At 63.9% G+C, this 103,506-nt stretch carries 97 protein-coding genes and 1 other RNA gene (1 of these 98 cut by a window edge); 54 read left to right on the top strand and 44 right to left on the bottom strand.

The annotated features are described in order from the left end of the window. Nucleotides 1-228: 228 nt before the first annotated feature. From AWB78_RS17115 to AWB78_RS17050, 14 genes are all read right to left on the bottom strand, one after another. Nucleotides 229-909 (bottom strand): urease accessory protein UreF, encoded by a 681-nt coding sequence (locus tag AWB78_RS17115; protein WP_062606249.1) that lies wholly within the window; start codon nucleotides 907-909, stop codon nucleotides 229-231. Beyond that, complete coding sequence (gene ureE, locus AWB78_RS17110) at nucleotides 896-1,483, bottom strand: urease accessory protein UreE (RefSeq protein WP_062606246.1); 588 nt, start codon at nucleotides 1,481-1,483, stop codon at nucleotides 896-898. Before ureE ends, AWB78_RS17115 begins: the two co-directional genes overlap by 14 nt. A gap of 6 nt (nucleotides 1,484-1,489) precedes the next feature. Then, nucleotides 1,490-3,196, bottom strand: coding sequence for an urease subunit alpha (ureC, locus tag AWB78_RS17105; protein WP_062606244.1), 1,707 nt, complete (start codon nucleotides 3,194-3,196; stop codon nucleotides 1,490-1,492). A gap of 21 nt (nucleotides 3,197-3,217) precedes the next feature. Continuing rightward, nucleotides 3,218-3,523 (bottom strand): urease subunit beta, encoded by a 306-nt coding sequence (locus AWB78_RS17100; protein WP_062606242.1) that lies wholly within the window; start codon nucleotides 3,521-3,523, stop codon nucleotides 3,218-3,220. A gap of 4 nt (nucleotides 3,524-3,527) precedes the next feature. After that, complete coding sequence (locus AWB78_RS17095; protein WP_008342482.1) at nucleotides 3,528-3,830, bottom strand: urease subunit gamma; 303 nt, start codon at nucleotides 3,828-3,830, stop codon at nucleotides 3,528-3,530. Nucleotides 3,831-3,969: 139 nt separating this feature from the next. Next, nucleotides 3,970-4,830, bottom strand: a complete 861-nt coding sequence (locus AWB78_RS17090; RefSeq protein WP_062606240.1) for an urease accessory protein UreD — start codon at nucleotides 4,828-4,830, stop codon at nucleotides 3,970-3,972. Nucleotides 4,831-4,869: 39 nt separating this feature from the next. After that, nucleotides 4,870-5,562 carry an urea ABC transporter ATP-binding subunit UrtE gene (urtE, locus tag AWB78_RS17085; RefSeq protein WP_062606238.1) on the bottom strand — a complete coding sequence of 231 codons (693 nt, stop codon included), beginning with the start codon at nucleotides 5,560-5,562 and terminating at the stop codon, nucleotides 4,870-4,872. 878 nt (nucleotides 5,563-6,440) lie between these two features. Then, nucleotides 6,441-7,310 carry an urea ABC transporter ATP-binding protein UrtD gene (gene urtD / locus AWB78_RS17080; RefSeq protein ID WP_062606236.1) on the bottom strand — a complete coding sequence of 290 codons (870 nt, stop codon included), beginning with the start codon at nucleotides 7,308-7,310 and terminating at the stop codon, nucleotides 6,441-6,443. Then, nucleotides 7,307-8,500, bottom strand: a complete 1,194-nt coding sequence (urtC, locus tag AWB78_RS17075) for an urea ABC transporter permease subunit UrtC (RefSeq protein ID WP_062606234.1) — start codon at nucleotides 8,498-8,500, stop codon at nucleotides 7,307-7,309. Before urtC ends, urtD begins: the two co-directional genes overlap by 4 nt. Before the next feature lies 1 nt (nucleotide 8,501). Next, the gene (gene urtB / locus AWB78_RS17070; protein WP_074173467.1) at nucleotides 8,502-10,106 is read right to left on the bottom strand and encodes an urea ABC transporter permease subunit UrtB; all 1,605 of its coding nucleotides are present in this window, start codon (nucleotides 10,104-10,106) and stop codon (nucleotides 8,502-8,504) included. Between the two features lie 90 nt (nucleotides 10,107-10,196). Then, the gene (gene urtA / locus AWB78_RS17065; RefSeq protein WP_062606230.1) at nucleotides 10,197-11,504 is read right to left on the bottom strand and encodes an urea ABC transporter substrate-binding protein; all 1,308 of its coding nucleotides are present in this window, start codon (nucleotides 11,502-11,504) and stop codon (nucleotides 10,197-10,199) included. Between the two features lie 1,010 nt (nucleotides 11,505-12,514). Then, a complete protein-coding gene (locus AWB78_RS17060; protein WP_062606228.1) occupies nucleotides 12,515-13,831 on the bottom strand; it encodes an MFS transporter in 1,317 nt (438 codons plus the stop codon). 177 nt (nucleotides 13,832-14,008) lie between these two features. Then, entirely contained in the window at nucleotides 14,009-14,785 is a 777-nt protein-coding gene (locus tag AWB78_RS17055; RefSeq protein WP_062606226.1) for an SDR family oxidoreductase, read from the bottom strand. A 21-nt stretch (nucleotides 14,786-14,806) separates the two neighbouring features. Continuing rightward, on the bottom strand, nucleotides 14,807-16,246 hold the full coding sequence (locus tag AWB78_RS17050; protein ID WP_062606224.1) for an aldehyde dehydrogenase family protein: 1,440 nt from the start codon (nucleotides 16,244-16,246) through the stop codon (nucleotides 14,807-14,809). Between the two features lie 217 nt (nucleotides 16,247-16,463). Here AWB78_RS17050 and ppa point away from each other — a divergent pair, with 217 nt between their 5' ends. Then, entirely contained in the window at nucleotides 16,464-16,991 is a 528-nt protein-coding gene (gene ppa / locus AWB78_RS17045; protein WP_062606273.1) for an inorganic diphosphatase, read from the top strand. 52 nt (nucleotides 16,992-17,043) lie between these two features. On the opposite strand, the gene AWB78_RS17040 is transcribed toward ppa, so the two are convergent. After that, nucleotides 17,044-17,337, bottom strand: coding sequence for a GIY-YIG nuclease family protein (locus tag AWB78_RS17040; protein ID WP_062606222.1), 294 nt, complete (start codon nucleotides 17,335-17,337; stop codon nucleotides 17,044-17,046). A gap of 186 nt (nucleotides 17,338-17,523) precedes the next feature. On the opposite strand from AWB78_RS17040, the gene AWB78_RS17035 reads away from it, so the two are divergent. From AWB78_RS17035 to AWB78_RS17015, 5 genes are all read left to right on the top strand, one after another. Continuing rightward, a complete protein-coding gene (locus AWB78_RS17035) occupies nucleotides 17,524-18,666 on the top strand; it encodes a GNAT family N-acetyltransferase (protein WP_062606220.1) in 1,143 nt (380 codons plus the stop codon). Between the two features lie 68 nt (nucleotides 18,667-18,734). After that, nucleotides 18,735-20,789, top strand: coding sequence for an NAD(+) synthase (locus tag AWB78_RS17030; RefSeq protein ID WP_062606271.1), 2,055 nt, complete (start codon nucleotides 18,735-18,737; stop codon nucleotides 20,787-20,789). Nucleotides 20,790-20,927: 138 nt separating this feature from the next. Beyond that, nucleotides 20,928-21,266, top strand: coding sequence for a P-II family nitrogen regulator (gene glnK / locus AWB78_RS17025; RefSeq protein WP_008342452.1), 339 nt, complete (start codon nucleotides 20,928-20,930; stop codon nucleotides 21,264-21,266). Between the two features lie 196 nt (nucleotides 21,267-21,462). Beyond that, the gene (locus AWB78_RS17020) at nucleotides 21,463-23,220 is read left to right on the top strand and encodes a cation:proton antiporter (protein WP_062606218.1); all 1,758 of its coding nucleotides are present in this window, start codon (nucleotides 21,463-21,465) and stop codon (nucleotides 23,218-23,220) included. 163 nt (nucleotides 23,221-23,383) lie between these two features. Continuing rightward, nucleotides 23,384-24,808: a gamma-glutamyl-gamma-aminobutyrate hydrolase family protein gene (locus tag AWB78_RS17015; protein ID WP_062606216.1), complete on the top strand. Its 1,425-nt coding sequence runs from the start codon at nucleotides 23,384-23,386 to the stop codon at nucleotides 24,806-24,808. An 87-nt stretch (nucleotides 24,809-24,895) separates the two neighbouring features. Here AWB78_RS17015 and AWB78_RS17010 read toward each other — a convergent pair whose 3' ends face one another. The 3 genes from AWB78_RS17010 to AWB78_RS17000 all read right to left on the bottom strand — a co-directional run bounded on the left by AWB78_RS17010 (nucleotide 24,896) and on the right by AWB78_RS17000 (nucleotide 27,538). Beyond that, the gene (locus AWB78_RS17010) at nucleotides 24,896-25,606 is read right to left on the bottom strand and encodes a DUF2968 domain-containing protein (protein WP_062606213.1); all 711 of its coding nucleotides are present in this window, start codon (nucleotides 25,604-25,606) and stop codon (nucleotides 24,896-24,898) included. Between the two features lie 84 nt (nucleotides 25,607-25,690). Next, the gene (locus AWB78_RS17005; protein WP_062606211.1) at nucleotides 25,691-26,782 is read right to left on the bottom strand and encodes a hypothetical protein; all 1,092 of its coding nucleotides are present in this window, start codon (nucleotides 26,780-26,782) and stop codon (nucleotides 25,691-25,693) included. Nucleotides 26,783-26,989: 207 nt separating this feature from the next. Further along, complete coding sequence (locus AWB78_RS17000; RefSeq protein WP_062606208.1) at nucleotides 26,990-27,538, bottom strand: GNAT family N-acetyltransferase; 549 nt, start codon at nucleotides 27,536-27,538, stop codon at nucleotides 26,990-26,992. Nucleotides 27,539-27,732: 194 nt separating this feature from the next. Between AWB78_RS17000 and AWB78_RS16995 the strand changes: the two genes are divergently transcribed. Continuing rightward, nucleotides 27,733-29,028, top strand: coding sequence for an MFS transporter (locus AWB78_RS16995; RefSeq protein WP_062606204.1), 1,296 nt, complete (start codon nucleotides 27,733-27,735; stop codon nucleotides 29,026-29,028). A 54-nt stretch (nucleotides 29,029-29,082) separates the two neighbouring features. Here AWB78_RS16995 and AWB78_RS16990 read toward each other — a convergent pair whose 3' ends face one another. Continuing rightward, complete coding sequence (locus AWB78_RS16990) at nucleotides 29,083-30,942, bottom strand: tetratricopeptide repeat protein (protein ID WP_062606202.1); 1,860 nt, start codon at nucleotides 30,940-30,942, stop codon at nucleotides 29,083-29,085. Nucleotides 30,943-31,082: 140 nt separating this feature from the next. On the opposite strand from AWB78_RS16990, the gene AWB78_RS16985 reads away from it, so the two are divergent. From AWB78_RS16985 to AWB78_RS16975, 3 genes are all read left to right on the top strand, one after another. Further along, on the top strand, nucleotides 31,083-31,427 hold the full coding sequence (locus AWB78_RS16985) for an ArsR/SmtB family transcription factor (protein ID WP_062606200.1): 345 nt from the start codon (nucleotides 31,083-31,085) through the stop codon (nucleotides 31,425-31,427). A gap of 25 nt (nucleotides 31,428-31,452) precedes the next feature. Continuing rightward, the gene (locus AWB78_RS16980; RefSeq protein ID WP_096031799.1) at nucleotides 31,453-32,445 is read left to right on the top strand and encodes a cation diffusion facilitator family transporter; all 993 of its coding nucleotides are present in this window, start codon (nucleotides 31,453-31,455) and stop codon (nucleotides 32,443-32,445) included. 72 nt (nucleotides 32,446-32,517) lie between these two features. Beyond that, complete coding sequence (locus tag AWB78_RS16975; RefSeq protein ID WP_062606198.1) at nucleotides 32,518-34,254, top strand: FAD-dependent monooxygenase; 1,737 nt, start codon at nucleotides 32,518-32,520, stop codon at nucleotides 34,252-34,254. A 54-nt stretch (nucleotides 34,255-34,308) separates the two neighbouring features. Here AWB78_RS16975 and AWB78_RS16970 read toward each other — a convergent pair whose 3' ends face one another. The 4 genes from AWB78_RS16970 to AWB78_RS16955 are packed head-to-tail and all read right to left on the bottom strand — an operon-like array spanning nucleotide 34,309 to nucleotide 39,546. Continuing rightward, complete coding sequence (locus tag AWB78_RS16970) at nucleotides 34,309-34,554, bottom strand: formate dehydrogenase subunit delta (protein WP_062606197.1); 246 nt, start codon at nucleotides 34,552-34,554, stop codon at nucleotides 34,309-34,311. A 3-nt stretch (nucleotides 34,555-34,557) separates the two neighbouring features. After that, a complete protein-coding gene (gene fdhF, locus AWB78_RS16965) occupies nucleotides 34,558-37,488 on the bottom strand; it encodes a formate dehydrogenase subunit alpha (protein ID WP_062606195.1) in 2,931 nt (976 codons plus the stop codon). A gap of 16 nt (nucleotides 37,489-37,504) precedes the next feature. Next, nucleotides 37,505-39,061, bottom strand: a complete 1,557-nt coding sequence (locus tag AWB78_RS16960) for a formate dehydrogenase beta subunit (RefSeq protein ID WP_062606193.1) — start codon at nucleotides 39,059-39,061, stop codon at nucleotides 37,505-37,507. Continuing rightward, nucleotides 39,058-39,546 (bottom strand): NAD(P)H-dependent oxidoreductase subunit E, encoded by a 489-nt coding sequence (locus tag AWB78_RS16955; RefSeq protein WP_062606191.1) that lies wholly within the window; start codon nucleotides 39,544-39,546, stop codon nucleotides 39,058-39,060. The genes AWB78_RS16960 and AWB78_RS16955 overlap by 4 nt, the downstream gene beginning before the upstream one ends. Nucleotides 39,547-39,674: 128 nt before the next feature. On the opposite strand from AWB78_RS16955, the gene AWB78_RS16950 reads away from it, so the two are divergent. Both AWB78_RS16950 and AWB78_RS16945 read left to right on the top strand, forming a co-directional pair. After that, nucleotides 39,675-40,745, top strand: coding sequence for a substrate-binding domain-containing protein (locus tag AWB78_RS16950; protein ID WP_062606188.1), 1,071 nt, complete (start codon nucleotides 39,675-39,677; stop codon nucleotides 40,743-40,745). A gap of 144 nt (nucleotides 40,746-40,889) precedes the next feature. After that, the gene (locus tag AWB78_RS16945; protein ID WP_062606186.1) at nucleotides 40,890-41,159 is read left to right on the top strand and encodes a hypothetical protein; all 270 of its coding nucleotides are present in this window, start codon (nucleotides 40,890-40,892) and stop codon (nucleotides 41,157-41,159) included. A gap of 554 nt (nucleotides 41,160-41,713) precedes the next feature. Here the strand turns inward: AWB78_RS16945 and ssrA are convergent. The 4 genes from ssrA to ompA all read right to left on the bottom strand — a co-directional run bounded on the left by ssrA (nucleotide 41,714) and on the right by ompA (nucleotide 44,471). Next, nucleotides 41,714-42,072: a transfer-messenger RNA gene (ssrA, locus tag AWB78_RS16940) on the bottom strand. Between the two features lie 80 nt (nucleotides 42,073-42,152). Next, nucleotides 42,153-42,917, bottom strand: a complete 765-nt coding sequence (gph, locus tag AWB78_RS16935; protein ID WP_062606184.1) for a phosphoglycolate phosphatase — start codon at nucleotides 42,915-42,917, stop codon at nucleotides 42,153-42,155. Between the two features lie 4 nt (nucleotides 42,918-42,921). Then, complete coding sequence (ubiG, locus tag AWB78_RS16930) at nucleotides 42,922-43,620, bottom strand: bifunctional 2-polyprenyl-6-hydroxyphenol methylase/3-demethylubiquinol 3-O-methyltransferase UbiG (protein ID WP_062606182.1); 699 nt, start codon at nucleotides 43,618-43,620, stop codon at nucleotides 42,922-42,924. A gap of 191 nt (nucleotides 43,621-43,811) precedes the next feature. Further along, nucleotides 43,812-44,471, bottom strand: a complete 660-nt coding sequence (ompA, locus tag AWB78_RS16925; RefSeq protein ID WP_062606180.1) for an outer membrane protein OmpA — start codon at nucleotides 44,469-44,471, stop codon at nucleotides 43,812-43,814. 716 nt (nucleotides 44,472-45,187) lie between these two features. On the opposite strand from ompA, the gene gyrA reads away from it, so the two are divergent. Continuing rightward, entirely contained in the window at nucleotides 45,188-47,836 is a 2,649-nt protein-coding gene (gyrA, locus tag AWB78_RS16920) for a DNA gyrase subunit A (RefSeq protein WP_074173465.1), read from the top strand. Between the two features lie 174 nt (nucleotides 47,837-48,010). Then, a complete protein-coding gene (locus tag AWB78_RS16915; RefSeq protein WP_062606267.1) occupies nucleotides 48,011-48,622 on the top strand; it encodes a DUF2059 domain-containing protein in 612 nt (203 codons plus the stop codon). On the opposite strand, the gene AWB78_RS47635 is transcribed toward AWB78_RS16915, so the two are convergent. Continuing rightward, the gene (locus AWB78_RS47635) at nucleotides 48,606-48,833 is read right to left on the bottom strand and encodes a hypothetical protein (RefSeq protein WP_198399288.1); all 228 of its coding nucleotides are present in this window, start codon (nucleotides 48,831-48,833) and stop codon (nucleotides 48,606-48,608) included. The two genes, AWB78_RS16915 and AWB78_RS47635, sit on opposite strands and share 17 nt — an antisense overlap. On the opposite strand from AWB78_RS47635, the gene serC reads away from it, so the two are divergent. The 14 genes from serC (at nucleotide 48,820) to cysM (ending at nucleotide 63,160) form a co-directional block, all read left to right on the top strand. Beyond that, nucleotides 48,820-49,902: a 3-phosphoserine/phosphohydroxythreonine transaminase gene (gene serC, locus AWB78_RS45785; RefSeq protein WP_062606265.1), complete on the top strand. Its 1,083-nt coding sequence runs from the start codon at nucleotides 48,820-48,822 to the stop codon at nucleotides 49,900-49,902. The genes AWB78_RS47635 and serC overlap by 14 nt on opposite strands. A gap of 24 nt (nucleotides 49,903-49,926) precedes the next feature. After that, nucleotides 49,927-51,009: a prephenate dehydratase gene (gene pheA / locus AWB78_RS45780; protein WP_062606176.1), complete on the top strand. Its 1,083-nt coding sequence runs from the start codon at nucleotides 49,927-49,929 to the stop codon at nucleotides 51,007-51,009. A 77-nt stretch (nucleotides 51,010-51,086) separates the two neighbouring features. Beyond that, entirely contained in the window at nucleotides 51,087-52,013 is a 927-nt protein-coding gene (locus AWB78_RS48330) for a prephenate dehydrogenase (RefSeq protein ID WP_062606174.1), read from the top strand. Nucleotides 52,014-52,022: 9 nt separating this feature from the next. Next, nucleotides 52,023-53,327: a 3-phosphoshikimate 1-carboxyvinyltransferase gene (aroA, locus tag AWB78_RS48325; protein ID WP_062606172.1), complete on the top strand. Its 1,305-nt coding sequence runs from the start codon at nucleotides 52,023-52,025 to the stop codon at nucleotides 53,325-53,327. 75 nt (nucleotides 53,328-53,402) lie between these two features. Beyond that, complete coding sequence (gene cmk, locus AWB78_RS16890; RefSeq protein ID WP_062606170.1) at nucleotides 53,403-54,083, top strand: (d)CMP kinase; 681 nt, start codon at nucleotides 53,403-53,405, stop codon at nucleotides 54,081-54,083. A gap of 138 nt (nucleotides 54,084-54,221) precedes the next feature. Further along, on the top strand, nucleotides 54,222-55,952 hold the full coding sequence (gene rpsA, locus AWB78_RS16885; RefSeq protein ID WP_198399287.1) for a 30S ribosomal protein S1: 1,731 nt from the start codon (nucleotides 54,222-54,224) through the stop codon (nucleotides 55,950-55,952). Between the two features lie 23 nt (nucleotides 55,953-55,975). Then, a complete protein-coding gene (locus AWB78_RS16880) occupies nucleotides 55,976-56,305 on the top strand; it encodes an integration host factor subunit beta (RefSeq protein WP_061179516.1) in 330 nt (109 codons plus the stop codon). 281 nt (nucleotides 56,306-56,586) lie between these two features. Next, nucleotides 56,587-56,880 carry a LapA family protein gene (locus AWB78_RS16875; protein ID WP_062606167.1) on the top strand — a complete coding sequence of 98 codons (294 nt, stop codon included), beginning with the start codon at nucleotides 56,587-56,589 and terminating at the stop codon, nucleotides 56,878-56,880. 42 nt (nucleotides 56,881-56,922) lie between these two features. Continuing rightward, nucleotides 56,923-58,098: a lipopolysaccharide assembly protein LapB gene (gene lapB / locus AWB78_RS16870; RefSeq protein WP_062606165.1), complete on the top strand. Its 1,176-nt coding sequence runs from the start codon at nucleotides 56,923-56,925 to the stop codon at nucleotides 58,096-58,098. An 84-nt stretch (nucleotides 58,099-58,182) separates the two neighbouring features. Continuing rightward, nucleotides 58,183-59,586, top strand: coding sequence for a UDP-glucose dehydrogenase family protein (locus AWB78_RS16865; protein ID WP_062606163.1), 1,404 nt, complete (start codon nucleotides 58,183-58,185; stop codon nucleotides 59,584-59,586). Next, nucleotides 59,552-60,526 (top strand): D-glycero-beta-D-manno-heptose-7-phosphate kinase, encoded by a 975-nt coding sequence (gene rfaE1 / locus AWB78_RS16860; RefSeq protein WP_062606162.1) that lies wholly within the window; start codon nucleotides 59,552-59,554, stop codon nucleotides 60,524-60,526. Before AWB78_RS16865 ends, rfaE1 begins: the two co-directional genes overlap by 35 nt. 19 nt (nucleotides 60,527-60,545) lie before the next feature. Beyond that, nucleotides 60,546-61,538 (top strand): ADP-glyceromanno-heptose 6-epimerase, encoded by a 993-nt coding sequence (gene rfaD, locus AWB78_RS16855; RefSeq protein WP_062606160.1) that lies wholly within the window; start codon nucleotides 60,546-60,548, stop codon nucleotides 61,536-61,538. A 75-nt stretch (nucleotides 61,539-61,613) separates the two neighbouring features. After that, nucleotides 61,614-62,003, top strand: coding sequence for a ComEA family DNA-binding protein (locus AWB78_RS16850; RefSeq protein WP_062606159.1), 390 nt, complete (start codon nucleotides 61,614-61,616; stop codon nucleotides 62,001-62,003). Between the two features lie 254 nt (nucleotides 62,004-62,257). Then, complete coding sequence (gene cysM, locus AWB78_RS16845) at nucleotides 62,258-63,160, top strand: cysteine synthase CysM (protein WP_062606157.1); 903 nt, start codon at nucleotides 62,258-62,260, stop codon at nucleotides 63,158-63,160. A gap of 73 nt (nucleotides 63,161-63,233) precedes the next feature. Here the strand turns inward: cysM and mltB are convergent, their stop codons facing one another. Then, nucleotides 63,234-64,406 (bottom strand): lytic murein transglycosylase B, encoded by a 1,173-nt coding sequence (gene mltB / locus AWB78_RS16840; RefSeq protein WP_062606156.1) that lies wholly within the window; start codon nucleotides 64,404-64,406, stop codon nucleotides 63,234-63,236. A gap of 315 nt (nucleotides 64,407-64,721) precedes the next feature. On the opposite strand from mltB, the gene AWB78_RS16835 reads away from it, so the two are divergent. Next, on the top strand, nucleotides 64,722-65,645 hold the full coding sequence (locus AWB78_RS16835; protein ID WP_062606155.1) for a histone deacetylase family protein: 924 nt from the start codon (nucleotides 64,722-64,724) through the stop codon (nucleotides 65,643-65,645). Here AWB78_RS16835 and AWB78_RS16830 read toward each other — a convergent pair. Next, nucleotides 65,642-66,526: an alpha/beta hydrolase gene (locus AWB78_RS16830; RefSeq protein WP_062606154.1), complete on the bottom strand. Its 885-nt coding sequence runs from the start codon at nucleotides 66,524-66,526 to the stop codon at nucleotides 65,642-65,644. The two genes, AWB78_RS16835 and AWB78_RS16830, sit on opposite strands and share 4 nt — an antisense overlap. 165 nt (nucleotides 66,527-66,691) lie before the next feature. Here AWB78_RS16830 and AWB78_RS16825 point away from each other — a divergent pair, with 165 nt between their 5' ends. The 6 genes from AWB78_RS16825 (at nucleotide 66,692) to AWB78_RS16800 (ending at nucleotide 72,951) form a co-directional block, all read left to right on the top strand. Next, on the top strand, nucleotides 66,692-67,726 hold the full coding sequence (locus tag AWB78_RS16825) for a methionine ABC transporter ATP-binding protein (RefSeq protein WP_062606153.1): 1,035 nt from the start codon (nucleotides 66,692-66,694) through the stop codon (nucleotides 67,724-67,726). Next, the gene (locus AWB78_RS16820; RefSeq protein ID WP_062606152.1) at nucleotides 67,716-68,369 is read left to right on the top strand and encodes a methionine ABC transporter permease; all 654 of its coding nucleotides are present in this window, start codon (nucleotides 67,716-67,718) and stop codon (nucleotides 68,367-68,369) included. The genes AWB78_RS16825 and AWB78_RS16820 overlap by 11 nt, the downstream gene beginning before the upstream one ends. Nucleotides 68,370-68,382: 13 nt before the next feature. Next, nucleotides 68,383-69,177 (top strand): MetQ/NlpA family ABC transporter substrate-binding protein, encoded by a 795-nt coding sequence (locus AWB78_RS16815; protein ID WP_062606150.1) that lies wholly within the window; start codon nucleotides 68,383-68,385, stop codon nucleotides 69,175-69,177. 176 nt (nucleotides 69,178-69,353) lie between these two features. Continuing rightward, entirely contained in the window at nucleotides 69,354-70,103 is a 750-nt protein-coding gene (locus AWB78_RS16810; RefSeq protein ID WP_062606148.1) for an electron transfer flavoprotein subunit beta/FixA family protein, read from the top strand. 15 nt (nucleotides 70,104-70,118) lie between these two features. Continuing rightward, nucleotides 70,119-71,054 carry an electron transfer flavoprotein subunit alpha/FixB family protein gene (locus AWB78_RS16805; RefSeq protein ID WP_062606146.1) on the top strand — a complete coding sequence of 312 codons (936 nt, stop codon included), beginning with the start codon at nucleotides 70,119-70,121 and terminating at the stop codon, nucleotides 71,052-71,054. A gap of 106 nt (nucleotides 71,055-71,160) precedes the next feature. Continuing rightward, nucleotides 71,161-72,951, top strand: a complete 1,791-nt coding sequence (locus tag AWB78_RS16800; protein WP_062606144.1) for an acyl-CoA dehydrogenase — start codon at nucleotides 71,161-71,163, stop codon at nucleotides 72,949-72,951. Between the two features lie 51 nt (nucleotides 72,952-73,002). On the opposite strand, the gene AWB78_RS16795 is transcribed toward AWB78_RS16800, so the two are convergent. Further along, nucleotides 73,003-74,295: a D-amino acid dehydrogenase gene (locus AWB78_RS16795; protein ID WP_062606142.1), complete on the bottom strand. Its 1,293-nt coding sequence runs from the start codon at nucleotides 74,293-74,295 to the stop codon at nucleotides 73,003-73,005. A gap of 132 nt (nucleotides 74,296-74,427) precedes the next feature. Between AWB78_RS16795 and AWB78_RS16790 the strand changes: the two genes are divergently transcribed. After that, nucleotides 74,428-74,916 carry an Lrp/AsnC ligand binding domain-containing protein gene (locus AWB78_RS16790; protein ID WP_062606140.1) on the top strand — a complete coding sequence of 163 codons (489 nt, stop codon included), beginning with the start codon at nucleotides 74,428-74,430 and terminating at the stop codon, nucleotides 74,914-74,916. A gap of 68 nt (nucleotides 74,917-74,984) precedes the next feature. After that, complete coding sequence (locus AWB78_RS16785) at nucleotides 74,985-76,112, top strand: PA0069 family radical SAM protein (protein ID WP_062606138.1); 1,128 nt, start codon at nucleotides 74,985-74,987, stop codon at nucleotides 76,110-76,112. Nucleotides 76,113-76,116: 4 nt separating this feature from the next. Here AWB78_RS16785 and AWB78_RS16780 read toward each other — a convergent pair whose 3' ends face one another. Next, nucleotides 76,117-76,620 carry a TM2 domain-containing protein gene (locus AWB78_RS16780; protein WP_062606136.1) on the bottom strand — a complete coding sequence of 168 codons (504 nt, stop codon included), beginning with the start codon at nucleotides 76,618-76,620 and terminating at the stop codon, nucleotides 76,117-76,119. A gap of 256 nt (nucleotides 76,621-76,876) precedes the next feature. Between AWB78_RS16780 and rpsP the strand changes: the two genes are divergently transcribed. From rpsP to AWB78_RS16750, 6 genes are all read left to right on the top strand, one after another. Then, complete coding sequence (gene rpsP, locus AWB78_RS16775) at nucleotides 76,877-77,131, top strand: 30S ribosomal protein S16 (RefSeq protein ID WP_008342343.1); 255 nt, start codon at nucleotides 76,877-76,879, stop codon at nucleotides 77,129-77,131. Nucleotides 77,132-77,184: 53 nt separating this feature from the next. Further along, entirely contained in the window at nucleotides 77,185-77,907 is a 723-nt protein-coding gene (rimM, locus tag AWB78_RS16770) for a ribosome maturation factor RimM (protein WP_062606134.1), read from the top strand. A 25-nt stretch (nucleotides 77,908-77,932) separates the two neighbouring features. After that, nucleotides 77,933-78,703: a tRNA (guanosine(37)-N1)-methyltransferase TrmD gene (gene trmD / locus AWB78_RS16765; RefSeq protein WP_062606132.1), complete on the top strand. Its 771-nt coding sequence runs from the start codon at nucleotides 77,933-77,935 to the stop codon at nucleotides 78,701-78,703. 130 nt (nucleotides 78,704-78,833) lie between these two features. Further along, nucleotides 78,834-79,220 (top strand): 50S ribosomal protein L19, encoded by a 387-nt coding sequence (gene rplS, locus AWB78_RS16760; RefSeq protein WP_062606130.1) that lies wholly within the window; start codon nucleotides 78,834-78,836, stop codon nucleotides 79,218-79,220. Nucleotides 79,221-79,377: 157 nt separating this feature from the next. Further along, nucleotides 79,378-80,031: a CoA pyrophosphatase gene (locus tag AWB78_RS16755; RefSeq protein ID WP_062606128.1), complete on the top strand. Its 654-nt coding sequence runs from the start codon at nucleotides 79,378-79,380 to the stop codon at nucleotides 80,029-80,031. 126 nt (nucleotides 80,032-80,157) lie between these two features. Next, nucleotides 80,158-81,096: a CobD/CbiB family protein gene (locus AWB78_RS16750; protein WP_062606127.1), complete on the top strand. Its 939-nt coding sequence runs from the start codon at nucleotides 80,158-80,160 to the stop codon at nucleotides 81,094-81,096. Here AWB78_RS16750 and AWB78_RS16745 read toward each other — a convergent pair whose 3' ends face one another. Genes AWB78_RS16745 through AWB78_RS16735 form a run of 3 tightly spaced genes read right to left on the bottom strand, consistent with a single transcriptional unit; the run spans nucleotide 81,097 to nucleotide 83,608 of the window. Continuing rightward, nucleotides 81,097-81,420: a putative signal transducing protein gene (locus tag AWB78_RS16745; RefSeq protein ID WP_062606125.1), complete on the bottom strand. Its 324-nt coding sequence runs from the start codon at nucleotides 81,418-81,420 to the stop codon at nucleotides 81,097-81,099. Then, nucleotides 81,417-82,343: a ribosome small subunit-dependent GTPase A gene (rsgA, locus tag AWB78_RS16740; protein WP_062606123.1), complete on the bottom strand. Its 927-nt coding sequence runs from the start codon at nucleotides 82,341-82,343 to the stop codon at nucleotides 81,417-81,419. The genes AWB78_RS16745 and rsgA overlap by 4 nt, the downstream gene beginning before the upstream one ends. Beyond that, nucleotides 82,340-83,608: a M48 family metallopeptidase gene (locus tag AWB78_RS16735; RefSeq protein ID WP_062606121.1), complete on the bottom strand. Its 1,269-nt coding sequence runs from the start codon at nucleotides 83,606-83,608 to the stop codon at nucleotides 82,340-82,342. The genes rsgA and AWB78_RS16735 overlap by 4 nt, the downstream gene beginning before the upstream one ends. Before the next feature lie 131 nt (nucleotides 83,609-83,739). On the opposite strand from AWB78_RS16735, the gene orn reads away from it, so the two are divergent. Then, entirely contained in the window at nucleotides 83,740-84,348 is a 609-nt protein-coding gene (gene orn / locus AWB78_RS16730) for an oligoribonuclease (protein ID WP_062606119.1), read from the top strand. Here the strand turns inward: orn and mog are convergent. Together mog and yjgA are read right to left on the bottom strand one after the other, a co-directional pair. Continuing rightward, entirely contained in the window at nucleotides 84,345-84,968 is a 624-nt protein-coding gene (gene mog / locus AWB78_RS16725) for a molybdopterin adenylyltransferase (RefSeq protein WP_062606117.1), read from the bottom strand. The genes orn and mog overlap by 4 nt on opposite strands. Then, the gene (gene yjgA, locus AWB78_RS16720) at nucleotides 84,949-85,566 is read right to left on the bottom strand and encodes a ribosome biogenesis factor YjgA (protein WP_062606115.1); all 618 of its coding nucleotides are present in this window, start codon (nucleotides 85,564-85,566) and stop codon (nucleotides 84,949-84,951) included. Before yjgA ends, mog begins: the two co-directional genes overlap by 20 nt. 201 nt (nucleotides 85,567-85,767) lie before the next feature. Between yjgA and pmbA the strand changes: the two genes are divergently transcribed. Then, complete coding sequence (pmbA, locus tag AWB78_RS16715) at nucleotides 85,768-87,138, top strand: metalloprotease PmbA (protein ID WP_062606113.1); 1,371 nt, start codon at nucleotides 85,768-85,770, stop codon at nucleotides 87,136-87,138. Nucleotides 87,139-87,185: 47 nt separating this feature from the next. Here pmbA and AWB78_RS16710 read toward each other — a convergent pair whose 3' ends face one another. Next, nucleotides 87,186-87,683 carry a dihydrofolate reductase gene (locus tag AWB78_RS16710; protein WP_062606111.1) on the bottom strand — a complete coding sequence of 166 codons (498 nt, stop codon included), beginning with the start codon at nucleotides 87,681-87,683 and terminating at the stop codon, nucleotides 87,186-87,188. Nucleotides 87,684-88,640: 957 nt separating this feature from the next. Between AWB78_RS16710 and AWB78_RS16705 the strand changes: the two genes are divergently transcribed. After that, entirely contained in the window at nucleotides 88,641-90,020 is a 1,380-nt protein-coding gene (locus tag AWB78_RS16705) for a sigma-54 dependent transcriptional regulator (RefSeq protein WP_062606109.1), read from the top strand. A 149-nt stretch (nucleotides 90,021-90,169) separates the two neighbouring features. Next, on the top strand, nucleotides 90,170-91,141 hold the full coding sequence (locus tag AWB78_RS16700; RefSeq protein WP_062606108.1) for a thymidylate synthase: 972 nt from the start codon (nucleotides 90,170-90,172) through the stop codon (nucleotides 91,139-91,141). Nucleotides 91,142-91,203: 62 nt separating this feature from the next. Here AWB78_RS16700 and AWB78_RS16695 read toward each other — a convergent pair whose 3' ends face one another. Together AWB78_RS16695 and AWB78_RS16690 are read right to left on the bottom strand one after the other, a co-directional pair. After that, nucleotides 91,204-93,441: a DUF6600 domain-containing protein gene (locus AWB78_RS16695; protein ID WP_062606106.1), complete on the bottom strand. Its 2,238-nt coding sequence runs from the start codon at nucleotides 93,439-93,441 to the stop codon at nucleotides 91,204-91,206. 135 nt (nucleotides 93,442-93,576) lie between these two features. Then, nucleotides 93,577-94,326, bottom strand: a complete 750-nt coding sequence (locus AWB78_RS16690; protein WP_062606263.1) for an ArsR/SmtB family transcription factor — start codon at nucleotides 94,324-94,326, stop codon at nucleotides 93,577-93,579. Between the two features lie 146 nt (nucleotides 94,327-94,472). Here AWB78_RS16690 and AWB78_RS47630 point away from each other — a divergent pair, with 146 nt between their 5' ends. From AWB78_RS47630 to AWB78_RS16675, 4 genes are all read left to right on the top strand, one after another. Then, complete coding sequence (locus AWB78_RS47630; protein ID WP_198399286.1) at nucleotides 94,473-94,616, top strand: hypothetical protein; 144 nt, start codon at nucleotides 94,473-94,475, stop codon at nucleotides 94,614-94,616. 54 nt (nucleotides 94,617-94,670) lie between these two features. Further along, on the top strand, nucleotides 94,671-95,192 hold the full coding sequence (locus AWB78_RS16685; protein ID WP_062606104.1) for an acyl-CoA thioesterase: 522 nt from the start codon (nucleotides 94,671-94,673) through the stop codon (nucleotides 95,190-95,192). Between the two features lie 71 nt (nucleotides 95,193-95,263). Continuing rightward, nucleotides 95,264-95,518 carry a type II toxin-antitoxin system Phd/YefM family antitoxin gene (locus tag AWB78_RS16680; RefSeq protein WP_062606101.1) on the top strand — a complete coding sequence of 85 codons (255 nt, stop codon included), beginning with the start codon at nucleotides 95,264-95,266 and terminating at the stop codon, nucleotides 95,516-95,518. Beyond that, nucleotides 95,515-95,943: a type II toxin-antitoxin system VapC family toxin gene (locus AWB78_RS16675; RefSeq protein WP_198399285.1), complete on the top strand. Its 429-nt coding sequence runs from the start codon at nucleotides 95,515-95,517 to the stop codon at nucleotides 95,941-95,943. The genes AWB78_RS16680 and AWB78_RS16675 overlap by 4 nt, the downstream gene beginning before the upstream one ends. Before the next feature lie 44 nt (nucleotides 95,944-95,987). Here the strand turns inward: AWB78_RS16675 and fumC are convergent, their stop codons facing one another. The 4 genes from fumC to AWB78_RS16655 form a co-directional block, all read right to left on the bottom strand. Further along, the gene (fumC, locus tag AWB78_RS16670) at nucleotides 95,988-97,394 is read right to left on the bottom strand and encodes a class II fumarate hydratase (RefSeq protein ID WP_074173463.1); all 1,407 of its coding nucleotides are present in this window, start codon (nucleotides 97,392-97,394) and stop codon (nucleotides 95,988-95,990) included. A gap of 27 nt (nucleotides 97,395-97,421) precedes the next feature. Continuing rightward, the gene (locus tag AWB78_RS16665; RefSeq protein WP_082883330.1) at nucleotides 97,422-98,996 is read right to left on the bottom strand and encodes a phospholipase D family protein; all 1,575 of its coding nucleotides are present in this window, start codon (nucleotides 98,994-98,996) and stop codon (nucleotides 97,422-97,424) included. Between the two features lie 452 nt (nucleotides 98,997-99,448). Then, on the bottom strand, nucleotides 99,449-100,897 hold the full coding sequence (locus AWB78_RS16660; RefSeq protein WP_062606095.1) for an MATE family efflux transporter: 1,449 nt from the start codon (nucleotides 100,895-100,897) through the stop codon (nucleotides 99,449-99,451). A 229-nt stretch (nucleotides 100,898-101,126) separates the two neighbouring features. After that, a complete protein-coding gene (locus tag AWB78_RS16655; protein WP_062606093.1) occupies nucleotides 101,127-101,348 on the bottom strand; it encodes an RNA-binding S4 domain-containing protein in 222 nt (73 codons plus the stop codon). A 320-nt stretch (nucleotides 101,349-101,668) separates the two neighbouring features. On the opposite strand from AWB78_RS16655, the gene AWB78_RS16650 reads away from it, so the two are divergent. The 3 genes from AWB78_RS16650 to AWB78_RS16640 form a co-directional block, all read left to right on the top strand. Further along, on the top strand, nucleotides 101,669-102,151 hold the full coding sequence (locus AWB78_RS16650; protein WP_062606091.1) for a hypothetical protein: 483 nt from the start codon (nucleotides 101,669-101,671) through the stop codon (nucleotides 102,149-102,151). Nucleotides 102,152-102,213: 62 nt separating this feature from the next. Further along, complete coding sequence (locus tag AWB78_RS16645) at nucleotides 102,214-102,474, top strand: hypothetical protein (RefSeq protein WP_062606090.1); 261 nt, start codon at nucleotides 102,214-102,216, stop codon at nucleotides 102,472-102,474. A 118-nt stretch (nucleotides 102,475-102,592) separates the two neighbouring features. Further along, nucleotides 102,593-103,506: the beginning of an ATP-dependent helicase gene (locus AWB78_RS16640; protein ID WP_232477731.1), read on the top strand. Its footprint extends 1,249 nt past the window's final position; 914 of the gene's 2,163 nt are visible here — the first part of the coding sequence; the start codon lies at nucleotides 102,593-102,595; its stop codon lies beyond the right edge, outside the window.

Genomic DNA, 103,506 nt, shown 5'->3' with positions numbered 1-103,506 from the left:
GTGCGCTTCTTAACCGTGTTGCCTTCGCGATAAGACTCGCGCAGTAGCACGGCCGGAGGGGAGTTACGGTTGGGGACATGTTCAATATACATGAACACTCATTCAAGCACATATGGCCAAAAAATCAACACAAAAATACTAATTTACATGGGTACATGATAGCCTAAAAAAATAGCCGAAACCCAGCGCTGACGCGGATCTCGGCTACTTGAGAAGCCAAAGCTCGGGCTAGGAGCGGAAAAGTCGTGAGTATTGCGATTCGTGCCGCGCCGACAAAATACCGAGCTGCGGCGCGAAGGTGTTGATCCGTTCGGGCGATGTGTCGAGCGCGCGGCGCACGGCGTCGTCGATCGGCTGACGCAGCGCGACGATGATGCGCTGCCCCGCGAGCTGCCCGAGCGGCACGGCCTTCAACGCGGCGGCCGCCTGATTTTCGACCCAGCTGAATGCATAGGCCGCGAGCGCGGCGTCGGGCGCCGCATCGTGCGCGAACGCGGCGAAGGCGAAGGCGGTCGGCTGCGCGATCGGTTTGATCGCGGCGAGCGTCGCGCGACGCGCTTCATCGCCCCATTCGAGCGAGGCGCACAACTGCGCAAGCGACCAGCCCATCTGCTCGGTTTCGCGTCTGAGTTCCGCCGATTCGCGGCTCGCGATGTATTCATCGTTCGCCTGACGCAGCGCGACGTCATCGTGGACACGCCAGCGGTCGATCTGATGCGCCAGAAAGGGCAGTTCGCCACGCGCGAGCACATGGGTGAGGCCGCTCGCGATCCACGCGCGCGCGCTGTCGCCGTCGTGGATCAGGCCATGTTCGATCGCCGCTTCGAGCCCTTGCGAATAGCTGAACGCGCCGATCGGCAGCGCCGGCGATGCAAGATGCAGAAGCGCCGTCAGTTCAGCGATGCGCATGACCGTGGTGATGATGATCGTGACCGCAGGACGAATGATCGTGGTCGTGCGAATGATCGTGCCCGTGATGCTCGTCGAAAACCTTCTGCGCGAGCGCATAGTCCTCGCTGAAGGTTTCGTCGTGGCCATGCTTGTGACCGCCGCCATACGCGCCGGTCTCAGGCTGGAACGGCTGCGACTCATGCGCGACCAGCACGCCGAGACGCTTCAACATGTCTTCGAGCACGGGATCGGCTTCGAGCTTCAGATAATCGGCGCCGACTTCGACGGGCGTATGCCGATTGCCGAGATGATACGCAGCACGCGTGAGCAGGCGCACGCTGGGCGCGCGCACGACGAGCACCGCTTCCGCCGCCGCGACGACGCGCACGAAGCCGCCGTCATCCGCGACGAGCATGTCGCCGTCGGCGAGCACCGTGCCGCGCGGCATCACGAGCGCGACTTCCTCGCCGTTATCCAGCGTGGCGGCGAGACGGCTCTTGCAGCGCGCATCGAAGGGAAGGGTCAGCGTGGGCGCGCGCTTGACGAGCACGGGTGCGAGCTTCGCGGTCAGACGTTTGTCGATGGTACGCATGAAAAGTCAGAACAGAAAATAGCGCTGCGCCATCGGCAGAACGGTGGCGGGATCGCATGTGAGCAATTGGCCATCGGCGATCACCTGATAGGTCTGCGGATCGACGCTGATGGACGGCTGCCATGCATTGTGAATCATGTCGGCCTTCGTCACATTGCGGCAGTTCTTCACCGCGACGATCTGCTTCGTCAAACCATAACGATCCGCGATACGCGCTTCCATCGCCATTTGCGACACGAACGTGAGCGATGTCTTGCCGAGCGCGCCGCCGCGCGTCGCGAACATCTCGCGATAATGCACCGGCTGCGGCGTGGGAATGGACGCGTTCGGATCGCCCATCTGCGCGACCGCGATCATGCCGCCCTTGACGATCATCGCGGGCTTCACGCCGAAGAACGCCGGCTCCCAGAACACGAGATCGGCCCACTTGCCCGGCTCGATCGAACCGACTTCATGCGCGATGCCATGCGTGATCGCCGGATTGATCGTGTACTTGGCGACATAACGCTTCGCGCGGAAGTTATCGTTGCGCGCGTTGTCCTCGGGCAGCGCGCCGCGTTGCACTTTCATCTTGTGCGCCGTCTGCCACGTGCGGATGATGACTTCGCCGACGCGGCCCATCGCCTGCGAATCGGATGACAGCATCGACAATGCGCCGAGATCGTGCAGGATATCTTCGGCTGCGATCGTCTCGCGGCGAATGCGCGACTCCGCGAACGCGATGTCTTCCGCGATCGACGGATCGAGGTGATGGCACACCATCAGCATGTCGAGATGCTCGTCGAGCGTGTTGACGGTGTAAGGGCGCGTCGGATTCGTGGACGAGGGCAGCACGTTCGATTCGCCCGCCACCTTGATGATGTCCGGCGCATGACCGCCGCCCGCGCCTTCCGTGTGATACGTGTGGATCGTGCGGCCCTTGAACGCGGCGATCGTCGTCTCGACGAAGCCCGCTTCGTTCAACGTGTCCGTGTGGATGGCGACTTGCGTGTCGGTGTCGTCGGCGACACTCAGGCAATTGTCGATGGCCGCGGGCGTCGTGCCCCAGTCCTCATGCAGCTTCAAACCGATCGCGCCTGCCTTCACCTGTTCGATCAGCGGCTCCGGCAGGCTCGCGTTGCCCTTGCCGAGAAAGCCGAGATTGACCGGCCAGCCATCGGCGGCCTGCAGCATGCGCTCCATGTGCCACGGGCCTGGCGTGCAGGTGGTCGCGTTGGTGCCCGTCGCGGGGCCGGTGCCGCCGCCGAGCATCGTCGTGACGCCGCTCGCGAGGGCTTCGTCGATCTGCTGCGGGCTGATGAAGTGGATGTGCGTATCCACGCCGCCCGCCGTCACGATCATGCCTTCGCCCGCGATCACTTCCGTCGCCGCGCCGATCGCGATGTTCACGTTCGGTTGAATGTCGGGATTGCCGGCCTTGCCGATCGCGTGGATGCGTCCGCCCTTGATGCCGATATCGGCTTTCACGATGCCCCAGTGATCGAGGATCAGCGCGTTGGTGACGACGGTATCGGCCACATCGGCGGCGGGGCGTTGCGACTGGCCCATGCCGTCGCGGATCACCTTGCCGCCGCCGAACTTCACTTCTTCGCCATAGGTGGTGAAGTCGCGCTCGACTTCGATGATGAGATCGGTGTCGGCAAGGCGCACGCGGTCGCCGGTGGTCGGGCCGAACATTTCCGCATAAGCGCGGCGGCCGATGCGTAGCGTCATATTCTTCCTTTGGCTTTTGGATTAAAGCGGACCCATGACGAGCGCGTTGAAACCATAGACGCGACGATCGCCCGCGAGCGCGACGAGCTCGACCGTGCGTTCCTGTCCCGGCTCGAAGCGCACGGCGGTGCCCGCCGCGATGTTCAGGCGAAAGCCGCGCGCCTTCTCGCGCTCGAACTTGAGCGCCGTGTTGACTTCGTAGAAGTGGAAGTGCGAGCCGACCTGCACGGGCCTGTCGCCATGATTCGCGACGATGACGGTCACGGTCTCGCGGCCGGCGTTGAGCTCGTGCTCGCCGTCGTCGATGAAGTATTCGCCTGGGATCATGTTCTCAAGGGATCGGATGATGAACCGTGACGAGCTTCGTGCCGTCGGGGAAGGTCGCTTCGATCTGGATGTCGGGGATCATCTCGGGCACGCCTTCCATCACGTCGTCTCTCGTGAGCAGCGTGGTGCCGTAATGCATGACTTCGGCGACGGTCTTGCCGTCGCGCGCCGCTTCCATCAATGCAGCCGATATGAACGCGACGGCTTCCGGATGATTGAGCTTCAAGCCGCGCGCGCGGCGGCGTTCTGCGAGCAAGGCCGCGGTGAAGATGAGGAGCTTGTCCTTTTCGCGAGGCGTGAGTTTCATGGGTTTATTGTTTGCGTCGGTCGATGGTCTTTAGCGAAAGTTGTGCCATCGATGCTTTGCCCTTGATCCGTGCATATCGTGCTTTCGCGTGATGCATGCGCACCATCGCGGGGCCGTTCGCCGCATCATCGTGGTGCGGTCAGGTTGTCCAGAGCCGCAACGGCCGTGCATCGACGCCATGCACGAGAGGACGAAGATGCGTCCAGCAATCGGTGAGTGCGCGTTGCAGCGGTTCCATCGAGCGGCTGATCGCGCGCACGATCAGCACGCCCGGCGTGACACACGATGCAGCCGCGCGCAGTTCATCGCTGAAGGGCAGTTGCGCGGTGAGTGCTTCGGCGAGCGCATCGTCGCACGCGGGGCCGATCGCCCAGAGCGTGCCGTAGGCGGGAAAGCCCGCGAGTCCCTGCGCGCCATCGCGCAATGGATCGCTTGCATCGAGCAGCGTGCGTTCGAACCAGAGCGTTGTGCCATCGCGATGCGCGATACGCGAAAGCGCCTTGATATGTCCTTGCGTCCATTTATCGCCGGCTGCGGCGCGGCCGAGCAGCATCGCGTCCCAGCCGAGCGCGGTCGCGCCTTCATCGAGCGTGAGGTTGAATTCGAGTTCGATATTCGACGATTCGAACACGATGTTGTTCTGCGGGAGCCAGTCGAGCTTCGCATTCACCGCGAGGTCGATGTCGATGCGCTGCGTTGCCAGCTTGCCGTTGGCCTTGTACCACTTCGTCGCCCCCGGCGTCGTGATGACGGCATGCGTGCCTTCGCCGAGCTTCACGTCGATGGACAAACGGTCTCCGCCCGCGACGCCGCCCGGCGGATGCACGATTACGGAATGACAGATATCGCCTTCGGGATAGAGCGGACGTTGCAGGCGCAACGGCCCTTCGTGTTTGCGATGAACGCAAACGGTGCGGTCATGCTGGCGCGCATAGCCGAGTTCGAGCGAACCGCGCCAGATGTTCGGATCGACGAGTGCCGCGTGCGATTCATGAAGCATGGGAAGGATGCGAAATGCGCGATGGAGAGTGAGGCTTCATCATACGGCGATCAGCTCGCGCACTCCATGTTCGTCCATCTCGGAGCCCGCGCCGCCCGCGACGATCTCGCCGCGGCTCATCACCCAGTAGCGGTCCGCGAGCTCGCGGGCGAAGTCGTAATACTGTTCGACGAGCAGCACGGTCATGCCCATTTCATCGACGAGCTGCCGCAGCGTGCGGCCGATATCGCGGATGATCGATGGCTGAATGCCTTCGGTCGGTTCGTCGAGAATGAGCAGTTGCGGCTCGCTCATCAGCGCGCGGCCTATCGCGAGTTGCTGTTGCTGACCGCCTGAGAGATCGCCGCCGCGGCGATGCTTCATATCGCGGAGCACGGGGAAGAGATCGTAGATGCGATCGGGGATTTTCGAGGGCGCCTTGCGGCTTGCTGCGCCTACGAGCAGGTTTTCTTCGACGGTCAGGCGGCCGAAGATATCGCGGCCTTGTGGGACGTAGGCGAGGCCGCTCGCTACCCGCGCATGGGTCGGCATCGAGGAGATCTTGTTGCCGCGCCAGGTGATGGTGCCACTCTTCGTCGGGACTACGCCCATCAGGCAGCGCAAGAGCGTCGTCTTGCCTACGCCGTTGCGGCCCAGCAGCACCGTGAGCTTGCCCTCGGGGACGGTCATCTTCACATCGCGGAGGATGTGGCTGCCGCCGTAGTATTGATTCAGGTTATCGAGTTCTAGCATTTCTTTTTTGCGCTCGGGTTGGGCTTCTGTGGACTTCCTGTTTTCGCGTCGGTCTATTGGCACCTGCCCCTGTGCGGGGCGGCAGTCGCTTTCTTTGCTGCTCCTCACTTTGTGTTGGGCTTCTATGGAACTTGTGTTCGCGTCGGTTTATTAGCGTTGCCCCTATGCGGGGCGGCAGTCACTTTCTTTGCTGCTGCAAAGAAAGTAACCAAAGAAACAGCTATCCCCATCCAAAGTACTTCACACCGGCCCCGGCACAGAAGATCGTTCGTGGTCCGGCAGTAGCGAGTGCCCTCATAGGTCTAATCGGGCTTGGATCGCGCACGGTCTGTCACCTCGCACCACTCAACTGACTGGTAAGGCGCCAAATAGCTCCGGCCCGCTGCGCGGCCGATCGGTTCATCGGGGATGCGTGTGCTTCTTTGCTAATCCTTCCATCTCACCGCATTTGCCTTCCGTTGGTTTCCCTTGCATACCCTTCGGCAGCGCGTAGCGCTGTGCCGGAGCTATTTGGTGCTGAACCAGCGCGCAATAACTTCTAGCTTGTCAGACCGTGCGCGGTCCACGCCCGGTTAGGCCTATGAGGGCACTCGCTACTGCCGGACCACGTGCAATCTTCTGTGCCGCGGCCGGCTTGAAGTGCTTAGGCTGGGGATAGCTGTTTCTTTGGTTACTTTCTTTGCAGCAGCAAAGAAAGTGACTGCCGCCCCGCACAGGGGCAGTGCCAATAGACCGACACGAAAACAGGATTCCACGTCAGCGGAAGCAAAAAAACAGTAGACCGACACGAAAACAGGATTCCACGTCAGCGGAAGCAAAAAAAAACAGTAGACCGACACGAAAACAGGATTCCACGAAAGCCCAAGCGAACGAAACCTTCACCGCCCCAGATAAGACTCAATAACCGCGTCGTCCCGCTTGACGCCATCAAGCGTCCCTTCGGCGAGCACGCTGCCTTCAGCCATCACCGTAACCTTGCCGCTATCGCCAGCCAACGCGGCAACAAACTCCATATCATGCTCCACGACCATCATCGAACACGAGCCACGCAGCTTATTCAAAAGTTCAGCAAGCTCCATGGTCTCGTGATCGGTCATCCCGGCGGCGGGTTCGTCGAGCAAAAGCAGCGCGGGCTGCTGCATCAACAACATGCCGATTTCGAGCCGCTGCTTCTGTCCATGCGACAGCTCTCCGGCAAGCCGCGTCGCCTGGTGCTGCAGGCGAATCAACTCCAATATCTCCTCGATGCGAAGCTGCGCCTGACGATCCAGCCGCGCACGCAACGAGGCAAACCAGCGCTTGTCCGTCTTCATCGCGAGTTCGAGGTTCTCCCACACGGGATGATTCTCGAACACGGTCGGCTTCTGAAACTTTCGGCCGATGCCCGTGCGCGCGATCACCGGCTCCGACATGCGCGCGAGATCCAGCGTCTGACCGAGAAACACCTTGCCGCCATCGGGGCGCGTCTTGCCCGTGATGACATCCATCATCGTCGTCTTGCCCGCGCCGTTCGGGCCGATCACGCAACGCAGTTCGCCCACGTCGATCGACAGCGTCAGCTTGTTCAACGCACGAAAGCCATCGAAGCTCACGGTCACGTCCTCGAGATAGAGAATCGTGCCGTGCGACATGTCGATCTCGCCGGGCGCGAGCACATGTCCCAGGCCGGCGACGCCGTTGAGATTGGTGTGCTCCTCGGCAGACGGAATCGGCGGCAGATCGACGATCAATGCATGATGTGCGGTCATTCTGCGCAATCTCCTGCGGTCTTCTTGCGACGCGCGAGTTCGATGAGGCCCATGATGCCGTTCGGCAGAAGCAAGGGCACGAGCGTGAAGATGAGGCCGAGGAAGAACAGCCAGTATTCCGCGAAATACGCCGTGAAAAAGCTCTTCGCGCCGTTCACCGCGAACGCGCCGACGATCGGCCCGATCAAGGTGCCGCGTCCGCCGACGGCCACCCAGATCGCCATCTCGATCGAGTTCGCGGGCGACATCTCGCTCGGATTGATGATGCCGACCTGCGGCACATACAACGCGCCCGCGATGCCGCACAACACCGCCGACACGGTCCAGATGAAGAGCTTGTATGCGAGCGGGCTGTAGCCGAGGAACATGAGACGCGCTTCGCCATCGCGCACGCCGGTGACGACGCGCCCGAGCTTCGACGTGACGATCCAGCGCGCCGCGAGAAACGCGAGCACGAGCACCGCGAACGTGATGAGGAACAATGCCGTGCGCGTGCCGGGATGCGTGATCGGAAAGCCCGCGATGCGCTTGAAATCGGTGAAGCCGTTATTGCCGCCGAAGCCCGTTTCGTTGCGATAGAAGAGCAGCATCGCGGCGAAGGTCATCGCCTGCGTGATGATCGACAGATACACGCCCTTCACGCGCGAGCGGAACGTGAAGAAGCCGAACACCCACGCGAGCACGCCGGGCACGAGCACGACGAGCAGCAACGCAACCCAGAGATGCTCGGTGCCTTCCCAGTACCACGGCAGCTTGTGCCAGTCGAGAAACACCATGAAGTCGGGCAGATCGCTCTTGTACACGCCTTCGCGGCCGATCGAGCGCATCAGGTACATGCCCATCGCGTAGCCGCCGAGCGCGAAGAAAAGCGCGTGGCCGAGGCTCAGGATGCCGCAGTAGCCCCATACGAGATCGAGTGCGAGGGCGCCGATCGCGTAGCACATGAGCTTGCCGACGAGCGTCATCGCGTAAGCCGACAAGTGAAACGTGCTCGTTTCCGGCAGCACGAGCGCGCTGACCGGCACGAAGACGCCCATCGCGATGATGAGCGCGATCAACGCGATCCAGCCATTGCGGGGCAGAAGTGCGGCGCGCGGCGGCAAGCCGAGTGCGAAGCCCGCGCGCGCGGCGTTCGAGTCGGGCTGCGGCGCGACGTCGAGATTGGCGGCGATATTGGTCGAGGCGGTCATCTCAAGCCTCCGCGCTGCGGCCCTTCAGGGCGAACATGCCCTGCGGACGCTTCTGGATGAACAACACGATGAGCACGAGCACCGCGATCTTCGCGAGCACCGCGCCCCAGAACGGCTCGACCGCCTTGCTGACGAGCCCGAGCCCGAAGCCGCCGATCACGGTGCCGGCAAGCTGACCGACGCCGCCCAGCACCACCGCCATGAACGAATCGATGATGTAGCTCTGCCCGAGATCCGGACCGACGTTGCCGATCTGCGAAAGCGCGCAGCCGCCGAGTCCCGCGATGCCCGCGCCGAACGCGAACGCATACGAATCGACACGCGCGGTCTTCACGCCGACGCACGCGGCCATGCGGCGGTTCTGCGTCACCGCGCGCACGAAGAGGCCGAGGCGCGTCTTCGTGAGCACGCCCCACGCGATCGCCACAACCGCGAGCGAGAACGCGAGGATCGTCAGTCGGTTGTACGGCAGGATCAGGTTCTGCATCACGGCGACGCCGCCGCTCATCCACGAGGGATTGGTCACCTGCACGTTTTGCGCGCCGAAGAGCGTGCGCGTCGCCTGAATGAGGATCAGGCTGATGCCGAAGGTCGTCAGCAGCGTTTCGAGCGGACGTCCATAGAGATGCTTCAGTACGAGCCTTTCCAATACGATGCCGACCAGCGCCGCCGCGATGAACGACGCGGGCACGGCGAACAGCGGATACCAGTTGAACGCGGCGGGCGCGTAATGCTGCACGAGGTTCTGCACGACGTAGGTCGCATATGCGCCGATCATCAGGAACTCCCCGTGCGCCATGTTGATGACGCCGATCAGGCCATACGTGATCGCAAGTCCCAGCGCCGCGAGCAGCAGCACGCTGCCGAGCGAGAGTCCCGCGAAGATCGTGCCGAAGATTTCGCTGCGGCGTTGAATCGAATCGAGCGCGTGGATGCCATCTTGCGCCGCGTCGCGCACACGTTCGTCCGGCTCGTTGAAGGTGCCGTCGGACTTCTTCGCGACGATCGGGCGCAACAGCTCGTACATGTCGAGGTCATGCCGCGCGGCGACGAGTTGCGCGGCTTCGATGCGTTTGTTCACATCGGGATCGTGCAGCGCGGTCATCGCCCAGAGCGTGTCGAGGCGCTTCTTCAAATCGGGGTCTTTCTCGATGGCGCGTGCGCGATCGATCATCGGCTTCATCGAAGCGTCGGGGTTTTTCAACAACGCTGCGATGGCTTCGCGGCGCTTCGCAATATCGGTCGAGGCGAGCTGCAAGCCCGACAGCGCGCCCGCCACTTTCGTGCGCAGGATGTTGCTCAGCGTGACCTGCTGCGCATCGGGCGCTTCGACGGGTTTGCCGGTCACCGGATCATTGGTGCCTTCGCCGGTTTGAAGGTAGACGCGGCCATTGTCAGTCGCGACGAGCGAGCCATCGGACAATGCGTTGAGCACGGCAACGGACGGCGCATCGGCATTCGAGATGAGCTTGTCGATGGCGGCGGATTTGGCTTCGAAGTCGTCGCCGGCGAGCGGGGCGAGATCGTCGTTCGTGAGTGCGCGAGCGCTGAACGGCGCGATCGCGATGAAGAGCGCGAGCAGGACGCGCAAGAAGGAACCGGTCATGATGGCCTTTCTGATGAGACATGAACGGCCGCACGCATCACGCATGATGTGAATGAGCGCGCGGCCTCACCGCTTCAAACCATCAAAGCATCACGCGACGCGCACGCGCTGACGACGCAGGAACGACGGAATCGAGGTCACGATATCCGGCTTGCCCTGATTGCCCGCGATATACGGGCTCCACGGCTGCGCGCGGATCGCGGTCTTGGTCTTCCACACGACGTTGAACTGGCCGTCGCCGCGAATCTCGCCGATCATCACCGGCTTGTGCAGATGGTGGTTGCCGTCCATCGTCAGCGTGAAGCCGGAAGGCGCGGCGAAGGTCTGGCCGACCATCGCGGTGCGGACCTTGTCGACATCGGCGCTCTTTGCTTTTTCGACGGCCTGCTTCCACATGTGGATGCCGACGAAGGTGGCTTCCATCGGATCGTTCGTCACGCGCTTGTCGCCGCCGGGGAGGTTCTGCGCCTTTGCGTATTCGAAGAACTGCTTTTCGAACTTCGAGTTGTTCGTGTTCTTCACCGACATGAAGTAGTTCCATGCGGCGAGGTGGCCGACGAGCGGCTTCGTATCGATGCCGCGCAGCTCTTCCTCACCGACCGAGAACGCGACGACGGGCACGTCGGTCGCTTTCAGGCCCTGGTTGCCGAGCTCCTTGTAGAACGGTACGTTCGAATCGCCGTTGATCGTAGAGATGACGGTCGTCTTTCCCCCTTGGGCAAAGGTCTTGATGTTCGCGACGATGGTTTGATAGTCGCTATGTCCGAATGGTGTGTAGACCTCTTGAATGTCCGCATCCTTGACCCCCTTGGAATGGAGGAACGCGCGCAGGATCTTGTTGGTCGTGCGCGGGTACACGTAGTCGGTGCCGAGCAGGAAGAAGCGCTTTGCGTTGCCGCCTTCCGCGCCCATCAGATATTCGACGGCGGGGATCGCCTGTTGATTCGGCGCAGCGCCGGTATAGAACACGTTGCGCGACATCTCTTCGCCTTCGTATTGCACGGGGTAGAAGAGCAGGCCGTTGAGTTCCTCGAAAACTGGCAGCACGGACTTGCGCGACACCGAGGTCCAGCAGCCGAATACGACGGCGCACTTGTCTTGCGTGAGAAGCTGGCGCGCCTTCTCGGCGAATAGCGGCCAGTTCGAGGCCGGATCGACGACGACGGGTTGAATCTGCCGGCCCATCACGCCGCCGCTCTTGTTGATATCGGCGATGGTCATGAGCGCCGTGTCTTTCAGCGAGGTCTCGGAGATCGCCATCGTGCCGGACAGCGAATGCAGGATGCCGACCTTGATCGGACCCGTATCGGCGGCTTGGGCTTTCGTGATCGGAAGCTGACCCGCGAGGGCGAGTGCGCCCGACATGGAGCCGAACTTCAGCAGACTGCGTCGTTTCATGATGAGTGTTCCCCTTGCCGATGTGTTTGTTTGAGCAATGACGATTGCTCGGTTCGTTCTGCAAGGGTTATGCCAATCTTTATGAAATGCCCTTTTTGCAAGGGTTTGCGGGAGGTTTTTGCTAATTGCGAGGTTGGGGTTGGGCGGGGTTTTGGTGCATGTTCTTGCGCGAGTGCATCGTCGCGGTGCGGGTTTGCTTTGTTTTATGTTTTTGTTTTTTGCTTCACTTTGCTTTGCTTGTGCTTCTATGGACTTCCTGTTTTCGTGTCGGTCTATTTGCACTGCCCCTGTGCGGGGCGGCAGTCACTTTCTTTGCTGCTGCAAAGAAAGTAACCAAAGAAACAGCTATCCCCAGCCTAAGCACTTCATGCCGGCCGCGGCACAGAACTTCGCAAGTGGTCCGGCAGTAGCGAGTGCCCTCAAAGGTCTAACGCGGCTTGGACCGCGCACGGTCTGACAAGCTAGTTGTTTTGGCGCGCCGGTTCAGCACAAAATAGCTCCGGCACAGCGCTACGCGCTGCCGAAGGGTACGTAAGGGAAACCAACCTGCGGCGAATGCAGTGAGATAGAAGCGTTAGCAAGGAAGTGTGTGCCGACCCGATGGACCGGTCGGCCGCGAAGCGGGCTGGAGCTATTTGGCGCCTTACCAGTCAGTTGAGTGGTGCGAGGTGACAGACCGTGCGCGATCCAAGCCCGATTAGACCTATGAGGGCACTCGCTACTGCCGGACCACGAGAGTGCTTCTGTGCCGGGGCCGGCTTGAAGTACTTTGGATGGGGATAGCTGTTTCTTTGGTTACTTTCTTTGCAGCAGCAAAGAAAGTGACTGCCGCCCCGCACAGGGGCAACGCTAATAAACCGACGCGAACACAAGTTCCATAGAAGCCCAACGCAAAGTGAGGAGCAGCAAAGAAAGCGACTGCCGCCCCGCACAGGGGCAGGTACCAACAGACCGACGCGAAATCAGGATTTCACGAAAGCCCAAGCACACCGCCCCCAACAACAAACCCCTCAACGATTAACCATCCTCGCCGGCACGCTCAACGCAAGCAAAGCCCCCAGCACGAGAAACCCGGTGAGCATATACATGCCGCTGGCATTGGACCCGGTGGCTTGCTTGAGCCACCCCACAAGGTAGGGACTCAAAAACCCGGCAAGATTGCCGAGCGAATTGATCATCGCGATACCGGCAGCCGCGCCGGTCCCTGCGAGGAATGCCGTCGGCAGACTCCAGAACAACGGCAGCGTCGTGAGAATACCCATCGTCGCGAGCGTGAGGCCGAGCATCGCCAATGTCGTATTGCCCGCCAGGATGACCGACATCACCAGCCCGATCGCCCCGATGAACGCCGGAATCGCGATATGCCAGCGACGCTCGCCCGAGCGATCCGCGCTACGCGCCGCGTACAACATGCCGATCACCGCCGCGCCATAAGGAATCGCGGAAAGCAGGCCGACATGGAGCGCATCCGAAATGCCCATCGACTTGATGATGGTCGGCAGCCAGAAGCTCACGCCATAAAGCCCCATCACGAACGAAAAATAGATGATGCTCATCAGCCACACCTTCGGGCTGGAGAGAATCTTCCCGAGCGGCAGATCTTCCTTCTCGACATTATCGGCGGCGATATTGCGCTCGAGAAGCTCGCGTTCTTCCTGCGTGAGCCACGCAGCCTTCGAGATGCGGTCGTCGAGCTTGAGAAACACGACGATGCCGACGATGATCGACGGAATGCCTTCGAGCAGCAGCAGCCATTGCCAGCCGTGCCAGCCGTTCTTCATGTGGAACGCATCCATGATCCAGCCGCTGATCGGCCCGCCGATCAGACCCGAGAGCGCGATGGCCGTCATGAACAGCGTCGTCATGCGACCGCGCCGGCGCGCCGGAAACCAGTACGTCAGATAAAGAATGATGCCGGGGAAGAAGCCCGCTTCCGCCGCGCCGAGCAGAAAGCGCATCACGTAGAACATGGTCGGCGTGCTGATGAACATCGTGAGAGCGGAAATGATGCCCCACGTGATCATGATCCGCGCGATCCACACGCGCGCACCGACGCGATGCAGGATCATGTTCGACGGAATCTCGAAGATGAAGTAGCCGAAAAAGAAAATGCCCGCGCCGAAGCCATACACGGCGTCCGACAGTTGCAGGTCGGCGGCCATCTGCAGTTTCGCGAAGCCCACGTTCACGCGGTCGAGATACGCAACCACGTAACAGATGAGCAGAAGCGGCGCGAGCCGCCAGACGACCTTTCGATACGTCGCCTCCTCGAACGCGGAAGGCGCCCCCGCGCCGGGGCGGGGCATGGGTTTGGCGGTGCTGGCCATGTTGCTTAGTCTCCAATAATTATTGTTGCGCGAAGCCGAGCGGATGGGCCCGCTCACCATTACGAGCGCGTAAGGATTCTAGCCCGTCGGCATCGACGCCAAACGCTTGTTTTCGCTAGGGAAAGCCCCGATGTTTAAGCGCACGCCGCATTCGTCGCGCGGCGCGCGCGGCATCGGTCAGACGCAGCGTCCGCCATCCACTTCGAGCGCGACGCCGGTGATGAACTCGGCATCGTCGGAGGCGAGATAGAGCGCGGCATTGGCGATGTCCTGTGGCGTCGAAAGGCGGCCGAGCGGAATCGTCGCGAGAAACTTGCGGCGGTTCTCGGGCGTGTCTTCCATGCCCATGAACTCGGTGAGCAGGGCGGTCTCGCCCATCACCGGATTGATGCAGTTCACGCGGATGCGGTCCGCGCCCAGTTCGACCGCAAGCGCCTTGCTCGCGATGATCACCGCCGCCTTGCTGCCGTTGTACCAGACGAGGCCCGGCCTCGGCCGCACGCCCGCCGTCGACGCGATATTGATGAACGCGCCGCCGCCCTGCTCGCGAAAGTACGGCACGAACTGCTCGACGCTCCAGTAGAGGCTCTTCACGTTCACCGCATAGACGCGGTCGAACTCCGCCTCGGTCACGTCGAGCACGGGCTTGTTACGGTGCGTCGTGCCCGCGTTGTTGACGACGACCTGCACGCTGCCGAAATCCTGGATCGCGGCATCGAAGAGGGTTTGCCAGTCGTCGCGTTTCGTGACGTCGCCCGCCACGGCAATCGCGCGTCCGTGCTTCACTTCCGGCGACGACGCGAGCGCGATCTCGCTCGCGACGCGCTCGGCCGCCGGGCCGTTCAGATCGTTGACGACGACGTTCGCGCCTTCGCGCGCAAACGTCTTCGCGATGCCTTCGCCGAAGCCCGAGCCGCCGCCCGTCACGATCACCGTCTTGCCTTGCAGTCGCATGCCTGTCTCCCGTTATTTGCTTTATCCGTGCTTGATGGCGATGGTCTTCAGCGTCGTGAAGCCGTACAGCGCCTCGAAGCCTTTCTCGCGTCCGTGTCCCGAATGCTTCACGCCGCCGAACGGCAATTCGATGCCGCCGCCCGCGCCGTAGTTGTTGATGAACACCTGCCCCGAGCGCACACGGCGCGCGAGTCGCATCTGGCGCGCGCCGTCGCGCGTCCAGATGCCCGCGACGAGGCCGTAATCCGTGCCGTTGGCGAGCCTGAGCGCGTCGGCTTCGTCGTCGAAGGGCATCGCGGCGAGCACCGGGCCGAACACTTCCTCGCGCGCGAGACGGTGCGTCGGCGGCACATCCCGCAAGAGCGTGGGCGCCTGATAGAAGCCCGATTCCGGCGCATCGCCGACGACTTCGCCGTGCGCGGCCATCGCGATGCCGTCGTGCTGCGCATCGGAGAGAAAGTCCCACACGCGCTGCTGCTGCTTCGCGCTGATGAGCGGGCCGCAGTCGAGATCGCGCTTGCTCGGGCCGACCTTCAGCGCCGCGAACGCCTGCGAGAGCCGTTCCAGCAAAGGTTCATACGCCGATCGCTCGATCAGCACGCGGCTGCCCGCCGAACACGTCTGCCCGGCGTTCTGCACGATCGCGGCGACGAGCACGGGCAGGGCGGCGTCGAAATCGGCATCGGCGAACACGATCTGCGGGGACTTGCCGCCCAGCTCCAGCGTGACGGGCACGTGGTTGTCGGCGGCCATCTTGGTGACGGCCGCGCCCGTCGCGGGCGAGCCGGTGAACGAAATGTGATCGATGCCCGGATGCCGCGCGAGCGCCGCGCCCGCTTCGTGGCCGTAGCCGGTGACGACATTGAGCGCGCCGTCGGGCAGACCCGCCTCCGCCGCCAGTTCCGCGATACGCAACAGCGACAGGCACGCATCCTCCGCCGGCTTCACGACGCACGCATTGCCGGCCGCGAGCGCCGCGCCGACGCTGCGCCCGAAAATCTGCAGCGGATAGTTCCACGGCACGATGTGGCCCGTGACGCCGTGCGGCTCGCGAAGGGTGAGCACGGTGTAGCCGTGCTGATAGGGGAGGGTTTCGCCGTGCAGCTTGTCGGCGGCGCCCGCGTAGAACTCGAAATAGCGCGCGATGCCGGTGGCGTCGGCGCGCGCCTGCTTGAGCGGCTTGCCGGTGTCGCGTGCCTCGACCTGCGCGACGTCCTCGTGGCACGCGGCGATCAGCATCGACAGGCGCGCGAGGATGCGTCCGCGATCGACGGCGTTCATCGCGCCCCAGTCGCCATCGAACGCGGTGCGCGCGGCGGACACCGCGCGGTCGATGTCGGCGGGCGTGCCGCGCGCGATCTGCGCGAAGATCTGCCCGTCCGACGGATCGACGACCGGAATCGTCTCGCCGCCCGATGCCGCGACCCAGCGGTTGTCGATGAAATGCTTCGCGTCTTCCATGCATGTCTCCTGAAACGAGTGTTCTGCTGCCGGAAACCGATGCCGGATTCGATTATCGCGCCAACGCCCGGCGCGCGCCGCGCGCGGCAAGGACGCGGGGCCCGATTGGCTATAATGACGCAATCACGCGCCTTCATGCGCGCGCGCCGCGGCGGTTCCAAGGCACCGTCCGTCCGTGCGATTCCATCTCCTACCTCAACTTCTCCAGAGAGTGCTCATGAGCTTCAACAACGTACCTCCCGGCAAGGATCTCCCGCAGGATTTCAACGTCATCATCGAAATTCCCGCGCAGAGCGATCCGGTCAAATACGAAGCGGACAAGGACATGGGCCTGCTCGTCGTCGACCGTTTCATCGGCACCGGCATGCGCTATCCGGCCAACTACGGCTTCATTCCGCAGACGCTCTCCGGCGACGGCGACCCGGTCGACGTGCTCGTCATCACGCCGTTCCCGCTGCTCGCAGGCTCGGTCGTGCGCGCGCGTGCGCTCGGCATGCTGCAAATGACGGATGAATCGGGCGTCGACGCGAAGCTCGTCGCCGTGCCGCACGACAAGATCTGCCCGATGACGGCGAACATCAAGTCGATCGACGACGTGCCCGAATACCTGAAGGATCAGATCAAGCACTTCTTCGAGAACTACAAGGCGCTCGAAAAGGGCAAGTGGGTGAAGGTCGAGGGCTGGACGGGCATCGACGCCGCGCACAAGGAAATCACGGAAGGCGTCGCGAACTTCAAGAAGTAAGCGGCTTTTCCGACTAGACGCCGCCGCGCTGTTAAAGCGCGGCGGCGTTTTTTTATTCTTCTTCGCTGGTCTCGGCCTGAGGCAGCAACGATTCGAGCGATCGCTCTCCCGCGATCAACGCGCGCTTCTGCTGCGCGGTCAGACGCTTCACGCGATATTCGGCGCGCAACGCCTCCGATCTCCCCGCCAGTTCGAACGACGCCAGCACACGCAGCGGTTTTCTTGCACGCGTATAGCGCGCGCCTTTGCCGCTCGCATGCGCGGTGAAGCGCGCTTCGACGTCCGTCGCGATGCCCGTGTAGAGGCTGCCGTCGGCGCATTCGATCAGATAGAGGAACCACGGCATCGCGTTATTTTTTGGCGCTCGTGAAGGATTTGCCGCGCATTATCGCCGAAAGCACCGCGTTGGGGCGTCCTGGGCGCGCTTTTGCCGCTTCGGCGTGCCGATGCGACTTGCGCGAGAATAGCCGCTTTCGGGCGCGCTTTGCGTTTATCGGGCGCGCTCGTCGATCAATCACTGCGAGGTAGCCTGTTGAATCGCGAGATCGAAATTCATGTGGTCGACGCGCTGGACGCCATTCCGGCCGACGACTGGAACCGGCTCGCCGGCGACAATCCGTTCGTGCGTCATGCGTTTCTCTCGGCATTGCAGGAAACGGGGTGCGCCGTGAAGCGCACCGGCTGGCGCGCGCATCATCTGATACTGAAGCGCGGCGGCGAACTCGCCGGCGCGATGCCGCTCTATCTGAAGTCGCATTCGCGCGGCGAGTACGTGTTCGATCACGCCTGGGCCGATGCCTTCGAGCGCCACGGCCTGCGCTATTACCCGAAGGCGCTGTCCGCCGTGCCGTTCTCACCGGTGACGGGCCCGCGCCTCATCGCCGCGCATCACGAGGATCGCGTATTGCTGGCGCGCGGCGCGATCGAACTGACGCGGCGGCTCGAACTCTCGTCGCTGCATGTGCTGTTTCCGAATGCGCAGGATGTCGAGGCGCTGACGGACGCGGGCTACATGCTGCGCGAAGGCGTGCAGTTCCACTGGGAGAATCTGCCCGGCGACGGCTTCGAAAGCTTCGACGCGTTCCTCGCGACGATGAGCCACGACAAGCGCAAGAAAGTGAAGCAGGACCGCCGGCGCGTGACGGAAGCGGGCGTCACGTACAAGTGGCTGCGCGGCGCGCAGATCGACGAAGGCGCGCTCGACTTCTTCTATGAGTGCTATGACACCACGTATCGCGAGCACTGGAACGCACCGTATCTGACGCGCGAGTTCTTCGGCCGCATTCATGCCGATGCGCCCGACAGCATGCTCCTCGTGATCGCCGAAGCGGACGGCGAGCGGCTCGCGTGCGCACTCAACATGATCGGCGGCGACACGATGTACGGCCGCTATTGGGGCACGCGCGAGTTCGTCTCGGGGCTGCACTTCGAGACGTGCTACATGCAGGGCATCGCGTATTGCATCGAACATGGGCTTGCGAGTTTCGAGGGCGGCGCGCAGGGCGTGCACAAGATGTCGCGCGGTCTCCTGCCGACGCCCACCTGGTCCGCGCACTGGATCGCGGATCAGCGCTTCGCGCACGCGATCGCCGAGTTTCTCGATGCCGAAACCGAAGCGATGGATCATCACATCGAGGAGCTCGAAGCGCATACGCCGTTCAGGAAGAAGCGCTGATGCGATAATCGATCCAGCCTTTCATCGCCTACCGTTCCCGCTGCAACACGCGCACATCCATGTCGACCATGAGCAGAAACTTCTTCAACCTCTACAGCCACGACTTCGCGCGCGTCGCGGTCGGCGTTCCGTCCTGCAAGGTGGCCGATCCCGCCTTCAACGCCGCGCAGACGATCGATCTGGTGAAGCAGGCCGCCGCGCGCGGCGCGGTGCTCGTCGCGTTTCCCGAACTCGGCATTTCCGCCTATACCTGCGATGACCTCTTCCATCAGCGCGCATTGCTCGATGCCTGCGAAGACGCGCTGACGAGCATTCTCGAAGCGTCGAAGGGCCTGAATATCGCGATGATCGTCGGCGCGCCGGTCCGAGCCGAGCACAAGCTCTTCAATTGCGCGATCGTCATCGCGGACGGATTCATTCGCGGCGTCGTGCCGAAGAGCTATCTGCCGAATTACGGCGAGTTCTACGAGGCGCGTCAGTTCAGCCCCGCCGATGCCGCGGCCACGAACTCGATCACGCTCTGCGGTCAGGATGTGCCGTTCGGCGCGTCGCTGCTGTTTCAGATCAGGGATCTTCCGTTCTTCCGGTTCCACGTCGAAATCTGCGAGGACGTGTGGGTGCCCATTCCGCCGTCGTCGTTCGCGGCGCTCGCGGGCGCCACCGTGCTCGTGAATCTGTCGGCCTCGAATATCGTCGTGGGCAAGTCGGCGTATCGGCATCAGCTCGTCGGTCAGCAGTCGGCGCGATGCGTCGCGGCGTATCTGTACACATCGGCGGGAAATGGCGAGTCGTCCACCGATCTCGCCTGGGACGGGCAGGGCCTCATCTACGAGAACGGCGAGCTGCTCGCGGAGTCCGAGCGCTTCTCCGATGAGTCGCATCTCATCTTCGCCGATGTCGATCTCGAACGGCTTTCGCGCGAACGCATGCGGCAAACCACTTTCGGCCGCTCGACGCACCGGCACGCGAGCGAAGTCGAACAGTTCGACGTGGTCGAGTTTCCACTCTCGATTCCCGCCGACGGGAAACTGCCGCTCGAGCGCCGCGTCGCGCGCTTCCCCTACGTGCCCGCCGATGCCGCGCGCCGCGACGAACGATGCAATGAGGTCTACAACATTCAGGTCCAGGCGTTGCTGCAGCGGCTTCAGTCGTCGGGGATGTCGAAGGTGGTCATCGGCATTTCGGGCGGACTCGACTCGACGCATGCACTGCTCGTGTGCGCGAAAGCGATGGACCGTCTCGGACTGCCGCGCTCCAATATCCTCGCCTACACGATGCCCGGCTTCGCGACCAGCGACCGCACGCTGCGGCAGGCGCGCGAGCTGATGGAAGTCGTCGGCTGCGCGGCGAGCGAGATCGACATTCGCCCGAGCTGCGTGCAGATGCTGACCGATATCGGGCATCCGCACAGCACGGGCGCCGAGCAGTACGACATCACGTATGAGAACGTGCAGGCCGGCGAGCGCACGAGCCACCTGTTCCGGCTCGCGAACTTCAACAACGCGATCGTCATCGGCACGGGCGATCTGAGCGAACTGGCACTTGGTTGGTGCACCTACGGAGTGGGCGATCACATGTCCCACTACAACGTCAACGCGAGCGTGCCGAAGACCCTGATCACGCATCTGGTGCGCTGGGTGGCGGAGTCGGGGCAGATCGGCGGCAGCGGCACCGATGTGCTCGAAAACATCCTGAGCACCGATATCAGTCCGGAGCTCATCCCCGGCAAGACGAGCGGCGTGGTGGAGCAGAAGACGGAGAGCGTCATCGGTCCGTACGAGCTGCAGGACTTCAATCTCTACTACACGCTGCGCTTCGGCTTTGCACCAACGAAGGTCGCGTTTCTCGCGCTGCATGCATGGCGCAACCGCGATGCGGGCGCGTGGCCCGAAGGTCCGACCGTCGCGCGCAATCAATACGACCTCGGCGAGATCCGCAAGAATCTGAGGATCTTTCTGGATCGATTCTTCCGCACGAGCCAGTTCAAGCGTTCATGCATACCGAACGCGCCGAAGGTCGGCTCGGGCGGCTCGCTTTCGCCGCGCGGCGACTGGCGCGCGCCGAGCGATGGGCAGGCGACGGTGTGGCTCAAGGACCTCGAACGCGTCCCGGAAAAAGAGTGATCTCACTGTTATTCGATGATCTCGCAGTTTACCGAACCGCTTGCTCGATGAAACGCGGCTAGAATCGAAAGCATGTGCCCTTCGCGGGGCACGACCTTTTTTCGAACCCTCTTGAATCGATCCATCGCGAGGCACGCCATGAAACGCATCACCGCCATCATCAAACCGTTCAAGCTCGACGAAGTCCGCGAAGCGCTCGCCGAAGTGGGCCTCACGGGCCTCACGGTCACGGAAGTGAAGGGCTTCGGCCGCCAGAAGGGGCACACCGAGCTCTATCGTGGTGCGGAGTATGTCGTCGACTTCCTGCCTAAGGTGAAGATCGAGGTCGTCGTCGCGAACGATCAAACCGATCAGGTCATCGACGCGATCATCGGCGCTGCGCGCACCGGCAAGATCGGCGACGGCAAGATCTTCGTCGCCGACGTCGAGCGCGTGATCCGCATCCGCACCGGCGAGGAAAACGAAGCGGCGGTCTGAGCGCCGCGCTTTCTCGCGCCATCCGGCCCGCCGCTCGAGCGGGCCTCTCTTCCCGCGTTTTACCTGGCGCGCATGCACCAGCGCGAAGCGCGTCGTCGTCCCGATTTTTTCAGTCGTATTTATTGCCTGACTGCAGGATTGCCCCGTCCGTGCGGTAACATCGAATCCTGGTTACATTTTTGTAAGGAATCGTTTGATGCATCACGCGATCGGCTTCATTCAGGATCTGGCGGTGATCATGGCCATCGCGGGCGTCGTGACGGTGCTGTTTCACCGTCTGCGGCAGCCGGTCGTGCTGGGCTATATCGCCGCGGGTGTGATCATCGGGCCGTACACGCCGCCGTTCAATCTCATCCACGACGAAGCGACGATCCAGACGCTCGGCGAGCTCGGCGTCGTGTTCCTGATGTTCTCGCTCGGGCTCGAGTTCAGTCTGCGCAAGTTGTTCAAGGTTGGCGCGACGGCCTTCGTCGCGGCGCTTTCCGAGATCGTGCTGATGATCTGGATCGGCTACGAGATCGGGCGCTGGTTCGACTGGAACGCGATGGACTCTCTGTTTCTCGGCGCGATGCTCGCGATCTCCTCGACGACGATCATCGTGAAGGCGCTCTCCGAGCTCGGCATGAAGCGCGAGAACTTCGCGCAGATCGTGTTCGGCATTCTGATCGTCGAGGATATTCTCGCGATCGCGATGCTCGTGCTGCTCTCCGGCATCGCGCAGACGGGCTCGGTGAGCGCGGGCGTCGCGGCCGTCACGCTCGGCAAGCTGCTGCTTTTCATGACGGTGTCGCTCGTCGTCGGCATTCTCACGGTGCCGCGCGCGCTCAACTATGTGGCGCAGTCGAAGAGCGACGAGATGCTGCTCGTCACCGTGCTCGGCTTCTGCTTCGGCTTCTGCCTGCTCGTCGTGAAACTCGATTATTCGATCGCGCTCGGCGCATTCCTGATCGGCGCGATCATGGCGGAGTCGAAGCATCTCGCGCGCATCGAGCATCTGATCGCGCCGGTGCGCGACATGTTCTCGGCGATCTTCTTCGTCACCATCGGCCTGTTGCTGAATCCCGCCGTGCTCGTCGACTATGCATGGCCGATCGCCGTCATCACGATCGCGGTCGTGCTCGGCAAGATCGTATCGTGCGGGCTCGGCACCTTTCTCGCGGGCAAGGACGGGCGCACGTCGATGCGCGTCGGCATGAGCGTCTCGCAGATCGGCGAGTTCTCGTTCATCATCGCGTCGCTCGGGCTGTCGCTGAAAGTCACGAGCAGCTTTCTCTATCCGATCGCGGTGGCTGTATCCGCGCTCACGACGCTCTTCACGCCGTATCTGATCCGCGCCGCCGATCCGATCACGGTGCGCCTCGCCCGCGCCATGCCCGCGCCGCTCGTGCATACCTTCGGCCTGTATTCGCAATGGCTCGCGAGCCTCACGCCCGTCTCCGGCGGCCCGACCATCTTCTCGATGACACGTCGCATCGTCCTGCAGATCGCGGTGAATCTCGCGCTCGTCGCGGCGATTTTCCTCGGCGCGTCGTATGCGGCGCCGTTCGCGTCGGGCTATCTCGCGCGCTGGCTCGAATCCGACAACGCGCAGCGCGTCGTGCTGTGGGGCGCGGCGCTCATCGTCGCGTTGCCGTTTCTGGTCGCGGTGTATCGCAAGCTCGACTCGCTCGCGCTGCTGCTCGCGGAAGTGAGCGTGCAGCCCGCGAAAGCAGGGCGCTTCACGAGCGCGATCCGCTCGGCGATTTCCGGGCTGATTCCGATCGTGGCGATGTTCGGCGTCTTTCTGCTCGTCGCCGCGTTGTCGGGCGCGATCCTGCCGCCGTTCGGGCTGATGGTCGCCGTCCTGCTGTGCGCGGCGCTTTTGCTGACCGTGCTGTGGCGCTGGTGTGTGAAGATCCACGCGACCATGCAGATCGCCTTGCGCGAGACCTTCGACGAGACGCGCGATCACTGACGGCATTCTTCACGGGGATAGCCCCGACAGCGGCGCGCGCCGGGTTCCCGCGATAATGTGAGCCAATGTGACCAAATGTGTGCTGGTTTGCCCCGTCCTGTTCTGAGGCGGATAATTGGGGTTTGTCCATTCTCCTTATGGCGTTCGAGCGCCTGAATCCGGAATGAGCGATAACAAAACGTCCAACGACGCAAGCAGCAACGACGCGCGCCGCAGCGGCGCGGATTCCCAGGGCGCGCCACGCAGCGCGAATCCCACGGCGCCGCCCGAAGCGGCGGCAGCGGCCTCGGCACCGGGCCCCGAGGCGAGCGCGACCGAGCGGGCATCGACGGATGCGCCTTCGAGCGCGGCGAACGTCGAACCGGTCGACACGGCCCAGGCCCGACGCGCTGAAGCACAACAGGGCGCCCGCGAAGCGCGGGCATCGGCGGCGAGCGCGACGGCCGCGCAGGAAGCCGCGGTGCGCGAGAAGCAGCGTGCGTCGGGCAGTCCCAGGGCGAGCCTCGCCGAAAATCTGGAAGCCGCGACCGAAGCGGAAGCCGCGAGCGCGGCCAACGCGCAGTCCGCCTCTTCCGATTCGCCGACCGGCCGTGCCACGGCTCCGCCTCCCGCGGTCGGCGTGCAGCCGAAGATTTCCGACGCACCGGACTTCACCACGCTCAATCCACCGCCTTTGCCGCTGCCCGAGCAGGCGGCCGCGCCGGCCCAGCCCGCGTATCTCAAGCAGTCCGATTCGGCATGGTCCGTGTTCGGGCGCATCATCGCGGCGCGGGCGCGCCAGATCTTCGATCGCGCCGGGCAGCGCATCACGCAGCGCACGTTGCGCATCGGCGTGTCGGCGCGCATCTTCCATCCGGAGCCGGGCGCGAAGGGCCTGCGCGGCAAGACGCTGCAATATCTGGAGGAATCGATCGCGCACTGGGTCATGTCGCGCGATGTGCTCGTCTTCATGATTCCGACGGTCGGCCATCAAGGCATGCTGCATCCGAGCAACATCCGTCTGCGCGACTATGCGAAGCATCTCGACGGTCTGCTGCTGCAAGGCGGCGCGGACGTTTCTCCGCAGTCCTACGAGGAAGTGACGACGCGCCCGGAATGGCCCGGCGACCGCGTGCGCGACATGTATGAGCTGGAGTTGCTGCACGAGTTCGTCGAATCGGGCAAGCCCGTGCTCGGCGTGTGCCGCGGCTGTCAGCTGATCAACGTGGCGTTCGGCGGCACGCTCTACGGCGATATCGCCACCGATGTCCCAACGGCCGGCATTCACGTCAACGAGCAGTACGATCAGCATCGCCATTCGATTCGCTTCCCCGAGGGCTCCACGCTCGTCAACATGTTCCCGCATCAGCGCGAGGCGATCGTCAACTCGATCCACCATCAGGCGGTGAAGACGCTCGGGCGCGATCTGAACATCGAGGCGGTGTCGGCGTCGGACGGGATCATCGAGGCGGTGCGCTATCGCAAGTCGCCGTTCGTCGTCGGCGTGCAGTGGCACCCGGAGTTTCATCGCGCGGGCGGCGCGGAGTTGCTCGATTGCACGCCGCTGCTCGATACCTTCCTGCGCGTCGCGCGCGAGACGCGTTTCTAGACATCGCGTCTTCGATACAACCCGAAAGCGAGAAGGCCCGCTCGATTCGAGCGGGCCTTCTTCGTTTTCAGGTGTGTATCGCCGTTATTACCGCGATGGCATCGCGCCGATCGGCGCAAGTCCGGCCTCGGTTTGCCGCTGAAGCTGATCGACCTGCAGTTGCAGCGCGCGCAGCTTGCGTTCGGCTTCGAGCTTGTCGGTCTGCAACGCGGCCGACTCGGCCTGCAATTGCTGCTGACGCTGCGATACCTGCGAATCCTGCTGCTGCGCGAGCGCGAGATCGGCGGAAAGACGGTTCGCCCGATCCGCGGACTTCGCGATCACGCGGTCGAGCAGCGCCTTCTGTGCCTGCAACTGCGTGCGGCGGATTTCGCCGTCGGCGAGGTCGTAGCTCTTGCGGGCGAACTGCGCGTAGATCGATTCGGCGCGGGCCGCGTCCTGGGTCTTCACGACGCGCCACCAGCGCGTGTCCTGCGAGAGCGCGATGTAGTACAGCATGTCCTGCGCGAGGAAGAAGAGCTTGGCGCCGTAGCTGCCGTTGCGCGTCGAGCGCATTTCCATGAGGCTTCCGGCCTGCGCGAGACTCTGCAGTTCGGCGATGTTGCCTTCGACGCGCGGCGCATTCGAATCGGCGTTCAGGTCGGACAGGTCTTCGGGAGCGGCCTGCGCGGGGTCACCGGCCGGTGCGGCTTTGGCCGCCGCGGGCGCTGCGAACGTGCTCGCGAGCGGCGAGAAGATGCCGCATAGGGACAGGGCGAACGCGAGCGTCGCGTAACGGATATAACGGAGTTGCTTCATGTGGGCATCGTGGCCGGAATGGTTGATCGGGCTGGCAAAGCGTTGTCTCTGATGCGTCGCGGGCCGTTCGTCTCTCAGTGGGCGTTATCTGTTCGCGTCGTGGTTCGATATGCCGTGCGCGTTGCTATCGAGGGTCGGCGAATGCTGGAGGATTGCGTACAGCGATACCGGGTCCATCGAAGTCGAGGGCATCGCCGGCCGGTTTTCACGCATTGCGACCGATGTCGCGTGTGCGTGATGCTCGGTGTCATGCATCGCGATGCGCGCGTCGACCGCATAGGTCCGCTGGGCGATGGCTCTCTTTTTCGGCGCCGGTGCGAACCTGGCTCGCGTTGCGTGACCGCGGTCCGCCGCCACGGCGATGTAGCGCTCGCCTGACTTCCTCGGCTTCGTCGCGGCGTGAGAGGCTCCGGTGCGCGGCGTGACGTGACCGGTGTGCGCGTGCGGCGTGGCGTTGGCGGTTTCGTTCCGGGTCGTGACGTGATCGCTATCCGTCCGGCTCGCGGCCGGTGCGATGAACGCTGCGGCGTTTGGCGCCGTATTCGCGAGCGGCGATGCGGCCGGCGGCGCCGCGGGCGATGTCCGCGCCACGATGACGGGCTCGGCTTCCGCGGTCTGACTGACACCGTACGTATTGGCGGGCGCGGGTCCCGCGGACTGCGTGACGGTGTCCGGCTGCGTGCGCGTTCCGAGTTCGTCGGCCGGCGCGGAGCGTTGCGAGCCGGGCTCGTGCCCGAACAACAGCCATACGATGACAGCCGCGCAGGCGGCGGCGATGGCGGTGGCGACGGGCTTGCTGAAGCGATGTTGCGATGCGCCCGGAACGGCCGGCCTGCCCACGGACAGGTGAATCCGCTCGGCGGCGGGTGCGCCGTCGGCTCCATCGGCGGGCTGCGGCGCTTGCGTCAGGTTCAGCATCGCGCGGGGCATGTCTTCCTTGGCGAACAGGCCCCAGAGGCTCATCGCGCGGTAGGGCGAGCGCCTGTCGGAGAGGCCCAGCGCGGGCACATAGGCGGTCTGGAAGCGAGCCGCGAGGAGCGGGAATTCGGAGCGCGATTGAACGGGGCGCGTGTGCGCGGGGGACCACTCGAAACCGAAGTTCAAGGACGGATCCGTCAACGCGCGCAGCGTCGGCAGACGCAGATTGCCTTCCACTACGATCAAGGGTTCGGTCATGAAGATTCCACATGCATGCGCCCGGACGCGGGCAACGAGGCAGCTCGCCCGGACATTCGTCGCGCCGGAAACAGCGCCACGGGTTCGACGCGAGGATGGCCGAAATAACCCGCGATCATACGAAACGACTTCGGCGACGACGACCAGACAATTCCTATTGTCTATTTTTGACAGGAATGCTTATTGACAGATTGAAGTTGGTTGTGCTTAGTCCAGCGCCAGGACGTAGCGCAGCGAAAACAGGTCGATGCCTGCCATGTGGTCCGCTTCGCGCGCGTCGAGCTTCCAGCCGCGCGATTCGTAGAAGCCGATCGCCGCCGCGTTCTGTTCCAGCACCGAAAGATGCAGTTGCCGCGCCCCACGGGCGCGGGCCCAGCGCGCCGCTTCGTTCAGCATCACGGTGCCGGTGCCGAGACCACGATGCCCGGGCAGCGCGTGCAGATTGTCGACGAGCACGCTGCCAGTCTCGTCCGGTTCGACGAGACAAACAAAGCCGACCGCATCGCCTTCGTGCTCGGCGATGAGCACGCAACCCGCGCCGGCCTCGATCTCCTTCATGCGCGCGATCCAGTGCGCGGCGCGCTCGCCGGGAAGCTCGTGGTCGATATAGCGGTCCGGCAGGATGCCGCGATACGCCGCGGCCCAGTTACGCGCGTGCATCGAGGCGATGAGCGCCGTGTCGGCCGGTGTCGCCACGCGCAGCGAGACTTTGGCTCCGTCGACCGCCTGTTTCGATGTCAGCTTGGAGTTAGGCATGTGTAACCTGAGTTTAAGCTTAGATGGCCGATTTTGAGCGACGTTTGCGTGCGAAACCAAAGGCGCAAGCGTTAAAATCGAGGACACTGTACTTACAGAAAACGAAACAGCGTCAGCGCCATTAAACGCAGCCCACGACGGTTTTCGCCATCCCGCGCGGTACTTGTGCGCGCAGCCTCATGTCCGAGAAAGTCATGTCAACGACCCACCTAGCACCCGCCAACGAATCGAAGTTCAAGACGGTATTTCGCGTCGTCAGCGGAAACTTCCTTGAGATGTACGACTTCATGGTCTACGGCTATTACGCTTCCGCGATCGCCAAGACCTATTTCCCGAGCGGCAACGAATTTGCTTCGCTGATGCTCGCGCTGTCCGTGTTCGGCGCGGGCTTCCTGATGCGACCGGTCGGCGCCATCGTGCTCGGCGCGTATATCGACCACCACGGGCGGCGCAAGGGCCTGATCCTCACCCTGCTGCTGATGGCGATCGGCACCATGTGCGTCGCGCTCGTGCCGGGCTATGCAGCCATCGGCGCGCTCGCACCGGTCATCGTGCTGGGCGGGCGTCTGCTGCAAGGCTTTTCGGCCGGCGTGGAGCTGGGCGGCGTGTCGGTGTATCTGTCCGAGATCGCGACCAAAGGCAACAAGGGCTTCTATTGTTCCTGGCAGTCGGGCAGCCAGCAAGTCGCCGTCGTGTTCGCCGCGCTGATCGGCGTGATCATGAACCGGCTGCTGCCGCCCGAGCAGATGACCGCATGGGGCTGGCGCGTGCCGTTCCTGATCGGCTGTCTCATCGTGCCGTTCCTGTTCATCATCCGCCGGTCGCTGCGCGAAACCGACGAATTCCTTGCGAAGAAGCATCGTCCGAGCATGGGCGAGATCGCGCGCTCGATCGCGCAGAACTGGGGCGTCGTGCTCGCCGGCATGGGCATGGTCATCATGACGACGGTGTCGTTCTACATGATCACCGCGTACACGCCGACCTTCGGCAAGGAAGTGCTGAAGCTCTCCGCCATCGACGCGCTCGTCGTCACGGTGTGCGTCGGCATCTCGAACCTCGTCTGGCTGCCCGTGATGGGCGCGGTGTCCGACCGCATCGGGCGCCGACCGGTGCTGCTTACGTTCACGATTCTCACCATTCTCACGTCGTATCCGGTGGTGCAGTGGCTCGTCGCGGATCCGTCGTTCGCGCGGCTGCTGATCTGCGAACTGTGGTTGTCGTTCCTGTACGGGAGCTATAACGGCGCGATGGTCGTCGCGCTGACCGAAGTGATGCCCGTCGATGTGCGCACGACCGGCTTCTCCATGGCCTACAGCCTCGCGACCACGATCGGCGGCTTCACGCCCGCGATCTCCACGTATCTGATTCACGCGACGGGAAACAAGGCGGCGCCCGGTCTGTGGATGGGCCTTGCGGCGATTTGCGGACTGATCGCGACGCTCGTGCTGTATCGCTCGTCCGAGGCGCGCAATCAGTACAAGACGGCCTGACGTCGTCGGGCGGTCAGAAAAATCCCTCGCTCCGGTTCACGGGCGAGGGATTTTTTATGAGAGAAGCGAAACCAGCGCCGCCGCCGTTTCCGCGACGACCTCGCGCCATTGCCCCGGCGCGCGCTGACGCACGAGCCGCGCGCCCGGATACCACAGGCTTTCGTTCGTGACGGTGCCCCAGCGCCAGTCGGCGGAGAAGGGCAGCATCACCCAGACCGGCTTGCCGAGCGCGCCCGCGAGGTGCGCGACGGATGTATCGACGGAAACCACCGCATCCAGACGATCGACGATCGCGCCCGTGTCCGCGAAATTCTCGAGGCGCCCTTCGAGCCGGTGAATGGACATCGCGTTCGGATGCGCGCGCAGCACGTCGCGCTCGCGCTCGGTGAGAAAGGGCTGCAGCACGATCCAGTCGATGCCCGGCAGCGCGAAGAGCGGCGCGAGCTCGCTGACCGGTACGGAACGGGTCTCGCCCGGCTGCATCCGGCCTGACCACGTGATGCCGATCTTGCGCCGCGCCTGGCCGCCGATCGACCCGCGCCATTTGCGGCGGTAATCGGCGGGCACGACGAGATACGGCGCGCGCGCCGGAATCGTCTCGGGCGTGGTCATGCCGAGCGCGAGCGGCAGGCTGAGCAGCGGGCAAAACGCGTCCGCGTGCGTCGGGATGCCGTCGGACTTGCTTTTCAGCTCGACGCGCGCCGCGTGGGCGGCGGGCGCGAGCAGTGCAACGAGCGCGGGCTGCACTTCGAGCACCAGCTTGCCGACGCGCTTCGCGGCGAACGGCACGAAGCGCGCGAACTGCAAGGTATCGCCGAAACCCTGTTCGGCGCGCACGAGCAGCGTGCCGCCCGGCATCGGTTCGCCGTTCCAGCGTGGCAAGCGCGGCGCGGGTTCGGTGCCGGGCGTCTGCAGGCGCCATTCGTAGGCCGCGAGGCCGCGCGGATAGTCGCCGGTCGTGAGCAGGGCGAGGGCGCGGTTCAATTGCGCGGCGGGCATCGACGGATCGATGCGCAGCGCCTCGTCGAACGCGCGCAGCGCCGCGCGGTGCGCGCCGAGCGCGAGATGCGTGTTGCCGAGGCAGAGCCACGCGACGCCGTATTTGGGATCGAGTCCGACCGCGCGCTCGAAATGCGGCACGGCATCCTCGTGACGGCCGAGCTTCGCGAGCGCGTGGCCGAGCCCGAAATGTCCGGGCGCGAAGCGCGGCTGCAACGCGACCGTCTTCTGGAGCACGGGCAGCGCGTCGTCGGGATGGCCGTTCGCGTCGAGCAGATTGCCGAGATTGAAATGCGCGGCGACGTAGTTCGGCTCGACGTCGAGCGCGGCGCGAAAGTGCGCGATCGCGCCGAGCGTGTCGCCGAGCGCGTTCAGCGCCATGCCGAGATTGTTGTGCGCGCCGGCATGACGCGGGCGCAGCGCGAGCGTGCGCTTGAACGCCTGCGCGGCGTCCTTGAAGCGGCGCAGCGACGAAAGCGCATTGCCGAAATTGTTCCACGCGGCCGGATCGTTGGGCTGCAGGCGCAGGACTTTCTCGAAGGCGTCGGCGGCGTCTTCGTGACGGCCCGCCGCCGTGTAGGCGTTGCCCAGGTTGTACTGCGCGAGCGGAAAGCCCGGCGCGAGCGTGAGCGCGTTGCGAAAGCGCTCGATGGCGTCGTCGAGGCGGCCGAGCGCCTTCAGCGCGTTGCCGAGGTTCAGTTGCAGGCCGGCATCGGTCGGGCGCAGGTCGACGGCGCGGCGCACGAGCTCGGCCGCCTCCGCGTGCTGGCCCTGCTGATGGCGCAGCACGCCGAGATAATGCAACGCGTCGACGTGATAGGGTTCGGCGGCAAGCGCGGCCTGATAGTCGCGCTCCGCGTCGGTCAGGCGGCCGTCACGATGGGCCGCGAAACCACGGGCGAAAACAGTGTCCATGACAGAAAAGGAACGACATGCCCGGAAAAGCAAACCCCGCATTTTCCCACACCCGCGCCGCTCGCCCGGAGAAGCGCGGTTGACATGTTGCGGCAATGGCACTTAACATATGAACACATATTCATATGTTATAGATATCCATGTCTTCCGAACCGTCCCCCGCCGCCGGCGCGATCACCTCCGACGACCGCGTCGTGCCGCTCGCCGACCTGTTCCGCCTGCTCGGCGACCCGACGCGCCTGCGCATCGTCCTCGCGTGCGTCGAACAGCGGCGCGCGGTCGGGGCGATCGCGGAATTGCTCGGGCTGTCGGCATCGCTCGTGAGCCATCACTTGCGGCTGTTGCGTGCGGCGCGGATCGTGCGGGCCGAACGCCAGGGCAAGCAGGTCTTCTACGTGGCGGCCGACCGCCACATCAGCGCGATGCTGGGCGAGCTGCTGGAGCATGTCGCCGAGCCGCAGGCCGACGCCACGGATATCGAATGAACGCCACCGAACCACGAGCACACCGATGAGTACGCATCAGCACGAAGAACACGACCATCCGCATGAGCACGCGCACGGCCATGAACACGGCCATGCGCACGATCATGGCCATGGCCATCATCATCACCACGCGCCGCAGGAAGGGCAGGGCCGCACATTCGCGCTCGCGGTCGGCCTGAATGTGCTGATCGTGGTCGTGCAGGCCATCTACGGCTTTCTCGCGCATTCCACCGCGCTGCTCGCCGATGCCGGCCACAACCTCTCCGACGTGCTCGGCCTCCTGCTTGCCTGGGGCGCCGTGTGGCTCGGCAAGCGCAAGCCGAACGCGCGCTATACCTTCGGCCTCGGCAGCTCGTCGATTCTGGCATCGCTCGCCAACGCGGCACTCCTGCTCTTCGCGTGCGGCGCGATCGTGCTGGAGGCGATCCAGCGCCTCATCAATCCGGCGCCCGTCGCGGGGCTCGACGTGTTCATCGTCGCGATGCTCGGCCTCGTCGTGAACGGCTTTTCCGCGTGGCTCTTCATGCGCGGCAGCAAGGAAGACCTCAACGTGCGCGGCGCCTTCCTGCACATGGCCGCCGATGCCGCCATTTCCGCCGCCGTCGCGGTGAGCGGCCTCATCATCCTGTTCACGGGCGCAAGCTGGCTCGATCCGCTGATGAGCCTGATCGTCGTGGCGGTGATCGTCTATGGCACGTGGGGCCTCGGGCGCGACGCGATGCGCCTCGCGATGGCCGCCGTGCCGCCTTCCGTCGACCTGTCGCGCATCGAGGGGTATCTGAAGCGGCTTCCCGGCGTGCGCGACGTCCACGACCTGCACGTCTGGGCGCTCTCGACGACGGAGAACGCGCTTACCGTGCATCTCGTGATGCCGGACGGCCATCCGGGCGATGCGTTCGTGCAGGACGTCGTCACGACGCTGCGCCGCGATTACGCGATGCATCACGCGACCGTGCAGGTGGAGTTCGGCGAGTCCTGCCACGCATGCGTGCTGACCGAGCGCGGGCACGCGCACTGAGCACGAGCCTGCCGCGCCGAAAGCGAACATCGCGGGCGTACACTAGAGCGCGTGACGTTTCAGGAGGAACGCATGTTCGCGCCAAAGCTGAATCCGGACGACAAGCTGGACGTGGCGCCCGTTCTGATCGTCGGCGCCGGTCCGACGGGCCTCGCCGCCGCGATGAGCCTCGCCCGCGCGCACATTCCGGTCCGGCTCGTCGACAAGGCGCGCGAGCCCTCGCCGCATTCACGCGCGATCGGCATTCAGGCGCGCACGCTCGAACTCTTCGAGCAGCATCGCGTCGTCAAGCCGTTCCTCGAGCTCGGCCATCGCGCGCGCGTCGCGAACCTCTATTCGAACGGGCAGCGCCTCGCGCGCCTCGACTTCGATCCGCTGCAGACGCGCTATCCGTATCTGCTCTTTCTCGAACAATCGCAGACCGAACGCCTGCTCGCGCAGCATCTCGCGGGCTATCGCGTCGCCGTCGAGCGCGGCGTCGAACTCGTCGATCTCTCGCAGGGCTCCGCCGGCTTGCAGGCGACGCTGCGCCATCCGAACGGACGCGATGAACTGCTGCGGCCTTCCTATCTGGTCGCGGCGGACGGCGCGCACAGCTTCGTGCGGCATCGGCTCGGCATCGGCTTCGACGGCAAGACCTTCGATCAAACGTATCTGCTCGCCGATCTCCAGGCCGACTCCGACTGGCCCGACGACGAGTTTCATATCTTCGCGTCCGGCGAAGGGCTCGCCGCGCTCTTCCCGATGGGCAACGACCGCGCGCGCCTGATCGCGGATCTGCCGGCGCCGGTGGCCAACATCGTGAACGCGGGGGAAGCCAGGCGCGGCCCGACGATCGAGGAATGCCGCGCGCTCATCGAGCGGCGCGTGCATCACAAGATCGCGCTGTCGAATCTCACGTGGTCGTCGTACTTTCATCTGAACAGCCGCATGGTCGATCGCCTGCGTGTGGACCGCGTGTTCCTCGCGGGCGATTCCGCGCACGTGCACAGTCCTGCCGGCGCGCAGGGCATGAACACCGGCATCCAGGAAGCGTTCAATCTCGGCTGGAAGATCGCGCGCATGCTCGCGGGCGGCGCGCCCGAGCGCCTGCTCGACAGCTATCACACGGAGCGGCATCCGATCGAGCGCGACGTGCTGCGCCAGACCAGCATGCTCACGCAGATGGCGGGCGCCGAGCACGGCCCGATGAAGCTGATGCGCGAGCACGTGATGCCCGCGCTCGCGGCGATCGGCCCGTTGCGCGACGCGATGCGCCGCACCGTGAGCGAGCTGTCGATCAACTATCGCAAGAGCCCGCTCACGCTGGAGCGTCTGCTCGACGGCGGCCCGCGCGCGGGGGAGCGCGCGCCCGATGCGCGCGTGCATGTCGTCGACGGGCCGCTCGGGCGTCTGCCGGGCGTCGGCTGTCTCTACGATCTGCACGATCCGGGCTGCTTCTCGCTCTTTCTGCTCGTGAATCCGTCGGGCGAGGACGACATCGCGCTCGCGCCCGCGACCATCACCGTCGCGCACGCGATGCGCGATCCGGACCTCGACGGCCTCGCCAAGTCCATCGACGCGATCATGCCGAACGCCGTGCGCGTGTGGCGCATCACCGATACGCGCGGCGAGGGCGCGAACTCACTCACCGACAACTACGGCCGCACGCGTCCCGCCTTCTATCTCGTGCGGCCCGATGGCTATATCGCCGCGCGCGGGCGTGCGCCGTCGGATGTGCATGGGCTGCTGCGTCACTGCGAAACGTGGTTCGGCGCGCAGGACACGAGCGCGGAGCGGCCCGTCGAGCGCGAGTATCGCGAGGATTGAAAAAGCCCCGCAGTGCTGACGCAGTGCGGGGCTCGACCGGCTCGATGAACGACGTCAGGCGGTCGCGGTCTTCGGCTGAAGATCGGCCTTGTGCAGGTTGAGCGCTTCGCGCACGATCGGCTCCATCGTCGCGCTCGCTTCCGGATTGTCCAGCGCGGTGAGAATCGCGATCCTCATGCGCGGCTCCCAGAAGCGCCGGATATGATCCGCGACGCTGTCGACGGCTTCGGCGCGGTCCGGCATCGAATCGAAGAATTCGCCGATGCGGTTCGCCATCTCGATCAGGTTATCGACATCCATTGCTCATTTCCCTGAAGTGGTCGGCGCGACATCGCGCATGTTCATCAGTTCGAGCTGTTGCGTGTTGAAGCGCGAGTAGTCCTTCTGCCATTGCGACGGCTGTTCCACCGGCATCACCTGCACCGCCGTCACCTTGTACTCCGGACAGTTGGTCGCCCAGTCGGACGAGTCCGTCGTGATGACGTTCGCGCCCGATTCCGGGAAGTGGAACGTCGTGTAGACGACGCCCGGCTGCATGCGCTCGGAGATCTTCGCGCGCAGCACGGTCTGCCCCGCGCGCGACTCGATGCCGACCCAGTCGTCTTCCTTGATGCCGCGATCTTCCGCGTCCACCGGATGAATCTCCAGCCGGTCCTCTTCATGCCAGCGCGAGTTCTCCGTGCGGCGTGTCTGCGCGCCGACGTTGTACTGCGACAGGATGCGCCCGGTCGTGAGCAGCAGCGGATACTTGCGCGTGACCTTCTCGGGTGTCGCGATGAACTTCGTGATGACGAAGCGCCCCTTGCCGCGCACGAACTCGTCGATGTGCATCGTCGGCGTGCCGTCCGGCGCCTTCTCGTTGCACGGCCATTGGATGCTGCCGAGCTCGTCGATGCGATCGTAGGAGACGCCGTGGAAGGTCGGCGTGAGACGCGCGATCTCGTCCATGATCTCGGACGGGTTCGCGTAGTTCATCTCGTAGCCGAGCGCGCGCGAGAGTTTGATCGTCACTTCCCAGTCCGAATAGCCCGCGAGCGGCGGCATCACCTTGCGCACGCGCGAGATGCGGCGCTCGGCGTTGGTGAAGGTGCCGTCCTTTTCGAGGAAGGTCGAGCCGGGCAGCAGAACGTGCGCGTACTTCGCGGTTTCGTTCAGGAAGATGTCCTGCACGACGATGCATTCCATCGCCGACAGCGCCGCGCCGACATGCTGCGTGTTCGGATCGGACTGGACGATGTCCTCGCCCTGGCAGTAGAGGCCCATGAAGGTGCCGTGCATTGCGGCATCGAACATGTTCGGGATGCGCAGGCCCGGCTCCGGATGGAGCTTCACGTCCCACGCTTCCTCGAAGAGCGAGCGCGTCGCCGCGTCGCCGATATGGCGATAGCCCGGCAGCTCGTGCGGGAACGAGCCCATGTCGCACGAACCCTGCACGTTGTTCTGGCCGCGCAGCGGATTCACGCCGACGCCTTCGCGTCCGACGTTGCCCGTTGCCATCGCGAGGTTCGCGATGCCCATCACCGCCGTCGAGCCTTGCGCATGCTCGGTCACGCCGAGACCGTAGTAGATCGCGCCGTTGCCGCCCGTCGCGTAGACGCGCGCGGCTTCGCGGACCTTGTCGGCCGGCACGCCGGTCGTGGCTTCCATCGCTTCGGGCGAGTTCTCCTCGCGCGCGACGAATTCGCGCCACTGGTCGAACGCGCGCGTCTCGCAGCGCTCGGCGATGAAGTCTTCCTTCAGCAGGCCTTCGGTGACGATCACGTGCGCGAGCGAGTTGACCATCGCGACGTTCGTGCCCGGACGCAATTGCAGGTGGTACTGCGCTTTCACGTGCGGCGTATCGACGATATCGATACGGCGCGGGTCGATCACGATGAGCTTCGCGCCTTCGCGCACCCGGCGCTTGAGACGCGAGCCGAAGACCGGGTGGCCGTCGGTCGGATTCGCGCCCATGACGACGATCACATCCGATTGCTCGATCGATGCGAACGTCTGCGTGCCCGCCGATTCGCCGAGCGTCGACTTGAGGCCGTAGCCCGTCGGCGAGTGGCACACGCGCGCGCAGGTATCGACGTTGTTGTTGCCGAACGCGGCGCGCACGAGCTTCTGCACGAGGTACGTCTCTTCGTTCGTGCAGCGCGACGACGTGATGCCGCCGATCGAATCGCGCCCGTACTTGTCCTGGATGCGGCGGAACTCGCTCGCCGCATAGTTGAGCGCTTCTTCCCACGACACTTCGCGCCACGGATCGGTGATCTTCGCGCGGATCATCGGCTTCGTGATGCGGTCCTTGTGCGTGGCATAGCCCCATGCGAAGCGGCCCTTCACGCACGCGTGGCCTTCGTTCGCCTGGCCGTTCTTGTTCGGCGTCATGCGCACGACGGTGTTGCCCTTCATCTCCGCCTTGAGCGAGCAGCCGACGCCGCAGTACGCGCACGTCGTGATGGCCGAATGCTCCGCCTGGCCGAGCATGATCACGCTCTTTTCCTGCAGCGTCGCGGTCGGGCACGCAGCGACGCAGGCGCCGCACGACACGCACTCCGATTCCATGAACGGCACGTTTTCGCTCGCGGCGACGCGCGATTCGAAGCCGCGTCCGGCGATCGTCAGCGCGAACGTACCTTGCGTTTCCTCGCACGCGCGCACGCAGCGATTGCAGACGATGCACTTCGACGGATCGTACGTGAAGTACGGATTCGACTCGTCCTTCTTGTCCTTCAGGTGGTTTGCGCCTTCGTAGCCGTAACGCACTTCGCGCAGGCCGACCACGCCCGCCATGTCCTGCAGTTCGCAGTCGCCGTTGGCGGGGCAGGTGAGGCAGTCGAGCGGGTGATCGGAGATGTACAGCTCCATCACGTTCTTGCGCAGCGATTGCAGCTTGTCGCTTTGCGTGCGCACTTTCATGCCCGCTTCGACGGGCGTCGTGCAGGAAGCGGGATAGCCGCGCTTGCCTTCGATCTCGACGAGGCACAGGCGGCACGAGCCCCACGGCTCCAGGGAATCTGTCGCGCAGAGCTTCGGCACGTTGACGCCGGCTTCGATCGCGGCGCGCATCACCGACGTGCCTGCGGGCACCGTGACCGCCTGGCCGTCGATTTCGAGCGTGACGTCGATATCGGCGTGGCGCAGCGGCGTGCCGTAGTCGGTATCGTCGAACGGATCGCGGCGCTGCACCGATGCGGCGCTCTTGCACGCGCAGTTGCCGGAGCCGCAGCCGTTGATGGTATTGGACATTGTCGTCTCCTGTTTCTTATGCGGCTTTCTGAACCGGCGAGCGGGGCAGGCCGAAATCTTCCGGGAAGTGATCGAGCGCGGACACCACCGGGAACGGCGTCATGCCGCCCATCGCGCAGAGCGAACCGGAGATCATCGTGTCGCACAACTCGCGCAGCAGCGTGATCTGCTTCACCGACGTATCGCCTTCGCGGATCTTCGCGATGACCTCTTCGCCGCGCGTCGAGCCGATGCGGCACGGCGTGCACTTGCCGCACGATTCGATCGCGCAGAAGTGCATCGCGTATTGCGCGAGCTCGGCGAGATTCGATGTGTCGTCATGGATCACGAGCCCGCCGTGGCCGACCACCGCGCCGACCTTCGCGTATTCCTCGTAGTCGAGCGGAATGTCCCACTGGCTTTCCGGCAGATACGTGCCGAGCGGACCGCCCACCTGCACCGCGCGCGCCGGACGGCCGCTCGCCGTGCCGCCGCCGTAGGTGTAGATCAGCTCGCGCAGCGTCACGCCGAACGCGAGTTCCACGAGGCCGCCTTGCTTCACGTTGCCCGCGATCTGGAAGGGCAGCGTGCCGCGCGAGCGGCCCATGCCGTAATCGCGATAGAACGCCGCGCCCTTCGCGAAGATGACCGGCACGGTCGCGAGCGTGATGACGTTGTTGATGACGGTCGGCTTGCCGTACAGGCCGACGAGCGCCGGCACCGGCGGCTTCGCGCGCACGATGCCGCGCTTGCCTTCGAGCGATTCGAGCAGCGCCGTTTCCTCGCCGCACACGTAGGAGCCCGCGCCCTTCGCGACGTACAGATCGAACGCGTGCGAGCTGCCGAGCACGCTCGCGCCGAGCCAGCCCGCGTCGCGTGCGCGGTCGATCGCGCGGTTCAGCATCGCGATGGAATGCGGATACTCGCTGCGCACGTAGATGTAGCCCTGGGTCGCGCCCGTCGCCACGCCGGCGATGATCATGCCTTCGATCAGCATGTACGGATCGCTTTCCATCACGAGGCGGTCGGAGAACGTGCCCGAGTCGCCTTCGTCCGCGTTGCAGACGATGTACTTCTGATCCGCGAGCGCCGCGCGCACGGTCTTCCACTTGATGCCCGCGGGGAACGCCGCGCCGCCGCGGCCACGCAGGCCGGAATCGAGCAGCGCTTCGCAGACGGCGTCGCCGTTCATCTCGAGCACGTTGCGCAGCCCCTGAAGGCCGCCGAGCGCCACGTAATCGTCGATGGACAGCGGGTCCGTGATGCCGATGCGCGCGAACGTCAGACGCTGCTGATTCTTGAGATACGGAATCTCGTCGACCACACCGACGTTCTTGTCATGCGCCCGGCCTTCGTGAAAGCCGGCGTCGAAGAGCGCGGCGACATCGTCGGCCTCGACGTTCGAATAACCGATGCGCCCGTCCGGCGTCTCGACTTCGACGAGCGGTTCGAGATAGAGGAGCCCGCGCGACCCGTTGCGCACGAGTTGCACGTCGAGCCCGCGCTTTTGCGCTTCGCTCGCGATGGCTTCGGCCACGGCATCGGCGCCAAGCGCGAGCGCAGACGAATCGATGGGAACGTAAATGCGCGTCATGCCGTCACCTCCGCGACTTTCGTTTGCGCAGCGGCATAAAGGCGATCAAACTTCGCCGGCGTCACGCGCGCGTGCAGTTCACCGTTGATCATCATCGACGGAGACAGCGCGCACTGGCCGAGGCAATACACCGATTCGAGCTCGGTGTCTTCCGCGTGGCCGCTGTCGAAGCGGCAACCCGTGTGCCCCTCGATGTGGTCTTTCAGCGCTTCCGTGCCCATGCTGCGGCAGGCTTCCGCGCGGCACAACTGCACGGTCACGCGTGCGGGCGGCGCGGAGCGGAAGTGATGGTAATAGGTGATGACGCCATGCACCTCCGCCCGCGACAGCGACAGCGTCTGCGCGAGCGGCGCGACGACGGCGTCCGGCACATAGCCGACTTCGTCCTGGATGGCGTGAAGAATGGTCATCAGCGTCGCACCCTGTACCGCGTGGCGACGCACGAGTTCAACGGATGCAGCGGCGGAAAGCTGCGGATGTGTCATGGGGCTCCTCCAACGCTCGGCATATGTTTTGTTGGTACATATTCGGCTCGATATAATTAAGGGTGCCGAGCTTGTACGAGAACAATAGGCGTGGTGATATATCTTGGCAATAGGAAGGGGGAGTGCATATGGTGGACGTCGAATGCCGGGCCGAACTGGTCCTGCGGGACGCCGACGGCCGGGAAACCAGTCTCAGCGCGGTTGTGCCGCTTTTACAGCTCGTCGCGCAGACGGGCAGCATCGCGAATGCCGCGAACGCTAAGGGTTTGTCCTATCGGCACGCGTGGGGTTTGCTGCGCGAAATCGAGGTGCGTCTCGGCGGCGCGCTGATCACCAAATCGCGCGGGCGCGGGTCGGTGCTGTCGGAACTCGGCGAGTCCGTGCTGCGCGCACAACGCGTCTGCGGCGACCGGCTCGAAGCGCCGTTGCAGGCCGTGGCGAACGATGTCGCCCTCGAGCTGAACCGGCGTCTCGCGGGTGGCGTGACGCAGGTGCGGATTCATGCGTCGCACGGCTATGCGGTCGCGACGCTCGTGCGCGCGCTCGGCGACCAGCGCGTGCCGGTCGACATCAAATACCGCGAAAGCGCCGAGGCGGTGAGCGCGCTTGCGCGCGGCGAGTGCGAACTGGCAGGCTTCCATTTGCCGATCGGCGAATTCCGTTCGACGTGCGCGGACATCTATCGGCCGTATCTGGACCGCAACAAGCATCAGTTGATTCGGCTCACGCGGCGCACGCAGGGACTTTTTCTGCCAAAGGGTAATCCGAAGCACATCTCCGGCCTGCGCGATCTCGCGCGCGGCGACGTGCGCTTCGTCAATCGACAGCCGGGTTCCGGCACGCGCATGCTGCTCGATCTGTCGTTGCGGAGCGTGGGCGTCGATCCGGACCAGATCAACGGCTATGCGACGACCGAGCTCACGCATTCGGCGATCGCCGCGTTCGTCGCGAGCGGCATGGCGGATCTCGGCTTCGGCGTGCAGCCGGCCGCGCAGCATTTCGCGCTCGATTTCATTCCGATCGTCCACGAGGATTATTTCTTCGCCTGCGAGCGTGCGCGGCTCGACGAAGCGCGCCTCGCGTCGGTGTTGCGCATTCTGCGTAGCGAAGGATTCACCGACAGCGTGGCGCATCTGGAGGGCTACGATCCGGCGAGCTGCGGCTCGCTCGTCGATGTCGACGAAGGATTGCGCGGCTGAAGCAAGCGCGTGACGAAGACAGGAAACGCGCGGTAAGAGAGCGGGGGGCGTGTAAAACTGCCTTCGACAGCGAATTGGGTTAACCTAACGGCTTGCTGTCGACTTTACTGCTCCAGGCGCGATTTCCCCGCGCGATAAACCGCCATGAAACTCTCGTTGCTCGCTTGTTCCTCCGCCGCGCTCGTCGCCGGCGCGATGTATCTGGTTCCTGTCGCCTTCGCCCAGAATTCCCCGGGCATGCCGGGCGGCATTCTGCAAGATCAATTCCGTCTCAACGAACATCCGCAGATGCAGTTCGCCGCGTCCGCGCCGTCGGAGAAGTTTCAGAATGGCAAGTCGGCGATGCGCCGCCGAGGTGACAACGGCGATCCCGAAGGCTGCAATCTGAAATGTCCGAAGGACGGTTCCAACTGAGCGTCGTCTGTAACGCGGCGCGCATGCTCGCGCGCCGTGACTGGCTTGTCTCCGGCCTGTTTCTGTCGCGCAACCGCTGCGCACGTCTTCCTCTTTTCCCGCTATCTTTCGCCTGATCGTGCACGTTGCGCAGGATTCGTCGCGCGTGTCCATGGTGCAAAAAAAAAGACCTCGCACGAGGCGAGGTCAAAGTACTTGGAATGGCACTTGATTTGCTGCTGACTGACAACAGGATCAAGATGCGGAACCAGAATAAATCTAAGTCGGAACGCCAGAAATGGGAGCTTTCTGATTGGTCGTTCTCGGGTGGAGAGTGACCGAATGTGACGGACAGAGACTGTGATAATTGACGCGAAGCAGTGACTTTCAGACCGGTCTGATACGAGCACGTCGCCGAACCGCCTATTCTGTCGGACGTAGTGAAGGCTGTCTCTGTCGTCGCTACGTCTCTCAAGGATGTTTGCCCCGCCCCGCGCGGGGCTTTTTTTCGCCTGCCGCGCGCCCAAAGAAAAACCCGCGATGCTTGCGCGATCGCGGGTTTCAGCGGGGTGTTTTGGTGGAGGCGGCGGGAATCGAACCCGCGTCCAGAAGCGCTCTACGACCAGTTCTACATACTTAGTTCTGTCTTTTGATTTAACCGCAACGACGCGGACGAACACGCTGCGTTACGGCGATTCACTAAATTTTCGACCTTGGCGTCGTGACGCCGCAAAGGCTTATCTGACGTATATGACCTCTCGTGGTATTGCTACCCTAACCCGTCAGCGAATTAGTGAGAGGACGGCTAGCCCTTAGGCTGCCAGTGCGAACGTATCGTCGTTTGCAGTTACGTTTTTCCCATTGATTAACGAGGTGACGGGTCCTCGGTATGCCCTGACCGCTTCACAACCCCTGTCGAAACCAGGTCGCCCCCGAAGCGGAACTGAAATTATCCCACGAAAAACCATATGAGGCGAATGGCGCGCAATTCAAGGCACTGCCCTGGCGCCGCGCTTACGCGATATCGCGCAGAAGATGCTGCAGTTCTTCCGGCGAATCCACGACGTGATTGGCGTGCCAGCGGCGCGGTGGAATGTCATCGCCGCAATAGCCGTAAGCCGCCGCCACCGTGATCATGCCCGCCGCGAAGCCGGCCTGCACGTCGCGCAGATCATCGCCGACATAGACGATGCGCTCCGGCGCGACATCCAGCAGTTCCGCCGCGTGCAAAAGCGGCGCGGGATGCGGTTTCGAATGCGGCGTGGTGTCGCCGCACACGAGGCAGCCCGCGCGCGCGTCGAGACCGAGCAGGCCGACGAGCGGCGCCGCGAGCCGCGTCACCTTGTTCGTGACGATGCCCCAGCGCACGCCGCGCGCATCGAGCTGATCGAGGATCTCGGCGATGCCTGGAAACAGCGTCGTCTCGATGCACAGATCGGCCTCGTAATTGGCGAGAAATTCGTCGCGCATCGCGGTGAACTCGTGATGCTCCGGCCCAATCTCGAACGCACCGCCCAAAAGGCCGCGCGCGCCCGCCGACGCATACGGACGCAGCGTTTCGAGCGGACGCATTTCGAGGCCACGGTCGTGGCGCATCTTGTTCACCGCGGCGATGAGATCGGGCGCGGTATCGGCGATGGTGCCGTCGAGGTCGAACAGCACGGCCTGGCACAGCCCGAGGCCGTCGCCTTCGGCGAGGCGCTGGGGCAGGGGAGTCGTATCTTCCGGGAGGGGCTTGGTATCGATGGTGCCCGTGGACAAGGGATCTTCGTTGATCATGGCGTCAGGCTTCGCGGCGGCAAGCCATCATGTAGTTGATGCTCGTGTCGTTTGACAGAGCGAAGTGCTTGGAGATCGGCCGATACGTGATGCCCTTGATGTCGACGGGCTGAAGCGAAGTCGCGCGCGCGAACGTGGCAAGCTCCGACGGCTTGATGAAGCGAGCGTAATCGTGCGTGCCGCGAGGCAGCATGCGCGCGATGTATTCCGCACCGATGACAGCGAAGAGATACGCCTTCGCGTTGCGGTTCAGCGTAGAGAAGAAAACCCAGCCGCCCGGCTTCACGAGCGCGGCGCACGCCGCGACGGTGCCAGCAGGATTCGGCACGTGCTCGAGCATTTCCATGCAGGTGACGACATCGTACGAGCCGGGTTCGCGCGCGGCGAGCGCCTCGGCCGAAATCTCCTCGTACGCCACTTCGACACCGCTTTCGAGGCTATGCAGATCGGCGACGCCCAGCGCGCTCGACGACAGATCGATGCCTTTCACGCTCGCGCCGCGCGTTGCCATCGACTCCGACAGAATGCCGCCGCCGCAGCCGATGTCGAGGACACGCTTGCTCATCAAATGCGCGTGCGCGTCGATCCAGTCGAGCCGTACCGGATTCAGTTCGTGCAACGGCTTGAACTCGGCGTTCGGGTCCCACCAGCGATGCGCGAGCTCGCTGAATTTCTGCAGTTCGTGGGGATCGACATTGGTCATGTTCGGAAAGTGCCTTATTGGGTCGTGAATCGATTAGGACCGAGTATATAGGCGCCGCAATGGGCGGGCAAAAAGCGGAATAGGAAAGCCTACCCGAATCGGCGGTCAACTGAACGGACGGGCGAAAAGCTTCAGGCATAAAAAAACCCCCGCCGAGGCGGGGGTTTGATCTGCGGCAATCCAGCTCGCGATTACTGCTGCGGCTGACGCGTCGTACCGACAACTTCGACTTCCACGCGACGATCCGGTGCGAGGCAGGCGATGAGTTGCTTGCGGTTCTTCTGCGTGCAGGAACCCTTCGTGACCGGGTCGCGCTTGCCCTTGCCTTCCGTGTAGATGCGGTTGGCTTCGATGCCCTTGCTGACCAGGTAAGCCTTGACAGCTTGCGCACGGCGCAGCGACAGACGGTCGTTGTACTTGTCCGAACCGATGCGGTCGGTGTAACCCGTTGCAACCACGACTTCGAGGTTCAGCGCGCCGATCTTCGATGCGAGATCGTCCAGTTGCTGCTTACCAGCCGGCTTCAGGACAGCCTTGTCGAAGTCGAACAGAGCGTCAGCCTGGTAGGTAACCTTCTGGCTCGTGATAGCGGGCGGCGGAGCGACCGGTGCCGGCGGCGTCGGTGCTTGCGCGACCAGCGCGCCATCGCACTTTGCGTTTGCCGTAGCCGGGGTCCAGAATGCGTCGCGCCAGCACAGTTCGTTCGTGCCGTTCATCCACACATACTCGCCCGTACCGTTCACCCAGTTGTCATTCACGGCTTGTCGCGAGGCCGGCACCGACTGTGCCGAGGCCGATGCAGCCATAACTGCGGTAGCTGCAATGAACGCGAGCTTTGAAAGTTTATTCATATTTCTCCTCTCGAAATTGAGATTACCGCAGGTTTACTGCGAGCCTGTAGACGAAGACAAGTCATACATTGCTCGAAGTATAACATTCCCTACGGAACAAAACGCGCTGTGTAGACTTCGAGCAGTGTCTAACTTTGTGCGTTGGCATTTTGCCATATCGTTCCCTTGCAACGATAAAAATATCCCCGCACGCAGTACGCCCGCAACCGTATGTGGTGCATGCGCAACAAGAAGGGACAGGAGGCGGTCAGGGCGAGAAGAAGGCGCGAAACGTGCGCACTTTGCGTGCCCGAAAGCGATTTCCTGCGTATTTTTATCGCGAGTACTTTTGCGATCAGCAGAACGGCGAGGCGGCATGATAGCCCGCCCAAGTGACGATTTGACGGAAAACGTTCCGCGCTTTTTGTAAGTAATTGGTACAGCGTTGCGTATTGCGAAGTCGGCGAACACATTGCGGATCAGCGCTTCGTTACACAGTGTGTTTAGTCGTCACACTGTATGTATACAGCATGCGTCCGGGCGCGAATGTCGCGCATGGTAGAATCTTCTGATTGTGTTGCGTTCGCAGCACAGGAAAAGGCATGCGCTGCATACGCGGCGCGCAGCGTACGTCGGCTACGCGCCACGCCGGCGCATGTCGCGCGGCTGGCGGGCGGGTCTCGCGAAATCGCCGCGCGCGCTGCCGTGTCGCCGCTGCAAAGTTCAAGACACGGATAATGGATCAATTCGCCAAAGAGACTCTGCCAATCTCCCTAGAGGAGGAAATGCGCCGTTCGTATCTCGATTACGCGATGAGCGTGATCGTCGGGCGCGCGCTTCCCGATGTCCGCGATGGCTTGAAGCCGGTGCATCGTCGGGCGCTCTACTCGATGCACGAACTGAACAACGACTGGAACCGCCCGTACAAGAAATCGGCGCGTATCGTCGGCGACGTCATCGGTAAATACCATCCTCACGGCGACGCCTCCGTCTACGAGACGATCGTTCGCATGGCGCAGCCGTTCTCGCTGCGCTACATGCTGGTGGACGGCCAGGGCAACTTCGGTTCGGTCGATGGCGACAACGCCGCGGCCATGCGCTACACCGAAATTCGCATGGCGAAGATCGGCCACGAACTGCTGGCCGACATCGACAAGGAAACCGTCGACTTCGGCCCGAACTACGACGGCAGCGAAAACGAGCCGCTCGTTCTTCCGGCGCGTATCCCCAATCTGCTGATCAACGGCTCGGCCGGCATCGCGGTCGGCATGGCGACCAACATTCCGCCGCACAATCTGCGCGAAATCGTCGACGCCTGTCTGCATCTGCTGAATACGCCCGAAGCCACCGTCGACGAACTCATCGAGATCGTGCCGGCGCCCGATTTCCCGACGGCCGGCATCATCTACGGCGTGGCGGGCGTGCGCGACGGCTACCGCACGGGACGCGGACGCGTCGTCATGCGCGCGGCCACGCACTTCGAGGAGATCGACCGCGGTCAGCGCATGGCGATCATCGTCGACGAGATTCCGTATCAGGTGAACAAGCGCACGCTGCTCGAGCGCATCGCCGAACTCGTCAACGAGAAGAAGCTGGAAGGCATTTCCGATATCCGCGACGAATCCGACAAATCCGGCATGCGTGTCGTGATCGAGTTGAAGCGCGGCGAAGTGCCTGAAGTCATTCTGAACAACCTGTACAAGCAGACGCAGCTTCAGGACACGTTTGGCATGAACCTGGTCGCGCTCGTCGACGGCCAGCCCAAGCTGCTGAATCTGAAGGAAATGATCGAGTGCTTCCTGTCGCATCGACGGGAAGTGCTGACGCGGCGCACTGTATACGAACTGCGCAAGGCGCGCGACCGCGGGCACGTGCTCGAGGGTCTCGCCGTCGCGCTCGCGAATATCGACGAGTTCATCGCGATCATCAAGGCCGCGCCGACGCCGCCTATCGCGAAGCAGGAATTGATGGCGCGTCCGTGGGATTCGTCGCTCGTGCGCGACATGCTGACGCGCGCCGAGACCGAGGCGTCGGGTGGTCGCCTGGCATATCGTCCGGAAGGGTTGAACCCGGCCTACGGCCTCCAGGCGGACGGTCTGTATAAATTGTCGGACGTCCAGGCGCAGGAAATCCTGCAGATGCGTCTGCAGCGCCTGACCGGCCTCGAACAGGACAAGATCACGAGCGAGTATCGCGAGGTGATGGCGCAGATCGCCGACCTGCTCGATATCCTCGCGCGGCCGGAGCGCATCCGCCAGATGATCGTCGAGGAACTGGGCCAGGTGCGCGCCGAGTTCGGCGACGACCGCCGCTCGCGCATCGAGATGAACGCGACGGAACTCAACACGGAAGACCTGATCACGCCGCAGGAAATGGTCGTGACCATGTCGCACTCGGGCTACGTGAAGTCGCAGCCGCTTTCCGAATATCGCGCGCAGAAGCGCGGCGGACGCGGCAAGCAGGCGACGCAGATGAAGGAAGACGACTGGATCGACACGCTCTTCATCGCGAACACGCACGATCACATGCTGTGCTTCTCCAATCGCGGCCGCGTGTACTGGGTCAAGGTGTATGAAGTGCCGCAGGGCTCGCGCAACGCGCGTGGCCGTCCAATCGTCAACATGTTCCCGCTGCAGGACGGCGAGAAGATCAACGTCGTACTGCCGGTGAAGGAATTCTCGGCGGACAAGTACGTGTTCATGGCCACGTCGCTCGGCACGGTCAAGAAGACGCCGCTCGAAGCATTCAGCCGTCCGATGAAGAAGGGCATCATCGCGGTCGGGCTGGACGAGGGCGATTACCTCATCGGCGCGGCGATCACCGATGGCGAGCACGATGTCATGCTGTTCTCGGACGCGGGCAAGGCGGTTCGTTTCGATGAAAACGACGTGCGCGCGATGGGCCGCGAGGCGCGCGGCGTGCGGGGCATGCAGCTGGAAGACGGGCAGCAGGTCATCGCGATGCTGGTGGCGGGCGGCGAGAACCAGTCGGTGCTAACGGCCACCGAGAACGGCTATGGCAAGCGCACGCCGATCAACGAATACACGCGTCACGGCCGCGGCACGAAGGGCATGATCGCGATCCAGACATCGGAACGCAATGGCCGTGTCGTCGCGGCGACCCTGGTCGAGCCGGAAAGCGAGATCATGCTGATCACCACATCCGGCGTGCTCATTCGCACGCGAGTTTCCGAAATCCGCGAGATGGGCCGGGCAACGCAAGGTGTTACACTCATCAGCCTCGATGAGGGAACGAAGTTGTCGGGACTGCAGCATATCGCCGAAGCCGAGGCCGAGCTCGAAGGTGACGCCGGCTCGGACTCGGGTTCGAACGATGCAGCCCGGCCGGGCGACGCGGAAAACGGTGAAGGCGGAGAAAGCGCCTGATATTTTTTGTGTCGCGGGTCTCTCGTATCGCTTTTGAAAGCTCGAATTGGTTAAGCTGCGCGACTTGAGCTCGTTGCCGGCGCTTGCGCCTCGCATGACGCGAGGCCGGCATCGGATCGACGCGCAAAGGCTCGTCGCCAGTGGCGAACTGGAAATTTTTTACAGGGAGTAATGATGCAAGGACGTTTCAAGCAGTGGATGTTGCTGGCCGCTTTCGTGCCGACTATCGCGATGGCTCAGTCGCTTCAGAACCAGGCGCCTGCACAGTCGGCCGCACCGGCGGCCGCAGCAGCACCGGTTGATCCGGCCAAGCAAGCCGCGATCAAGGACCTGCTCGAGGCAATCGACGCGCAGAAGCTGGTCGGTGCGATCGGTAACAGCGCGCAGATGCAGTCGAAGCAGCTCGTCCCGGCGATCCTCTCGGACGCGCTGTCCGAGAACAAGACGCTGAACGACAAGCAGAAGCAGGCCGCTGTGCCGACGCTGCAGAAGAACGCCGTGCCGAAGCTCGTCGATTCCGCTGGCCAGGTCTTCGCCACGGACGCATTCCGCAAGGACGCGATGCAGGCTCAGTTCGAGGCATACGCCAAGTACTACTCGACGGACGAGATCAAGGATCTGACCAACTTCTACAAGAGCCCGACCGGCCGCAAGTTCATCCAGGTCCAGGACCAGGTTGGCCGCGACGTCGTGAACGGCCTGATGCAGAAGTACATGCCGCAAGCCATCAAGGCGACGCGCGCGCAAGCCGATCAGGAAGTGGCGAGCGTCAAGCCGGGCAAGTAAGCACGGCGGCATCGTCCTGACCAAAATCCGCTGAGGGGCGCTCCGCCCCGCGCATTGGCGGGTTTTCAGGACAGTGCGATAATGGCTGTTTGCGCGCGAGCGCAAGCAGCCATTTCTTTTTCGGGTGCGAAAACGCGGTCATCGTTCCGTTTGCCGTTTCTTTCGCACCTGCCAGTTCGGAATTCCGGGATCTCCAGATGCGCGTGTTCAATTTCTCCGCCGGCCCCGCCGCCATGCCAGAAGAAGTGCTGAGGCAAGCAGCCGATGAAATGCTCGACTGGCAAGGCAGCGGCATGAGCGTGATGGAAATGAGCCACCGCGGCGCGGAGTTCATGTCGATCCACGAAGCGGCGCTCACCGACCTGCGCGAACTGTTGAAGGTGCCGGCATCGCATCGGATCCTGTTTCTGCAGGGCGGCGGCATCGGCGAAAACGCGATCGTGCCGATGAACCTGCTCGGCAAGAAGCAAACCGCCGATTTCGTCGTAACCGGCTCCTGGTCGACGAAATCGTTCAAGGAAGCGCAGAAGTACGGCACGCCGCATCTCGCGGCGAGCGGCAAGACCGAACAGGGTTTCACGCGCGTGCCGGCCTTCAACGAATGGCAACTGTCGGACGATCCGGCCTACGTGCATCTGTGCTCGAACGAAACCATCGACGGCGTCGAGGCCTTCGAGATTCCGGATCTGGGCGACATTCCGCTCGTCGCGGACGCTTCGTCGCACATCCTCTCGCGCCCGATGGACATCGCCAAGTACGGCGTGCTCTTCGGCGGCGCGCAGAAGAACATCGGCATGGCGGGCGTGACCGTCGTGATCGTGCGCGAGGACCTGCTCGACCGCGCGCTGCCCATTTGTCCGTCGGCGTTCGAATGGAAGATCGTCGCGGAGAACAACTCGATGTACAACACGCCGCCCACCTACGCGATCTACATCGCGGGGCTCGTCTTCAAATGGCTGAAGAAGCAGGGCGGCCTCGAGGCGATCGAAAAGCGCAATGTCGAGAAGGCGGAGCTGCTCTACGACACCATCGATTCCAGCGATTTCTACGTCAACAAGGTCGAGCGGCCGAATCGTTCGCGCATGAACGTGCCGTTCTTCCTCGCCGACGAATCGCGCAATCTGGATTTCCTGGCCGGCGCGAAGGCGCGCGGGCTGTTGCAACTGAAGGGCCACAAGTCCGTCGGCGGCATGCGGGCATCGATCTACAACGCGGTGCCGATCGAGGGCGTACGGGCCCTCGTCGATTACATGAAGGAATTCGAGCGCACGAGCGCTTAAACCGCATCAGACATCAAGCACCGCATGGACGACGATCTCAATTCAAGACTCAAACCGCTGCGTGAGCGCATCGACGTGCTCGACGCGCAACTCATCGCGCTTCTGAATCAGCGCGCTTCCGTCGCGCTGGAAGTCGGCGAGGTGAAGAAGCATTTCAACGCGCCCGTGTTTCGTCCGGAGCGCGAGATGCAGGTCATCGCGCGCCTTCAGGAAATGAGCGACGGCCCGCTCGCCGACGAGCACATCGCGTCGATCTGGCGCGAGATCATGGCCGCGAGCCGCGCGCTCGAGCAGACCATCAGCGCGGCGTTCCTCGGTCCTGTCGGCACGTACAGCGAACAGGCGATGTTCGAGTACTTCGGGCATTCGATTCAGGGCGTGCCGTGCCCGTCCATCGATGAAGTCTTTCGCGCGGTCGAAGCGGGCGCGGCGCAATACGGCGTCGTGCCGGTCGAGAATTCGGCGGAAGGCGCGGTGTCGCGCACGCTCGATCTGCTGCTGCAGACGTCGCTCGTGATCGGCGGCGAACTCGCGCTGCCGATCCATCACAACCTGCTGACCGCGTCCGGCACGCTCGATGGCGTGACGCGCGTGTGCGCGCATCCGCAGGCGCTCGCGCAGTGCCAGCGCTGGCTCACCGCGAACGCGCCGCATCTGGAGCGCAAGGCGGTGTCGAGCAACGCGGAAGCGGCGCGCATGGCGCTCGAGGATCCGACCGTCGCGGCCATCGCCGGCGACCGCGCCGCGACGCACTACGGCCTCGGTGCGGTGTTCTCGATGATTCAGGACGACCCGCACAATCGCACGCGCTTCGCGATCGTCGGCAAGCAGCCGACCGATTCGAGCGGTCACGATCAGACCTCGCTCATCGTCACGGTGAAGAACGAAGCCGGCGCAGTGTTCAAGCTGCTGGAGCCGCTCGCGAAGCACGGCGTCTCGATGACGCGCTTCGAATCGCGCCCGGCGCGCTCGGGCACGTGGGAGTATTACTTCTATATCGACATCGAAGGCCATCGCGACGATCCGGCGGTGGCCGCCGCGCTGGATGAGCTGGGGCGCAAGGCCGCGTTCCTGAAGATCCTCGGCTCGTATCCGCAGGCGCGCTGATTCTGCTCGTGGGCCGCCGCGTGCGTTCGCGGCGGTCTGGTTTTCCTGCGTCGACGACGCGTTTTTATCGATGTCCCGTGGCTGCGTTCTCTTTCAATAAACTGGTTATTTTCGGCGTCGGCCTGATCGGCGGATCGCTCGCGCGCGCATTGCGTGAGCGCGCGGGGCTCGCGGGGCGTGTCGTCGGCGTGGGGCGCTCGGCTGCGTCGGTCCAACGGGCGATCGAGCTCGGCGTGATCGACGAAGCCGCCGCGCTGGACAACGACACCGCGCTGTCGAACGCGCTGAAGGACGCCGATATCGTGCTGCTCGCGGCGCCCGTCGCGCAGACCGAACCGCTGCTCGCGCGTCTCGCGCCGTTTCTCGATGCGCGGACCATCGTCACCGACGCCGGCAGCACGAAATCGGATGTCGTCGCCGCGGCGAAGCGGGCCCTGGGCGCGCGCGTCGCGCAGTTCGTGCCGGGGCATCCGATCGCCGGGCGCGAGTCGAGCGGTGTCGATGCGGCGCTGCCCGAGCTTTACGTCGACCGCAACGTGGTGCTGTGCCCGCTGCCCGAAAACGCAGCGGACGACGTGGAACGCGTCGCGTCGATGTGGCGCGCGACCGGCGCCTGCGTGCGTCAGATGAGCGAGGCGCAGCACGATCGCGTGTTCGCGTCGGTGAGTCATTTGCCGCACGTGCTCTCGTTCGCGCTCGTCGATCAGATTCTCGATACGCCGGATGCAGAGCTGAAGTTCTCGTTCGCCGCGGGCGGCTTCCGCGATTTCACGCGCATCGCGGCGTCGAGCCCGGAAATGTGGCGCGATATCTGTCTCGCGAACCGCACCGCGCTGCTCGCGGAACTCGACGATTACACCGCCGTGCTCGCGCGTTTTCGCGCGGCGATCGACGCATCGGATGGTGCTGCACTCGAAGCCGCGTTCGCGCGTTCGCGCGTCGCCCGAAAAGAATGGCAGGAACGCGGCGGCATCAAGCCTTCGAACGACGTCGCCGCGAAATAAGGACACACTATGGAACATCTCGATCTCGGACCTTTCTCCCGCGCGTCCGGCACGGTGCGCTTGCCCGGCTCGAAGAGCATTTCGAACCGCGTGCTCTTGCTCGCGGCCTTGTCGAGCGGCGAGACGTCGATCACCAATCTGCTCGATTCCGACGACACCCGCGTGATGATCGCCGCGCTCAAAACGCTCGGCGTCGATGTCCGCGAGGACGGCGAACGCGTCATCATCGGCGGGACGGGCGGCGCGTTTCCGTCGAAATCGGCGGAGCTGTTTCTCGGCAACGCGGGCACGGCGGTGCGCCCGCTCACCGCGGCGCTCGCGGTGAACGGCGGCGAATATCGCGTGCACGGCGTGCCGCGCATGCACGAGCGGCCGATCGGCGATCTCGTCGACGGGCTGCGTCAGATCGGCGCGAAGATCGATTACGAACTCAACGAAGGCTTCCCGCCGCTCAGGATTCACGCGGCGAAGATCGCGATCGACAAGCCCATCCGCGTGCGCGGCGACGTGTCGAGCCAGTTCCTCACCGCGCTGCTGATGAGCCTGCCCGTCGTCGAAGGCCGTAACGGTCCCGTTACGATCGAGATCGAAGGCGAACTCATCTCGAAGCCCTACATCGAAATCACGATCCGCCTGATGGAGCGCTTCGGCGTGACCGTCGAGCGCGACGGCTGGGCGAGTTTCACCGTGCCGGCGAGCGCGGGCTACCGGTCGCCGGGCGCGATCATGGTCGAAGGCGATGCGTCGTCGGCGTCGTATTTCCTGGCGGCGGGCGCGATCGGCCACGGGCCGGTGCGTGTGGAAGGCGTCGGGCGCGCGAGCATTCAGGGCGACGTCGGTTTCGCGGATGCGTTGAATCGCATGGGCGCGAACGTCATGATGGGCGACGACTGGATCGAAGTGCGCGGCGTCGAGTCCGACGACGGCAGGCTCGCGCCCATCGACATGGATTTCAACCTGATTCCCGACGCCGCGATGACCATTGCCGTCGCCGCGCTCTTCGCGAGCGGCGCGACGACGCTGCGCAATATCGCGAGCTGGCGCGTGAAGGAAACCGACCGCATCGCCGCGATGGCGACCGAGCTGCGCAAGGTTGGCGCGACAGTGGAAGAGGGCGCGGACTATCTCGTCGTCACGCCGCCCGCGACGCTGAACGCCGGCGCGGCCATCGACACCTACGACGATCACCGCATGGCGATGTGCTTCTCGCTCGTGAGTCTCGGCGGCGTGCCGGTGCGAATCAACGATCCGAAGTGCGTGAACAAGACTTTCCCGGATTATTTCGACCGTTTTTCGACGCTCGTGAAAGCGTGACCGGAGCGCATTGCCGTGAAACGCGATGAATTCGACTTCAATGACCGTAATAACGGGCCCGACCGGCCAGATTCGATGAAACCGACCCGTCCATTCGACCCCACTCCAGTGATCACCATCGACGGGCCGACGGCGTCGGGCAAGGGCACGGTCGCGGCGATCGTCGCGGCGACGCTCGGCTTTCACCTGCTCGACAGCGGCGCGCTCTATCGGCTGGCCGCGCTCGCCAGCATCCGCTACGAGATCGAAAAGGACGACGCGTCCGGCCTTGCAAAACTGGTCGAAGCGCTTCATATCACGTTCCGCGAAGGGTGCGCGCAGCTCGACGGCGCGGACGTTTCCGGTGAGATTCGCCAGGAAGAAGTGGGCAATCGCGCCTCTGCGATCGCCGTCCATCCCGAAGTGCGTCAGGCGCTCGTCGCGCGCCAGCGGGCCTTTCGCAAGCGCCCGGGGCTCGTCGCCGACGGCCGCGACATGGGCACCGTCATCTTCCCGGACGCCACGCTGAAAGTGTTTTTGACCGCGAGCGTCGAGGCACGCGCGGCGAGACGGTATAAGCAATTGATGCAAAAAGGTTTTTCTGCTAATATGGATGACTTGCTGCGCGATTTGCGTGCGCGCGACGACCGGGACATGAACCGGAGCGCCGCGCCGCTCAAGCCTGCGGCGGATGCGAAGACGCTGGACACCTCCGGTTTGTCGATCGATCAAGCGGTTGAACAGATCATCGGCTGGTACAGCGAAGTTCGCGTCTGAATGAGTGGTAGATGTAAGTGAAGTAGAAGTAAGGTGCTCCGTTTGATGACGGGGCGTGTGTTAAACCTCTTAACCCCGTATGGCCTGCCGCATTTCGGGTCAAACCCGCGGTCCAATTCCGGACCACCGCGTCAGACTGTGCAAATACAGATTTTTATGTCCGACCTGCAAACCTCCACCCCGAATACCGAATCCTTTGCGGCTCTGTTCGAAGAGTCGCTGACCAAGCAGGACATGCGCGCCGGCGAAGTGATCTCCGCCGAAGTCGTGCGTGTCGACCACAACTTCGTGGTCGTCAACGCTGGTCTCAAGTCCGAAGCCTATATTCCGCTCGAAGAATTCCTGAACGACGCGGGTGAAGTGGAAGTGCAGGCGGGCGACTTCGTTTCCGTCGCGATCGACGCGCTGGAAAACGGCTATGGCGACACCATCCTGTCGCGCGACAAGGCGAAGCGTCTGGCTTCGTGGCTGTCGCTGGAAAAGGCGCTGGACAACAACGAACTCGTGACCGGCACGATCACCGGCAAGGTCAAGGGCGGCATGACCGTGATGGTCAACGGCATCCGCGCGTTCCTGCCGGGTTCGCTCGTCGACACGCGTCCGGTCAAGGACACGACGCCGTACGAAGGCAAGACGCTCGAATTCCGCGTCATCAAGCTCGATCGCAAGCGTAACAACGTGGTGCTGTCGCGCCGCGCGGTCATCGAAGCGACGCAGGGCGAAGAGCGCGCGAAGCTGCTCGAGACGCTGAAGGAAGGCGCGATCGTCGAAGGCGTGGTCAAGAACATCACCGACTACGGCGCGTTCGTGGACCTCGGCGGCATCGACGGCCTGCTGCACATCACCGACATCGCATGGCGCCGTGTGCGTCACCCGTCGGAAGTCCTGTCGGTTGGCCAGGAAGTCACCGCCAAGATCCTCAAGTTCGACCAAGAGAAGAACCGCGTCTCGCTCGGCATCAAGCAGCTCGGCGACGATCCGTGGGAAGGCATCTCGCGCCGTTACCCGTCGGGCACGCGCCTGTTCGGCAAGGTCACGAACATCACCGACTACGGCGCATTCGTCGAAGTGGAATCGGGCATCGAAGGCCTGGTCCACGTGTCGGAAATGGACTGGACCAACAAGAACGTTGCACCGTCGAAGGTTGTCCAGTTGGGCGACGAAGTCGAAGTCATGGTTCTCGAGATCGACGAAGACCGCCGCCGTATCTCCCTCGGCATGAAGCAGTGCAAGCCGAATCCGTGGGATGACTTCAGCCGCAACTTCAAGAAGGGCGACAAGATCAGCGGCGCCATCAAGTCGATCACCGACTTCGGCGTGTTCATCGGTCTGCCTGGCGGTATCGACGGTCTGGTTCACCTGTCGGACCTGTCGTGGTCGGAAACCGGCGAAGAAGCCGTCCGCAAGTACAAGAAGGGCGACGAAGTCGAAGCCGTGGTTCTGGGCATCGACGTCGAGAAGGAACGCATCTCGCTCGGCATCAAGCAGCTCGAAGGCGATCCGTTCAGCAACTTTGTCGCGATCAACGACAAGGGCGCAATCGTCGACGGCGTCGTGAAGTCGGTGGACCCGAAGGGTGCCGTCGTCGCGCTGAACGCGGATGTCGAAGGCTACCTGCGTGCTTCGGAAATCGCACAGGACCGCGTGGAAGATGCGCGCAACGTGCTGAAGGAAGGCGACAAGGTCAACGCGATGATCATCAACATCGATCGCAAGTCGCGTGGCATCAACCTGTCGATCAAGGCGAAGGATTCGGCCGAACAGCAGGAAGCCATGCGCAACCTGCAGGGCGACTCGAACGCCGCCGCGACCGGCACGACCAACCTCGGCGCGCTGCTCAAGGCCAAGCTCGACGGCCAGAACAGCTAAGCCCTTAACGGCACAGCTGCAGTATGACCAAATCGGAATTGGTCGCCCAGTTGGCGTCGCGATTTCCGCAACTTGTCCTCAAGGATGCGGATTTCGCGGTGAAGACGATGCTCGATGCGATGTCGGAGGCCTTGGCCAACGGTCACCGCATCGAGATTCGCGGCTTCGGCAGCTTCGGGCTCAATCGTCGTCCTTCACGCGTCGGGCGCAATCCCAAGTCGGGTGAGAAAGTGTTGGTGCCGGAGAAATTCGTGCCGCACTTCAAGCCGGGCAAGGAGTTGCGCGAACGCGTCGATGGTCGCGCGGGTGAGCCGCTGAAGATGTCGAATGACGACGATGCCGACGATCTCTGATCGGCGCGCATCCCACTGATGATCCTTTGGATTGGTCAGTTCGCGGCGTCCGGCCACGAGGCAATCGACCAGGAAAGCACCCTTCGGGGTGCTTTTTTTATGCGCGGCGTTTCCGATGCGACGGGTGCGTTGTTTGCTAAAACGTCGTGCGCGGAAGCGTCGGCTGCCTGTGCTCAGGAGCATCATTTACAATACCGGTCACTTTGACCTGGGTGTTCAACCGCGCAGGCCGACCGGAAAGGGACGGCCCGTGTGGTGCAACCGCTCTTGCGAGACCCTACATGAAATTCATCGTCTGGCTGATCCGCATTCTGGTTTTCGTGCTGCTGCTGGTGCTGGCGCTCGCCAATACTCAGACCGCGACGCTGAACTTTCTCGCGGGCTACGCGTGGCAAGCGCCGCTGATTCTGATCGGCCTTGCGTTTTTCGTCGTGGGATTGCTGGCGGGGCTCGTGTCCGCGGTGCCGGCGATGCTGCGCCTGCGCATGGAGAACGGGCGGCTGAAGCGCGAGCTGCGCGTCGCGCGCGAGACGCCGGTGGTGAAAGAAGAGCCGCCGATGCCGCCGCTCATCTGACGTGGCGCGAAAGCGGACACCCAACATTCAACGACTAAACGCATGGATCTAGACTTCTGGTGGTTGCTCGTCATCCCCGTCGCTTTCGCGCTGGGATGGATGGCATCCCGCTATGACCTGAAAACGCTGTTGTCCGAGAATGCGAACCTGCCGCGCTCGTACTTTCGCGGCCTCAATTTTCTGCTGAACGAACAACACGACAAGGCGATCGATGCGTTCATCGAGGTCGCCAAGCTCGACCCGGAAACCATCGAACTGCACTTCGCGCTCGGCAACCTGTTCCGCCGCCGCGGCGAGACCGACCGCGCGATCCGCGTGCATCAGAATCTGTTGAGCCGCGCCGACTTGCCGGTCGCCGAACGTGACCACGCGCTTTACGAGCTCGGACAGGACTTTCTGAAGGCGGGCCTGCTCGATCGCGCGGAGGAAACCTTCAAGTCACTGAACGCGGGCGAGTACTCGCTCGGTGCGCAGCGCGCGTTGCTCACCATCTACGAAATCGAGAAGGACTGGCCGAAGTCGATCACGACGGCCGAGCAGATCGAAAAGATGGGCGCACCGTCGCTGCATATGGAAATCGCGCATTTCCATTGCGAACTGGCGCAGGAAGCCTTGCAGCGCAAGAATCCTGATAGTGCGCGCGCCGAATTGAAGCTCGCGCTGGCGTCGAACCCGGACAACGTGCGCGCGACGATCCTCGCGGGCGATGTCGAAGCCGCCGCCGGCAACGTCGATGCGGCGATCGCCCACTGGAAGCGCGTCGAGGAGCAGAACGAGGCGTATCTGCCGCTCGTCGCCGAGAAGCTGATGAAGGCGTACGGCGCGCTCGGGCGCAAGGACGAGGGCGTCGATCTGCTGATCGATTACGCGACGCGCTATCCGTCGAACGATCTGCTCGATGTCGCCTACAAGCACGTGCAGGAGTTGCGCGGTCTGGAAGCGGCGCACGAACTCGCGCGCCGGCAGATGCAGAGCGCGCCGAATCTCGCGGGCATGACGCGGCTGCTCGAAGCGCAGGAAGCGACGGCCGAGGAGCCGCGCCGCGGCGAGCTCGAACTGATGCGTAATCTGGTGAAACAGCGCACTAAGAATCTGCCGCGCTACACGTGTCAAACTTGCGGATTCCGCGCGCGGCTATTTTATTGGCAATGCCCCGGCTGCAGCGGCTGGGAGACGTACGCGCCGCGCCGCGTCGAGCCGATCACGAGCTCGGTCTGAGCCCGCGCGCGGCAAGCATGAAATCGGGCGGTGCGTGAGTGCGCCGCTTCAGCCACCGGCATTTCAGAAACCACCGGAAAGCGTATGAAAGTAACCATCGTCGGCACCGGTTACGTCGGTCTTGTGACCGGCGCGTGTCTCGCCGAAATCGGCAATGACGTGTTTTGCGTGGACGTCGATCCGCGCAAGATTGAAATCCTCAACAATGGCGGCGTGCCGATCCACGAACCCGGCCTTCAGGAAATGCTGAGGCGCACGCGGGCGGCGGGCCGCATCCAGTTTTCGACCGACGTGAAAGCGAGCGTCGAGCACGGCGATATCCAGTTCATCGCCGTTGGCACGCCGCCCGATGAAGACGGCTCCGCGGATCTGCAATACGTGCTCGCGGCGGCGCGCAACATCGGCAAGTATTCGAACGGCTTCAAGGTGATCGTCGACAAATCGACGGTGCCGGTCGGCACGGCGCTGCAGGTGAAGCGCGCCGTCGAGGAAGAGCTGAAGGCGCGCGGGCTCGAGGGCTCGGAGAAGCACGGCTTTTCGGTCGTGTCGAATCCGGAGTTCCTGAAGGAAGGTGCGGCCGTCGACGACTTCATGCGCCCCGACCGCATCGTGATCGGCATCGACGACGACCGCGCGGGCGATCTCGCGCGCGAGAAGATGAAGCGTCTCTACGTGCCGTTCAACCGCAATCACGAGCGCACGCTCTACATGGACGTGCGCTCGGCGGAGTTCACGAAATACGCGGCCAACGCGATGCTCGCCACGCGCATCTCGTTCATGAACGACCTGTCGAATCTCGCCGATACCGTCGGCGCCGATATCGAATCGGTGCGGCGCGGCATCGGCTCCGATCCGCGCATCGGCTATCACTTCTTGTATGCGGGCTGCGGTTACGGCGGCTCGTGCTTCCCGAAGGATGTGCAGGCGCTCGCGCAGACGGCGCGCGAGAACGGCAAGACCCTGCGCATTCTCGAAGCGGTCGAAGCGGTCAATCACGACCAGAAGGAAGTGCTCGTCAACAAGATCGTGAAGCGCATGGGCGAGGATCTGCGCGGGCGCACGTTCGCCGTGTGGGGCCTCGCGTTCAAGCCGAATACCGACGACATGCGCGAGGCGTCGAGCCGGCGCATCGTCGAGGCGCTGCTGCAGCGCGGCGCGACGGTGCGCGGCTATGATCCCGTCGCGCGCGAAGAGGCCGAGCGCGTGTTCGCGCTCGATCTCGCGGATCGCCCCGAGGACATGAAACGCCTGCAGTTCGTGAAGACGCAGCAGGATGCGCTGACGGGGGCGGATGCGCTCGTCATCGTGACCGAATGGAAGGAATTCAAGAGCCCCGATTTCGGGCACTTGAAGAGCGCGCTGAAGACGCCCGTGATCTTCGATGGCCGCAATCTGTATGAACCGGAATCGATGACCGAGATGGGCATCGACTACTACGCAATAGGACGTCCCCATGTCGAACTCGACCGCAACGGCACTCGTATCTAACACCGATATTCCCGTCGTGCCGCTCGCGCGCATCTCAGCGGCGCGCGTGCTGGTGGTTGGCGACGTCATGCTCGACCGCTACTGGTTCGGCGATGTCAACCGCATCTCGCCCGAAGCGCCCGTTCCGGTGGTGCATGTGCAGCGAAAGGAAGATCGTCTGGGCGGCGCGGCCAACGTCGCGCGCAATGCGGCGGCGCTCGGCGCGCAGGCGGGGCTTCTGTGCGTGGTCGGCCACGACGAGCCCGGCGAGCGCATCGTCGAGCTGCTCGGCGAGAGCAAGGTCGCGGCGCATCTGGAGCGCGACCCCGAACTGCTCACGACCATCAAGCTGCGCGTGCTGTCGCGCCAGCAGCAACTGCTGCGCGTCGATTTCGAGAACACGCCGAACCACGAGGTGCTGCGCGCGTGCCTCGCGCGCTTCGCGGAGATCCTGCCGCAGCACGACGTGATCCTCATGTCCGATTACGCGAAGGGCGGCCTCACGCACGTCACGCAGATGATCGCCGACGCGAAGCGCGCCGGAAAGCCCGTGCTGGTCGATCCGAAGGGCGATGACTGGGACCGCTATCGCGGCGCCACGCTCATCACGCCGAACCGCGCCGAGCTGCGCGAAGTGATCGGGCAATGGAAGTCCGAGGAAGATCTTCACGAGCGCGTGACGAAGCTGCGCGAGGAACTCGATCTCTCCGGGCTGCTGCTCACGCGCTCGGAAGAGGGCATGACGCTCTTCACGGAGAACCAGGTGTTGCACACTTCGGCCGAAGCACGCGAAGTGTATGATGTCTCGGGCGCGGGCGACACCGTCATCGCAACGGTCGCGACCATGCTGGGCGCGGGCGTGCCGCTCGTCGACTCGATCGTCTATGCGAACCGCGCGGCGGGCATCGTCGTGGGCAAGCTCGGGACGGCGACCGTCGACTACAACGAACTCTTCGCCTGACCTTATCCGACACATCGCCATGACCATCATCGTTACCGGCGCTGCCGGATTCATCGGCAGCAATATCGTCAAGGCGCTCAACGAGCGCGGCGAGAACCGCGTGATCGCGGTCGACAACCTCACGCGCGCCGACAAGTTCAAGAATCTCGTCGATTGCGAGATCGACGATTACCTCGATAAAACCGAGTTCGTCGAGCGCTTCAGGCGCGGCGATTTCGGCAAGGTGCGCGCGGTGTTTCATGAAGGCGCCTGTTCGGACACGATGGAAACCGACGGCCGCTACATGATGGACAACAACTTCCGCTACAGCCGCGACGTGATGGACACGTGCCTCGCACAAGGCGCGCAGTTCCTGTATGCGTCGTCGGCGGCCACGTATGGCGGGTCGAGCCGCTTCGTCGAAGAGCGCGAACTCGAGAAGCCACTCAACGTCTACGGTTATTCGAAGTTCCTCTTCGATCAGATCGTGCGGCAGGTGCTGCCGAAGGCGCAGAGTCAGATCGTCGGCTTTCGCTACTTCAACGTGTACGGCCCGCGTGAGACGCACAAGGGGCGCATGGCGTCGGTCGCGTTCCACAACTTCAACCAGTTCCGCTCGGAAGGCAAGGTCAAGCTCTTCGGCGAATACAACGGCTATGCGGCCGGCGAGCAGACGCGCGATTTCATCTCGGTCGAAGACGTCGTGAAGGTGAACCTGTTCTTCTTCGATCATCCGGAGAAGTCGGGCATCTTCAATCTCGGCACCGGGCGTGCGCAGCCGTTCAACGATATCGCGTCGACGGTCGTGAACTCCTTGCGCGCGCTGGACGGCGAGGCTTCGCTGTCGCTCGCGGAGCTCGTGCAGCGCGGACTGATCGAGTACGTGCCGTTCCCCGATGCACTGCGCGGCAAGTACCAATGCTTCACGCAGGCGGATCAGTCGAAGCTGCGCGCGGCAGGTTACGACGCGCCGTTCCTGACCGTCCAGGAAGGCGTCGATCGCTACGTGCGTTGGCTATTCGGCCAGCTATAAACGCGTTTCGAGTCTCTCTACACTGGGTCTCGCGGTCGGCACTGTCGCCGGCCGGTTCTTCACGGAGACTCAGTCATGTTCAAGCAAGCACTCTCGTCGATCGCCGCGTTCGCGCTCATGTTTTCCATCGGCAGCGCGTTCGCGGCCGTCGACGTCAACACCGCCAATTCCGATGCGCTGCGCGGCATCAAGGGCATTGGTCCGGCGAAGGCGAAAGCCATTCTCGACGAACGTCAGGCGCACGGCCCCTTCAAGGACGCCAACGATCTCAGCACGCGCGTGAAGGGCATGGGCGGCAAGACCGTCCAGCGTCTCGAAGCGGAGGGGCTGACGATCGGCGCTGCGTCGAAGACCGCGGCGGCCGCCCCGTCCGGTAACGCCGCACCGCCCGGCGCCGCAAACTCGGCTGTCGCGACGCCGGTTTCGGCGTCCACGTCGGCCAAGCCTGTCGTCGTGAAGAAATAAGCGATGACGCAGGGCGCGCCACGGTACACGGCGCGCCATCGATCTCCTTCAGCCTTCGGATGTTTTTGGGCTCCCTGCGGCTTGCCTCCCCGCGGGGCTTTTTGCGTGCGCGGGCGGCGCATACGCGAGGCAAACCATCCGCGTATCAGGGGTGCGCCGGCATCGACGGGACCGCTGGGCTACAATCGGAGCATCCCTATATCAAAATCCCACGGCAGACGCGTTCTCCGGCGGGAATGGAATCCGCTCCGCATATGGCTTACATGACTATCGAAGACACGGTCGGCAATACGCCGCTCGTGCAACTCGTCCGCGTCGTGGACGATGAAATCCGCAGCCGCAACAACGTCGTGCTGGGCAAGCTGGAAGGCAATAATCCGGCGGGCTCGGTGAAGGACCGCCCGGCCCTGTCGATGATCAGGAAAGCTGAGGAGCGCGGCCGCATCAAGCCGGGCGACACGCTGATCGAAGCGACGAGCGGCAACACCGGCATCGCGCTCGCGATGGCCGCCGCGATGCGCGGCTACAAGATGGTGCTGCTCATGCCCGAAGACCTGTCGATCGAGCGCCGTCAGAGCATGGCCGCGTATGGCGCGGAGATCGTGCTCACGCCGGTGACGGGCGGCATGGAATACGCGCGCGATCTCGCGGATCAAATGCAGCGCGACGGCAAGGGCATCATCCTCGACCAGTTCGCGAACCTGGACAATCCGCTCGCGCATTACGAAGGCACCGGCCCCGAGCTGTGGAAGCAGACGGAAGGCCGCCTCACGCACTTCGTGTCGTCGATGGGCACGACCGGCACGATCATGGGCGTGTCGAAGTATCTGAAAGAACAGGATCAGAAGATCGAGATCATTGGTGCGCAGCCGGAAGAGGGCTCGCGCATTCCGGGCATCCGCAAGTGGCCGGAAGCCTATTTGCCGAAGATCTTCGATCGCAGCCGCGTGGATCGCGTGGAGAACGTGAGTCAGGCGGCATCAGAAGCGATGGCGCGGCGCCTCGCGTCGGTGGAAGGCATTTTCGCCGGCATCTCGTCGGGCGGCGCGTGCGAAGTCGCGCTGCGCGTCGCGCGGCAGGTCGAGAACGCGACGATCGTGTTCATCGTCTGCGATCGCGGCGACCGTTATCTGTCGACGGGCGTGTTCCCGGCCTGATAGCGCGATTTCGCCCGCCCAATGAGAAAACCCCGGCAAGCCGGGGTTTTTGCTTTTCAGCGCTGACGGCGCGTCACTGCGGATTCGTGCCGGTGTCGCCCGCCATCATGCGCGTCTTCACTGCCTCGCCGAGCTGATACACCGCGAGCGCGTAGAAGAAGCTGCGGTTGTAGCGTGTGAGCACGTAGAAGTTCTTCAGACCGAGCGTGTATTCGGTTGCGCGGCCGGGCGTCGGCAGATCGACGACGGTGAGCGGCGTCGGCGCTTCGGCTGCGATGTCGAGGCCCGGTTCGTCGATCAGCATGCCGGCCTTCGTCAACTGCGCGAGCGACCATTTCGGCTCCGGCGAGCCATCGGCTGCCGCTTGCGCGATGCCCTGACTGCCGACATCGCCGGCGATACGCCACACGACCGGCCGTCCCGGCTGCCAGCCGTTCTGCTTCAGATAGTTCGCCACGCTGCCGATGGCATCGGCCTGGCTCGTGCGCAGATCGATGCGGCTGTTGCCGTCGAAATCGACCGCGTATTGCACGATGCTGCTCGGCAGAAACTGCGGGATGCCGATTGCGCCGGTATACGAACCGAGCACGCTCGTCGGGTCGATCTGCGAGTCGCGCGTCCACACCAGCAGATCTTCCAGATTCTTGCGGAAGGTCGCCATGCGCTCCACGCGGTTCGGGGTGTTCGGGTAATCGAAGGTGAGCGTGGTCAACGCGTCGAGCGCGCGGAAGTTGCCCATGTACTTCCCGTAGATCGTCTCGACGCCGATGATCCCGACAATGACCTCCGGCGGCACGCCGAACTGCGCGGCCGCGCGCTGAAGCGTTGCCTGATTCGCGCGCCAGAACTTCACGCCCGCATTGATGCGCACAGGCTCGATGAAGCGCGACTGATACGCGCGCCAGTTCCTGGCCTGCGGCGTGGGCGACGGCAGGACGAGCTTCGCAGCCGTCGCCGAATAGCTCACGTGGCTGAACAGGTCGTGCAGCGCGGACGAATCGAAGTCGTAGCGCGCGACCATGTCGTTGATGAACGCATCGACATTCGGATTGTTCGCGTAGCGCTGCGGCACGATCTCTTCTTCGAACACCTGCCCTTGCGGCGTCGCATTTTGCGGCTGCTGTGATTGCGCAAAGGCACTGTTGACTGAGAGAAAGCCGAACGCGCAAACGAGGGAGACGAGGAGTGCGCGCTTTGCCGGCTTGAATGGGGCCGTGAAGTCGAACGGAGCAAACGGGAAAGTCATAGTGTGCGTGGTTGGGGCGGTTTGGGTGACGCCGGGGCGCGGGCGGTGAGATGCCTGTGAATTGAATTCGAACCGCAACGATCCGCAACGATTCTCAACGAAACGCAACAGCCTGCAGCGTGCCTCGCGCGAGTGCTCGGCCGGCAAGGCGTCGGGGCAGTATAACCGACGCTTCGCGCCCGTATTGCCCGCGTGACCAAGGGACGACGGACGTGCCGAACGGTGTGGTAACTTAACGTCAATTGCGCGGCGCGTGGTCGCGTATGACGAAAAAACACGAGACGAGAGCCGACAAAAGCGGCATTGCGAGACATCATGGCCACCGGCTTTTACTCCCACCCCGACTGCCTACAGCACGACAACGGACAGTGGCATCCCGAATGCCCGGCGCGTTTGCAGGCGATCGAAGATCAACTGATCGCGAGCCGGATCGATGCGCTCATCGAGCGCGAGGAAGCGCCGCTCGCCGACGAAACCGAGCTCGCGCGCGTTCACACGCAGGCGCACATCGATTACATCAAGAGCCGTACGCCCGAATCGGGCAGAAGCGAGCTCGACCCGGATACGTCGATGTGCCCCGAGTCCTACCGCGCGGCGCTGCGCGCGGCGGGCGCGGCGATCGCGGCCACCGATGCGGTCATCGGGGGGCGTTACGACAACGCGTTCTGCAGCGTGCGCCCGCCGGGCCATCACGCGGAGCCCGCCCGTGCGATGGGCTTCTGTCTCTTCAACAACGTCGCGATCGCCGCGCGCCATGCGCTCGAGGTGCATGGCTTGCAGCGCGTCGCGATCGTCGATTTCGACGTGCATCACGGCAACGGCACCGAGGCCGCGTTCTCCGGCGACTCGCGCGTGCTGATGTGCAGCTTCTTTCAGCATCCGTTCTATCCGTTCAGCGGCGCCGACAATCACGCATCGAACATGGTCAACGTGCCATTGCCCGCGCGCACGAAGGGCATGCAGGTGCGCGAGGTGGTCGACATGCTGTGGCTGCCGCGGCTCGAGGAATTCAAGCCGCAGATGATCTTCGTCTCCGCCGGCTTCGATGCGCATCGCGAAGACGACATGGCCAACATGGGCCTCGTCGAAGACGATTACGCGTGGATCACCGAGCAGATCCGCGCGGTGGCGAAACGTCATGCGCAGGGGCGCATCGTGAGCTGTCTGGAAGGCGGATATAACCTGTCGGCGTTGGGGCGCAGCGTTGTCGCGCATCTGCGCGTGCTTGCGGAGATCTAGCCGGGCGCATGCGTGCGCGCGTAATCGGCACGCACGAGCGTCCAGTCGATCAATTCGCGAATGACGCGGTCGCGGTCGAGGTCGTTGAGCGTCTCGTGCACGCTGCCTTCGTAGATCGCGAGCGTGCTGTCGGCCGATCCCACGTTTGCCTCGAACTCGCGGCTGCCGGCGGGATCGCATATCGCGTCTTCCGAGCCGTGGAATACGAACAGCGGCAACGCAATCGCGCCGCGCTTCTGCGCGACGCGCTCCATCCCGGCCAGAATCTGCGCGGCGGTGCGTGCCGGCACAGCGCCGTGATGCACGAGCGGATCGCGCCTGTACGCCTGAACGACGCCTGGCGCGCGCGACAGCATCGCCGGATCGATGCTGAACGCGGCCACGCGCGGCAAGACCAGGCCGACGATGCGGCTCAGCTTCGCTTTCCAGCGTGGCGTCGTCGCGCCGATTTTCAATGCGGCACTCGACAGGATCAGGCCCGCCAGCTTCCGCTCCTGCGCGCGCTCCGCGACATAGAGCGCCGCGATCGTGCCGCCCATGCTGTGACCCATCAGAAAGAGCGGCGTGCCGGCGGGCGGCGTCGCCGCGCAGGCTTCGAGCAGCACATCGGTGTCGCGCAGATAGTCGGTGAACACGCGCACCCACACGCGATCGCCCGACGACTTTCCGTGCCCGCGCAGATCGATCGCGATCAGCTCGATCCCCGCCGCGTTCAAAGGAATCGCGAGCGCGTCATAGCGCCGCGCATGCTCCCCGAGGCCGTGAACCAGTCCGATGCGCGCCTTCAGCTCGACGTCCGGCGCAGGCTGCCAGCGATGCAGGAACAGTTCCACGCCGTGTCGCGTCGTGACGGCGCTCGTCGAATAGATGTTGCGTGACATGAGTCGGTAAATTCCCCGGAGTTATTAGCCGATCCGAAATCATTATTAAACAGAATGTAACGCGTCCTGTAAAATCACCGGCGACGGTACTAAACGGCTATGAACGAGCGGCGGCCGGCTGCGCGGGTGCTTTCACCCGGCGAGCCTTCCGCCGTTTGCATTTTTATGATCGAAATACGCAACCTTTCACAACGCTTCGCAGGGCCCCGAGGCTGGGTCGAAGCGCTGCACAACGTCAATCTGACGATTCCCGCCGGCGAAGTATTCGGCATCATCGGGCGCAGTGGCGCGGGCAAGAGCACGCTGGTGCGCACCATCAATCTGCTGACGCGGCCGAGCGAAGGCAACGTGATCGTCGACGGCCGCGATCTCATGACGCTCGGCACCGACGATCTGCGCGCCGCGCGCCGTGACATCGGCATGATCTTTCAGCACTTCAATCTGCTGAGCTCGCGCACGGTGTTCGACAATGTCGCGCTGCCGCTCGAGCTCGCGGGCAAGAAGCGCGCGGAGATCGAAGCGGCCGTGCTGCCGCTGCTCGATCTCGTCGGCCTCACGACGCACAAGGACAAGTATCCCGCGCAGATCAGCGGCGGGCAGAAGCAGCGCGTGGGCATCGCGCGGGCGCTCGCGAGCAATCCGAAAGTGCTGCTCTCCGATGAAGCCACGTCCGCGCTCGATCCGGAAACCACGCGCGCGATTCTCGATCTGCTGCGCAAGATCAATCGCGAGCTCGGTCTCACGATCGTGCTCATCACGCACCAGATGGAAGTGATCAAGCAGGTGTGCGATCGCGTCGCGGTGCTCGACGCGGGGCGCGTGGTCGAAGAAGGCAATGTCGTCGATGTCTTCATGCAGCCGCATCACGACGTCACGCGCGCGCTGCTCGGCGATGTGATCGCGCACGAACTGCCGCCAGCGTTGAAGGCGCGCGTCACCGAGCGGCTGAAGACCGGCAGCGGTCATTTGCTGCGGCTCGCGTTCTCGGGCTCGGGCGTCGATCAGCCGATTCTCTCGGAGACGATCCGCCGCTACGAGCTCGACTTCAACATCCTGCATGGCCAGATCGACGAGATCCAGGGGCAGGCGTTCGGTTCGCTCGCGGTGCTGGCGGGCGGTCAGCCGGTGAAGATCGCCGAGGCGATCGAATATCTGCGTGCTCAAGGTGTCGTCGTGGAGGAGTTGTCCCATGTTGAGTGAAATGTTCGACATGTTCGTGCAGTCGTTCTGGGAAACGCTGATCATGGTCGGCATCTCGGGACTCGTCGGGGCGGCCGTCGGCTTGCCGCTCGGGGTGCTGCTCTATCTCACCGATCGCGATGGCGTGCTGCGCAACGTCGGCGTGAATCGCGTGCTCGGCGGCATCGTCAATGCGGTGCGCTCGACGCCGTTCATCATCCTGCTCGTCGCGGTGATTCCGTTCACGCGTCTCGTCGTCGGTTCGTCGATCGGAACGGCGGCCGCGGTCGTGCCGCTGACCATCGCGGCCGCGCCGTTCATCGCGCGGCTCGTCGAAACCGCGCTGCGCGAAGTGGATCGCGGTCTCATCGAAGCCGCGCAGGCGATGGGCGCGACCACGAGCCAGATCGTCTTCAAGGTGCTGCTGCCGGAATCGCTGCCGGGCGTCGTCGCGGGTCTGACGATCACGTTCGTGTCGCTCGTCGGCTATTCGGCGATGGCGGGCGCGATCGGCGGCGGCGGGCTCGGCGATCTCGGCATCCGCTATGGTTATCAACGTTTCCTGCCGGAAGTGATGATCACGGTCGTCGTGATCCTCATCGTCTTCGTTCAACTCGTGCAGTCGTTCGGCGACTGGCTCGTTCGTCGTCTCAGCCACAAATAACCACTCGAAAATCATGCAACGTCGATTCATTCTGAAGTTCGCCGCAGCGCTTCTGGGCGCAACGCTGTTCAACGGCGTCGCGCACGCCGATGAATCCATCAAGATGGGTGTGACGGGCGGCCCGCACGCGCAGATCATGGAGGTCGTGAAGCAGGTCGCCGCGAAGAACGGCCTGAAGATCACGGTCGTCGAGTTCTCCGACTACGTGCAGCCGAACGCCGCGCTCGCCGCCGGCGATCTCGACGCGAACAGCTATCAGCACTTGCCGTATCTCGAGGCGCAGGTGAAGGATCGCGGCTACAAGCTCATCAAGATCGCCGACACGGTGACGTTCCCGATGGGCATCTATTCGAAAAAGCTGAAGTCGCTGTCCGCGCTCGGCAACGGCGCGCGCATCGCGGTGCCGAACGATCCGACCAACGGCGGGCGCGCATTGCTGCTGCTGCAGAAGCAGGGGCTCATCAAGCTGCGCGCGGACGCGGGCCTGAAGGCGACGCCGATCGATATCGTCGAGAATCCGAAGAAGCTGAAGATAGTCGAGCTCGACGCGGCGCAAATCCCGCGTTCGCTCGATGACGTGGATGCCGCCGCCATCAACACGAACTTCGCGATGGAAGCGGGCCTGAAGCCGAAGTCGGACGCGATCGCGATCGAGGATCCGCGCGGCCCGTACGTGAACATCATCGCGATCCGCGCGGCCGACAAGGACAAGCCGTGGGTCGGCAAGCTGATCGCGGCCTACCATTCGCCGGAGGTGAAGCAGTTCGTCGAAGGCAAATATGCCGGGGCGGTGATTACGGCCTGGTAATCGTTTTCAGCGGACGATTCGGGTTTTCGTGGATATAAATAGAACGATCGTTCGATAAAAATAAGCCCATACCTATTGCGGGACAACCCGGTCCCCCCCGGAGATGGAGGGGACAGCGGACGCGGCGCTCGTATAATGACGCTGGGTTGACGTAATCGTAACTTTGGAGCGTGTGCATGAAAATTCTGGTGCCAGTCAAGCGCGTGGTCGACTACAACGTGAAGGTCCGTGTGAAGTCGGATAACACGGGTGTCGATATCGCCAATGTGAAGATGTCGATGAACCCGTTCGACGAGATCGCCGTGGAAGAGGCGGTGCGTCTGAAGGAAGCGGGTGTCGCTACGGAAGTGATCGCCGTGTCGTGCGGCGTGACGCAGTGTCAGGAGACGTTGCGTACGGCTTTGGCCATCGGCGCGGATCGCGCGATTCTGGTCGAAAGCGCTGATGAATTGCAGCCGCTCGCGGTCGCGAAGATCCTGAAGGCGCTGGTCGATCAGGAGAAGCCGGAGCTCGTGATTCTCGGCAAGCAGGCTATCGACGACGATTCGAATCAGACCGGTCAGATGCTCGCCGCACTGGCGGGTCTGCCGCAAGCGACGTTCGCATCGAAGGTCGTGATCGCGGACGGCAAGGCCACGGTGTCGCGTGAAGTCGATGGCGGCGCGGAAACGCTGTCGCTGAAATTGCCTGCAGTCGTGACCACGGATCTGCGCCTGAACGAGCCGCGCTACGTGACGCTGCCGAACATCATGAAGGCGAAGAAGAAGCCGCTGACGACGGTGAAGCCCGCTGATCTGGGCGTCGACGTCGCACCGCGCCTGAAGACGCTGAAAGTCACGGAGCCGCCGAAGCGCAGCGCCGGCATCATGGTGCCGGACGTGAAGACGCTGGTCGAGAAGCTCAAGACCGAAGCCAAGGTGCTGTAAAGGAGACGCGAGAAAATGACGATTCTGGTAATTGCGGAACACGACAACGCGTCGATCAAGGCAGCGACGCTGAACACGGTTGCAGCTGCGTCGAAGATCGGCGGTGACATTCATGTGCTGGTTGCGGGTTCGAACGCGCAGGGCGCGGCGGACGCAGCGGCGAAGATCGCAGGCGTGGCGAAAGTGCTGCTGGCCGATGCGCCTCAACTCGCCGATGGCCTCGCGGAAAACATCGAAGGCACGGTGCTGAACATCGCGAAGAATTATTCGCACATTCTGGCTCCGGCAACGGCATACGGTAAGAACATCGCGCCGCGTATCGCAGCGCATCTGGATGTCGCGCAAATCAGCGACATCACCGCAGTCGACAGCGCCGACACCTTCGAGCGTCCGATCTACGCGGGCAACGCCATCGCGATCGTTCAGTCGATCGATCCGATCAAGGTCATCACGGTTCGTGCGACGGGTTTCGATCCGGTCGCGGCGGAAGGCGGCAGCGCATCGGTCGAAAAGATCGAAGCCGCAGCCGATGCGGGCATCTCGCAGTTCGTGAGCCGCGAAGTGACGAAGCTCGATCGTCCGGAGCTGACGAGCGCGACGATCATCGTGTCGGGCGGCCGTGGTCTCGGCAGCGGCGAGAACTATACGAAGACGCTGGAGCCTTTGGCCGACAAGCTCGGCGCGGCGCTGGGCGCATCGCGTGCGGCAGTCGATGCGGGCTACGTTCCGAACGACTTCCAGGTTGGCCAGACGGGCAAGATCGTTGCGCCGCAACTGTATGTCGCGGTCGGCATCTCGGGCGCGATTCAGCACTTGGCCGGCATGAAGGACTCGAAGGTCATCGTCGCGATCAACAAAGACCCCGAAGCACCGATCTTCAGCGTCGCGGATTACGGTCTCGTCGGCGATCTGTTCACGGTCGTGCCGGAACTGGTGAAAGAGCTTGGCTAACCGCGCTGTGTGAGTCGAGCACTCGCAATAAATTAAGCGAAAGGGCGCGACATACGTTGCGCCCTTTTTTTGTACCCAAATATCTGAAAGCGGAGGAGACAACACGATGAGCTACAGCGCCCCGGTCAAGGACATGCTGTTCGTGGTGAAGGAACTGGCGGGTATCGACAGCATCGCCGCGCTGCCCGGTTACGAGGACGCGGGCTTCGACACCGCGCAGGCCGTGGTCGAGGAAGCCGCGCGTTTCTGCGGCGAAGTCATCGCGCCGTTGAATGTGATCGGCGACCGCGATCCGAGCGCCTGGGCGAACGGCGAAGTCACGACGACGCCCGGCTTCAAGGACGCGTTCCGTCAGTTCGGGGAAGGCGGCTGGCAAGGCGTCGTGCATCCGTCGGACTTCGGCGGACAAGGCTTGCCGAAGCTCATCGCGACGCCGTGCATCGAAGCACTCAACTCGGCGAATCTTTCTTTCGCATTGTGCCCGCTGCTCACCGACGGCGCGATCGAAGCGCTCCTCACCGCCGGCAGCGACGAACAGAAGGCGCAATATCTGCCGAAGTTCATCTCGGGCGAATGGACCGGCACGATGAATCTCACGGAGCCGCAGGCCGGCTCCGATCTCGCGCTCGTGCGCACGCGCGCGGAGCCGCAGGGCGACGGCACGTTCAAGGTCTTCGGCACGAAGATCTTCATCACGTACGGCGAGCACGATATGGCGAAGAACATCGTGCATCTGGTGCTCGCGCGCACGCCGGACGCGCCCGAAGGCGTGAAGGGCATCTCGCTCTTTCTCGTGCCGAAGTTCCTCATCAACGAAGACGGTTCGCTCGGCGCGCGCAACGACGTGCATTGCGTGTCGATCGAGCACAAGCTCGGCATCAAGGCGAGCCCGACGGCCGTGCTGCAATACGGCGATCACGGCGGCGCGATCGGCTATCTGATCGGCGAAGAGAATCGCGGTCTCGAGTACATGTTCATCATGATGAACGCGGCGCGCTTTGCCGTCGGCATGCAGGGCGTCGCGATTGCCGAGCGCGCGTATCAACAGGCCGTCGCGTATGCGAAGGAGCGCGTGCAGAGCCGCCCGGTCGATGGCAGCGCGAAAGAGCCGGTCACGATCATCCATCATCCCGACGTGCGCCGCATGCTCTCGACGATGCGCGCCTACACCGAGGGCGCCCGCGCGCTCGCATACGTCGCGGCGGCGCACAGCGATCTCGCGCACGGCCATCCGGACGAGGACGCGAAGAAGAGCCATCAGGCGATCTATGAATATCTCGTGCCGATCGTGAAGGGCTTCAGCACGGAGATGTCCGTCGATGTCGCGAGCCTCGGCGTGCAGGTGCACGGCGGCATGGGCTTCATCGAGGAGACGGGCGCGGCACAGCATTATCGCGATGCGCGCATTCTGCCGATCTATGAAGGTACGACGGCGATCCAGGCGAACGATCTCGTCGGCCGCAAAACCGTGCGTGACGGCGGCAAGGCGGCGCAGGCGCTGCTCGCGCAGATCGACCAGACCATCGCGGCGCTCACCGAAGTGGATGGCCAGCCGTTCAAGTCGATGCATCGGCACTTGAGCGCGGGAAGTTTGTCGCTCGCGCGCGCAATCGAGTTCATCGTCGCGAAGTTCAAGAGCGATCCGAACGCCGTATTCGCGGGCAGCGTGCCGTATCTGCGGCTTGCGGGCATCGTGTTGTCGGGATGGCAGATGGCGCGCGCGATGCTCGTCGCCCATTCGAAGCGTGCGGACGACGAGCGCTTCTACTCAGCGAAGATCGCGACGGCCGAGTTCTTCGCGGAGCACATCCTGTCGCACGCGCCGGGGATCGAGGCGTCGATCATCAGCGCAAAGGGCACGGAAGGCGTGCTCGCGCTGAGCGAAGATCAGTTCTGAAAACGACAAAGGCGCCGCGAGGCGCCTTTGTTCTTTCGTGCATCAGATGAATTACGCGTTCGCGTATCCCGGACGCGTATTTACGCCGACATCGCCGAAGTAGCGATGCACCGACAGATCGTCCGCGCGGATCGCGGGCTGTTTGCCGGACATCAGATCCGCGAGCAACTGGCCGGAGCCGCACGACATCGTCCAGCCGAGCGTGCCGTGTCCCGTGTTGAGGAACAGGTTCGGCACCGGCGTGCGGCCGACGATCGGCGTGCCGTCCGGCGTCATCGGGCGCAGGCCGGTCCAGAACGTGGCGCTCGCCGTGTCGCCGCCGCCCGGGAACAGGTCGTTCACGCACATTTCGAGCGTCTCGCGGCGCGCATTCTTCAGCTTCTTGTCATAGCCGACGATTTCCGCCATGCCGCCCACGCGGATGCGGTCGTCGAAACGCGTGATCGCGATCTTGTACGTTTCGTCGAGCACGGTCGACACCGGCGCGCGGTTCGTATCGACGATCGGCGCGGTGATCGAATAGCCCTTCAGCGGATAAACCGGAATCTTGATCAGATCGCCGAGCAGCTTCGGCGAGTACGAGCCGAGCGCGACGACATACGAATCCGCCGTCACCAGCTCCTTGCCGCACTGCACGCCCGCGATGCGGCCGTTGGCGACGGCGAGCGCATCGATCGACGTGTTGTAGCGGAACTTGACGCCCAGCGCTTCGGCCATGGCGGCGAGGCGCGTCGTGAACATCTGGCAGTCGCCGGTTTCGTCGTTCGGCAGGCGCAGGCCGCCCGTCAGCTTGTGCGAAACGGCGGCGAGCGCGGGTTCGGCCTTCTTCAGCTCGTCGGCGGTGAGCAGCTCGAACGGCACGTTGGCGTCCTTCAGAACCGCGATGTCCTTGCCTGCGCCGTCGAATTGCTGTTGCGTGCGGAACAGTTGCAGCGTGCCGCCGGTGCGGCCTTCATAGTGAATGCCAGTGTCGGCGCGCAAGGCTTGCAGGCAGTCGCGGCTGTATTCGGCGAGGCGCACCATGCGGCCCTTGTTCACCGTATAGCGATCCTGCGTGCAATTGCGCAGCATTTGCCACATCCATTGCAGCTGGTTCATCGTGCCGTCGAGGCGGATCGCGAGCGGCGCATGCTTCTCGAACATCCATTTGACGGCCTTGAGCGGCACGCCAGGTGCGGCCCACGGCGATGCGTAACCCGGGGAGATCTGTCCGGCATTCGCGAAACTCGTTTCGAGGGCGGGGCCTGCTTCGCGGTCGATGACCGTGACTTCGTGGCCGGCGCGAGCAAGGTAATACGCGCTCGTCACGCCAACGACGCCGCTTCCGAGAATAACGATTCGCATGTGATCTCCAGTTCGATTTCGCTGGACAGCCTGTCAAACCTGCGACACTCTGTCCGTCTAGTGTTATCGACTATAGTATTGAGATCGAGCCAGTTTTAGTTATTGTATTTGGGCGATTTTCAGGAAAAACCAATGCGAACACAGCGAAATCCGGTCCGCGCGCTCGACAAGCTCGATCACAAGATCCTGAACATCCTTCAGGAGGACGGCCGCATCGCGATGAAGGATCTCGCGGAGCGCGTCGGGTTGTCGGTGACGCCTTGCATCGAGCGCGTCAAGCGCATGGAGCGCGACGGCGTCATCATGGGCTATTACGCGCGCGTGAACCCAACGGAACTGGGTGCGGCGCTGCTGGTTTTCGTCGAGATCACGCTCGATCACAAGAGCGGCAACATGTTCGAGCAGTTCCGGCGCGAGGTGCAGAAGATTCCGGAAGTGCTCGAATGCCATCTGGTATCCGGTGAGTTTGACTATCTGATCAAGGCACGCATCGGTGAGATGGCGGACTATCGCAAGCTGCTCGGCGACATCCTGCTGCAGTTGCCGGGCGCGGTGCAGTCCAAGAGTTATGTGGTGATGGAAGAGATCAAGGAGACGCTCAAGATTCTCGTCGAGACGTGATTTTTCGCTTGCGATGAAGGCGCGATACTGTATATTTATACAGTATCAATCGTTGGATTTCCGTCGCAATGTCATCGCCCGATCGTGAGTATCCCGTTGCACCGCCCGCTCCGTTGAAGGGGCGCGGCGCGGTTACGAATATCCAGGGCCGCTACGAAAAGGACGAACGCGAACGCGTCGACGACGGCTGGCAGCACGTCGACGATCCCGAGAACGATGGTGCGCCGCCGTTGCGCACGCAGGTTTTCGAGGAACACGCGAAGAGCATCCTCACGCGCAACAGCTCGCCGGACATTCCGTTCACCGCGTCGCTGAACCCGTATCGCGGGTGCGAACACGGCTGCATTTATTGCTTCGCGCGCCCGACGCACAGCTATCTCGGACTCTCGCCGGGACTCGATTTCGAAAGCCGCATCTACGCGAAGATCAACGCACCCGACCTGCTCGAGCGTGAACTGGCGAAACCGAACTACGAACCCGATCCGATCGCGCTCGGCGTGAATACGGACGCCTATCAGCCGGTCGAGCGCGAACTGCAGCTCACGCGGCGCGTGATTCAGATCCTTCACGACTGCGGGCATCCGTTCGCCGCTATCACCAAGTCGTCGCTGATCGAACGCGACATCGACCTGCTCGCGCCGATGGCCGAGCGCGGCCAGGTCATGGCGGCGATCACCGTTACGACGCTCGACGCCGACATCGCGCGCACGCTGGAACCCCGCGCGGCAACGCCGGCGCGGCGCCTGCGCACCATCCGCACGCTCGCCGAAACCGGCATTCCGGTGGGCGTGAGCATCGCGCCGGTCATTCCGTTCGTGACAGAGCAGGATATGGAGCGCGTGCTGGAAGCATGTGCGGAAGCGGGCGCGACGAGCGCGAGCTATATCGTGCTGCGTCTGCCGTGGGAAGTGGCGCCGCTCTTCAAGGACTGGCTGGCTGCGCATTTTCCTGATCGCGCGGATCGCGTGATGAGCCGCGTGCGCGACATGCGCGGAGGGAAGGACTACGACTCGAACTTCGCCACTCGGATGAAAGGCGAGGGCCTGTGGGCGGATATGCTCAAGCAGCGCTTTCAGAAGGCGACCAGGCGTCTCGGACTGAACGCGCGGCAGCGCGGCATTCTCGACATGTCCGAGTTTCAGCGGCCGGCGAAGCATGCCGCACCGCCCGCCAGCCCTCAGCTCGATCTCTTCTGACGTTTTATTGCGACAGCGTCTTCGCTGCTTCGATCTGGCTCTCGAAGTACGTCTGAAAGGTGAGCGCGAGGCCGGTCATCAGCAAGAAGGCGCCGATCAGCAGCGAGAACATCACGACGAAGATGACGGTCCAGCCGGAACGGCTGTTGCGGCCGGTATGGGCGTTGAACTGCGCATCCCATTTGGCGTCCGGCCGCAAGCCGTAGACGATGGCCGACAGAAACGCGGCGAGCAGCGAAAGGGCGCCCGGAAACGCCATCGCCCAGCCCAGAATCGACGTGCGCTCGGTTTCCGCGAGCAGCAGATAGCCGAACGCGCCCAATACGATGCCGACGATGTGCGCCCAGCCCCATTTGTCGCGCATGCCATACAGATAGAAGCGGTGCAGACCGATGTAGCCGAACAGGAAAGCGAGCGCCGCGGTGAGCGTCTTCGAGCGGAAATACGGCGGAACCTGCTTGCCGGCCGGCTTGGAGCCGGATTGTGTGGCGACGGACGAGGAAGTCATCAGCGAAAGCGGTGGTGAGAGGAGGCGGGCGCGGTTTCGAACCGGCGCCGGTCTGCCATTTTACGCCGACGACCGCGCCCGCCACCAAGGGCGCGTTGCCGCATCGGCGTGATTTCCGGTATCCGGAAACGCGTCGGATTCCGCGCGAGCAGCGCCTATCATCCAAAAAATGCGTTAAGTGTTTGTTAGGGCGTCGGAATCCGGCTATAATCGCCTGTTCTCGTAGTTCCGAACCCCGGTTTTCAAGGATTTCAGCATGGTCATCATCCGCTTGGCTCGTGGCGGCTCGAAGAAGCGCCCGTTCTACAACATCGTCGCAACCGATTCGCGTAGCCGCCGTGACGGCCGCTTCATCGAGCGCGTTGGCTTCTACAACCCGGTCGCCACGAAGGGCGAGTCGCTGCGTATCGCTCAGGACCGCCTGACGTACTGGCAAGGCGTCGGCGCGCAACTGTCGCCGACCGTCGAGCGCCTGGTCAAGCAAGCTCAGCAAGCCCAGCCGGCTGCTTAAGCTCGCTCGTCGACGCTGTAGCAACCGCTCGAAACCTGCCCAAAGGTTCGCCGATGTCCACGCGCGATTCTGAATCCGGACGCGCTTCCGGAAGCATCGGCAAACCGAAGCCGGGGCAAGATGAAGGTGCCGCCACGTTTGGTGCGTTTGTCCGCAAGCCGGGCGCGCGTCGCGTGGCGGTCGACGTTTCGAGCGCAAACAAGTCCGGAGACGTAATCGAGTCGATCGAGGCTTTGCCTGACGATGCCGTCGAAGTCGGTTTCATCACCGATGCCTACGGTCTCAAAGGCTGGGTCAAGGTCGTACCGCACGCCAACGGCAAGCAGGGCGGCGACGCGCTTCTGAGCGCGAAACGCTGGTGGCTCGTGAAGGGCCGCGATCGCAAGTCCGCGCGCTGTCTGCAGTCGAAGGTGCACGCCGATACCATCGTCGCGCGTCTGGGCGGCTGCGAAGACCGCGATGCGGCCATGTCGCTGAAAGGCCACTCGGTGCATATCGCGCGCAGCGATTTCCCGAAGCTCGACAGCGAAGACGAATTTTACTGGGTCGATCTCATCGGCCTGGATGTCGAGAATGAGGCGGGCGTCGCGCTTGGCCGCGTCGCCGATCTCATCGACAACGGCGCGCATTCCATCCTGCGGATCGAGTATCCGGACGCTGACAAGGATGGCAAGGCCGTCACCGGCGAGCGGCTGATTCCGTTCGTCGGCGTGTATGTGAAGACGGTGGACCGGGCGGCGAAACGTATCGTCGTCGACTGGGACGCTGACTATTGAACATCGGCACGTTACGGAGAGAGCGATGCAGTTCGATGTCGTGACGCTCTTTCCCGAAATGTTTCGCGCGCTGACCGACTGGGGTATCACCAGCCGGGCGGTGAAGCAGGAGCGGTTCGGTCTGCGCACGTGGAATCCGCGCGATTTCACCACGGACAACTACCGCACCGTCGACGATCGCCCGTACGGCGGCGGCCCCGGCATGGTCATGCTGGCGCGTCCGCTCGAAGACGCGATCAACGCGGCGAAGGCTGCGCAGCGCGAGCAGGGCATTACGTCGACGCGCGTCGTGATGATGTCGCCGCAAGGTGCGAAGCTGGACCACGACCGCGTCATGCGGTTCGCGCAGGAACCCGGTCTCGTGCTGCTGTGCGGCCGTTACGAAGCGATCGACCAGCGTCTGATCGACCGCGAAGTGGACGAAGAAGTGAGCCTCGGCGATTTCGTTCTGTCCGGCGGAGAGCTTCCCGCGATGGCGCTGATGGACGCAGTCGTGCGCCAGTTGCCCGGCGTGCTGAACGACGCGCAATCGGCGGTGCAGGACAGTTTCGTCGACGTATTGCTCGATTGTCCGCATTACACGCGGCCGGAAGAGTACGAAGGCACGCGGGTTCCGGATGTGCTGCTCGGCGGCCATCACAAGGAAATCGACGCGTGGCGCAGGCGCGAAGCATTGCGCAACACATTCAACAAGCGGCCCGATCTGATCGAGCGGGCGCGCGCAGGCAAGATGTTGAGCCGTGCCGATGAGGCATGGCTCGCAGAACTCGCGAAGGAAGCGTCGAAGCCCGCATAGGCTTCGGGCGGACGAGCGGGAAAATGGGGGTGCCGGCTCGAAGTCGGCGCCTGAAGCAAACCCATCCTCTACCGGGGCCTGACTCAAAACAAGGCACGCAACTCCGGCAAGATGGCACAAGGAGTCAGTAATGAATCTGATTGAGCAACTCGAGAAGGAAGAGATCGCACGCGTTCTGGGCGAGAAGACCATCCCCGACTTCGCGCCGGGCGATACCGTCGTCGTCAACGTGAACGTGGTCGAAGGCACGCGTAAGCGTGTCCAGGCATACGAAGGCGTCGTCATCGCGAAGCGTAACCGTGGCCTGAACTCGAACTTCATCGTCCGCAAGATTTCGTCGGGCGAAGGCGTCGAGCGTACGTTCCAGACTTACTCGCCGCTGCTCGCGAGCATCGTCGTGAAGCGCCGTGGTGATGTTCGCCGCGCTAAGCTCTACTACCTGCGCGAGCGTTCGGGCAAGTCGGCTCGAATCAAGGAAAAGCTGGTCTTCAAGGACAAGACTGCCTCGGCGGAGTAATCGGCCAGGTCGGTCCCTTGTCAGACGCAGTACGGAAAAAGCACCCCATGTGGGTGCTTTTTTCTTTGGTGTGTTCCAATTGAGTCTTCGACAGACCCATTTCCGACCCGTGTCCACCGGCAAGACTTCGACTCCTCGCATCCTCGAACCCGAAAAGATGCCCGTCCTGACGACGGGTGAGACTCTCCCGCCGGTTCCGCCCGAGCGCCTCACGCCTGAGGGTTTGCGCGCGCGTTTCGCGATGAATCTCCACTGGTCTCAGGAAGAGCGCGAGCAACGCATCAAGGCAATCGGCGGCGATCCGCGCGTGGCGTCGGTGCTGGTGCCGCTCGTCGTGCGCGAAGGCGGGCTGACGGTGCTGCTGACGCAGCGCGCCGATCATCTCTCCGATCATGCGGGGCAGATCAGTTTTCCCGGCGGCCGCCGCGAACCCGAAGACGCCGATGCCGCCGCCACGGCGCTGCGCGAAGCCAACGAAGAAGTGGGCCTGGGCGCGGAGCATTGCGAGATCGTCGGCGCGATGCCCGAATATCTGACGGGCACGGGCTTCAAGGTGACGCCGATCGTCGCCCTCGTGTATCCGCCGTTCACGCTCGAGGCCGACACGCGCGAAGTCGCCGATATCTTCGAGGTCCCGCTCGCGTGGCTCATGAATCCGGCGAACCACGAAGTGCGCGTGTTTCGCTGGGAAGGCGGCGAGCGTCGTTTTTTTGCCATGCCTTATGTGCCGGGCGAAAGAAAGGCGCCCTATTTCATCTGGGGCGCAACGGCGGGCATGTTGCGCAATTTCTACCGCTTCCTCGCGGCTTGAGCGAAAGCGCGCGCGAAGTGCGCATTGCTGCGATTGCGAGCGCGATGGCTTCGCACGCAAAACGCGACAGGCGCTGTGCTATCGTTACGCGAAACTCGAACTAAACCGACCGTTTCGGCGCTTCGCATGACTTTTTTCTCCGTATTGCTGGCTCTCATCATCGAGCAAGTGCGCGCGCTGTCGCCGCACAATCCGATTTCGGCGTTGCTTCAATACCATGCGGAATCCACCGCGCATGGTTTCGACGCCGGCAAGGAGAAGCACGGCATTGTCGCGTGGCTCGTCGTCGTGTTGCCCTGGACGCTCGTCGTCGGGCTCGTCTATTACGTGCTGTACCACATCAACTTCGTTCTGGCATTCCTGTGGAACGTGGTGATCGTGTATTTCACGCTCGGCTTCCGTCAGTTCAGCCACTATTTCACCGACATCCACCTCGCGCTCAACAACGACGACGTGCCGCGCGCGCGCGAAGTGCTGACCGAATGGACCGGCATGGACACGGTCGACATGCCCGTCAGCGAAATCGTGCGTCATACGCTGGTCCACGCGGTCGTGGCGTCGCATCGGCATGTATTCGGCGTGTTCTTCTGGTTCCTGATTCCGATCGGCCCGGCGGGCGCGGTGCTTTATCGGATCGCGGAATATCTGGCGCGCGCGTGGTCGAAGCCGAATCCGGAGCGCACCGCCGAGTTCTCGTCGTTCGCGCAGCGCGCGTTTTTCATCATCGATTGGGTGCCCGCGCGCCTGACCGCGCTCGGCTTTGCGATCGTCGGCAATTTCGAGGACGCGATCTACGCGTGGCGCAATCACGCGCGCCAGTGGCCGGACGCGAACGAGGGCGTGTTGCTCGCCGCGGGCAGTGGCGCGCTGGGCGCGCGTCTCGCGGGGCCGCTCGCCGAACCGCTTTCGGTCGAGGCGCTGGCCGTCGGCGAAGCGAGCCCGCTGCCCGTCGGCGACGACTGCACGCCGCGCACGCTGCAATCGGCGGTCGGCCTCGTGTGGCGCGCCGTGATTCTGTGGATGTTGCTGCTGCTGATGCTGACCATCGCCGTATGGCTGGCGTAGTCAGTCGTCCAGGGGATCGCGCGCCGTCTGACACTGCCAGCACACAGTGAACTGCGGCTCCAGCCATTCGCCGCATTGCTTGCATTTCCAGGGCCGGGCGTTCGCGTCCGGCCCTTTTCGTGCGCCCTCCAGAAGGCGCAGCGCAAGCGCTTCGTCGCGATCGTCGACGATCCATATCTCCGGCGCGCACTGATCCGCCGGAATCTCGCCCATCGCGCCGTTCAGATAGCGGTTATGCAACTCGCAAGGCACGCCCGCGGCCGCCAGCACGTTCACCCAATGCTGCGCCGTGATCAGGTTGGGGGCGCGCGTGAGCCGCTTCATCGAACGATCTGGCTGGCTTCGTGAACGAGTTGCGCGTAGAGCGCGTGGCGCTCGGGCCTGATCTTGCCGGCTTCGACCGCTTCGAGCACCGCGCAGCCGGGCTCGTGCAGATGATGGCAGTTGTAGAAGCGGCAGTGGCCGAGATACGGCCGGAAATCCGCGAACGCACGCTCGAGTTGGCCCTCGGACAAGTGATGCAGGCCGAACTCCTGAAAACCCGGCGAGTCGATGAGCGCGCCGCCGCCGGGCAGGTCGTAGAGTCGCGTGAACGTGGTCGTGTGACGGCCGCTGTTGAGCGCCGAGGAAATCTCGCGCGTCGCGGCATCGGCATCGGGGACGAGCAGGTTCACGAGCGTCGATTTGCCCATGCCGGACTGGCCGAGCAGGATCGTCGAGCGGTCTTTGAGGCGCGCGTCGAGTTGCGGGTGCACATTGCCGGGTGCCATTTTCGCGGACAGCTCGATGACCGTGTAGCCGAGCTCGCGATACGGCGCGAGACGTTCGCGCGCGAGCGGCAGCGCGCTTTCGACGTCGATCTTGTTCAACACGATCAGCGATTCCAGTCCATGCGCCTCCGCCGCGATCAGCGCGCGCCCGAGCAGATCCTCGCTGAAGTGCGGCTCGGTGGCGAGCACGATCAGCAGTTGATCGAGATTCGCGGCGAAGAGCTTCGACTTGAACTGGTCCGAGCGATACAGCAGATTGCGCCGCTCGCCGATTTCGACGATCACGCCCTGATCCGCCGACGATTGCTCGTAGCTCACGCGGTCGCCCACGGCCACTTCGCTTCGCTTGCCGCGCGGGAAGCACTGGAGCATCGCGCCGCCGTCTTCGGGCGTTACGAGATAGTGCCGCCCATGCGCTGCGATCACGGTGCCTTCGAGTCGCGCGCCCACACCCGGACGCCTGGAGCCGCGCGTCATGCGGCGTGCTGCATCAGGCGGTCGATGCGCTGCGAGGCGGGTGGATGCGAATAGTAGAACGCGGTGTAGATGGGATCGGGCGTGAGCGTCGACGCGTTGTCCTCGTAGAGCTTCACGAGCGCGTTCACGAGATCCTTCGGATCGGTCTGGCTCGCGGCGAAGGCATCGGCTTCGAACTCGTTCTTGCGCGATGTCAGGCTGCCGAGCGGCGTGATGAAGAACATGAACACCGGCAGCACGAGCATGAACAGCACGAGCGCGAGCCCGTTGTTGCTGCCGACGAGCGACGGCCGCACGCCCAGGCCTTCGTAGAACCACGTCGTTTGAATGAGCCAGCCGAGCAGCGCGAGCATCGCGAGGCTGATGCCGAACATGACGATCATCAGCTTCAGCACGTGACGGCGCTTGAAGTGGCCGAGTTCATGCGCCAGCACCGCTTCGATTTCGCTGCCGGAAAGGCGCGCGAGCAGGGTATCGAAGAACACGATGCGCTTTGCCGCGCCGAAGCCCGTGAAATACGCGTTGCCGTGCGCCGAGCGGCGGCTGCCGTCCATCACGAACAGGCCCTTGGCCGCGAAGCCGGTGCGCGACATCAGATTCGTGATGCGCGCGACGAGCGCCTCGTCCTTCAGCGGCTCGAACTTGTTGAAGAGCGGAGCGATGAAGGTCGGATAGATGATCATCGCGAGCAACTGGAACGCGACCCACACCATCCACGTCCAGAGCCACCAGAAGGTGCCGGCGCGGTCCATCAGCCAGAGCGTGAGCAGCAGAAGCGGCGCGCCGATGACGATCGCGAGCAGCGTGCCCTTCACCAGATCGACGAAGAAGAGCTTCTTCGACATGCGGTTGAAGCCGAACTTTTCCTCGATCACGAAATGGCGGATGTAATCGAACGGCAGGTCGATGACGCTCGTGATCGCGACGACCGACGCCACCAGCGCGATCTGTCCGAGATAGCCGCGCCCGAGCCAGTCCGAGATGGCGAGATCGAGCGCCTGCACGCCGCCGAGCAGCGTCAGCGCGACGAGCACGACCGCGCTCGTGACGACCTCGATCATCGTGAGGCGGGTGCGTTCGACGGTGTAATCCGCGGCGCGCTGATGCGCGGTGAGCGGGATCGTGCCGGAAAACTGCGCGGGCACGCCGTTGCGATGCGCGGCGACGTGGCGAATCTGCCGCGACGCGAGCCAGAGCTTGGTCGAGACCATCGCGACGAGGGCGACGACGAAGATCGTCGAGAAGGCGAGTGTGAGGTTGGCCATCCGGGCATTCCGATTGAACTATGCGAGAATTATAGGTTCTTGGCCGTGCCGCCGCGCAGTGTCGAATCCGACATCCCGCAACGAGCAAGACAGCGAGCGGGCACGGCATTCCCACCTCTCAGGCCGCTTTCATGACCGACATCTCCGCCACTCCCGAATCAGACGAAAACGCGCTCGTGCGCAGCGACATGAATCTCGTGTGGCTCGATATGGAGATGACCGGTCTCGATCCGGACAACGATCGCATCATCGAGATCGCGGTGGTCGTGACGAATTCGACGCTCGACAAGATGGTGGAAGGGCCGGTGCTCGCGATTCATCAGTCGGACGAAACGCTCGGCCGCATGGACGAGTGGAACCGCAATACGCACGGCCGCTCGGGGCTGACCGAGCGCGTGAAGGCATCGACGGTCGATGAAGCCGAAGCCACGCGCCAGATCCGCGATTTTCTCGGCCAGTACGTGCCGCCCGGCAAGTCTCCGATGTGCGGCAATTCGATCTGCCAGGACCGACGTTTCATGGCGCGCTGGATGCCGGAGCTGGAAACCTTCTTCCACTACCGCAATCTCGACGTCAGCACCCTGAAGGAACTGTGCCGCCGCTGGCAGCCGGCGATCTACAAGGGCTTCCAGAAGCGCGCGATGCACACGGCACTCGCGGACATCCACGAGTCGATCGACGAGCTCAAGTATTACCGCGAGCACTTCCTGATTCCGTCGGCGCCGGCCGCCGCGTCCTAATCTTTCGGCGGGCGGATCGCGCTCTTCGGGCGGAACGCGGCGACGACTTCCGCCCGCGTTTCGATATAAGGCCCGCCGATCAGATCGATGCAATACGGTACCGCCGCGAAAATGCCCGGCACTTTCGCCTTGCCGTTCTCGTCTTTGAGGCCTTCGAGCGTCTCGCGGATCGACTTCGGCTGCCCCGGCAGATTGATGATCAGCGCGGCGTGATCGTCCGTTTCGCGAATCACCGCGACCTGCCGCGAAAGAATCGCGGTCGGCACGAAATTCAGGCTGATCTGGCGCATCTGCTCACCGAAGCCGGGCATCGGCTTCGTGGCGACGGCGAGTGTCGCTTCCGGCGTCACGTCGCGGCGCGCGGGGCCGGTGCCGCCCGTCGTCAGCACGAGATCGCAGCCGTGCGTGTCGACGAGCTCGACGAGCGTCGCGGAAATCGTGGCCGCGTCGTCCTGGATCAAGCGCGTCTCGGCGCGAAAGGGCGTCGTGAGCGCCTCGCCGAGCCACGCCTGCAACGACGGCAAGCCCTTGTCCTCGTAGACGCCTTGAGACGCGCGATCGCTGATCGACACGAGTCCGACGATCAGTTCGTCCGGATGATTACGCTTCGGTTTCGTCATCGCGATCGTCCTCGTCGCCTTCGATGTCTTCGTCTTCATCGGTCACGCCCGCCGCGTTCTTGATCCACTGGAACAGCTCGCGGTAATAGCGCGGCGGCTTCTGCTGCTGACGCTCCTTGCGCGCGTTGCGGATCAGCGTGCGGCCTTCCTGCGGATCGACGCCCGGATGATTGCGGATGAATTCGGTGAGCGCGGCGTCGTCGGCGAGAAGCTGCTCGCGCGTGCGCTCGATCCAGTGCATCCGCGCGGTTTCGGCCTTGTTCACGCCGCGATGCGTGTCCAGCGCGGTGCGCAGCGCAGCGATTTCGTCTTCGGTCAGCGAGCGCATGACCTTGCCGACGTATTGCAACTGGCGGCGCTTGCCCTCGTGATCGGTGATGCGGCGCGCCTCGCGCACGGCGTCGCCGAGATCCTCGGGCATCGGCATGCGTTTGAGCGCGTCTTTCGGCAGCGCGATGAGCGCTTCGCCCAGCTCCTGCAGCGCGTGCATTTCGCGCTTCAGCTGGGATTTGCTCGGGCGGTCGTAGCCGTTTTCGTCGGTCTCGCGCGCGTCGTCGCGGCCGGAATCGATCGGTTGAATGCGGGTTTTACGGTTCATCCCGACATTGTAGCTTGCGCCCGCATCGCGCCCGAACCGCGCGCCGAAGCTTGGCGGGTCAATGCGCGCTGTCCTTGCTATGATCGCGTGATACGTCGATCCGCTGTTCGGCGTTCGATTGCGAGCGCTTCGAGCCCGGCATTCCGAAGCAACCACGACACGCGCGGGCGCACACCGCCCGGCTTCCAAAGGCAACCCAACATGGCAGCAGACATGGACGTCAAGCAACGCTACTTCCCGCACACGCAGGACGAGCTGAAGGAGATCGCCTCCGACATCCTGCGCTACGCGAAGGAACTCGGCGCGAGCGATGCCGCCACCGAGATCTCCGAGGGCGACGGCCTGTCGGTGAGCGTGCGGCGCGGCGAAGTCGAGACGATCGAGCACAACCGCGACAAGATGGTCGGCGTGACGGTGTTCATCGGCAAGAAGCGCGGCAACGCGAGCACCGCCGACTTCACGCGCGACGCGCTGCGCGACACGGTCGCCGCCGCGTACAACATCGCGCGCTTCACGGCCGAGGACAGCGCGGCGGGCCTCGCCGAAGAAGCATTGCTGGAGAAGACGCCGCAGGATCTCGATCTGTATCACCCGTGGGACATCGACGCCGAAGAGGCCGCGGAGATCGCGCGTCGGGCGGAAGCAGCCGCGTTCGCGGTCGACAAGCGCGTGACCAACTCCGAAGGCGCGAGCGTCTCGGCGCAGCATTCGCAGTTCGTGCTCGCCACGTCGCGCGGCTTCATGGCGGGCTATCCGTATTCGCGTCATTACATCGCGTGCGCGCCGATCGCGGCGGCCGGCCGCGACATGCAGCGCGACGACTGGTACACGTCGAAGCGCGATGCTTCCGCGCTCGCCGCGCCGGAAGCGGTCGGCCGTTACGCCGCCGAACGCGCGCTCGCGCGCCTCAACGCGAAGAGCCTCGACACGCGCAAGTGCCGCGTGCTCTTCGAGGCGCCGCTCGCGGCGGGTATTCTCGGCGCGTTCGTGCAGGCGGTGAGCGGCGGCGCGCTGTATCGCAAGACCACGTTTCTTGTCGACAGTCTCGGCAAGCCGGTGTTCGCGCCGCATATCCAGATCGTCGAGGACCCGCACGTGAAGGGCGGCATGGGCAGCGCGCCTTTCGACGAGGAAGGCGTGCGCACGCAGCGGCGCAACGTGGTCGAGGATGGCGTCGTGCAAGGCTATTTCCTGTCGACGTATTCCGCGCGCAAGCTCGGCATGCAGACGACCGGCAATGCGGGCGGCTCGCACAATCTCACGATGAGGAGCAAGCAAACGAATCCCGAAGACGATTTCGAGGCGATGCTGAAGAAACTCGATACCGGCCTTTTGCTCACCGAGCTGATGGGGCAGGGCGTGAACTACGTGACGGGCGATTATTCGCGCGGCGCGTCGGGCTTCTGGGTCGAGAACGGCAAGATTCAGCACGCCGTGGAGGAAATCACCGTGGCCAGCACGCTGCAGGAGATGTTCCGCCATATCGAGGCGATCGGCGCGGATACGGTCGTGCGCGGCACGAAGGAAATCGGCTCCGTGCTGATCGAACGGATGACGGTCGCGGGGCAGTGATCCGCGTCGGCTGAAACGCAAAAGCCCCGGAATGTCCGGGGCTTTTTTCATTCCGCGGCGGCGATGCGCTCGTAAGTGACGAACGCGAAGTCGAACGCGTTCGGCGGCGCCGCGCGATGCGTTTCGCGCGAGACCTCGCGCCAGTGCGCCGGATCGGGTGCGGGAAAGCGCGTGTCGCCGTCGAAGTCGGCGTCGATCTCGGTGACGATCAGCTTGTCGGCGCGGAGGATGGCATCGCGATACAACTGCGCGCCGCCGATCAGGAACGCTTCCTTCGCCGGCTCCAGTGCGAGCGCCGCTTCGAGGCTCGTCACGACGTCGCAGCCTTCATAACGCCGCTCGGCGTCGCGCGACACGACGATATTGCGCCGCCCGGGCAGCGGCCGGCCGATCGATTCATGCGTCTTGCGGCCCATGATGATGGGCGCGCCCATCGTCGTGCGCTTGAAGAAGGCGAGGTCCTCCGGCAGGCGCCAGGGCAATTGATTGTCGCGTCCGATCACGCCATTGCGCGCGCGGGCGACGATGAGGGTCAGCGTCGTCATGAGCAAAGAGGTCGAGGCAAACTGGCGCGCGCGGGCCGCGCCGCCGGGGCACCGATTCTAACCGACGCTTCCGTTCCGACCGGCGCGCGATGCGCCGCCCGCCTCATTCCTCCGGCGAGCCGTCGCCGAATGGCTCAGCCGCGTGAGACGGCCCGGGCGGGATTTCGTCCCATAGCGTGACGCTGATCCCCGAGCCTGTCGGACGAACGGCGGGCACGCGCATCCACGCAGGTTCTTCTGCTTCCTCGCCGCTTCGCTGCGCGCCGGATGTTTCCCCGCGCCTGAATGAACTATCGAGAGCCATCTTGACGACATAATCCAAGGTAACTATTCCCGGGTATGTGAATACCGGAAATAAAGTAATCGTCCGGCCGGTATGACGATTAAGCAAAGGTGAGTGCAGGGGCGAGGTATGAATGCGTTGATTAAACGGTATTTCTTACCTTCCGGCGCGCTGCAAATTGAGCGAATACTGTGCCAACTACCGGGAACCGTTGCCGCACAACGAATCGCCATAATCAGACGTAAGCGCGTGCCGAAACTTTGCCGGAAAACGTTTCACCTCTGAAACATGACGGCAGAAAAACATGAAGTTCTCGCCAAATCGGTATAAGCTTTTGTCTTATTAAAATGTGCGTAAAGACAGTGATATTCGTGTGAGAAATTCTCGCCAGGCCCGTCCCATCAAGGTTTTGTGGCTAATCTGGCGACTCTTGCGATATATGTTTCCGGGGTTTCTTGGGTTATAGTAGTCTCTCAAAAACGGCACAGAATCAGACATAAAGGGTTTCGTGGACGGTGCAGGTTCGGTCGCGCCGTGTTCCGGGGGCAACGTATCGAATGGCAAGTCCCTGTGCAGACGTTTCCAGAGAAACGTGCAAGGGCAACGAAGTCTGCGATGTCGCGAGCCTGAACTACGTGACCTTTTCAACGAATGTTGAACAAAGGATCTGAATAATGGACGTCGCTCGGCGGCAACTCATCTATGTGACTCGCGATCCAAGCGAGACGCTGTGCGCGCGATTCGAGGAACGCGGCTGGCACATCGAAATCGTCGCGAACGCGCGCGATACACGCAAGGCATTGCGGAACGATCTGGCGACGGGCGGTCTGCTGGATCTGTCGAGTCATTTCGAATCCCATGAACTGGCGGCGTTCGAATCGTCGCTGACTATGACGAATGTGGGCTGGGTCGCGACCACCGTTGCGGGCCAGTTGGAGGATGCCGCCGTGCGGCGGCTGATCCGCGATTATTGTTTCGATTACGTGACGCTGCCGACGTCGAACGACCGCATCGTCGATTCCGTCGGTCATGCGTATGGCATGGTCGCGCTGCACGACGCCGCTTCGAATGATGCGCGCGTCGAAGGCCGCGCCGAGGGCGAAATGGTCGGCTCGTGCGACGCGATGCTCGCGCTGTTCCGCTCGATCCGGAAGGTCGCAATGACTGACGCGCCCGTGTTCATCTCAGGCGAATCGGGCACCGGCAAGGAACTGACGGCGGTCGCCATTCACGAGCGATCGGCGCGCCGGGATCAGCCGTTCGTCGCGATCAACTGCGGGGCGATTCCCGCGCATCTGCTGCAATCCGAGCTCTTCGGCTACGAACGCGGCGCGTTCACGGGCGCGAACCAGCGCAAGATCGGCCGGGTCGAAGCGGCCAACGGCGGCACGCTGTTCCTCGATGAAATCGGCGACCTGCCGCTCGAAAGCCAGGCGAGCCTGCTGCGCTTCCTGCAGGAACGCAAGGTGGAGCGCCTCGGCGGCCACGGCTCGACGCCGGTGGACGTGCGCATCATCTCCGCGACCCACGTCGACATGCAGACCGCGATGATCGAAGGGCGCTTTCGCGCCGACCTGTATCACCGCCTGTGCGTGCTGCAGATCGACGAGCCGCCGCTGCGCGCGCGCGGCAAGGACATCGAGCTGCTCGCGAAGCACATGCTCGACCGTTTCAAGAAGGACGCGAGCCGGCGTCTGCGTGGTTTTTCGCCCGACGCGATCGCCGCGATCCACAACTACGGCTGGCCGGGCAACGTCCGCGAACTCATCAACCGCGTGCGGCGCGCGATCGTGATGTCGGAAGGGCGTCAGATCACCGCGCGCGATCTCGAACTCGGCGAGTATGTCGAAGTCGCGCCGGTTTCGCTCGCGCAGGCGCGCGAGGCGGCGGAGCGGCAGGCGATCGAACTCGCGCTGCTGCGCCATCGCGGACGCCTCGGCGACGCGGCGCACGAGCTGGGCATCTCGCGCGTGACGCTGTATCGCCTGCTCTCGGCGCACGGCATGCGTCACATCGAGGTCGATGCGCCGTCGGAGCACGCCACGCGCGGCTGACCGCGAGGTCGTCGGAATTCACGGACGGGCGCTTCGGGCGCCCGTTTTTTCGTGCCTCGGCACTAGAGCGCCGGCTCCCGGCGCTTGGTAAAATCTCTCTTTACGCCTTCCGTTCGCGAGGGCGCGCGGCAAACCCCAGGGAACATCGAATGAAACAGTATCTCGAGCTCGTCCAGACGATTCTCGATACCGGCACGTGGCAGGAAAACCGCACGGGCATCCGCACGATCAGCATTCCAGGCGCCATGCTGCGCTTCGACTTGCAGCAAGGCTTTCCGGCGGTGACGACGAAGAAGCTCGCGTTCAAATCCGCGATCGGCGAGCTGGTCGGCTTTCTGCGCGCGTCGAAGAGCGCGGCGGACTTCCGCGCGCTCGGCTGCAAGGTCTGGGACGCGAACGCGAACGAAAACCCGCAGTGGCTCGAAAATCCCTACCGGCAGGGACCGGACGATCTCGGCGACGTCTACGGCGTGCAGTGGCGCAAGTGGCCCGCGTACAAGCTGGTCGACGCCTGCGCGGGCGATCAGATCGCCGACGCCACCAATCGCGGCTATCAGCTCGTGACGAGTTTCGTCGAGAACGGGCGGGAGCAGGTGCTGCTCTACAAGGCGATCGATCAGTTGCGGCAGTGCCTCGACACGATCATCGAGCGTCCCACCGACCGTCGCATTCTGTTTCATGCATGGAATCCGGCGAAGCTCGACGAAATCGCGCTGCCCGCATGTCATCTGCTGTATCAGTTCATCCCGAATGCGGCGACGCGAGAAATCTCGCTATGTCTGTATATCCGCAGCAACGACGTCGGGCTCGGCACGCCGTTCAATCTGACCGAAGGCGCGGCGCTCCTGCATCTCGTCGGCCGGTTGACGGGGTATAAGCCGCGCTGGTTCACGTACTTCATCGGCGATGCGCACATCTACGAGAATCAGCTCGACATGCTGCACGAGCAGTTGAAGCGCGAGCCGTTGCCGTCGCCGCAGCTCATCATTTCGGATCGCGTGCCCGATTACGCGGTCACGAAGCGCTACGAGCCGGAATGGCTGGAGAAGATCGAGCCGAAGGATTTCGCGCTGGAAGGGTACAAGCATCACGAGCCGCTCACCGCGCCGATGGCGGTGTAAGTCGATCGTTCCGCTACACACGCAAACGCGCGGCTTCGGGCCGCGCGTTTTGCGTTTACGGCTTAGCCGCGATGACGCTCGTTGCCGCCGCCGTGCTGCGGCTGTTGCGCCTGCGGCTGCTGCGATGGCTGCTGTGACTGCTGACGCGGCTCCTGATGTGGCATCTGCGGCGGCGCCTGACGCGCTTCCTGATGCATCGGCTGGCGCGGCGGCTCGGGATGGAACTGCGGCCGCTGCGCTTCATGCTGCGGTCGCGGTTGCGGCATCTCGTGACGCGGTTGCGGCGCGGGCATCATCGGCGCGCGCGGTTGTTCGACGCGCGACTGACGGTAGGCCTCGGGTGGCGGTCGATGTGCTTGCGGCGCGGGCGGGGCATGCTGTGCGAACGCGGGCTGCATCGGCATGTTTTGCGGGCCATGTTCCGGGCGAGGCGCGCGGTCCGGTTGTGGCTGCACCGCCATCGGCGCGTGGGGCTGCGCGGGCGCCTGCGTCTGGGGAGTCGGCGCGCCGTGCTCGACATGCGGCGCGTTGACGGCTTGCTGCGTGTGCGGTGCCATCGGCGCCGGCGTTTGATGCATCGGGATGCGCGGCCCGTTCGCGGCGTCGCGCCCATGCGATGCATCGCCGTGCGGGAAGCTTGGATCGCCACCGAATTGCGCCGTTTGCGGCGGACGTGGCACGCCGTTGCCGTGCGGTTGCATTGGCTGCATCGGCTGACCGGCGCCTGGCGTCGTGGCGGCGAAACCCGGCCGTTGCGGGGCGCCGCCCGCGACCACCGACCGCGCGGGTCCATGCGTCGCGACCAGATGCACATCGTCGAAGCGCGCGCCCGGTCGACGCCCATCACGATCCGGCTGCGCGAACCGGTCATGAAAAGCCGGCGGCGCGACCGGCGCACGCGTCGCCACGACGGGCCGCCCGAAGCCGCCCTGCGGCGGCCGGTAATCCGCGCGCCGTGTCCCGGGCGCGAAGCTGTTGCGCGTCGGTGCGATACCCGGCGCGCCCGCGAAGAAGCGCGGATTGCGCCAGCGCGACGGATCGACCGCATACGGCTCGCGTCCGACCGGCCGACCATGCACGAACGTGTTCGCGGGCACGGCGGTCAGCGCATGCGGCGCGCGATAGTTGATGTACGTGTTGTTCACGTAGACATTGCGGTTCACGCGCTCGTAGTAGCGCGGGCTCCATCCATCGCGATGAGGACGCCACGCCTCGCGCGGCCCGAGCGGGAACCACGCGACGCCCGCCGCCGCGATGCCCCCGACGGTCAGCGCGACGTTCCATCCGACCGGGCTGCCGCCATCGCCGACGAACGCGACGAGCGCCGGCGCATAGGCAGGCGGCGCGCTCACGGCCATCGGTCCGGGCACCCACGCCCACTGCGATCCCACGTATGCCCAGCGGCCGTAGTGATAGGGCGCGAAGCCCCACGGCGCGTCGTCGATCCACGTCCAGCCCCACGGGTCCTGCCAGGCCCAATGGCCTTGTCGATACGGCGCCCAGTCGGCGGAGACGGAATTCGGCACCCACACCGGCCCGTACGACGGATCGGAGCGCCACGTGCCGTTGGCATCGAGATCCTGATAGCCGGGAACGTCGCGCGACACATAGCGAGCGGAGATCGAGCGGTCCTCGGATGCGTCGCGGCTCGCGGCCCATTGGTCGAACGCGTCCGGCGCGGGTGCCGCGTCCGCCGATGCCTGCTGGAGGCTCGTGCCCTCGAAGGTCATCTGCTGGCCGCCCGCGAGCTGCACCGAGCCGCCGTCGCCATACGCGGTGACGCCGCCGCTGCGCACCGTGACCGTGGTCGCGCGGCCGTCGGGGGCGACGTCCACGCGCACATCGCCGGGCGTCGTGAGCGCGAGCGCGGCGTTGGGCGTGTCGATTTCGTAGCTCGCGCCGGGCGGCAGATCGCGCACGTGCGTCGACAGCGTGCCCTGCGAAACCTTGAGCTGCGCGGTGTCGTCGTCGAGCGCGAGAATCGAGAGCGCCGTCTTCGGGCCGAGCCGGACCGCGGTCGAGCCGATATGCAGTTCCGAGCGCGCGTTCTCGTCGTTCCAGAGCTGATCCCCGGTCGTGAGCGGGCGGTTGATCTGCGCGTAGGACCAGTCGGATGCGCCCGCCGGCTCCGTCGTCACGGTGCCCGCCATGTAGTTCAGCCGCGCGATGCGCCCGGGCGGATCGACTTGCTCCGCTGGCGCCGTCACGGCGGGCGCCGTCTGCGCGAGCGCCGTCATCCCCGATGTCGCTGAAAGCGCGCACGCGCACAAGGTCGCGGCGGCGATGGTCCTGGTTTTCATTTTGTGTTCTCCGGCGGCCGCGCGCGCGCCTGCCCGACGCTGTCGGTTCGCGAGGCCTGTCGGATCAATGTATCGCCCGCGCGTGTATCCGTACGATGCCGTTTGTAACCGCGCACAGGTGCGCGTAACAAAGCTTTATCGCGCGGAAAGGAAGCCTTCGAAATGCCGATGCCCCGCTGGCGTCACGCGCAATACGCGGCGCTTCGCGGTGTGCTCGATCCAGCCGCGCGATTCGCAGGCTTCGAGAAACGCCGCGCCGAGTGCGCCGCCCAGGTGCGGGCGGCGCTCGCTCCAGTCGATGCACGTGCACGCGAAGCGCCGCCGCCGCGCGCGCTGCGCCTTCAGGTCGATGCCGAGTTCGGCGAAGGCCCGCGCGCCTTCCGGCGTGGCGTCGAGCGCGGCGGGTCCATGCGTCAGGGCGGGTTCATCGGCGGGGGCGAGCCAGTGGCGCGTGAGCATCCGGTCGAAGATCTGCACGGCCAGCTCGCCCGCGAGATGGTCGTAGCAGGTGCGCGCGAAGCGCATCTCGACCGGCACGGCGGAAGGCGGCCGCTCGGGCGCGCGTTGCGGCGCGCTCGCCCGCGCGAGATTGGCGAGCGCTTCGATGGCCGCGGCGATATCGGGCGTGGCGATGCGATAGTAGCGATGCCGCCCGCTCACTTCGAGCGCGAGCAGCCCGCCTTCGGTGAGACGCGCGAGATGCCCGCTCGCCGCCGATGGCGACAATCCCGCGATCATCGTCAGTTCGCCGGCGGGGCGCGCGGTGCCGTCCATCAGCGACCAGAGCATCGCGGCGCGGCCCGGATCGGCGATCAGCGCGCCGATGCGCGACAGTCCGGGGAAATGGCGCGCGCGGGAATCGATGTCGTCGAAAGCGGAGTTCATGGCGATATCCATATCGGGCGAAGTCGTCGTGCTGTCCACTCTAGCGCGAGTCCGCAACCGATGTTTCACCGCGCGCCGAAATGTCGATGCACGAGGCGCGGCGCTAGAATGGCCGCTGGCAATTCGACGCAGCAGGGAGAACCAGCATGTCCAGACTTTTGATCGCGAGCGTGCTCGGCGCGCTGTTGCTCTGTGCGGGCTGCGCGGGCGCGCCGTCCTCATCGGCGGGCGGGGGCGGCAGCATCACGATGTACGGCACGATCGATCAGGGCATCACCGTTCACGACTAGTGCCTTTTTCGCTTCGTATAATCGGCGTCACATGACTCCAACGATGACGCCATCATGAATACGCCGACCCCATCCCCCATTCCTGCCGTCCCGAAGAGCCGCGCCGAAACCACCTTCCGCTTTCTCGCCGAGCCGACCTCGGTGAACTTCGGCGGCAAGGTGCACGGCGGCGCGCTGATGAAGTGGATCGACGAAACCGCCTACGCGTGCGCCGCGATGTGGTCCGGCCGTTACGCGGTGACGGTGAGCGTCGGCAATATCCGCTTCCGGCGGCCGATTCTCGTCGGCAATCTGGTGGAATTGCGCGCGCGCGTCGTGACGACGGGGCGCACCAGCATGCACATCCACATTTCCGTGCACGCGGGCGATCCGAAAGTCGGCGAGCTGCAGCAGACGACGGATTGTCTGATGGTGTTCGTCGCCGTCGATGAAAAAGGCCAGCCGACGCCCGTGCCGTCCTTCGTGCCGGAGACGGACGAGGAGAAGCGCCTCGCCAAATACGCGATGGATGTGAAGGATGCGTTGGACGCGATCGTCGAACTGAAGCCGGAGGAAGTGGCGGCGGGGAAGGTCTGAAGGGAATCGTACCCAATTGGCAGACTCCTTCTCGATGTAGCAACATCACTACATAGAGAAGGAGTTGCATCATGACCATCACAACGTTATCCAGCCGCGAACTGAATCAGGATGTGACTCGGGCAAAGAAGGCAACCAAAGACGGCCCGGTGTTCATCACGGACCGTGGCAGGCCGGCTCATGTGCTGTTGAGCATCGAGGAATATCAGCGCCTTGCGGGGCAAAAGCGAAACCTCGTCGACGCGCTTTCCATGCCGGGTCTCGCCGATGCCGACTTTGGGTTTCCGCGTTCACGCGCGCTTCCTCGCGCGGCGGATTTCGAATGATGTTCCTGCTCGATACCAACGTCATTTCCGAACTACGCAAGGCAGGCGACGGCAGAGCGGATGCGAACGTCACGCGCTGGCTGTCAGGCGAAGACGCTGCGAGTTTCTACATCTCAGCGGTGACGCTATTCGAACTCGAGCTTGGCATCCTGCGCATCGAGCGGCGCGACACAGAACAAGGGGAGCGACTACGCACGTGGATGCGCACCCGTGTCGTTCCTGAATTCGCGGAGCGGACCTTGCCGCTCGATTCAAGCGTGGCGCAGCGTTGCGCCAGGTTGCATGTTCCGGATCCGCGTCCTGAACGGGACGCGTATATCGCTGCCACGGCTCTCGTCCACGGTATGACGGTCGTCACGCGGAACGTGGCCGACTTCGCTCCCCGCGGCGTCAGCGTGATCAATCCGTGGGAGGTCTCCGCGTGAGACCTCCCGACTGTTGAACCGGATTCCGAACAGCGGCATGAAGCTTACTTCTTGCCGACCATATCCCCCGGCTTGACCCACTCATCGAACTGCTGCTCGGTCACATGACCGAGCGCCAGCGCCGATGCCTTCAGCGTCGTGCCTTCCTTGTGCGCCTTCTTCGCGATCTGCGCGGCCTTGTCATAGCCGATATGCGGATTCAGCGCCGTCACGAGCATCAGCGATTCGTTGAGCAGGCTGTCGATGCGCTTCTCGTTCGGCTCGATACCCACCGCGCAGTTGTCGTTGAAGCTCAGCGCACCGTCCGCGAGCAGGCGGATCGACTGCAGCACGTTATGCGCGATCATCGGCCGGAAGACGTTCAGCTCGAAGTTGCCGCTCGCGCCGCCGAAGTTCACCGCGACGTCGTTGCCGAAGACCTGGCAGCAGAGCATCGTGACGGCTTCGGATTGCGTCGGATTGACTTTGCCCGGCATGATCGAGCTGCCCGGCTCGTTCTCCGGAATCGACAGTTCGCCGAGCCCGCAGCGCGGTCCGCTCGCGAGCCAGCGGATATCGTTCGCGATCTTCATCATGCCCGCCGCGACCGTCTTCAGCGCGCCGTGCGCGGCGACGAGCGCATCGGCGGCGGCCATCACTTCGAACTTGTTCGGCGCGGTCTCGAAAGGCAGGCCGGTGAGCTTGCCGATCGCCGCCGCGACCTTCGCCGCGAAATCCGGATGCGCGTTCAGCCCGGTGCCAACCGCCGTGCCGCCCTGCGCGAGCTGATACAGATGCGGCAGCGAAGCCTCCACGTGCCGGATGCCCTGATCGAGCTGCGCGACATAGCCTGAAAACTCCTGCCCGAGCGTGAGCGGCGTCGCGTCCTGCAGATGCGTGCGGCCGATCTTCACGATCGTGTCGAAGGCCTTCGCCTTTTTGTCGAGCGTGTCGCGCAGCGTCTTCAGCGACGGCACCAGATGCTTGACGATCGCATACGCGACCGCAACGTGCATGGCCGTCGGAAACACGTCGTTCGACGATTGTCCGCGGTTCACGTCGTCGTTCGGATGCACGAGGCGTTCTTCGCCGCGCTGACCGCCCATGATCTCGCTCGCGCGGTTCGCGATCACCTCGTTCAGGTTCATGTTGGTCTGCGTGCCCGAGCCGGTCTGCCACACGGCGAGCGGGAATTCATCCGGATGCTTGCCGTCGATGATTTCCTCGGCCGCCTGCATGATCGCCTTGGCCTTCTTCGAATCGAGCACCTTCAGCCCTTCGTTCACCTCGGCGGCCGCGTGCTTGATGACCGCGAGCGCCGTGATCAGTTCAGGCGACTGCTTTTCCGTCGAAATCTTGAAGTTTTGCAGCGAACGCTGCGTTTGCGCGCCCCAGAGCTTGCCGTTCGGCACGGCGATCTCGCCGAACGTGTCCTTCTCCATCCGTACGTCGCCCTTCGCGTTCTGTGTCATGGCCTGAAGTCCCCTTACGAAGTTGGATCAGAGCTGCTTGTCGACGGGCAGAAGCATGAAGAGGCCCGTCATCACGTTTCGATAAAAACCGGCCTCGGGATCGAAATTGTAGGAGACGATGCTGCCGTTTTCCTCGGTGGTCCAGACGAGGCCCGACTGCGGCGAGCCCGTGTGCCGCAGTTCCGCGGTGACCGCCGCGCTCGCCAGCTGCACCTGCCAGCTCACTTTCGGCGCGATGCCGTTGGCGAAGAGTTTCGCGGCTTCGTCGGCGATCGGCTTGCTGTGGATCACGAGCGCGAGCTCGGTGTTCAGTTTCGCCGAGCGAGGATCGAGATTCATGGATCCGATCACGAGGATACTCCGATCGATCACATAGGCCTTCGCATGAAGACTCGCGCGCGATCGCGAGCCGAACAGACCCGCGCGCGGACTGCCTTCGCCTTCGATCTGAACCGGCTTGAATTCGTACAGTTCGACGCCGCGCTGCAACAGCGGAATGCGATACGGCGCGTAGCCCGCCTGCACCGCGACGGCGTCGGTGGCGGCGAGCGAGTTCGTCAGCACCGCGACGCGCACGCCGCGCTTCGTCAAGTCCCCGAGCGCCTTCACGCCCGCGTCGTGCGGCACGAAGTACGGCGACAGGATCAGGAACTCGCTCTGCGCATCCTTCAGCAGACTGACGAGGCGTTGCATCGGCGGGCTTTTGTAGGCGTCGCTCGGATGCTCGATCTTCGACGGCGCATCGACCTGGAACTCCGTCGGCGCCCACACGAGGCCCATTTCATCGCGCGCGATCTGCTGCGCGAGCGGCGTCGCGTTGAGCGGCTTCGCGTTCAGCGGATCGGCCTGCTGGCGCCAATGCGCGCGCAGATCGTCGCGGGTCTTGTCGAGCTCGGACGGATCGAACTGCTGCTTGTTCAGCGCGCGCAGCGGATAGGCGAGCGCGCTGTTCCAATAGTCGTCGAAGCTCGCGGAAATCTTCTGCGTGACGGGGCCGGCGGCAAACGCGTCGAGATCGCGGAACTGCAGCGTCGGGCTCGCGCTGAAGTATTCGTCGCCGAGATTGCGCCCGCCGATGATCGCGATCTGGTTGTCCGCGATCATCGCCTTGTTGTGCATGCGGCGCGTGAAGTGGCTGAGATTCGTGAAGAAGTTCTGCGTGCGCTCGGAGAAGCTGCTCCGCGCGCTGCCGTACGGATTGAACACGCGGATCTCGATCTTGTCGTGGGTGTTGAGCGCCGCCATGATCTGGTCGATGTCCTTGAAGTTCAGGTCGTCGACGAGCATCCGCACGCGCACGCCGCGATCCGCCGCATAGAGCGCCGCGCCGAGCAGCAGCTTGCCGGTGTTGTCCTCTTCGGCGATGTAGTACTGCATGTCGAGCGTCTTCGTCGCCGCGCGCGCGAGGGCGATGCGGGCCTGGAGCGCATCGGTGCCGGTCGGCAGCAGGCGCACGGCGGATTGATCCGGATGCTGCCTTTCGAGCGGCGCGAGCGCGGTCGAGAGCGGCGTGGCTTCGCTCGCGGGCAGCGCGTGGCTCGTCGTGCGATCGAATTCCGTCGCGGGCGGCCGCGTCTCGCAGGCGGCGACGAGCACCGTCATCGTCAGGACGACGGCCACATCGCGCACGGCCGCGCTGAATCTTCGTTTCGGCGCGACGCGCTGATCGATGTCCTCGCGGTTTCCGTCACGCCATGCGGCTTGCAAGCATCCCCGGCTTTCCGACACTTCGATTCCTCGTTCTAGTTGTTCCGACTCGCATGTCTGGCACGTTCGGCGGATGATCCGATGCGAAGCAAGAAGCGTTCTCGCGTCGTACGTCTCGAAAATATTCTAGGGGAATCGAAGAACGACCGGAGGAGGGGACAGTGACGGAGCGAACGGACGAAAAGCAGGGACGAAAAAAAGCCCGCTGGCTGAAGCGGGCTGAGAACCCCTGTCACAGATGTCTCAAGGAGGAGACGAGTTCATCGTAGCAATGCGCGCCGCGCGGACCAACCAAGCATTCGTGCTATGCAAATCGGCGCGGGCGTCGGGTGCATATCACGCGCGCATCAGACGTGGCCGTGCGGCGCGGCGCTCGCGGCCTTGGCGTCGTCGGGTCGGGGCGCGACGCCCGTTTCGATGAACTTCCGGCTGATGCGATGAAACCGCAATGTCATCAGCACGGCGACGCTCGCGAGTCCGGCGGCGAGACCCCACCACAGGCCCTTTGCGCCGAGCTCGAAATGGAACGCGAGCACGTAGCCCGTCGGAAAGCCGACGCCCCAATAGCCGAACGCGGCGGCGAGCATCGGGATGCGCGTGTCCTTCAGGCCGCGCAGGCAGCCGGAGCCGACCGTCTGCATGCCGTCGACGATCTGGAACACCGCCGCGACGCCGAGCAGCGACGCCGCGAGCGCGACGGTATGCGCGTTGGCGGGATCGTCGAGATTCAGATACAGGCCGACGATCGCGTGCGGCACGGTGATCAGCACGAGCCCCGAGCACATCATGAAGCCGACGCCCAGCGCCAGCGCGACGAAGCCCGCATGGCGCGCCGCGACGGGCACGCCCGCGCCGACCCAGTAGCCGACGCGCACGTTCGCCGCCTGGCCGATCGCGAGCGGCACCATGAATGCGACCGACGCGACGTTGAGCGCGATCTGATGCGCGGCGAGCGGCGCTTCGCCGAGGAGGCCGACCATCATGCCGGTGGCGAGAAAGAGCGTCGATTCGACGCCGTAGGTGATCGCGACCGGCCAGCCGATGCCGAAGAGCTCGCCCATCAGCGGCAGGCGCGGGCGCGCGCGCACGACGAAATGCCTGTAGCGCGGCCGCAGATGCAGCACCGCGACGAGCGCGATCGCGATGCCCCACACGGTGATCGTGGTCGCCGCCGCCGAGCCGAGAAAGCCTTCGCGCGGCAGGCCGTAGGCGCCGTGGATCAGCCCGTAGTTGAGAAAGCCGTTGACGAACACGCCGCCGATCGAGATCCACAAGAGCCGCCGCGCCGCGCCGATCGCGGGCAGGAACGCGCGCATCATCCCGACGCCGATGAGACTGCCGGGCGTGCCCCAGCGCAGCACCGCGCAATATTCGCCGACGTTTTTAGCGAGCGTCGCCGGCTCGTGAAACGCGAGCAGGATCGGTTCGGCGTAGCTCAGCAGCACGAAGGCGGGCACGGCGAGCAGCAAGGACAGCACGAACCCCGTCCAGTAGATGCTCGGGACACGCTCATCGGCGTTCGCGCCGCGCGCATGCGCGACCGACACGGACACCGACGTCAGCACGCCTTGAAGCAGCGTCACCACGACGAAGAAGAGGTTCGCGCCGAGGCCGCCCGCGGCGAGCGCGTCGGGGCCGAGCGAGCCGAGCAGGATGGTGTCGGTGACGCCCATCGCCATCTGCGAAAGCTGCGCGATGGCGAGCGGCGCGGCGAGGCGCGCCGTGTCGACGGCGTGACGCGAGAGGCTCGGCGGTCCTTGATGCGCGCGGGCGGCGCGCGTGGCTGGCGGTTGCATGATCGATCGGGTCGAAACAAAAGGCCGCGCACGTGCACGGCCGGACTGGAACGCGAGGGGGCGAAAAGCGGAGCGCGATGCGCAACACGCGCTGACGGAGAACCGACGCTGAAAACCCGGCGCTGAAACCAGAACGAAAGACGACTAGCTTATTGCGTCGCGCGCGGCGTGTCGATGACGCGTTCTCTTATGAGCGTTATTCCGAACCGCGCGGGGCGTTCGGGACGCACTAGTCGGGCGCGCGCACGTGGATCGTCTGGCCGTCGAGCTTCACCTTCTGACCCGCGCGGATCTTGCAGGTCTTGCGCGTCTCGACTTGCCCGTCGACGGTGACATCGCCCATCGCGACGCGCGCCTTCGCCGAGCCGCCGCTGTCCGCGAGGCCCATCAGCTTGAGCAGATTGTGAAGTTCGATGAAGTCGCCCGTGAGGGTGAATTTGAGTGGCGGCATGGGACGGGCGAAGCGGGAAAGCGGGAAAAGGCCTCAATCATAAACCACCGCCGCTTGCGCGCCGCCGCGCCGGGCACGGGCCGTGCTGTTTGCCCGAAAGACCGGTAATCGGAACGCAAGCGAGCGCGTTGGCAAATGTAGCCAGATGAAACCGTCGGTAACAATGACTGGTTTTCGCGAACTCGCCCGATCGACGGCTGGTCCGACGTTGTGATCGATGCAGCTTCGGTCATCTTTTTCCAATCGACAAAAGTCGCGCGGACCGCTCGGTTCACTGTCGCAAGAGCGCCGCCGACGCCAACTAAAGAGAGGACTAACTCATGACTCGCGCACGAATCCTTTTGATCGGTTCCGCCATCGCCACGCTCGCCGCTTCGGGCGCCTACGCGCAAACCACGACGCAGTCCGCGCCGGTGCAGCCGATGCAGCCCCAGACCATGCAGCCCCAGACCATGCAGCCGATGCAGGCCGCGCCGGGCGCCGCCGCGCCGGGGCAGCAAGGCCAGATGCCCACGCAGGCGCAGCAGCCGGTGACGCCGCCGCAGCAAAACGTCGTCGCGCCCGCGCCGACCGATCCGCTCGTCCAGCGCCGCAATGCGAACGCGGAGGCGAACGCCGAATACAGCGCGTCGAAGAAGGCATCGAAGGCCGAGCTGAAGGCGCAGAACCAGCAGGCGAAGGCGCAATACAAGGAAGAGCTGAAGAACGCGAAGATCAACCGCAAGGCGGACAAGGATGCCGCCAAGGCAGAACTGAACGCGACGGAGCCGGGCACGCCGAAGGACACCGGCCTGCAGCACTGAGCGTGAAGCGCCGCGAGGCCGGTTGACGGTCTCGCGGCATCGAGAAAAAGAGGGAGGACATCATGAATAGAAAAACCAATGCACTGCTGGCCGCGCTGGTCGCGGGGACGTTCGCGAGCGTGAGCGCGGCATCGTTCGCGCAAACGACGAGCGACGCGCCGATGACGCACGCCGACAAGAAGGCCGCGAAGAAGCAGGCCGAAGCCGACAAGGACGCGGCCGTCGCGCAGGCCAAGGCCGACAAGGTGAAGACCGAGTCGCAATCCGAAGCCAACGAAGCCGCCGCCGACGCGAAGCTGAAGAACGCGAAGAAGGCGCAGTAAGCCCGCGCTCTTGCAGCCCTGCGAGCCCGGTTCCCAGCGAACCGGGCTCGCTGCTTTGTGGGGCCAAAAGCCCTGACGAGCCAAAGACTTGCGCGCGCGGGTTGTATGGATATACAGTATGCGTCACTCTTTTCCCGTGCTTCTTCCTCACGTGCTCACGCTTCCCGACACCGCCGACACCGCTTCCGAATCCACCGCGAAACAGGTCGCCGACTATCTCGCGAAGCTGAACGAGGCGCAGCGTCAGGCCGTCGAATTCGGCGTCGATGAACCCGGCCGCGCGGGCGGTCCGCTTCTCGTGATCGCGGGCGCGGGGTCGGGCAAGACCAACACGCTCGCGCATCGCGTCGCGCATCTGCTGGTGAAGGGCGCGGACCCGCATCGCATTCTGCTGCTCACGTTTTCGCGCCGCGCGGCGCTCGAAATGACGCGGCGCGTGTCGCGCATCGCGATGAACGCGCTCGGCACGCGCAGCGCCATCGCGCAGGGTCTCACGTGGTCGGGCACGTTTCACAGCGTCGGCGCGCGCCTGCTGCGCGATTACGCCGATCTCGTCGGACTCGCACCGTCGTTCACGATCAACGACCGCGAGGACTCTGCCGATCTCATGAACCTCGTGCGGCACGAGCTCGGTTTGTCATCGAAGGAAAAGCGCTTTCCGGCCAAGTCGACGTGCTTCGCGATCTACTCGCGCGTCGTGAACACGGGCGCGTCGCTGGCGACCGTGCTCGACCAGTCGTATCCGTGGTGCCGCGAATGGGAAGCGGACCTGAAGCGCCTCTTCGCCGCGTACGTCGCCGCGAAACAGGCGCAAAGCGTGCTCGATTACGACGACCTGCTGCTCTACTGGTCGCATCTCGCGGCTGAGCCGTCGGTCGCGGCGGATCTCGCGAGCCGCTTCGATCACGTCCTCGTCGACGAGTATCAGGATACGAACCGCCTGCAGGCGTCCATTCTGCTCGCGATGAAGCCGGACGGGCGCGGGCTGACCGTCGTCGGCGACGATGCGCAGTCCATCTACTCGTTCCGCGG

Source organism: Caballeronia calidae, from assembly GCF_900044055.2.
Classification (GTDB): Bacteria; Pseudomonadota; Gammaproteobacteria; order Burkholderiales; family Burkholderiaceae; genus Caballeronia; species Caballeronia calidae.
Note: the sequence above shows the minus strand (reverse complement) of the source record. Positions and strands in the feature narration are given on the sequence as shown.

Coding starts and splice junctions, on each gene's coding strand:
- AWB78_RS17115 (WP_062606249.1), bottom strand. CDS start 909: ATGCGCATCGCTGAACTGACGGCGCTTCTGCATCTTGCATCGCCGGCG.
- ureE (WP_062606246.1), bottom strand. CDS start 1,483: ATGCGTACCATCGACAAACGTCTGACCGCGAAGCTCGCACCCGTGCTC.
- ureC (WP_062606244.1), bottom strand. CDS start 3,196: ATGACGCTACGCATCGGCCGCCGCGCTTATGCGGAAATGTTCGGCCCG.
- AWB78_RS17100 (WP_062606242.1), bottom strand. CDS start 3,523: ATGATCCCAGGCGAATACTTCATCGACGACGGCGAGCACGAGCTCAAC.
- AWB78_RS17095 (WP_008342482.1), bottom strand. CDS start 3,830: ATGAAACTCACGCCTCGCGAAAAGGACAAGCTCCTCATCTTCACCGCG.
- AWB78_RS17090 (WP_062606240.1), bottom strand. CDS start 4,830: ATGCTTCATGAATCGCACGCGGCACTCGTCGATCCGAACATCTGGCGC.
- urtE (WP_062606238.1), bottom strand. CDS start 5,562: ATGCTAGAACTCGATAACCTGAATCAATACTACGGCGGCAGCCACATC.
- urtD (WP_062606236.1), bottom strand. CDS start 7,310: ATGACCGCACATCATGCATTGATCGTCGATCTGCCGCCGATTCCGTCT.
- urtC (WP_062606234.1), bottom strand. CDS start 8,500: ATGACCGCCTCGACCAATATCGCCGCCAATCTCGACGTCGCGCCGCAG.
- urtB (WP_074173467.1), bottom strand. CDS start 10,106: ATGACCGGTTCCTTCTTGCGCGTCCTGCTCGCGCTCTTCATCGCGATC.
- urtA (WP_062606230.1), bottom strand. CDS start 11,504: ATGAAACGACGCAGTCTGCTGAAGTTCGGCTCCATGTCGGGCGCACTC.
- AWB78_RS17060 (WP_062606228.1), bottom strand. CDS start 13,831: ATGGCCAGCACCGCCAAACCCATGCCCCGCCCCGGCGCGGGGGCGCCT.
- AWB78_RS17055 (WP_062606226.1), bottom strand. CDS start 14,785: ATGCGACTGCAAGGCAAGACGGTGATCGTGACGGGCGGCGGCTCGGGC.
- AWB78_RS17050 (WP_062606224.1), bottom strand. CDS start 16,246: ATGGAAGACGCGAAGCATTTCATCGACAACCGCTGGGTCGCGGCATCG.
- ppa (WP_062606273.1), top strand. CDS start 16,464: ATGAGCTTCAACAACGTACCTCCCGGCAAGGATCTCCCGCAGGATTTC.
- AWB78_RS17040 (WP_062606222.1), bottom strand. CDS start 17,337: ATGCCGTGGTTCCTCTATCTGATCGAATGCGCCGACGGCAGCCTCTAC.
- AWB78_RS17030 (WP_062606271.1), top strand. CDS start 18,735: ATGAGCAGAAACTTCTTCAACCTCTACAGCCACGACTTCGCGCGCGTC.
- glnK (WP_008342452.1), top strand. CDS start 20,928: ATGAAACGCATCACCGCCATCATCAAACCGTTCAAGCTCGACGAAGTC.
- AWB78_RS17020 (WP_062606218.1), top strand. CDS start 21,463: ATGCATCACGCGATCGGCTTCATTCAGGATCTGGCGGTGATCATGGCC.
- AWB78_RS17015 (WP_062606216.1), top strand. CDS start 23,384: ATGAGCGATAACAAAACGTCCAACGACGCAAGCAGCAACGACGCGCGC.
- AWB78_RS17010 (WP_062606213.1), bottom strand. CDS start 25,606: ATGAAGCAACTCCGTTATATCCGTTACGCGACGCTCGCGTTCGCCCTG.
- AWB78_RS17005 (WP_062606211.1), bottom strand. CDS start 26,782: ATGACCGAACCCTTGATCGTAGTGGAAGGCAATCTGCGTCTGCCGACG.
- AWB78_RS17000 (WP_062606208.1), bottom strand. CDS start 27,538: ATGCCTAACTCCAAGCTGACATCGAAACAGGCGGTCGACGGAGCCAAA.
- AWB78_RS16995 (WP_062606204.1), top strand. CDS start 27,733: ATGTCAACGACCCACCTAGCACCCGCCAACGAATCGAAGTTCAAGACG.
- AWB78_RS16990 (WP_062606202.1), bottom strand. CDS start 30,942: ATGGACACTGTTTTCGCCCGTGGTTTCGCGGCCCATCGTGACGGCCGC.
- AWB78_RS16985 (WP_062606200.1), top strand. CDS start 31,083: ATGTCTTCCGAACCGTCCCCCGCCGCCGGCGCGATCACCTCCGACGAC.
- AWB78_RS16980 (WP_096031799.1), top strand. CDS start 31,453: ATGAGTACGCATCAGCACGAAGAACACGACCATCCGCATGAGCACGCG.
- AWB78_RS16975 (WP_062606198.1), top strand. CDS start 32,518: ATGTTCGCGCCAAAGCTGAATCCGGACGACAAGCTGGACGTGGCGCCC.
- AWB78_RS16970 (WP_062606197.1), bottom strand. CDS start 34,554: ATGGATGTCGATAACCTGATCGAGATGGCGAACCGCATCGGCGAATTC.
- fdhF (WP_062606195.1), bottom strand. CDS start 37,488: ATGTCCAATACCATCAACGGCTGCGGCTCCGGCAACTGCGCGTGCAAG.
- AWB78_RS16960 (WP_062606193.1), bottom strand. CDS start 39,061: ATGACGCGCATTTACGTTCCCATCGATTCGTCTGCGCTCGCGCTTGGC.
- AWB78_RS16955 (WP_062606191.1), bottom strand. CDS start 39,546: ATGACACATCCGCAGCTTTCCGCCGCTGCATCCGTTGAACTCGTGCGT.
- AWB78_RS16950 (WP_062606188.1), top strand. CDS start 39,675: ATGGTGGACGTCGAATGCCGGGCCGAACTGGTCCTGCGGGACGCCGAC.
- AWB78_RS16945 (WP_062606186.1), top strand. CDS start 40,890: ATGAAACTCTCGTTGCTCGCTTGTTCCTCCGCCGCGCTCGTCGCCGGC.
- gph (WP_062606184.1), bottom strand. CDS start 42,917: ATGATCAACGAAGATCCCTTGTCCACGGGCACCATCGATACCAAGCCC.
- ubiG (WP_062606182.1), bottom strand. CDS start 43,620: ATGACCAATGTCGATCCCCACGAACTGCAGAAATTCAGCGAGCTCGCG.
- ompA (WP_062606180.1), bottom strand. CDS start 44,471: ATGAATAAACTTTCAAAGCTCGCGTTCATTGCAGCTACCGCAGTTATG.
- gyrA (WP_074173465.1), top strand. CDS start 45,188: ATGGATCAATTCGCCAAAGAGACTCTGCCAATCTCCCTAGAGGAGGAA.
- AWB78_RS16915 (WP_062606267.1), top strand. CDS start 48,011: ATGCAAGGACGTTTCAAGCAGTGGATGTTGCTGGCCGCTTTCGTGCCG.
- serC (WP_062606265.1), top strand. CDS start 48,820: ATGCGCGTGTTCAATTTCTCCGCCGGCCCCGCCGCCATGCCAGAAGAA.
- pheA (WP_062606176.1), top strand. CDS start 49,927: ATGGACGACGATCTCAATTCAAGACTCAAACCGCTGCGTGAGCGCATC.
- aroA (WP_062606172.1), top strand. CDS start 52,023: ATGGAACATCTCGATCTCGGACCTTTCTCCCGCGCGTCCGGCACGGTG.
- cmk (WP_062606170.1), top strand. CDS start 53,403: ATGAAACCGACCCGTCCATTCGACCCCACTCCAGTGATCACCATCGAC.
- AWB78_RS16880 (WP_061179516.1), top strand. CDS start 55,976: ATGACCAAATCGGAATTGGTCGCCCAGTTGGCGTCGCGATTTCCGCAA.
- AWB78_RS16875 (WP_062606167.1), top strand. CDS start 56,587: ATGAAATTCATCGTCTGGCTGATCCGCATTCTGGTTTTCGTGCTGCTG.
- lapB (WP_062606165.1), top strand. CDS start 56,923: ATGGATCTAGACTTCTGGTGGTTGCTCGTCATCCCCGTCGCTTTCGCG.
- AWB78_RS16865 (WP_062606163.1), top strand. CDS start 58,183: ATGAAAGTAACCATCGTCGGCACCGGTTACGTCGGTCTTGTGACCGGC.
- rfaE1 (WP_062606162.1), top strand. CDS start 59,552: ATGTCGAACTCGACCGCAACGGCACTCGTATCTAACACCGATATTCCC.
- rfaD (WP_062606160.1), top strand. CDS start 60,546: ATGACCATCATCGTTACCGGCGCTGCCGGATTCATCGGCAGCAATATC.
- AWB78_RS16850 (WP_062606159.1), top strand. CDS start 61,614: ATGTTCAAGCAAGCACTCTCGTCGATCGCCGCGTTCGCGCTCATGTTT.
- cysM (WP_062606157.1), top strand. CDS start 62,258: ATGGCTTACATGACTATCGAAGACACGGTCGGCAATACGCCGCTCGTG.
- mltB (WP_062606156.1), bottom strand. CDS start 64,406: ATGACTTTCCCGTTTGCTCCGTTCGACTTCACGGCCCCATTCAAGCCG.
- AWB78_RS16835 (WP_062606155.1), top strand. CDS start 64,722: ATGGCCACCGGCTTTTACTCCCACCCCGACTGCCTACAGCACGACAAC.
- AWB78_RS16830 (WP_062606154.1), bottom strand. CDS start 66,526: ATGTCACGCAACATCTATTCGACGAGCGCCGTCACGACGCGACACGGC.
- AWB78_RS16825 (WP_062606153.1), top strand. CDS start 66,692: ATGATCGAAATACGCAACCTTTCACAACGCTTCGCAGGGCCCCGAGGC.
- AWB78_RS16820 (WP_062606152.1), top strand. CDS start 67,716: ATGTTGAGTGAAATGTTCGACATGTTCGTGCAGTCGTTCTGGGAAACG.
- AWB78_RS16815 (WP_062606150.1), top strand. CDS start 68,383: ATGCAACGTCGATTCATTCTGAAGTTCGCCGCAGCGCTTCTGGGCGCA.
- AWB78_RS16810 (WP_062606148.1), top strand. CDS start 69,354: ATGAAAATTCTGGTGCCAGTCAAGCGCGTGGTCGACTACAACGTGAAG.
- AWB78_RS16805 (WP_062606146.1), top strand. CDS start 70,119: ATGACGATTCTGGTAATTGCGGAACACGACAACGCGTCGATCAAGGCA.
- AWB78_RS16800 (WP_062606144.1), top strand. CDS start 71,161: ATGAGCTACAGCGCCCCGGTCAAGGACATGCTGTTCGTGGTGAAGGAA.
- AWB78_RS16795 (WP_062606142.1), bottom strand. CDS start 74,295: ATGCGAATCGTTATTCTCGGAAGCGGCGTCGTTGGCGTGACGAGCGCG.
- AWB78_RS16790 (WP_062606140.1), top strand. CDS start 74,428: ATGCGAACACAGCGAAATCCGGTCCGCGCGCTCGACAAGCTCGATCAC.
- AWB78_RS16785 (WP_062606138.1), top strand. CDS start 74,985: ATGTCATCGCCCGATCGTGAGTATCCCGTTGCACCGCCCGCTCCGTTG.
- AWB78_RS16780 (WP_062606136.1), bottom strand. CDS start 76,620: ATGACTTCCTCGTCCGTCGCCACACAATCCGGCTCCAAGCCGGCCGGC.
- rpsP (WP_008342343.1), top strand. CDS start 76,877: ATGGTCATCATCCGCTTGGCTCGTGGCGGCTCGAAGAAGCGCCCGTTC.
- rimM (WP_062606134.1), top strand. CDS start 77,185: ATGTCCACGCGCGATTCTGAATCCGGACGCGCTTCCGGAAGCATCGGC.
- trmD (WP_062606132.1), top strand. CDS start 77,933: ATGCAGTTCGATGTCGTGACGCTCTTTCCCGAAATGTTTCGCGCGCTG.
- rplS (WP_062606130.1), top strand. CDS start 78,834: ATGAATCTGATTGAGCAACTCGAGAAGGAAGAGATCGCACGCGTTCTG.
- AWB78_RS16755 (WP_062606128.1), top strand. CDS start 79,378: ATGCCCGTCCTGACGACGGGTGAGACTCTCCCGCCGGTTCCGCCCGAG.
- AWB78_RS16750 (WP_062606127.1), top strand. CDS start 80,158: ATGACTTTTTTCTCCGTATTGCTGGCTCTCATCATCGAGCAAGTGCGC.
- AWB78_RS16745 (WP_062606125.1), bottom strand. CDS start 81,420: ATGAAGCGGCTCACGCGCGCCCCCAACCTGATCACGGCGCAGCATTGG.
- rsgA (WP_062606123.1), bottom strand. CDS start 82,343: ATGACGCGCGGCTCCAGGCGTCCGGGTGTGGGCGCGCGACTCGAAGGC.
- AWB78_RS16735 (WP_062606121.1), bottom strand. CDS start 83,608: ATGGCCAACCTCACACTCGCCTTCTCGACGATCTTCGTCGTCGCCCTC.
- orn (WP_062606119.1), top strand. CDS start 83,740: ATGACCGACATCTCCGCCACTCCCGAATCAGACGAAAACGCGCTCGTG.
- mog (WP_062606117.1), bottom strand. CDS start 84,968: ATGACGAAACCGAAGCGTAATCATCCGGACGAACTGATCGTCGGACTC.
- yjgA (WP_062606115.1), bottom strand. CDS start 85,566: ATGAACCGTAAAACCCGCATTCAACCGATCGATTCCGGCCGCGACGAC.
- pmbA (WP_062606113.1), top strand. CDS start 85,768: ATGGCAGCAGACATGGACGTCAAGCAACGCTACTTCCCGCACACGCAG.
- AWB78_RS16710 (WP_062606111.1), bottom strand. CDS start 87,683: ATGACGACGCTGACCCTCATCGTCGCCCGCGCGCGCAATGGCGTGATC.
- AWB78_RS16705 (WP_062606109.1), top strand. CDS start 88,641: ATGGACGTCGCTCGGCGGCAACTCATCTATGTGACTCGCGATCCAAGC.
- AWB78_RS16700 (WP_062606108.1), top strand. CDS start 90,170: ATGAAACAGTATCTCGAGCTCGTCCAGACGATTCTCGATACCGGCACG.
- AWB78_RS16695 (WP_062606106.1), bottom strand. CDS start 93,441: ATGAAAACCAGGACCATCGCCGCCGCGACCTTGTGCGCGTGCGCGCTT.
- AWB78_RS16690 (WP_062606263.1), bottom strand. CDS start 94,326: ATGAACTCCGCTTTCGACGACATCGATTCCCGCGCGCGCCATTTCCCC.
- AWB78_RS47630 (WP_198399286.1), top strand. CDS start 94,473: ATGTCCAGACTTTTGATCGCGAGCGTGCTCGGCGCGCTGTTGCTCTGT.
- AWB78_RS16685 (WP_062606104.1), top strand. CDS start 94,671: ATGAATACGCCGACCCCATCCCCCATTCCTGCCGTCCCGAAGAGCCGC.
- AWB78_RS16680 (WP_062606101.1), top strand. CDS start 95,264: ATGACCATCACAACGTTATCCAGCCGCGAACTGAATCAGGATGTGACT.
- AWB78_RS16675 (WP_198399285.1), top strand. CDS start 95,515: ATGATGTTCCTGCTCGATACCAACGTCATTTCCGAACTACGCAAGGCA.
- fumC (WP_074173463.1), bottom strand. CDS start 97,394: ATGACACAGAACGCGAAGGGCGACGTACGGATGGAGAAGGACACGTTC.
- AWB78_RS16665 (WP_082883330.1), bottom strand. CDS start 98,996: ATGACGGTGCTCGTCGCCGCCTGCGAGACGCGGCCGCCCGCGACGGAA.
- AWB78_RS16660 (WP_062606095.1), bottom strand. CDS start 100,897: ATGCAACCGCCAGCCACGCGCGCCGCCCGCGCGCATCAAGGACCGCCG.
- AWB78_RS16655 (WP_062606093.1), bottom strand. CDS start 101,348: ATGCCGCCACTCAAATTCACCCTCACGGGCGACTTCATCGAACTTCAC.
- AWB78_RS16650 (WP_062606091.1), top strand. CDS start 101,669: ATGACTCGCGCACGAATCCTTTTGATCGGTTCCGCCATCGCCACGCTC.
- AWB78_RS16645 (WP_062606090.1), top strand. CDS start 102,214: ATGAATAGAAAAACCAATGCACTGCTGGCCGCGCTGGTCGCGGGGACG.